At 53.6% G+C, this 92,680-nt stretch carries 89 protein-coding genes, 1 tRNA gene and 3 pseudogenes; 36 read left to right on the forward strand and 57 right to left on the reverse strand.

What is annotated here, in order from left to right; all coding sequences use genetic code 11:
* Positions 1-96 precede the first annotated feature (96 nt).
* The 3 genes from cirA to yieE all read right to left on the reverse strand — a co-directional run bounded on the left by cirA (position 97) and on the right by yieE (position 4,786).
* Positions 97-2,073 carry a catecholate siderophore receptor CirA gene (cirA, locus tag GTGU_RS05620; protein WP_038154820.1) on the reverse strand — a complete coding sequence of 659 codons (1,977 nt, stop codon included), beginning with the start codon at positions 2,071-2,073 and terminating at the stop codon, positions 97-99.
* 229 nt (positions 2,074-2,302) lie between these two features.
* A complete protein-coding gene (locus GTGU_RS05625) occupies positions 2,303-3,772 on the reverse strand; it encodes an amino acid permease (protein WP_038154927.1) in 1,470 nt (489 codons plus the stop codon).
* A gap of 147 nt (positions 3,773-3,919) precedes the next feature.
* Positions 3,920-4,786 carry a DNA-binding transcriptional regulator YeiE gene (gene yieE / locus GTGU_RS05630; protein ID WP_038154821.1) on the reverse strand — a complete coding sequence of 289 codons (867 nt, stop codon included), beginning with the start codon at positions 4,784-4,786 and terminating at the stop codon, positions 3,920-3,922.
* Between the two features lie 102 nt (positions 4,787-4,888).
* Here yieE and GTGU_RS05635 point away from each other — a divergent pair, with 102 nt between their 5' ends.
* Both GTGU_RS05635 and nfo read left to right on the forward strand, forming a co-directional pair.
* Complete coding sequence (locus tag GTGU_RS05635; protein WP_038154822.1) at positions 4,889-5,938, forward strand: YeiH family protein; 1,050 nt, start codon at positions 4,889-4,891, stop codon at positions 5,936-5,938.
* Between the two features lie 72 nt (positions 5,939-6,010).
* On the forward strand, positions 6,011-6,868 hold the full coding sequence (gene nfo, locus GTGU_RS05640; RefSeq protein WP_038154823.1) for a deoxyribonuclease IV: 858 nt from the start codon (positions 6,011-6,013) through the stop codon (positions 6,866-6,868).
* Between the two features lie 72 nt (positions 6,869-6,940).
* Here nfo and fruA read toward each other — a convergent pair whose 3' ends face one another.
* The 3 genes from fruA to fruB are packed head-to-tail and all read right to left on the reverse strand — an operon-like array spanning position 6,941 to position 10,708.
* The gene (gene fruA, locus GTGU_RS05645; RefSeq protein WP_038154824.1) at positions 6,941-8,623 is read right to left on the reverse strand and encodes a PTS fructose transporter subunit IIBC; all 1,683 of its coding nucleotides are present in this window, start codon (positions 8,621-8,623) and stop codon (positions 6,941-6,943) included.
* Between the two features lie 16 nt (positions 8,624-8,639).
* Complete coding sequence (gene fruK / locus GTGU_RS05650; protein WP_038154825.1) at positions 8,640-9,578, reverse strand: 1-phosphofructokinase; 939 nt, start codon at positions 9,576-9,578, stop codon at positions 8,640-8,642.
* Entirely contained in the window at positions 9,578-10,708 is a 1,131-nt protein-coding gene (gene fruB, locus GTGU_RS05655) for a fused PTS fructose transporter subunit IIA/HPr protein (protein ID WP_038154826.1), read from the reverse strand. Before fruB ends, fruK begins: the two co-directional genes overlap by 1 nt.
* A 372-nt stretch (positions 10,709-11,080) precedes the next feature.
* On the opposite strand from fruB, the gene setB reads away from it, so the two are divergent.
* Positions 11,081-12,262, forward strand: coding sequence for a sugar efflux transporter SetB (gene setB / locus GTGU_RS05660; protein WP_038154827.1), 1,182 nt, complete (start codon positions 11,081-11,083; stop codon positions 12,260-12,262).
* Positions 12,263-12,264: 2 nt separating this feature from the next.
* On the opposite strand, the gene GTGU_RS05665 is transcribed toward setB, so the two are convergent.
* From GTGU_RS05665 to GTGU_RS05695, 7 genes are all read right to left on the reverse strand, one after another.
* Positions 12,265-13,635: an ATP-binding protein gene (locus GTGU_RS05665; protein ID WP_038154828.1), complete on the reverse strand. Its 1,371-nt coding sequence runs from the start codon at positions 13,633-13,635 to the stop codon at positions 12,265-12,267.
* Positions 13,604-14,290, reverse strand: coding sequence for a response regulator transcription factor (locus tag GTGU_RS05670; protein ID WP_038154829.1), 687 nt, complete (start codon positions 14,288-14,290; stop codon positions 13,604-13,606). Before GTGU_RS05670 ends, GTGU_RS05665 begins: the two co-directional genes overlap by 32 nt.
* The gene (locus GTGU_RS05675) at positions 14,290-15,057 is read right to left on the reverse strand and encodes a MipA/OmpV family protein (RefSeq protein ID WP_051857298.1); all 768 of its coding nucleotides are present in this window, start codon (positions 15,055-15,057) and stop codon (positions 14,290-14,292) included. Before GTGU_RS05675 ends, GTGU_RS05670 begins: the two co-directional genes overlap by 1 nt.
* Positions 15,058-15,107: 50 nt before the next feature.
* Positions 15,108-18,275 carry a CusA/CzcA family heavy metal efflux RND transporter gene (locus GTGU_RS05680; RefSeq protein ID WP_038154830.1) on the reverse strand — a complete coding sequence of 1,056 codons (3,168 nt, stop codon included), beginning with the start codon at positions 18,273-18,275 and terminating at the stop codon, positions 15,108-15,110.
* Positions 18,276-18,285: 10 nt separating this feature from the next.
* The gene (locus GTGU_RS05685; RefSeq protein WP_038154831.1) at positions 18,286-19,536 is read right to left on the reverse strand and encodes an efflux RND transporter periplasmic adaptor subunit; all 1,251 of its coding nucleotides are present in this window, start codon (positions 19,534-19,536) and stop codon (positions 18,286-18,288) included.
* A gap of 66 nt (positions 19,537-19,602) precedes the next feature.
* Positions 19,603-19,962: a cation efflux system protein CusF gene (cusF, locus tag GTGU_RS05690; protein WP_038154832.1), complete on the reverse strand. Its 360-nt coding sequence runs from the start codon at positions 19,960-19,962 to the stop codon at positions 19,603-19,605.
* A gap of 31 nt (positions 19,963-19,993) precedes the next feature.
* Complete coding sequence (locus GTGU_RS05695) at positions 19,994-21,379, reverse strand: efflux transporter outer membrane subunit (protein ID WP_038154833.1); 1,386 nt, start codon at positions 21,377-21,379, stop codon at positions 19,994-19,996.
* 159 nt (positions 21,380-21,538) lie between these two features.
* Here GTGU_RS05695 and GTGU_RS05700 point away from each other — a divergent pair, with 159 nt between their 5' ends.
* The 3 genes from GTGU_RS05700 to copM all read left to right on the forward strand — a co-directional run bounded on the left by GTGU_RS05700 (position 21,539) and on the right by copM (position 24,105).
* The gene (locus tag GTGU_RS05700) at positions 21,539-22,222 is read left to right on the forward strand and encodes a copper/silver response regulator transcription factor (protein ID WP_038154834.1); all 684 of its coding nucleotides are present in this window, start codon (positions 21,539-21,541) and stop codon (positions 22,220-22,222) included.
* Positions 22,212-23,675 carry a Cu(+)/Ag(+) sensor histidine kinase gene (locus GTGU_RS05705; RefSeq protein WP_038154835.1) on the forward strand — a complete coding sequence of 488 codons (1,464 nt, stop codon included), beginning with the start codon at positions 22,212-22,214 and terminating at the stop codon, positions 23,673-23,675. The genes GTGU_RS05700 and GTGU_RS05705 overlap by 11 nt, the downstream gene beginning before the upstream one ends.
* Positions 23,676-23,754: 79 nt before the next feature.
* Positions 23,755-24,105, forward strand: a complete 351-nt coding sequence (gene copM, locus GTGU_RS05710; RefSeq protein ID WP_038154836.1) for a CopM family metallochaperone — start codon at positions 23,755-23,757, stop codon at positions 24,103-24,105.
* Between the two features lie 5 nt (positions 24,106-24,110).
* Here copM and GTGU_RS24350 read toward each other — a convergent pair whose 3' ends face one another.
* Positions 24,111-24,392, reverse strand: coding sequence for a YkgJ family cysteine cluster protein (locus GTGU_RS24350; RefSeq protein WP_072011916.1), 282 nt, complete (start codon positions 24,390-24,392; stop codon positions 24,111-24,113).
* A gap of 135 nt (positions 24,393-24,527) precedes the next feature.
* Between GTGU_RS24350 and yeiP the strand changes: the two genes are divergently transcribed.
* Positions 24,528-25,100: an elongation factor P-like protein YeiP gene (yeiP, locus tag GTGU_RS05715; RefSeq protein WP_038154838.1), complete on the forward strand. Its 573-nt coding sequence runs from the start codon at positions 24,528-24,530 to the stop codon at positions 25,098-25,100.
* A 44-nt stretch (positions 25,101-25,144) separates the two neighbouring features.
* Here the strand turns inward: yeiP and uxuA are convergent, their stop codons facing one another.
* Complete coding sequence (gene uxuA, locus GTGU_RS05720; protein ID WP_038154839.1) at positions 25,145-26,335, reverse strand: mannonate dehydratase; 1,191 nt, start codon at positions 26,333-26,335, stop codon at positions 25,145-25,147.
* A 206-nt stretch (positions 26,336-26,541) separates the two neighbouring features.
* Between uxuA and GTGU_RS05725 the strand changes: the two genes are divergently transcribed.
* The 9 genes from GTGU_RS05725 to yejF all read left to right on the forward strand — a co-directional run bounded on the left by GTGU_RS05725 (position 26,542) and on the right by yejF (position 38,173).
* Positions 26,542-28,008, forward strand: coding sequence for a mannitol dehydrogenase family protein (locus tag GTGU_RS05725; protein WP_038154841.1), 1,467 nt, complete (start codon positions 26,542-26,544; stop codon positions 28,006-28,008).
* Between the two features lie 118 nt (positions 28,009-28,126).
* Positions 28,127-29,104, forward strand: coding sequence for a CobW family GTP-binding protein (locus tag GTGU_RS05730; protein WP_038154931.1), 978 nt, complete (start codon positions 28,127-28,129; stop codon positions 29,102-29,104).
* A 43-nt stretch (positions 29,105-29,147) separates the two neighbouring features.
* Complete coding sequence (locus GTGU_RS05735; RefSeq protein ID WP_038154932.1) at positions 29,148-29,861, forward strand: phosphatase PAP2 family protein; 714 nt, start codon at positions 29,148-29,150, stop codon at positions 29,859-29,861.
* Between the two features lie 418 nt (positions 29,862-30,279).
* Positions 30,280-30,849, forward strand: coding sequence for a bifunctional murein DD-endopeptidase/murein LD-carboxypeptidase (gene mepS, locus GTGU_RS05740; RefSeq protein WP_038154843.1), 570 nt, complete (start codon positions 30,280-30,282; stop codon positions 30,847-30,849).
* Positions 30,850-31,015: 166 nt separating this feature from the next.
* On the forward strand, positions 31,016-32,578 hold the full coding sequence (locus GTGU_RS05745; RefSeq protein ID WP_038154845.1) for a cyclic di-GMP phosphodiesterase: 1,563 nt from the start codon (positions 31,016-31,018) through the stop codon (positions 32,576-32,578).
* A 70-nt stretch (positions 32,579-32,648) separates the two neighbouring features.
* A complete protein-coding gene (locus GTGU_RS05750; protein ID WP_038154847.1) occupies positions 32,649-34,454 on the forward strand; it encodes an extracellular solute-binding protein in 1,806 nt (601 codons plus the stop codon).
* A gap of 8 nt (positions 34,455-34,462) precedes the next feature.
* On the forward strand, positions 34,463-35,557 hold the full coding sequence (locus GTGU_RS05755; RefSeq protein WP_038154849.1) for a microcin C ABC transporter permease YejB: 1,095 nt from the start codon (positions 34,463-34,465) through the stop codon (positions 35,555-35,557).
* Entirely contained in the window at positions 35,557-36,582 is a 1,026-nt protein-coding gene (locus tag GTGU_RS05760) for a microcin C ABC transporter permease (RefSeq protein WP_038154850.1), read from the forward strand. Before GTGU_RS05755 ends, GTGU_RS05760 begins: the two co-directional genes overlap by 1 nt.
* A 1-nt stretch (position 36,583) precedes the next feature.
* Positions 36,584-38,173, forward strand: coding sequence for a microcin C ABC transporter ATP-binding protein YejF (gene yejF, locus GTGU_RS05765; protein ID WP_038154851.1), 1,590 nt, complete (start codon positions 36,584-36,586; stop codon positions 38,171-38,173).
* A gap of 3 nt (positions 38,174-38,176) precedes the next feature.
* Here the strand turns inward: yejF and GTGU_RS05770 are convergent, their stop codons facing one another.
* From GTGU_RS05770 to rsuA, 3 genes are all read right to left on the reverse strand, one after another.
* Positions 38,177-38,521 (reverse strand): YejG family protein, encoded by a 345-nt coding sequence (locus GTGU_RS05770; RefSeq protein ID WP_038154853.1) that lies wholly within the window; start codon positions 38,519-38,521, stop codon positions 38,177-38,179.
* Between the two features lie 335 nt (positions 38,522-38,856).
* Positions 38,857-40,053: a Bcr/CflA family multidrug efflux MFS transporter gene (locus tag GTGU_RS05775; protein ID WP_038154855.1), complete on the reverse strand. Its 1,197-nt coding sequence runs from the start codon at positions 40,051-40,053 to the stop codon at positions 38,857-38,859.
* 15 nt (positions 40,054-40,068) lie between these two features.
* Positions 40,069-40,776: a 16S rRNA pseudouridine(516) synthase RsuA gene (gene rsuA, locus GTGU_RS05780; RefSeq protein ID WP_038154857.1), complete on the reverse strand. Its 708-nt coding sequence runs from the start codon at positions 40,774-40,776 to the stop codon at positions 40,069-40,071.
* Positions 40,777-40,925: 149 nt separating this feature from the next.
* On the opposite strand from rsuA, the gene radD reads away from it, so the two are divergent.
* Complete coding sequence (radD, locus tag GTGU_RS05785) at positions 40,926-42,683, forward strand: DNA repair helicase RadD (protein ID WP_038154934.1); 1,758 nt, start codon at positions 40,926-40,928, stop codon at positions 42,681-42,683.
* Here radD and GTGU_RS05790 read toward each other — a convergent pair.
* Entirely contained in the window at positions 42,675-43,565 is an 891-nt protein-coding gene (locus GTGU_RS05790) for an SDR family oxidoreductase (RefSeq protein WP_038154859.1), read from the reverse strand. The genes radD and GTGU_RS05790 overlap by 9 nt on opposite strands.
* 97 nt (positions 43,566-43,662) lie before the next feature.
* Between GTGU_RS05790 and GTGU_RS05795 the strand changes: the two genes are divergently transcribed.
* Together GTGU_RS05795 and rplY are read left to right on the forward strand one after the other, a co-directional pair.
* Positions 43,663-44,496 carry a helix-turn-helix transcriptional regulator gene (locus GTGU_RS05795; RefSeq protein WP_038154861.1) on the forward strand — a complete coding sequence of 278 codons (834 nt, stop codon included), beginning with the start codon at positions 43,663-43,665 and terminating at the stop codon, positions 44,494-44,496.
* 128 nt (positions 44,497-44,624) lie between these two features.
* Positions 44,625-44,909, forward strand: a complete 285-nt coding sequence (gene rplY / locus GTGU_RS05800) for a 50S ribosomal protein L25 (RefSeq protein ID WP_038154862.1) — start codon at positions 44,625-44,627, stop codon at positions 44,907-44,909.
* Positions 44,910-44,960: 51 nt separating this feature from the next.
* On the opposite strand, the gene yejK is transcribed toward rplY, so the two are convergent.
* The gene (gene yejK / locus GTGU_RS05805) at positions 44,961-45,968 is read right to left on the reverse strand and encodes a nucleoid-associated protein YejK (protein ID WP_038154864.1); all 1,008 of its coding nucleotides are present in this window, start codon (positions 45,966-45,968) and stop codon (positions 44,961-44,963) included.
* A 133-nt stretch (positions 45,969-46,101) separates the two neighbouring features.
* Between yejK and GTGU_RS05810 the strand changes: the two genes are divergently transcribed.
* From GTGU_RS05810 to eco, 6 genes are all read left to right on the forward strand, one after another.
* Entirely contained in the window at positions 46,102-46,329 is a 228-nt protein-coding gene (locus GTGU_RS05810) for a YejL family protein (protein WP_038154866.1), read from the forward strand.
* A 19-nt stretch (positions 46,330-46,348) separates the two neighbouring features.
* A complete protein-coding gene (gene yejM, locus GTGU_RS05815) occupies positions 46,349-48,109 on the forward strand; it encodes an LPS biosynthesis-modulating metalloenzyme YejM (protein ID WP_038154867.1) in 1,761 nt (586 codons plus the stop codon).
* A gap of 75 nt (positions 48,110-48,184) precedes the next feature.
* Positions 48,185-48,261, forward strand: a tRNA-Pro gene (locus tag GTGU_RS05820).
* 126 nt (positions 48,262-48,387) lie between these two features.
* Positions 48,388-48,627, forward strand: coding sequence for a DinI family protein (locus GTGU_RS05825; RefSeq protein ID WP_038154868.1), 240 nt, complete (start codon positions 48,388-48,390; stop codon positions 48,625-48,627).
* 170 nt (positions 48,628-48,797) lie between these two features.
* Positions 48,798-49,844, forward strand: a complete 1,047-nt coding sequence (gene ansB / locus GTGU_RS05830) for an L-asparaginase 2 (protein WP_038154869.1) — start codon at positions 48,798-48,800, stop codon at positions 49,842-49,844.
* 138 nt (positions 49,845-49,982) lie between these two features.
* Positions 49,983-50,516, forward strand: coding sequence for a serine protease inhibitor ecotin (gene eco / locus GTGU_RS05835; RefSeq protein ID WP_084222746.1), 534 nt, complete (start codon positions 49,983-49,985; stop codon positions 50,514-50,516).
* 44 nt (positions 50,517-50,560) lie between these two features.
* Here eco and mqo read toward each other — a convergent pair whose 3' ends face one another.
* A complete protein-coding gene (gene mqo / locus GTGU_RS05840; RefSeq protein WP_038154871.1) occupies positions 50,561-52,213 on the reverse strand; it encodes a malate dehydrogenase (quinone) in 1,653 nt (550 codons plus the stop codon).
* A 256-nt stretch (positions 52,214-52,469) separates the two neighbouring features.
* On the opposite strand from mqo, the gene GTGU_RS05845 reads away from it, so the two are divergent.
* Entirely contained in the window at positions 52,470-53,717 is a 1,248-nt protein-coding gene (locus GTGU_RS05845; protein ID WP_038154872.1) for a SulP family inorganic anion transporter, read from the forward strand.
* Here GTGU_RS05845 and mgtE read toward each other — a convergent pair.
* The 6 genes from mgtE to GTGU_RS05875 all read right to left on the reverse strand — a co-directional run bounded on the left by mgtE (position 53,680) and on the right by GTGU_RS05875 (position 60,891).
* On the reverse strand, positions 53,680-55,116 hold the full coding sequence (gene mgtE / locus GTGU_RS05850) for a magnesium transporter (RefSeq protein WP_038154873.1): 1,437 nt from the start codon (positions 55,114-55,116) through the stop codon (positions 53,680-53,682). The genes GTGU_RS05845 and mgtE overlap by 38 nt on opposite strands.
* 20 nt (positions 55,117-55,136) lie before the next feature.
* A complete protein-coding gene (locus tag GTGU_RS05855) occupies positions 55,137-56,780 on the reverse strand; it encodes a multidrug ABC transporter permease/ATP-binding protein (protein ID WP_038154874.1) in 1,644 nt (547 codons plus the stop codon).
* A 74-nt stretch (positions 56,781-56,854) separates the two neighbouring features.
* Positions 56,855-57,505 (reverse strand): DNA oxidative demethylase AlkB, encoded by a 651-nt coding sequence (gene alkB / locus GTGU_RS05860; protein ID WP_038154875.1) that lies wholly within the window; start codon positions 57,503-57,505, stop codon positions 56,855-56,857.
* Positions 57,505-58,569: a bifunctional DNA-binding transcriptional regulator/O6-methylguanine-DNA methyltransferase Ada gene (gene ada, locus GTGU_RS05865; protein WP_038154876.1), complete on the reverse strand. Its 1,065-nt coding sequence runs from the start codon at positions 58,567-58,569 to the stop codon at positions 57,505-57,507. Before ada ends, alkB begins: the two co-directional genes overlap by 1 nt.
* Before the next feature lie 74 nt (positions 58,570-58,643).
* A complete protein-coding gene (apbE, locus tag GTGU_RS05870; RefSeq protein ID WP_038154877.1) occupies positions 58,644-59,696 on the reverse strand; it encodes an FAD:protein FMN transferase ApbE in 1,053 nt (350 codons plus the stop codon).
* Between the two features lie 103 nt (positions 59,697-59,799).
* Positions 59,800-60,891 carry a porin OmpC gene (locus GTGU_RS05875; protein ID WP_038154878.1) on the reverse strand — a complete coding sequence of 364 codons (1,092 nt, stop codon included), beginning with the start codon at positions 60,889-60,891 and terminating at the stop codon, positions 59,800-59,802.
* Positions 60,892-61,485: 594 nt separating this feature from the next.
* Between GTGU_RS05875 and GTGU_RS25295 the strand changes: the two genes are divergently transcribed.
* The 9 genes and pseudogenes from GTGU_RS25295 to GTGU_RS05910 all read left to right on the forward strand — a co-directional run bounded on the left by GTGU_RS25295 (position 61,486) and on the right by GTGU_RS05910 (position 68,404).
* Positions 61,486-61,686, forward strand: a complete 201-nt coding sequence (locus GTGU_RS25295; RefSeq protein ID WP_084222747.1) for a hypothetical protein — start codon at positions 61,486-61,488, stop codon at positions 61,684-61,686.
* Positions 61,686-64,364 carry a phosphotransferase RcsD gene (rcsD, locus tag GTGU_RS05880; protein WP_084222748.1) on the forward strand — a complete coding sequence of 893 codons (2,679 nt, stop codon included), beginning with the start codon at positions 61,686-61,688 and terminating at the stop codon, positions 64,362-64,364. The genes GTGU_RS25295 and rcsD overlap by 1 nt, the downstream gene beginning before the upstream one ends.
* Before the next feature lie 340 nt (positions 64,365-64,704).
* Complete coding sequence (locus GTGU_RS05885; RefSeq protein ID WP_038154881.1) at positions 64,705-64,953, forward strand: DinI-like family protein; 249 nt, start codon at positions 64,705-64,707, stop codon at positions 64,951-64,953.
* Between the two features lie 409 nt (positions 64,954-65,362).
* Positions 65,363-65,521, forward strand: a pseudogene (locus GTGU_RS25645) (BRO-N domain-containing protein); the annotation flags it as partial.
* A 1-nt stretch (position 65,522) separates the two neighbouring features.
* Positions 65,523-65,684, forward strand: a pseudogene (locus GTGU_RS25300) (antiterminator Q family protein); the annotation flags it as partial.
* Positions 65,685-65,951: 267 nt separating this feature from the next.
* Positions 65,952-66,836, forward strand: a complete 885-nt coding sequence (locus GTGU_RS25305) for an ORF6N domain-containing protein (RefSeq protein WP_084222749.1) — start codon at positions 65,952-65,954, stop codon at positions 66,834-66,836.
* A gap of 168 nt (positions 66,837-67,004) precedes the next feature.
* Positions 67,005-67,397, forward strand: coding sequence for a YdcA family protein (locus tag GTGU_RS24365; protein WP_072011917.1), 393 nt, complete (start codon positions 67,005-67,007; stop codon positions 67,395-67,397).
* A complete protein-coding gene (locus GTGU_RS05905; RefSeq protein WP_156964071.1) occupies positions 67,394-67,936 on the forward strand; it encodes a hypothetical protein in 543 nt (180 codons plus the stop codon). The genes GTGU_RS24365 and GTGU_RS05905 overlap by 4 nt, the downstream gene beginning before the upstream one ends.
* Positions 67,937-68,404 carry a thermonuclease family protein gene (locus tag GTGU_RS05910; RefSeq protein ID WP_072011918.1) on the forward strand — a complete coding sequence of 156 codons (468 nt, stop codon included), beginning with the start codon at positions 67,937-67,939 and terminating at the stop codon, positions 68,402-68,404.
* Here GTGU_RS05910 and GTGU_RS05915 read toward each other — a convergent pair.
* From GTGU_RS05915 to gpFI, 19 genes are all read right to left on the reverse strand, one after another.
* On the reverse strand, positions 68,401-68,673 hold the full coding sequence (locus GTGU_RS05915; protein WP_051857300.1) for a DUF1902 domain-containing protein: 273 nt from the start codon (positions 68,671-68,673) through the stop codon (positions 68,401-68,403). The genes GTGU_RS05910 and GTGU_RS05915 overlap by 4 nt on opposite strands.
* Complete coding sequence (locus GTGU_RS05920) at positions 68,670-69,692, reverse strand: contractile injection system protein, VgrG/Pvc8 family (protein WP_038154884.1); 1,023 nt, start codon at positions 69,690-69,692, stop codon at positions 68,670-68,672. Before GTGU_RS05920 ends, GTGU_RS05915 begins: the two co-directional genes overlap by 4 nt.
* Positions 69,683-69,898, reverse strand: coding sequence for a tail protein X (locus GTGU_RS05925; RefSeq protein WP_038154885.1), 216 nt, complete (start codon positions 69,896-69,898; stop codon positions 69,683-69,685). Before GTGU_RS05925 ends, GTGU_RS05920 begins: the two co-directional genes overlap by 10 nt.
* Positions 69,895-70,437 (reverse strand): phage tail protein, encoded by a 543-nt coding sequence (locus GTGU_RS05930; RefSeq protein WP_038154887.1) that lies wholly within the window; start codon positions 70,435-70,437, stop codon positions 69,895-69,897. Before GTGU_RS05930 ends, GTGU_RS05925 begins: the two co-directional genes overlap by 4 nt.
* Positions 70,437-73,535, reverse strand: coding sequence for a phage tail tape measure protein (locus GTGU_RS05935; protein ID WP_038154888.1), 3,099 nt, complete (start codon positions 73,533-73,535; stop codon positions 70,437-70,439). The genes GTGU_RS05930 and GTGU_RS05935 overlap by 1 nt, the downstream gene beginning before the upstream one ends.
* A 159-nt stretch (positions 73,536-73,694) precedes the next feature.
* Positions 73,695-74,324 carry a phage tail assembly protein gene (locus GTGU_RS05940; RefSeq protein ID WP_038154889.1) on the reverse strand — a complete coding sequence of 210 codons (630 nt, stop codon included), beginning with the start codon at positions 74,322-74,324 and terminating at the stop codon, positions 73,695-73,697.
* 71 nt (positions 74,325-74,395) lie between these two features.
* On the reverse strand, positions 74,396-74,902 hold the full coding sequence (locus tag GTGU_RS05945) for a phage major tail tube protein (protein ID WP_038154891.1): 507 nt from the start codon (positions 74,900-74,902) through the stop codon (positions 74,396-74,398).
* A complete protein-coding gene (locus GTGU_RS23945) occupies positions 74,902-76,344 on the reverse strand; it encodes a phage tail sheath protein (RefSeq protein WP_051857301.1) in 1,443 nt (480 codons plus the stop codon). Before GTGU_RS23945 ends, GTGU_RS05945 begins: the two co-directional genes overlap by 1 nt.
* A 10-nt stretch (positions 76,345-76,354) precedes the next feature.
* A complete protein-coding gene (locus GTGU_RS05955; protein WP_038154893.1) occupies positions 76,355-76,537 on the reverse strand; it encodes a hypothetical protein in 183 nt (60 codons plus the stop codon).
* Between the two features lie 56 nt (positions 76,538-76,593).
* Positions 76,594-77,199, reverse strand: a complete 606-nt coding sequence (locus GTGU_RS05960; RefSeq protein WP_038154895.1) for a tail fiber assembly protein — start codon at positions 77,197-77,199, stop codon at positions 76,594-76,596.
* Positions 77,199-78,182: a phage tail protein gene (locus tag GTGU_RS05965; protein WP_038154897.1), complete on the reverse strand. Its 984-nt coding sequence runs from the start codon at positions 78,180-78,182 to the stop codon at positions 77,199-77,201. The genes GTGU_RS05960 and GTGU_RS05965 overlap by 1 nt, the downstream gene beginning before the upstream one ends.
* Positions 78,179-78,796: a phage tail protein I gene (locus tag GTGU_RS23950; protein ID WP_051857302.1), complete on the reverse strand. Its 618-nt coding sequence runs from the start codon at positions 78,794-78,796 to the stop codon at positions 78,179-78,181. Before GTGU_RS23950 ends, GTGU_RS05965 begins: the two co-directional genes overlap by 4 nt.
* A complete protein-coding gene (locus tag GTGU_RS05975; RefSeq protein ID WP_051857303.1) occupies positions 78,786-79,793 on the reverse strand; it encodes a baseplate J/gp47 family protein in 1,008 nt (335 codons plus the stop codon). The genes GTGU_RS23950 and GTGU_RS05975 overlap by 11 nt, the downstream gene beginning before the upstream one ends.
* On the reverse strand, positions 79,786-80,124 hold the full coding sequence (locus GTGU_RS05980; protein ID WP_038154899.1) for a hypothetical protein: 339 nt from the start codon (positions 80,122-80,124) through the stop codon (positions 79,786-79,788). Before GTGU_RS05980 ends, GTGU_RS05975 begins: the two co-directional genes overlap by 8 nt.
* A complete protein-coding gene (locus GTGU_RS05985; protein WP_038154901.1) occupies positions 80,124-80,711 on the reverse strand; it encodes a phage baseplate assembly protein V in 588 nt (195 codons plus the stop codon). The genes GTGU_RS05980 and GTGU_RS05985 overlap by 1 nt, the downstream gene beginning before the upstream one ends.
* Positions 80,659-81,183 (reverse strand): hypothetical protein, encoded by a 525-nt coding sequence (locus GTGU_RS26030; RefSeq protein ID WP_169741164.1) that lies wholly within the window; start codon positions 81,181-81,183, stop codon positions 80,659-80,661. Before GTGU_RS26030 ends, GTGU_RS05985 begins: the two co-directional genes overlap by 53 nt.
* Positions 81,184-81,251: 68 nt before the next feature.
* Positions 81,252-81,869, reverse strand: coding sequence for a regulator of G-protein signaling domain-containing protein (locus GTGU_RS05995; protein WP_156964073.1), 618 nt, complete (start codon positions 81,867-81,869; stop codon positions 81,252-81,254).
* Entirely contained in the window at positions 81,862-82,257 is a 396-nt protein-coding gene (locus tag GTGU_RS06000; RefSeq protein ID WP_156964075.1) for a hypothetical protein, read from the reverse strand. Before GTGU_RS06000 ends, GTGU_RS05995 begins: the two co-directional genes overlap by 8 nt.
* Positions 82,258-82,446: 189 nt before the next feature.
* The gene (gpFI, locus tag GTGU_RS06010) at positions 82,447-82,836 is read right to left on the reverse strand and encodes a DNA-packaging protein FI (protein ID WP_169741165.1); all 390 of its coding nucleotides are present in this window, start codon (positions 82,834-82,836) and stop codon (positions 82,447-82,449) included.
* Positions 82,837-83,059: 223 nt separating this feature from the next.
* Between gpFI and GTGU_RS06015 the strand changes: the two genes are divergently transcribed.
* The gene (locus GTGU_RS06015) at positions 83,060-83,455 is read left to right on the forward strand and encodes a hypothetical protein (RefSeq protein WP_038154912.1); all 396 of its coding nucleotides are present in this window, start codon (positions 83,060-83,062) and stop codon (positions 83,453-83,455) included.
* Positions 83,456-83,648: 193 nt separating this feature from the next.
* Here GTGU_RS06015 and GTGU_RS06025 read toward each other — a convergent pair whose 3' ends face one another.
* From GTGU_RS06025 to GTGU_RS06075, 11 genes and pseudogenes are all read right to left on the reverse strand, one after another.
* On the reverse strand, positions 83,649-83,873 hold the full coding sequence (locus tag GTGU_RS06025) for a hypothetical protein (RefSeq protein WP_051857304.1): 225 nt from the start codon (positions 83,871-83,873) through the stop codon (positions 83,649-83,651).
* Positions 83,874-83,929: 56 nt separating this feature from the next.
* Positions 83,930-84,958: a major capsid protein gene (locus GTGU_RS06030; protein WP_038154915.1), complete on the reverse strand. Its 1,029-nt coding sequence runs from the start codon at positions 84,956-84,958 to the stop codon at positions 83,930-83,932.
* Positions 84,959-85,022: 64 nt separating this feature from the next.
* Complete coding sequence (locus GTGU_RS06035; RefSeq protein ID WP_038154916.1) at positions 85,023-85,358, reverse strand: head decoration protein; 336 nt, start codon at positions 85,356-85,358, stop codon at positions 85,023-85,025.
* Positions 85,355-86,866, reverse strand: a complete 1,512-nt coding sequence (locus GTGU_RS06040) for a S49 family peptidase (protein ID WP_038154917.1) — start codon at positions 86,864-86,866, stop codon at positions 85,355-85,357. Before GTGU_RS06040 ends, GTGU_RS06035 begins: the two co-directional genes overlap by 4 nt.
* Positions 86,856-88,442 carry a phage portal protein gene (locus GTGU_RS06045; RefSeq protein ID WP_038154918.1) on the reverse strand — a complete coding sequence of 529 codons (1,587 nt, stop codon included), beginning with the start codon at positions 88,440-88,442 and terminating at the stop codon, positions 86,856-86,858. Before GTGU_RS06045 ends, GTGU_RS06040 begins: the two co-directional genes overlap by 11 nt.
* Positions 88,439-88,648: a phage head-tail joining protein gene (locus GTGU_RS06050; RefSeq protein ID WP_038154919.1), complete on the reverse strand. Its 210-nt coding sequence runs from the start codon at positions 88,646-88,648 to the stop codon at positions 88,439-88,441. Before GTGU_RS06050 ends, GTGU_RS06045 begins: the two co-directional genes overlap by 4 nt.
* Positions 88,632-90,564 (reverse strand): annotated as a pseudogene (locus tag GTGU_RS06055) (phage terminase large subunit family protein). The gene GTGU_RS06050 and the pseudogene GTGU_RS06055 overlap by 17 nt, the downstream one beginning before the upstream one ends.
* Positions 90,536-91,045, reverse strand: a complete 510-nt coding sequence (locus tag GTGU_RS06060) for a terminase small subunit (protein ID WP_038154921.1) — start codon at positions 91,043-91,045, stop codon at positions 90,536-90,538. Before GTGU_RS06060 ends, GTGU_RS06055 begins: the two are co-directional and overlap by 29 nt.
* Before the next feature lie 135 nt (positions 91,046-91,180).
* Positions 91,181-91,375, reverse strand: a complete 195-nt coding sequence (locus tag GTGU_RS06065) for a hypothetical protein (protein ID WP_038154922.1) — start codon at positions 91,373-91,375, stop codon at positions 91,181-91,183.
* A complete protein-coding gene (locus GTGU_RS06070) occupies positions 91,368-91,613 on the reverse strand; it encodes a hypothetical protein (protein WP_038154924.1) in 246 nt (81 codons plus the stop codon). Before GTGU_RS06070 ends, GTGU_RS06065 begins: the two co-directional genes overlap by 8 nt.
* A gap of 2 nt (positions 91,614-91,615) precedes the next feature.
* Positions 91,616-92,371 carry a KilA-N domain-containing protein gene (locus GTGU_RS06075; RefSeq protein ID WP_038154926.1) on the reverse strand — a complete coding sequence of 252 codons (756 nt, stop codon included), beginning with the start codon at positions 92,369-92,371 and terminating at the stop codon, positions 91,616-91,618.
* Between the last annotated feature and the right edge of the window lie 309 nt (positions 92,372-92,680).

Consider the following 92,680-nt stretch of genomic DNA (forward strand, 5'->3'; position numbering starts at 1 on the left):
TTGCGTCCTTTATTGAGGATCATCTCCGCTTCCATGCGGAGCATTTGCTGAAGTAAGCCCTTCCCCGGCAGTGTTCACTGCCGGGGTTTCTCTCACTCAGAAGCGATAATCCACTGCCATAAAGTAGCGGCGCCCTTCTTCGTTGTAGCTGTAGTCATCACGTTGCAGGTCTTTGTCGCCCACGTTCAGCACCCCCGCCCGCAGTTTAATGTCTTTGGTCACCTGCCAGGCGCCGCCAATGTCCCAGGTGGTGTAGCCGCCCGGCGTTTTCGAGGTGGCGCTGACGGCACGCTGTTGCCCGGTGTAATTCGCTGCCACGTAGAACGACCAGTCCTGCCATGGCGCCCATTCCACACGACCGTTGGCGGTATGGAACGGACGCTCTTTCAGCGGTTTGTTACCGCCATTGCTGAGATCACGGCCATCGGTGTAGGTGTAGTTCATCGTCAGCTTCCACGCCTCGCCAAACGGCACTTTCAGCTCGGTTTCCAGGCCGGTGATCCGCGCTTTATCAACGTTGTAATAAGCAAACACCGGTACCCGCTTGCCGCTGGCGTTGGTATACCAGCCGACGAAATTCGGGTAGCCCGGCGCCTCGCTGGCGTTCGATGTCCGGTTAACGTTGATCATATCGTCAACATTATTCTGGAAGGCGGTCACACTGCCCTGAACGCCTTCAAGCCAGCCCTCTTCGCCGCTGTAGTACAACCCCAGCTCGAAGCTTTCGCTGGTCTCCGGTTTCAGATCCTGACTGCCCACAATGCGACAGCCACCGCGGCAGGAGTTCGAGGCCCAGTCCGGGCTTAACTGCAGCAGTGACGGAGCTTTAAACGCCGTCGCCCAGCCCCCCTTCACCGTGACCGTGTCGGTCGCCGTATAAACCAGGTACGCGCGCGGGCTCCAGTGATCGCCGTAGGTGTCGTGATCATCCATGCGAATGCCTGTCGTCAGCGCCAGCGGCTCGAAAATTCGCCATTCGTCTTCAAGGAACAGCGCATACTGGTTTGCCGAAGTGGAAGCACTACTGCCGCCCGTCAGGTTCACCGGATCTTTCAGCTTATCGTGACGCCATTCGCCACCGACGGTCACCAGATGATTAATCATGCCCAGCGGCAGCACGTACTTGCCATCAAGCGTGCTGCTTTCTGAGGTGATCTCACCGGCATTACCGGGGTTTTTATTATCCACTTTTTCGCCGTACAGACGCAGTTCGCTGTTACCCGTGCTCCAGCGCCCGTTATGGCTCAGGGCGTAGTTCTGCCGCTCAAGGCGGTTTCGGTCCAGCGAATCCGAGTCGCGGTCCTGACGGTCAAAACCGTATCCGGCGCTGAAATCATGATTTTCATCCGGCGTCCAGGCAAATTCGACATTGCCATCGCGGCTGGTAAACCCTTCAATGCGCGGCGAATCGGTGCCGCTGTCAGACCGTTGTTGATCATCTTTCGCACGTTTCGCCACGCTACCGTAGGCTTTCATACCCAGCAGGCCATCGACCAGCGGCCCACTGGTGTAAAACTGCCCGTTCCAGGTATCGCCGCGATCGCGATGTTCCTGCAACGTGGTGTCGGTGCTCAGCGTGCCGTGCCATTTCTCGCCGATCTTTTTAGTGATGATATTCACCACCCCGCCCAGCGCGTCTGAACCGTAAAGGGAGGACATCGGACCGCGCACCACTTCGATACGCTCGATGGCGTCAACCGGGATCCAGTTGAGATCAAAATCGTTATGACGAAAGACCACATTGCGGGAGTTGACGCGCTTGCCGTCGATCAGAATCAGCGTGTAACTGCTGTCGAGTCCACGCAGGCTAACGCCCTTGCGATTATCCCCTTCGTTAGTCAGTTGGACGCCCGGCACGTCTTTCAGCACATCCTTCAGGTTATTCACCGGACGACGCTGCAAATCCTCCTGCGTAATGACACTGATACTGGCGGGCGCATCTTTCACGCTCTGTTCTGTGGCCGCGGCGGTAACCACCAGCGTTTCGCTGTCATCGGCGGCGATAACCGGTAACGCCAGTGAAATTGCGGACGCACACAGCCCGCCCCGGACGAAGGGGTTTAGCTTAAACATTCCAGTTCTCCATGAGGTAAATAAACGTCTGACAGATGTGGCTGGCCGCTTATCGCCCGGAATGCTCCTTCACGCGACAGAGGGAAATGGCTTCATCCTTAAATTGTGTGCAGATGATAAAGAGAATGAGAACAATTATCAATTAAATTGTGAGAATTTGTGACATGCGGTAATGCATTGACGGACATTAAAAAACCCTCCACGGAGGGAGGGTTTTGCAAAAGAGATATTACTTTTTGAAACGTTCCGGGAACCGCATTTCGTTGTAATGCACGAAATGGGTGCCTTTCACTAGCTTATAACCGAACCAGATCACCAGGAACAGCGGGATACCGATATAGGTCGCTGCAACACCGCCCCAGTCAATGGTGTCTTTCAGGAACGCTTCGTAGTTCTGGCCCAGCGTGATGATCAGGCACAGCACAAACGCGAAGATCGGCCCCAACGGGAAGAACCCGGAACGATACGGCAGATCATTCAAATCACGCCCCTGCAGTACGTAGCCGCGGCGGAAACGGTAATGACTCACCGCAATCCCCAGCCAGGCGATAAAACCGGTCATCCCGGAGGTGTTCAGCAACCACAGGTACACGGTCTGGTTACCAAACATGGAGGTCAGGAAGCACAGCGCCGCAATCACTGTGGTGGCATACAGCGCGTTACGCGGCACGCCGCCTTTGGACAGCTTCGCGAAAATACGCGGGGCTTTGCCGTCACAGGCCAGGGTGTAGAGCATACGGGTTGATGCATACATGCCAGAGTTACCCGCAGACAGTACCGCCGTCAGAATGACCGCATTCATCACCGCCGCTGCCGAGAGCAGACCGGCATGCTGGAAGACCAGCGTGAACGGGCTGACACTGATGTCTTTCACATCATTACGCAGCAGGCTCGGATCGGTGTACGGGATGATCAGACTGATAATCAGAATGGCGAATACATAGAACAGCAGGATACGCCAGAATACCTGACGCACCGCACGCGGGATGTTCTTTTCAGGATCTTCAGATTCGCCCGCCGCGATGCCAATCAGTTCGGTTCCCTGGAAAGAGAAACCGACGATCATCGCCACACCAATCATCGCCGCAAAGCCTCCGGCGAACGGCGCATCCCCTGTCGTCCAGTTGCTCCAGCCAACCGGCTGAGCACCTTTGAAAATACCGAGGATCATCGCCAGACCGACGATGATAAAGATAATGACCGTCGCCACTTTAATCAGCGAGAACCAGTATTCCGATTCGCCGAAACCGCGTACGGAGATGTAGTTCATCAGGAAGATTAAACCGAGGAACAGCGCACTCCAGATCCAGCCAGGCGTGTCCGGGAACCACCAGCTCATCACCAGTTGCGCGGCAACCAGGTCAACGGCGATCGTCACGGCCCAGTTGTACCAGTAGTTCCAGCCCAGCGCGAAGCCGAAACCTTCTTCCACATAGTTCTGGCCGTAGGTGGCAAACGATCCGGATACTGGCATAAAGGCAGCCAGTTCGCCGAGGCTGGTCATCAGGAAATAGACCATCAGACCAATCAGAATGTAAGAGAACAGCGCGCCGCCCGGGCCCGCCTGTGAAATTGTTGCCCCTGAAGCAACAAACAGCCCTGTACCGATAGAACCACCAATGGCGATCATGGTCAGGTGACGCGCCTTCAGTTCGCGGCGTAGCGCGGGCGCTTCTGTCGTTTTATTTTCTGAAACCATGTGAAAAAACTGTCCATCCAAAAAATGAGGCGCGATTGTAGCAGAGGAAATCCAATCCTTCCGGCTCAAATGCGCGGTTATAAGAGACCTTCATGATGGGTCGGGGATTATTAGTAAAGTCCTTATCGGCCGCTCCGTCCACCCCGATTAACTATCACAGTAACGCAAAAAGCGGTTCAGCGCATTTGAGATATGTTTCTGACGGTGATGAATTCGCCATAATGTGCGCGTAAGCCGGGATAACGGCACGGAAAGTTCCTTCAGCGACCCGTTGTCCAGCTGTTCAGCAATCACCCGTCGGGACAGGCAACTGATGCCAAGGCCGTGGCGTACCGCGTGTTTGATGGCCTCAGAATTGCCAAGCTCCATCCCCAAATGAAACTCCGGCAACTGTGACAACAGCAGATAATCGACAAGCTCCCGGGTGCCGGACCCTTTTTCACGTAAGATCCACGGTGCTGACGCCAGTCGCGCCAGCGTCACCTTCCCTTCCAGCAGCGGTGAATCTGGTGCGGCAAACACCACCAGTTCATCTTCAAGCCAGGGTTCAGCGACAATTTCCGCCGCATGGCATGGCCCTTCAATCAGCCCGATATCAACGCGGAAATCCGCCACCGCATTAATGACGTCCTGACTGTTGCCGACGCTCAGTTCGAGCGGCAGATCGGGGAAAGCACGACGATAGCGAGCAATCACTTCCGGCAGAATATAGTTGCCAATCGTACTGCTGGCCGCCACACGAATCGCGCCGTTATCTTCCCGGAAGAGTTGTTCAATTTCGGTCGCCTGTTCGAGTAACGCCAGCGCACGCGGGTACAACAAGCGGCCATGCTCATTTACCACCAGTCGTTTGCCAACGCGATCGAACAACTGCACGCCGAGCTGCCCCTCCAGATCAGTCAGGGCCGCACTTACCGCCGACTGCGACAGCGCCAGCATCTGCGATGCCTGGGTGGTGGAACCGCTTTTTAACACCTCGGCGAAGACGTCAAGCTGGCGTAGCGTGATGTGCATAGGATCCTCATTACCAGATATTCCGATAGGTTATAAATATATAATCAATTTTATTTTTAAGCCAGCGGTGAGTAACCTTTTAGCCAGATAAAGGAGAAGGATATGGCAGAACTCACCATCCACACACATCGACATACGTTATGGCATTTCATTCCCGGTCTGGCGCTGACCGCCCTTATTACCGGCGCCGCACTGTGGGGCGGGAACATTCCGGCAGTGGCCGGCGCAGGGTTCAGCGCGCTGACGCTGGCCATCCTGCTTGGCATGGTGCTCGGCAATACTGTGTACCCGAAAATCTGGCAGCGCTGCGACGGCGGCGTCCTGTTTGCCAAACAGCATCTGTTACGCCTCGGCATTATTCTTTATGGCTTTCGGCTGACATTTTCGCAAATCGCTGACGTAGGCGTCAGCGGGATTGCCATCGATATGCTGACGCTTGCCAGCACCTTCCTGCTGGCCTGTTTTCTCGGGCAGAAAGTGTTTGGTCTGGATAAACACACCAGCTGGCTGATTGGCGCCGGCAGCAGTATTTGTGGCGCGGCAGCGGTACTGGCGACAGAGCCAGTAGTGAAAGCAGAATCAAGTAAAGTCACCGTGGCAGTCGCGACAGTAGTCATTTACGGCACCATCGCCATTTTCCTTTACCCGGCGATGTATCCGCTGGTTGCCCATTGGTTCAGCCCGGAAACCTACGGCATTTATATCGGTTCAACAATGCATGAAGTGGCGCAGGTGGTAGCGGCAGGCCATGCCATCAGCCCGGATGCCGAAAACGCGGCGGTGATCGCAAAAATGCTGCGCGTGATGATGCTGGCACCGTTCCTGTTGCTGCTGGCCGCGCGGGTGAAGCAACTGGCACCGGCGGGCAAAGACCAGAACAGCAAAATCACCATTCCGTGGTTTGCCATCCTGTTCATCGTGGTAGCAATTTTCAACTCGTTCCATTTATTGCCCAACGCGGTGGTGGAGTTGCTGGTAACGCTGGATACCGTTCTGCTGGCGATGGCAATGGCGGCGCTCGGGTTAACCACCCATGTCAGTGCGCTGAAAAAAGCCGGTGCAAAACCGCTACTGATGGCGCTGTTGCTGTTCGTCTGGCTAATTGTTGGTGGCGGCATGATCAACCTGCTGGTGCATAGCCTGATGGCATAAACCATTACATTCTGTCCCTGTTAACCCGCTATACTTGCCCTTTTCCCGTGGCGGGCTAAACAGGAGTCTTTTATGAAATACATTGGAGCGCACGTCAGTGCTGCTGGCGGTCTGGCAAACGCGGCTATCCGCGCCGCTGAAATTGACGCGACCGCCTTCGCCCTGTTCACCAAAAATCAGCGCCAGTGGCGCGCCGCCCCGCTCACCGACGAGATCATCAGCGAATTCAAAGCCGCCTGTGAAAAATACCACTACGGGCCGGGTCAGATCCTGCCGCACGACAGTTACCTGATTAACCTCGGTCACCCGGTTGCTGACGCGCTGGAGAAATCCCGTGATGCGTTTATCGATGAAATGACCCGCTGTCAGCAGCTGGGTTTAACGCTACTGAACTTCCACCCGGGCAGCCATCTGGTGCAAATCTCCGAAGAAGACTGTCTGGCGCGGATTGCCGAATCCATTAACATCGCCCTGGCACAGACCGAAGGGGTGACGGCGGTGATTGAAAACACGGCCGGTCAGGGTAGCAATCTGGGGTTCAGATTCGAGCATCTGGCGGCCATTATTGATGGCGTGGAGGATAAATCCCGCGTCGGCGTGTGCATCGATACCTGTCACGCCTTTGCTGCCGGGTATGATCTGCGTACCACCGCCGCCTGCGAAGAGACATTTGCCGAATTTGAGCGCATTGTCGGATTTCAGTATCTGCGCGGCATGCACCTGAACGATGCGAAAAGCACGTTTGGCAGCCGTGTTGACCGTCACCACAGTCTCGGCGAGGGTAACATCGGTCATGATGCATTCCGCTGGATCATGCAGGACGCCCGCTTCGATGGGATCCCGCTGATTCTGGAAACCATTAATCCTGATATCTGGGCCGAAGAGATTGCCTGGCTGAGAGCACAACAAAAAGCAGAAGCCACGGCATAAAAAAAGCCGGGGAGAACCCCGGCCTGTGAGGTAATTTCAGGCCCGGCACGCACTGCGCTGCCGGGCTTTTTATCACGCTACTTTAGCGACGACTTCCGCTTCCGGACGTTTCAGCACCGCGTAAGAGAGCCCCGCCACCAGCGTACCGGCGATAATCGCCAGCAGGTAACCCAGCACCGGCGTGATCGCTCCCGGGATGAGCAGCACGAACAGCCCGCCATGCGGCGCCATCAGTTTCGCACCAATCGCCATGGAGATAGCGCCGGTCACCGCGCCACCCACGATACAGCAGGGCAGAACGCGCATCGGATCACGTGCCGCAAACGGGATGGCCCCTTCGGTGATGAAGCACAGTCCCAGCACCAGCGCCGCTTTACCGCCTTCCTGCTGCGCTTTATCGAATTTACGACGCGCCACAATCGTTGCCAGGCCTAATGCCAGCGGCGGCACCATACCGGCAGCCATAATCGCTGCCATCGGCGCGTAAGTCTGGGTACTCAACAGCCCCACCCCGAACGCATACGCCGCTTTGTTCACCGGGCCGCCCATGTCGGTACACATCATGCCACCGAGGATAGCCCCCAACAGAACCGCGTTCGCCGTACCCATGGTCTGCAGCCAGTGCGTCAGGCCCGCCAGAATACCGGCAACCGGTTTACCGATCAGGTAGATCATCGCCAGTCCGACAATTAAACTGGAAAACAGCGGAATGATCAGAATCGGTTTCAGCGCTTCCATGCTCGGTGGCAACTTCACTTTCGTGCTGATCAGTTTCGCCACGTAGCCTGCAAGAAAACCGGCGATAATCCCGCCGATAAAGCCAGAGCCAGTGCTCACGGCGAGCATACCGCCAATCAGCCCCGGCGTCAGGCCGGGACGGTCGGCAATGGAAAACGCAATGTAACCCGCCAGTACCGGTACCATCAGCGCGAAGGCTGAACCACCACCGATTTGCATCAGCGCCGCCGCCAGTGTTCCCTCTTCTTTAAATGCCGTGATCCCGAAGGCGAAGGAGAGCGCGATGCACAGACCGCCCGCCACTACCATCGGCAGCATATATGAAACCCCGGTCAGCAGGTGACGGTAAGCGCCGCCACCCTCTTTTTTGGCTTCTTTCGCGGTAGTTTGCGCAGGCTGGAACGGTTTCGCTTCAGCCACGGCTTTATCAAACTCCTGCGCGGTTTTCTTCAACGCCAGCCCGGTTGAGGTGCGGTACATCGGCTTACCGGCAAACTTCGCCAGATCCACTTCGATATCCGCCGCCACCAGCACCAGATCCGCCTGTTCCACTTCTTCCGGCGTAATGGCGTTACCGGCGCCTACAGAGCCGCGGGTTTCTACTTTTACCCACCAGCCGCGTTTTTTGGCTTCGGTTTCAATGGCTTCTGCCGCCATAAAAGTATGCGCCACACCGGTCGGGCAGGCAGTGACCGCCACAATGCGCTTCGTGCCAGTCGGTGCCGCGGCAACCGGTGCGGCGGCTGGCGCACTGTACGTTTTAGCGTGAGCTTTCGCTTCGCTGAGGAAGAGTTCAGGGTGGCCCACTGCGCGATTAATGTCGCCCAGGTAAACCTGTTTTCCGTCGAGCGCGCTGTCTTGCGGCAGCGTGCTTCCCAGAACGATCGCCAGTTCAGCGTCGTTGGGGTTATCCGTAATCTCGAGGTGTGCTTTTTGCGCCGCCGCACTCAACAGGGTCTTCGCCATGTAAGCGCGGGCCTGTCCAAGTCCAGCATCAATAATCAGCAGCGTTTTCATTATGCCTCTCCTGCTGTTAATTAAAGGGTTGTAAGTCAACTCGCGCCATCATCGCGGCTAACTGGGTACGATCGGTAATGCCAACATTGCTCTGACTCACCGCCAGTGCTGCGACGGCGGTAGCCAGACGCAGGGTATGTTCACTGGATTCACGCATCAGCAGCCCATAAATCAGACCGCCGACCATTGAATCCCCTGCACCAACGGTACTCACCACCTCAACAGACGGCGGTTTCGCGATCCATTCGCCAGAGGCGTTTACCCACAGCGCCCCTTCTGCGCCCAATGAAATCACTACGTGAGCGATACCCTGCTCGCGCAGCGCATGGGCCGCCTCGATAACATCTTTCATTTCCGGCAGTTTACGACCCGCCCAGATTTCCAGTTCGCGGCGGTTCGGTTTGACCAGCCATGGCGCGGCTTTCAGACCGGCGACCAGCGCTTCACGGCTGCTGTCGAAGATAATGCACGGACACTGGCTGCGCAGACGCGTCATCCAGTCGGTGAATGCTTCCGGGCTGACGCCGGTTGGCAGACTGCCGCTAACGCACACCATGTCGAACTGACCCAGCCAGCTCAGGGAATCATTGACAAAACGCTCCCAGTCCGCCGGGGTGACATCGAAACCAGAGAAGTTAAAGTCGGTCACTTCACCGTCTTTTTCCGTCAGCTTGACGTTAATACGCGTACGGCCCTGCACCACCTGAAAACGGTTGGCGATGCCCAGTTCGCTGAACAGTTGCTGAAACCCGTCCTGGTTGTCTTTGCCGAGGAAGCCGCCGACGGTGACATCGATGCCCAGATCTTTCAGTACTTTCGCGACGTTAATGCCTTTTCCTGCGGCATGCAGGCCGGTGGTCCGCACCAGGTTGACTTCGCCACGTTCAATGTCCGGGGTATAACCCACCAGGTCATAGGCCGGGTTAAGGGTAATAGTAGCAACACGCCTGCTCATTACGCGCCCTCCCCAAGCCCAGACGCGATGGCCTCACCAATCGCGTCCAGTGCCTGTTTCGCATCATCGCCCTGGGCGGTGAAACGCAGACGGTGGCCTTTTTTCACCCCAAGGGCGACCACTTTCATCAGACTGCGGCCATTGGCCGGTTTGCCACTGCCATCCAGGTTGGCGACAGTAATTTCGCTATTAAATTGTTTAATGGTATTCACCAGCATCGTCCCTGGGCGCGCATGCAAGCCATGTTCATTACGCACCACAAATTCCGCACTCAGTACATCGTCAGCGATCGCCTCGTCACTGGTCAGCAGCGCCAGCAGCGTGACGGCGTCCGCGTTCAGCAGACGTTCAGCCTTGTTATCCACCAGCAGGTTGCTTAGTCGGTTCAGTACCGCCACCGGTTGTTCATCTGCCATCGCCACGGTCACCAGCAGCGACGCCGGTTGCCCTTCCACACTGAATTCTGCCACCGCGCGACTTACCGCCACCGCACTTTTCAGGTTGCCTTCAGCACTGTCGTTCAGCCAGATCCCCTGCCCAAGGTTCAGCGGTCGGTCGCTCACGGCACGGGAGACAAACGCGGTGTCCACCGCACCGGCTTCTTTCAGACGACCAGCGTTCAGCGCCTGTAGCGTCACCAGGTCACTGGCGATCACATCCAGCGTCAGTGTGTCGTTATCGAGCTTCAGCCCTTCGCCCTGTTTTTCATCCATCAGCAGCGCACGCAATGCTTCGGCAGTGGTGGCGGTTTTCAGCTGTTCAGCCACGCTGTCGTCACTGAGAACGTGCGTCAGCTGACGCAACAGGCCAAGGTGCTCATCAGAGCTGGCGGCGATACCGATCGCTACGTAAGCCACCTGATCGTCTCCCCAGGCCACGCCCTGTGGAAACTGATAAACCTGCACGCCGGTTTTCAGGACCTGGTCGCGCGTATCGGTGGTGCCGTGCGGAATCGCAATCCCGTTGCCAAGAAACGTGGAAGTCTGCTTTTCACGCGCCAGCATGCCGTCAACATAACCGTCGGCGACGTTACCCGCCGCGACCAGTGCGGATGCAATCTGGCGAATGGCCTCTTCTTTACTTCCCGCCTGCTTGCCGGGATGAATATCCTGAACAGATAACTGGAACATGGTTCTCCTCTCCTGCTGATAGTGAATCGTTTCAGCTCGCATGAGAAAAAAGCGTCATCTGTTCTTGCAGACATCCGTCAGATGACGCTGAAACGTTTCAAGGAGTGTGTGCCTTTCTGCGGGCTGCTGCAAGAAAAGCTGAAAAATTGATCGCAGAAGTTAGATGTACTGCACATTTCGTTAGCATCAGCGCCACATTTGCTGATGCTGAACGGATTGTTTTGCAGACACTTCAGCAACGTTCAGCTTTATTGCAAATACGAAGTGAAATGGCTTTTTGATTTTTTCGTGCGGAATTTGATTTAAGCAGCTGTTTATTTTCTGACTACCGACGTACACTCGCGCGTCCCCTTTTTTTACCGATCGAGAAACATGCAAAACAGTTCTGCTGCCGCTACCCGCCGTGGTTTTGATATTACGTCGTCCTCATTTCTGCTCGTCGCTTTTTTAACTGGTATTGCTGGCGCGCTGCAAACGCCGACACTGAGCCTGTTTCTGACCAATGAGGTACACGCCCGACCGGCGATGGTGGGCTTTTTCTTTACCGGCAGCGCGGTGATTGGCATCCTGGTCAGTCAGTTTCTCGCGGGGCGTTCCGACCGCAAAGGGGATCGAAAATCGCTGATCGTTTTCTGCTGTTTATTAGGCGTACTGGCCTGCGCGCTGTTCGCCTGGAACCGCAACTATTTTATTTTGCTGTTTATCGGCGTCTTTCTGAGTAGCTTCGGCTCCACCGCCAACCCGCAAATGTTTGCCCTCGCCCGCGAGCATGCCGACCATACTGGTCGTGAAGCCGTCATGTTCAGCTCCGTCTTACGTGCGCAGGTCTCGCTGGCCTGGGTTATCGGTCCGCCTCTGGCCTACGCGCTGGCAATGGGATTTGGCTTTACGGTGATGTACCTTTGCGCCGCCGTCGCTTTTGTCGCCTGTGCGACCATCGTGTGGTTTTTTCTGCCGAGTATGCGCAAGGAGCCGAAAGCCGTCACCAGCCATGTTGAAGCGCCACGCCGCAATCGTCGTGATGCTTTACTGCTGTTTGTGATTTGCACGTTGATGTGGGGAACCAACAGTCTGTACATCATCAACATGCCGCTGTTTATTATTGACGAATTGCATCTGCCGGAAAAACTGGCGGGGCTGATGATGGGCACCGCCGCCGGGCTGGAAATCCCGACGATGCTGATCGCCGGTTACTACGCGAAACGCTTCGGCAAACGCTTTCTGATGCGCATTGCCGCGGTGGCAGGTCTGCTGTTTTATGCCGGCATGCTGACGGTGCATACGCCAGTGCTGCTGCTGGGAATGCAGTTGCTGAACGCCATTTACATCGGCATCCTGGCCGGTATCGGCATGCTCTATTTTCAGGATCTGATGCCCGGTCAGGCGGGGTCTGCGACCACGTTGTACACCAATACCACCCGCGTGGGCTGGATCATTGCAGGCTCGCTGGCGGGGGTTGTGGCGGAAATCTGGAACTACCATACGGTATTCTGGATTGCGCTCGGTATGGGCGTGCTGACGATGGGTTGCCTGCTGCGCATTAAAGACGTTTAGGTTCAGTACTGCTCACTTTTAATACGGTATACGGTAACGGTCAGCCCCGTCAGGCCGTTACAGGCGGTCAGCGTCCAGCCGTGCGCTGTGCAAATCTCCTGGCAAATCGCCAGCCCGAGACCCGCGCCCGTATCCCGGCGATGCACCCCGCGCCAGAAACGTTCAAATAAATGCGGTATATCTTCAGGTTCGACTCCGGCGCCCTGGTCACTGACGCTCAGGCTCTCACCTCGCACGTCGACGCTGACGACTGTGCCTGGCGGCGCATGTTGAATGGCATTTTCAATCAGATTCTTCAGTAGCGTAAAGAATGCGCCCCGGTCGACATGCCATTTCGGCATCTCGTCGTCGCCGTGAATAACGAGCCTGACACTGGCGTCATCGGCGATGCGTTGCAGATAACCAGCGGCATCACGCGCCACCTCGCAGGCATTCACATCGCTGAAGCGGTAACTCAGCGGCTCGCTCGCTTCAGCCAGCAATAACAGTTGCTGCACCTGACGCGCCAGGTGCGACACCTGCATCAACAGCGGTTCACGCACTTCGGCGCTCTCTTCCATCAGCTCCACTTCAGCACGCAGCAGCGTCAGCGGTGTTTTTAACTCGTGAGCGGCGGTGGCGAGAAAATCCTGCTGGCCGCGAAAGCTTTTTTCCAGCCTGCCAAGTGCCTGATTAAAACTGGCGATGAGCGGGATCAGTTCAGCGGGGACATGGTCTGTATCAAGCCGGTTACTGAGCGAACGGGGAGAAATTTGCGTGGCGGCCTGCGAAATTTTACGCAGCGGCCGCAACGCATATTTCAGGCTCAGGCAGACGCAGGCGGCAAAAGTCACCAGCAGAACCAGGCTAAACGCAATCACGCCCAGACGAATAAAAGGCAGCGCAAAGCTCAGATGCAGAAAATCGACAATCCGCGAGCTGACCGCCAGCTCGACAACCCACGTATGGCCGTCGTGCTGTCGTGTTTCTCTCGCCCCGTCATAAAGCACGTCATCGTAGGTAAATTCAAAACGTTGTTCGGGGCGTTGCGTTATCGCGTCGCGATCCGGCCAGCGCGTTGCCCCCGGCGAAAGCAATACCACCTGGCCCTTATCGTCCAGCACCCGCCAGGCGGTTTCCTGACGCAGGCTGTCATATATCCACAGCGGGTGAATGTCGCTGTCGGTAAATCCCGTCGGGATACCCTGCGCATCGAACTGCAGCCGCTCTGCCAGCGCCTGCGTACGTTCGGGCAACGCCATACCCGGCAGGCGATCCTTCACTATTGCGCCAAACGCCACCAGCAGGCCGATACTCAGCAGCGTACCAGCCACATAAGCCAGCAGGATGCGGAGCGACAGACTATTCACCGGTATCGCTTTTATGCAGTGCATAGCCCTGCCCTCTCTGGTTAACGATATGCAGACCGGAGCCAATGGCTGCCAGTTTGCGGCGCAGCCGGTGCAGGGCAACATCCAGAGCGCCTGGCGTCACCGCGTCGCTTAACCCCCAGCCCGCCGCCTCCAGCGCGCTGCGACGTACAACACCGCCCTGCTTGTGGATAAGCGTCAACATGATCTGCATCTCCGCCGGGGCGAGGGTAACGCTGTCTTCATGGCAGCGCATCACGCCTACATCAGGCAGTATCGTGATGTCGCCGAAGCCGGGTTCAAGTGGCTGGCTGATGACGGGACGGCGCAGCAGCGCACGCACACGAGCGACCAGCTCGACCATCGCAAAGGGTTTGGGCAGATAGTCGTCGGCTCCGGCTTCCAGTCCTTCAACTCGATCGTGCAGGGCATCCCGGGCGGTGAGGATCAGGCATGGCACGGTGATATTGCGCTGACGCAGTTGCTGAAGCAAAAGCAAACCATCGCCGTCCGGCAGCCCGCGATCCAGCACCAGCGCCTGGTAAGAGACCATCTGCAACGCGCTCAATGCGCCCTCCCGGCTGCCGACGGTATCGACAGAAATTCCGGCGCTGGTCAGCCCCTTCTCCACCAGTCTCGCCAGATGCCCATGGTCTTCAATTAACAGTATTCTGCCCATCAGAAGCGGTACATATACCCCAGAAAAATGCGATCATCGTTTGAACGGTCAACCAGCGGGCTCTCTTTGACTTCAGAGGAGAGTCGGGTGACTTCCAGATCGAGCATTACAGAATGGTGGGCACTGAAGCGGTAAACGCTCAGCAGACCGAGTTCCGCGCTCAGTGACGATTCGCCCTGATAAGCTGGTCGCCAGTCACGGGCTTCATCCGCACGCACGCCATAGTAATAGTCGACATATTTTTTATCATGCCAGGTCGCGACAACGCGCGGCGTCAGAGACAAATCCCCCCACTGCCAGCGCCGCTCAGCGCCCAGACTGACGCGCTGCCCCTTGCTGTTGCCGGAGAGATCATGCGTCCAGTCGGCATGCAACGTAGCCCAGGGGTTTTGCCACTCGATTTTCGCTCCACCCCAGAAGCCACCTTTACGCTTCGCCATGCCGTCGAGAATATCGGCGTCGTCAGCATCATATCCCGAGCCGTCATATCTGCCGATAAGACCCATATTCAGCCGCTGAGTTTCACTGAACGTGACGCCCGGAAGTTTTATTTCTGCTTCGGTGCCAAAAAAGTGCAGGTACGAATTATCAAAGTAGAGTAGCGGCAGCGGCGTAGTGTCACGCGACATTCCTTTATAAGGCTTTTGCGCACTGGCGACGCCAGCGCCAATGCCCCAGTCGGCGGCGAAAGCAGAAGAAGACGCGAGCATCATTGTGCTGAGGATGGCCGCGGCGGTAAGCCGTCCGGCCTGCAGGCGATATTGCATGTCATTATTCCCCGGATAATCAAGAAATCACGATTATCCGGGGACGAATCTTACCGGGTACTTACTGGCATTTTCTGGACTGTGACGTGATGACGACGTAACCATATGAGTTTGTAGGCCGCAGGAATAATAAACAGCGAGAGCAGCGGCGCGGTAATCATCCCGCCAATCATTGGCGCCGCAATCCGGCTCATGACTTCCGACCCCGCGCCGGTTCCCCACAAAATCGGTAACAGACCCGCAATGATGACGGCAACCGTCATGGCTTTTGGCCGCACGCGCAGCACCGCCCCCTGATAAAGGGCTTCATCAAGCCCTTGCGGCGTGAATGTGTCCTCGCGGGACAATGCCGGTTGCGCTTCGATGGCATGACGCAGATACATCAGCATCACCACGCCGAACTCCGCCGCCACCCCTGCCAGGGCAATAAATCCGGTGCCTGTCGCAACAGACATGTGGAAACCCTGCCAGTAGAGGAACCATATGCCGCCCACCAGTGCGAACGGCAGACTCATCAGGATGAGCAACGCCTCATCAACACGGCGGAACGCGAGGTAGAGCAGAATGAAAATGATCATCACCGTCATCGGCACCATCAGTTTCAGTTTTTTGTTGGCATGTTCCAGCAATTCAAACTGCCCGGAGAACGCCACACTGGTACCGGGTTTCAGTTTGACTTTCTCACTGATGGCCGCTTTGAGGTCATTGACGACAGACACCATGTCCCTGCCCCGCGCGTCGATGTAAATCCAGCTGGCCGGACGGGCATTTTCGGTTTTCAGCATGGTCGGCCCTGAGACCACCTTCACATCGGCGACATCACCGAGGGTTATCTGCTGCTTCATTGGGGTGAGGATCGGCATCTGCTTCAGCGCATTCGGGCTGTTGCGGTAATCCTGCGGATAACGAATATTGATGGGATAACGCGCCACCCCTTCCACCGTTTCCCCCACCGTAGCGCCACCGATGGCTGATGACACAAACAGCTGTACATCGCCCACCGTCATGCCATAACGGGAAGCTTTTTCGCGGTTGATATCCACATCAATATATCGCCCCCCCTCCAGTCGTTCCGCAAGGGCTGAAACCACGCCTGGTACGGTTCTGGCCACGGTCTCGATGCTCTGGGCTGTCACATCGATATCGGACAACACCGTTCCGGAGACCTTAATCCCAATCGGGCTTTTGATCCCGGTAGACAGCATATCAATGCGGTTACGAATCGGCGGCACCCAGAGATTGGCGAGACCCGGCAAACGAACCGTCGCATCAAGCTCTTCGATGATCCTGTCAATCGTCATTCCCGGTCGCCACTGATCTTCTGGCTTCAGCTGGATTGTCGTTTCGACCATTTCGAGCGGCGCGGAATCCGTTGCCGTTTCTGCTTTCCCGGTTTTTCCAAATACGGTTGCCACTTCCGGGACGGTTTTGATCAGCTTGTCTGTGGTCTGCAACAGCGCTGACGCCTGGCCGGGTGAGATACCCGGTAACGTCGAGGGCATGTACAGCAAGTCCCCTTCGTTTATTTTGGGCAGAAACTCGCCGCCAACCCGGCTCAGCGGCCAGATAACCGTGAAGATGGATAAGGCGGCTATCACCAGCGTGGTCTTCGGCCAGTGCAGCACCCGGAGCAATAACGGATGATAAATGTTTATCAGCAAACGGTTCAGCGGGTTACGGGTCTCCGCCGGAATTTTCCCGCGGATCCAGAATCCCATCAGGACAGGGATAACAATAATCGCCAGCGCGGCGGCCCCGGCCATGGAATAGGTTTTGGTGAAGGCCAGCGGACCAAAAAGGCGGCCTTCCTGCCCTTCAAGGGTGAAGATAGGGATAAATGACAGCGTAATAATCAGCAGGCTGATAAACAGCGCAGGCCCGACCTCGACCGATGCACTGGTGATCACATTCCAGCGGGTGGCGTTGTCGATTTGCTCTCCAGGGTGACGGTGCTCCCACTCCTCCAGCCGTTTGTGGGCATTCTCTATCATCACAATGGCGGCATCCACCATCGCCCCCACTGCAATGGCTATCCCACCCAGTGACATGATATTGGCATTCAGTCCCTGGAAGTGCATTACGATAAAGGCAATACACAGGCCCAGCGGCAGGGAAATGATAGCGACCAGCGCCGAACGGACATGCCAGAGAAATAGCGCGCAGACAATAGCCACCACGATAAACTCTTCCAGCAGTTTATGGCTCAGGTTATCAATGGAGCGATCAATTAACTGGCTGCGATCATAAGTGGTAACGACCTCTACGCCCTCGGGAAGACTGCTTTTCAGGGTTTCCAGTTTCTCTTTAACCGCCGTGATCACCTGGCGGGCGTTTTTGCCCGAGCGCAGGATCACGACGCCGCCCGCCACTTCCCCTTCGCCATTAAATTCTGCGATACCCCGGCGCATTTCCGGCCCCGTTTGCACTCTGGCAACGTCGCGGAGATACACCGGCACACCATTCTCACTGGTTTTAAGGACGATGTTATTGAAGTCATCCATGGTCTGCAGATAGCCACTGGCGCGAACCATATATTCGGCTTCGGCGATTTCCACAGACGACCCGCCCGCTTCCTGGTTTGAAGATTCCAGCGCCTGCTTAACGTCAGGCAGGCTGACACCGTACTGGGCCAGTTTCATCGGGTTAACCTGGATCTGATACTGCCTGACCACGCCCCCGACGGACGCCACTTCGGCGACATCAGGGATGGTTTTCAATTCATATTTCAGGAACCAGTCCTGAAGCGAGCGAAGCTCTGCAAGATCATGCCTGCCGCTACGGTCCACTAGCGCGTATTCGAAAATCCAGCCAACCCCGGTTGCATCAGGCCCTATTTCAGAACTGACGCCTGCCGGTAATTTCCCCTGCACCTGATTCAGGTATTCCAGTACGCGTGAACGCGCCCAGTACTGATCAGTACCGTCTTCAAAAATGACATACACATAGGAATCGCCAAACTGAGAAAACCCGCGGACTGTCTTCGCCCCCGGCACCGACAACATTGTCGTGGTAAGCGGATAAGTCACCTGATCTTCCACAATTCGCGGTGCCTGACCGGGGTAACTGGTTTTGATAATGACCTGAACATCTGAGAGGTCCGGCAGCGCATCCACTGGCGTATTGATAATCGTCCACGTTCCCCAGACACTCAGAAACAGCGCGCCCATGATGACCAGGAAACGGTTAGCCATCGAGCGCCGGATAATCCATTCAATCATCGTTGTCTCCTCAGTGGCCTGAATGCGCGCTGGCGACATTTTCCGCATGGCGCATCCGCTCCAGCGCACCCGTGATATTGGCTTCGGAGTCAATCAGGAACAGGCCGCTCACTACCACGGAATCGCCCTCGCTCAGCCCGGCGCCTATCCCTGCCTGTTGTTGCGACTCATGCAAGACTTTGATGATTTTCGGCACAAACCGGCCGTCTTTATCGACCGTGATCACCCGCTGTTCGCTACCGGTATCAATTACCGCCTGAGAGGGGATCAACAGCATGTCCTGACTGCGGGTATTGACCTTCAGATACGCATTCATACCGGGTTTAAGCTGTTCGTCTTTATTGCTCACCTGCAGACGAACCTGCAGCGTGCGGGTGGTCTGATCCACGCCTGGCAGGAGGGTCCATTTTTCGACGTTAAACGTTTTATCCGGGTAAGCCGGTACTGATATTTCAAACTGCGAGGTGTTTTTAAGTAGATAAGCTATGGATTCAGGTACCGCTGCGCTTATCCAGACGGGATCCATCCCCTGTATCTGGGCCACGACCTTATCCTTTGAAATATTCATGCCGGTGCGCAGATCAAAGGCAGTAATAACGCCGTCGATCGGTGCCGTGATGGTGAAACGGGTCTGGATACTGCGGCTTGAACGCAAACGCTGAATATCATTTTCAGGCATACCGGCCAGGCGAAGCCGCTCAAGTACACCTTTAAGCTGCGTGGCCGACCCGTTGGTGCTGGATAATAAGAGGTATTCGCTCTGCGCTTCGACCCATTCCGGGATGGTGATATCAATCAGCGGTGTGCCTTTTTTTACCTTATCGCCAATGGTTAGCGGATAGACTTTTTCGACAAAGCCATCTGAACGCGCCTGAACAATAACGAACTGGTATTCGTTAAAACTGACATTCGCCGGGATGGTCTGCGAATAATTGAGCTGTCCTTTGATGACTTTTTCTGTTTTCAGCCCCAGATTTTGTACCTGAGTGGGATCAATACGAATTCCATGGTCGTTTTTCTCACCCTCCTCATCGGCATATTTAGGGATTAAATCCATATCCATAAACGGGGATTTCCCCGGCTTGTCGAATTTCGTATCCGGCTTCATTGGGTCATACCAGAAAAGCACTTTGCGCTCCGCCGGTTTCGCCTGAACGGGTTGTGCAGAAGTAACATAGTGGTAGGCGCCAACAGAAACCAGCCCACCCAGTATGAGGCTGCCAATGATCATTGCAGCATACGTTATCTTTAAAGAAGCCATAAAATTCCCGCTTAATGATTTAATCCCCTGGCGTAACCAGCCAAATAATGAATAATCCCTCGTGCATCAGGAGTGGGTTTCTTCAATACTTTTCAGCAGAGAGATATTCCCCTGCTGTACAAAAGAGAAGTTCACATGGCTGCCGGGTTTTACATTACGGATATAGCTGTCTGCATCGGTAAAAGTGAAGCGCATGGTCATTGCGGGCCAGCCAATCGCCGGGATCGCTTCATGGGCAATGGTGACTTTTTTCGTGTCGTAATCAATGGATTTCACCACGCCGGTTCCCTGAACCACCTGCTCGGCTGCACTGTCATTCGTCATATCCATATTCATATTGTCATGCTGATGTTCCGCCGCCTGCAGGCCAGCCGAAAAAACGACTGACAGCGTGGCGAGTAAAACGGCTTTCATTGAATTACGCATATTATTTTCCTGTTTATTTAAGTGGTGAAGATTATTCTGCCCAGCCGCCCCCGAGGGCGGTGTAGAGATTAATTTCATTAACCTGCTGTGAATACTTGAGATCCAGCAGGGTCTGGCGGGTTGAAAATAAAGAACGCTCTGCATCCAGCACTTCGATATAACTGACTGCACCGCTCGCATATAACCCGCGGGCGCGCTGCAACGTGATATTGAGTGAATCGAGATAGCGTTGTTGCGCCTCGATTTGCTGACGGATGCTCGCGCGCAGCGCCAGGGCATCAGACACGTCTTTAAATGCCGTCTGAATTTTTTGCTCGTAATTGACCACCGATTGCTGTTGGCGGATCTCTGCCAGTTGCAGACTGGCTTCATTTCGACCGGCATTAAAAATGGGGATGTCTATTTTCGGGATAAAATTCCACATCCCGCCTGCCGCGCTAAACAGGTTTGAGAGTTCGGTACTGCCTGTGGAAAGCTCGCTGGTCAGGGAGATGGACGGGAAAAACGCTGCCCGCGCGGCGCCAATATTGGCGTTAGCCGCCCTTAACTGGTATTCCGCCTCCATAATATCCGGGCGCTGCAATAAGATATCCGATGACAGGTCTGGCGGCAGCGTTACCGGATTCACATCTTTGTCTTTATCAGGACTGCTTTTCGGAACGGCACGGTAAGTACCCAGCACCAGCTGCAGCGCGTTGTTTGCCTGCGCCAGTTCCCCTTCGCGTCGGGCAATTTCCGCCCGGGTGCTTTCAATCAGCCCGCGGGCCTGTTCGAGGGCCAGCATATTAGTACTGCCAGTGACCAGTTGCTGCTCAACAAACCCATAGGACTGCTCATAATTGCTGAGCGTTTCCCTGGCAATGTTGAGCTGCGCCCAGGCCAGTTGCTGGTTGAAATAGCTCTGTGACACACTCGATACAAGCAGGATCTGCACAGCACGCTGGGCTTCCTCGCTGGCAAAAAAATTCTGCCGATCGGCGTCACTCATATTTTTCAGCTTGCCGAAAAAGTCCAGTTCAAAGCTGAGATCCATACCGGCTTCATATTGCTGCGTGGTCGGTTTGTCGTTCTTCAACCCACCGCTGTAAGTGACCGAGGTCGAGGCGTTCAGTTGTGGATAGCGTTCCGCATCCGTGACGTTATATTGCGCCCGCGCTTCCTGTACTTTCAGGGCGGCCATCCGCAAATCGCGATTATTATTCAGAGCTTCGGCAATCAGCCGCGCCACTTCAGGATCGGCAAAGAAGGCGCGCCATCCGGTCTCCTGATAACCACTGGTGGACGGTGTCAGCCCGTTACGGGACAAGGAAAAGCGTTCCGGTACCGGCGATTGCGGACGCTGATAATCCGGCGCCAGAGAGACACAGCCGGCCAGAAAGAAAAGGGTGCTGATGCTAAGTCGTTTTAGTCGGAACATAACGCAAACACTTACCGGAGGATGGATGGCGGTACTGTAACGAAAGCACTCTGTTTGGCAGGTGACTGGATGATGACAATCTTGTCATTTTGACATTAAGCCGTTGATAAGCGACGGGTGCTCACTAAAATGTCATTAACAGGATGACCGGGGAGTCACATGAAAATACTGATCGTTGAAGACGAAATTAAAACGGGTGAATACCTCAGCAAGGGGCTGACCGAGGCCGGGTTCGTCGTCGATCACGCTGACAATGGTCTGACTGGCTATCATCTGGCGATGACCGCTGAGTACGATTTGCTGATCCTCGACATCATGCTCCCTGACGTTAACGGCTGGGAGATTATTCGCATGCTGCGCTCGGCCGGTAAGGGAATGCCCGTTTTACTACTAACGGCGCTTGGCACTGTTGAGCACCGGGTCAAAGGCCTTGAGCTGGGGGCTGATGATTATCTGGTGAAACCCTTTGCCTTCGCTGAGCTGCTTGCCCGTGTCCGCACCCTGCTGCGTCGCGGCAACACGGTGATTTCAGAAAGCCAGTTTCAGGTCGCGGATCTGATGCTTGATCTGGTCTCGAGAAAAGTCACCCGGGCCGGAAAGCGCATCCTGCTGACCAGCAAGGAATTCAGCCTGCTGGAATTTTTTATCCGCCATCAGGGCGAAGTTCTCCCCCGCTCGCTTATCGCCTCGCAGGTCTGGGATATGAATTTTGACAGCGATACTAATGCGATAGATGTGGCGGTGAAACGACTGCGCGGCAAAATCGACAATGATTTTGAACCGAAACTCATCCAGACAGTGCGCGGCGTTGGCTATATGTTAGAGGTACCGGATGACAATTAATCTCACCCGTCGTCCCTTCTCCCTTGCGTTGCGGCTGACCTTTTTTATTAGCCTGTCAACGATCCTGGCGTTTATTGCCTTTACCTGGATTATGCTGCACTCCGTTGAAAAACATTTTGCCGAACAGGATGTCAGCGATCTGCAGCATATTAATTTCACACTGAATAACATCCTGCAGTCTTCTGCTGAGCCGGATGAGCAAAAAAACGAGAAAATACGCGAATTCCTTGCCAGCTATCGTGGTGTTTCGGCGGTACTTCAGAACACACAGGGCGAAATCCTGTTCAGTACCTCACAAGGGTCATCGCTACTCCCGGCCCTGGAAACCGTTAAATTTCCGCTTACCCGTCGTACTGAGGATGTTTTTATCTGGTCAGTGGATAATAGCGGTTCCGCCCCGATGCATGCCGGCACGGAAATGAAACGTGAGACGTTCAGGGTCATTGCCTCCTCTGGCGACTACCTCAGTAATGGCAAACCACAGACTTACCGGCTACTGACGGGACTCTCTATCGATTTCCATCTTCATTACCTTGCCGCCCTGAAAAAGAATTTAATCGCCATTGCCGTCGTCATCAGCCTGTTGATTATCATCACTATTCATATTGCCGTGCGTAAAGGTCATCAGCCGCTGCGCAATGTGAGTAGTGCTATCAAAAATATCACCTCCGAAAACCTGGATGCGCGGCTGGAACCCTCCAGGGTGCCGATTGAACTGGAACAACTGGTGATCTCGTTTAATCACATGATTGAAAGAATTGAGGATGTTTTTACCCGCCAGGCGAATTTTTCCGCCGATATCGCACACGAAATCAGGACGCCAATTACCAATCTGGTCACTCAGACCGAAATCGCGCTGAGTCAGCACCGGACACAAAGCGAACTGGAAGATGTGCTGTATTCCAGTCTGGAGGAATATAACCGCATGACAAAAATGGTCAGCGACATGCTTTTCCTTGCCCAGGCTGACAATAACCAGTTAATTCCCGAGACGGTGACGTTTGATTTGAGCGCGGAAGTGAGCAAAGTTTTTGATTTCTTCGAGGCCTGGGCCGAAGAGCGCGGCATCACGTTAGCCTTTAACGGTGCCCCTTGTGTGATTCAGGGTGACCCGTTGATGTTCCGTAGAGCCATCAATAATCTGCTATCGAACTCAATCCGCTATACGCCGGAAGGACAAACCGTGACAGTGTCGGTCACTGAACAGGCAAATACGGCAGAACTCACGATTGAAAACCCCGGTAAACCCATCGCTGAAGAACATTTAACACGGCTGTTTGACCGCTTTTATCGGGTCGACCCTTCCCGGCAACGAAAAGGCGAAGGGAGTGGCATTGGTCTGGCGATAGTTAAATCGATAGTGACCGCACACCATGGAAAAGTAAGCGTCGAATCCGATAGCGTCTCCACGCGATTTACATTATCTGTACCGCGACTGGGAAACCTGCGATAGCGGGAATCATCCGGGAAAGGGCATTTCATGTCGCTGAACTATAATAACGCCGTGTCTACTCATGTTAAGGAGTCCCTCTATGAAAATGAAAACATCGCTGTTTCTGCTATTACTGGCCACAGGTGTGGCGATTTCCGCAGAGCATTCGTCAATGGCGATGCCGGATAAAGGCGCATCAGCCTCCTCTCAGGAATATATGAGCGGGATGATGACCATGCACGACAAAATGATGGAAGGTGTGAAAGATCCGGATCCCGACAAAGCGTTTGCGAAAGGGATGACCGCCCATCACGAAGGTGCCATAGCCATGGCGGAGACCGAACTGAAATATGGAAAAGATCCCGAAATGCGTAAGCTTGCCGAAGACATCATTAAGGCGCAGAAAGGCGAGATCGAATTGATGAATAAATGGCTTAGCAGCAAAAAATAAGTTTGCTACCCCGCGATGTTGCGCTTTCCGGCAGAGGGAGAGGTTTCTGCTTCAAGAGTAATAAGCCAGGTCATCGCATCATCGCGATTCGTTGCACACATCTCAAAAGACGGTTTTAAACTGCTGCAAACGGCAGGTCGCAGGCTCGATCCGAACAGTTTGCACAGATTGTCGTCCGAGAGCTGGACACACCGGACATTCGCCGGTTTGCCGTGCGGCATTCCCGGGATAGGGCTTGAAATTGACGGCGCGATACAACAGGCGCCACAGTCCGGGCGGCAATTCATAACGGGATCTCATCAGAGTCTGGTTGCGCACCTTATCACCTTTTCACAAAACCCGCTAATTCCGCTTGCCTGAAAGGCCCGGCGCGAGTACTTTGACGCGATATTTTTGACATCTTTACCGACAGGATTACTGCAATGCCAAGAGCGAACGAAATTAAGAAAGGTATGGTGCTGAATTACAACGGCAAACTGCTGATTGTAAAAGATATTGATATTCAGTCACCGAGCGCCCGTGGCGCCGCAACGCTGTACAAAATGCGTTTCTCCGATGTCCGCACTGGCCTGAAAGTCGAAGAGCGTTTTAAAGGTGACGACATTCTGGATACCGTCACGCTGACCCGCCGTTTCGTTGACTTCTCGTATGTCGACGGCAACGAATACGTTTTCATGGACAAAGAAGACTACACGCCGTACACCTTTACCAAAGATCAGATTGAAGAAGAGCTGCAGTTCATCCCGGAAGGCGGAATGCCGGAAATGCAGGTTCTGCTGTGGGACAACCAGTTACTGGCACTGGAACTGCCGCAGACCGTGGATCTGGAAATCGTTGAAACGGCGCCGGGCATCAAAGGCGCTTCCGCCAGTTCCCGCACCAAGCCTGCAACGCTGACCACCGGTCTGGTGGTTCAGGTGCCGGAATACCTCACCACTGGTGAGAAGATCCGTATCCATATCGAAGAAAAACGCTATATGGGGCGCGCTGACTGATCAAAAAAGGACGGTTTTCACCGTCCTTTTTTCATGTTGCCTGATTACAGCAAGTCAGGGTATTTCGTCATTTTCAGCGCCAGCTCAACGCCGCGCACTTCCGCCATCCCTTTCAGACGGCCAATCGCCGAATAACCCGGATTGGTTTTCTTTTTCAGATCGTCGAGCATCTGGTGACCGTGATCCGGACGGAACGGAATCGGACGCAGATCACCCGCTTTTTTACGCCGCTGCTCTTCGCTCAGAATCGCATCCACCACCGCCACCATATTGACGTCACCATACAGATGCGCTCCTTCATGGAAGGTTTTCGGGTTGTCTTCCCGGCAGGTCGCACGCAGGTGCGTGAAGTGAATACGATCACCAAAGGTTTTAATCATCTTCACCAGATCGTTATCGGCGCGTACGCCGTAGGAGCCGGTGCACATGGTGAAACCGTTGTTGACGCTGTCGACGGTCTCTTTCAGCCACTGCATATCTTCAATGGTCGACACAATACGCGGCAGGCCCAGAATCGGGCGCGGCGGATCGTCCGGGTGGACAGCCAGACGCACGCCCACTTCTTCTGCCACCGGCACAATGGCGCGCAGGAAACGGGCCATATTCTCGCGCAGGGTTTCTTTGCTGATATGGTCATACTCTGCCAGACGCGCGCGGAACTGTTCGAGGGTATACCCTTCTTCCGCCCCCGGCAGACCCGCAATAATGTTGCGCGTCAGCTTGTTGATATCCGCTTCGCTCATCGCGTGGAAATACGCCAGCGCCTGACGCTGTTCTTCGGCGCTGTAATCCGCTTCGGCACCTTCACGCTTGAGGATATGCAGCTCAAAAGCTGCAAAAGCGATTTGATCAAACCGCAGCGCTTTTGAGCCGTCCGGCAGCTGATATTCGAGGTCAGTTCGCGTCCAGTCGAGGATCGGCATGAAGTTGTAGCACACCGTATCAATGCCGCAGGCCGCCAGGTTGCGGATGCTCTGCTGATAGTTGGTAATCCAGGTGTCGCACTGCCCGCTATGGGTTTTGATATCTTCATGCACCGGAATACTCTCGACCACCGACCAGGTCAGCCCTTTCTCCGCCAGCAACGCCTGACGCTGTTTAATTTCCTCAACCGGCCAGACGTGTCCATTCGGGATATGGTGCAATGCGGTCACGACCCCCGTCGCCCCCGCCTGACGCACATCATCAAGAGATACCGGATCGTTCGGCCCATACCAACGCCAGGTTTGCTCCATGGTCTCACCCTCTAAAGTTGTTATACCAATACAAATAAGCGTAATGACGACTACCATACAGGCTTACGCATAATGGTCAAACACACTGGCAGCATTGATTGATCCAGCTCACATTAACCACAGAAACAAGGCACACCAATTTAAATTGTTGTCATATAACTTTACACTGACGCTTGTTAACCAACCGTTATTCAGGTGTATACAGAATGAAGAATATTGCCACCATCAGACTCCCTGACAGCGTTCAATGCCCCTCTTATGACCGGCAGAAGCTCCGCTCACGCATTGTGCATCTCGGCTTTGGCGCTTTTCATCGCGCTCACCAGGCACTGCTGACGGATCGGGTGCTGAACGCGACAGGAGGCGACTGGGGCATTTGCGAAATCAGCCTGTTCAGTGGCGATCAATTAATGGCGCAACTGCGCGAGCAGGACCATCTCTACACGGTGCTTGAAAAAGGTGCTACGGGAAATCAGGCTATTGTGGTAGGCGCAGTGCATGAATGCCTGAACGCAAAACTGGATTCACTGGCGGCGATCATCGAAAAGTTTTGTGAGCCGCAGGTGGCAATTGTCTCTTTGACCATCACCGAAAAAGGGTATTGCATCGACCCGGCCACCGGTCAGCTTGATGTCAATCAGCCGCGCATTGTGCACGATCTGGAAAACCCGCAAGCGCCCCACTCCGCTCCGGGGATCCTGGTCGAGGCCCTGCATCGCCGTCGCGCACGCGGTCTGCCGCCCTTTACCGTGCTCTCCTGCGATAACATTCCTGATAACGGTCACGTAGTGGAGAATGCTGTGCTGGGTATGGCAAGTAAACGCTCCCCGGCGCTGGCGACATGGATTGCTGAAAATGTCAGTTTTCCGGGAACCATGGTTGATCGCATTGTGCCCGCCGCCACCGAAGAGTCGTTGCAGGAAATCGCCGCCCTGCTCGGCGTGCCTGATCCCTGTGCCATCAGTGGCGAACCGTTTATCCAGTGGGTGATAGAAGATAACTTTGTTGCCGGTCGCCCGGAATGGGAAGAGGCTGGCGTACAGATGGTCAATGATGTACGGCCATGGGAGCAGATGAAACTCCGCATGCTGAATGGCAGTCATTCATTCCTCGCGTATCTCGGTTACCTCGCCGGTTTTCAGCATATCAGCGACTGCATGCAGAATGCGGATTTCCGTGAGGCAGCCAGACGCCTGATGCTTGCCGAACAGGCGCCGACACTGAGCATCACCGGGGTGGATCTGACGGCGTACGCTGACAGCCTGATCGCCCGTTTCAGCAACCCGGCGCTGCAACACCGCACCTGGCAGATTGCGATGGATGGCAGCCAGAAACTTCCCCAGCGCCTGCTGGACAGTGTTCGCATGCATCTGGCGCGCCACAGTGAGTGGTCCTTGCTCGCGCTCGGCGTCGCCGGATGGATGCGGTACGTCAGCGGCACGGATGATGCCGGTAACGCCATTGACATACGCGACCCGCTGGCAGAAAAAATTCACCAGCTCGTTACAGGGAGTCGCGAGGAAGAGCGCGTCACGGCGCTACTGACACTGAGCGAAATCTTCGGAAACGACCTGCCGCACGAGGCCCGTTTTGTGGCGGCGGTACAGCGGGCCTGGCAGCGTATAGCGGATAATGGTGCGCGGGAGGCGCTCATCGCCACACTGCGAAGTTAGCATTTTCTGCGGTTTAGCGAGCAAACGGGACATTTGTCCGCCTTACAACTTCTCATTCTGATAATTTTTCGCCAGGATGGTCAGTTATGTGATGAATGTAACCTTTTCTGGAGCGCTCGTGACCAAAACGAATCTGATTACCGGCTTCCTTGGTAGTGGAAAAACGACGTCGATCCTGCATCTTCTGACACACAAGCCCGCTGATGAAAAGTGGGCCGTGCTGGTTAACGAATTTGGTGAAGTGGGCATCGACGGCGCGCTGCTGGCAGACAGCGGCGCGTTGCTGAAGGAAATTCCCGGCGGATGCATGTGCTGTGTGAATGGTTTGCCGATGCAGGTAGGGCTGAACACCCTGCTGCGGCAAGGTAAGCCCGACCGACTGTTGATCGAACCGACCGGGCTGGGTCATCCAAAACAGATCCTCGACATCCTGACCGCGCCAGTCTACGAACCGTGGATCGATCTGCGCGCCACGTTGTGCGTGCTTGATCCCCGTCAGTTGCTGGACGACAAAGTGCTGAACAATCATAACTTCCGCGATCAACTTGCCGCCGCAGATATCATAATTGCCAATAAGCAGGATCGTGAGACGCCGGAAAGCCAGCAGGCGCTGGCAAGCTGGTGGGCGCAGAACGGTGAGGGTCGTGAATTACACCATGTCACCCAGGGCGCGATATCACTTCCTTTACTGGACGCACCACGCAAAAATCTGGCGTCGTTGCCGGAAAGCGCTGAACATTCCCATTCGCATGCCTCCACCAAAGGGCTGGCAGCGCTGAGCCTTCCGGAGCATCAACGCTGGCGTCGCAGCACTAACAGCGGCCAGGGCTATCACGCCTGCGGCTGGATTTTCGACGCAGACACCCGATTCGAAACCATCGGTTTGCTGGAATGGGCGCGGCTCGCGCCAGTGACCCGCGTGAAGGGCGTGCTGCGCATCCCGGAAGGGCTGGTACGTATTAATCGCCAGGGGCTGGATCTGCATATTGAAACACAGAATGTCGCGCCACCGGACAGCCGCATTGAATTAATCAATGACGCTGACGTCGACTGGAATTCATTACAGGCGGCTCTGTTGAAGCTTCGTTTAGATTAGCACCGCTATGGTTGCCACCATTATTAATGCCAATGATACAACGATGAAAACCCGAATTTCCCTTAATATTCTGCTGAGTGCTGCCGGTGTGGCGCTTTTTTTGTCCTGGTATTTGCCTGTCAATCACGGCTACTGGTCTGTGCTTGATTCCGCAATTTTCCACTTTTTTAACCACGGTCTGGGCGAAAGCCGCGCTTATGTCTGGTTTCTGGCGATCACCAACAACCGCGCCTTTGATGCCTGTTCGTTGCTGGCAATGGGTTGCCTGATGCTGAGTTTCTGGCGCAAGGCTGATGACGCCGGGCGTCGCCGCATTGTGATCATCGGCCTGACCATGTTGCTGGCGGCGGTAGTCATTAACCAGCTGGCGCAACATCTGATGCCGGTGAAGCGCGCCAGTCCGACGCTCTATTTCACTGATATCTACCGGGTTAAGGATCTGCTGCATATTCCGACGAAAGACGCGTCCAAAGACAGTTTCCCCGGTGATCATGGCATGATGCTGCTCATTTTTGCCGGATTTATGTGGCGATATTTCGGCACAAAAGCGTTTGTGATTTCCCTTATTATCGTGGTGGTTTTTGCCTTCCCCCGTCTGATGATTGGCGCACACTGGTTTACCGATATTGCGGTAGGTTCTCTGACCGCAGTGCTGATTGGATTGCCATGGGTGTTAATGACACCGCTCAGCGATAAGGTTATTCATCTGTTTGACAGATATCTTCCGCCTGTAAAGAAACAAAAAATAAACAATTAAGCGAAACTAATTAACATCCAATATCAGGGATCACAATTGATCCCTGAATATAAATGATGTTTTTTTATTCAACTTCGTCCGCTTCCCGTCACACTAAAGTCTCTTATAAATGAATCAATTGGCTAATTAAGCAGCAAAAATAGCGCTATTTCTCGCTATGCCATTTTGTCACTTTCTGTATCACTTTTTCTTATAAAAAATGAGACAAAACCGCTCGCAATGCCAACCTCGATCGGGTAACCTCAATCTCGTTTTGCCGTGCAGACGTTAATTATTCGCTATGTGAATAATTTTGTGCGTCAGTCCACAGTTTTGCGGATTCTTAATTGTCTCATTGTCTGGCGGTATTTAGTCTCGGTACGTTTGGCATTTTTTATAACGATTTCTTCGTTAAGGACTTCAAGGGAAAATAAACGAAATGGTCAAATCTCAACCGATTTTGAGATATGTTCTGCGGGCGATTCCCGCGGTTGCAGTCGCGGTTCTGCTTTCTGCATGTAGCTCAACAAATACCGCTAAGAATATGCATCCTGAGACGCGTGTTGTGGGTATGGAAGATCCCTCTTCACTGCAAGCCTCTCAGGATGAATTTGAATCCATGGTGCGTAACCTCGACGTTAAATCGCGTCTGATGGATCAATATGCCAGCTGGAAAGGCGTTCGTTACCGTCTGGGTGGCGATACCAAACGCGGCATCGACTGCTCTGCGTTTGTTCAGCGCACGTTCCGTGAACAGTTTGGTTTAGAGCTGCCTCGCTCTACCTGGGAACAACAGGAAACCGGTAAGTCCATTAAGCGTGGTCAACTGCGCACTGGCGATCTCGTTCTGTTCCGCGCCGGGTCAACTGGCCGTCATGTGGGGATCTACATTGGCAATAATCAGTTCGTCCATGCGTCTACCAGCAGCGGCGTAACGATTTCCAGCATGAATGAACCATACTGGAATAAGCGCTACAACGAAGCGCGTCGCGTACTGAGCCGCTCGTAATTTTTTCTGTTGTCGGTTACCCTTGGCCGACGGCAGAAATCAAAAAGAAGCACTGCTGCGGCAGTGTTTTTTTTGCGCTGATATGCACAGGCCCGGCAGTGACAGTCATTATACTCTGTTTAGCCGTTTGCCTTTTCTCTCCAGTCTTCAGGGATAATGTCCGTTTATGCTTACTCGCTACTTTTCAGTCGGCCGAAAGATTGTGTTATTCAGCTTTCTGGCGGGGCTGCTGGCTGCTCTGCTGGCCGGGAGTATGCAGTACACGGTGATCCACCATAAACGGACCGAGCAGTTTGATTCAATAATCAAGAACCTGCATTCCTACCTGAATAACTATTTTAATGAGCTTCTGACTACCATCGATTACCTGCAGCCGCTCACCATGAGCCCCTGCAGCCAGATCCAGCAGGAGCTTACCGCCCGTGCGGCCTTCAGCGTCAACGTTCGCGCTTTTGTACTGGTCGTTGACAAACGCGCTCTCTGCTCGTCCGCAACGGGTGCCATGAACCTGCCGTTTGACAGCCTTTCCACTGATGTCAACCCTGATAAAGTGTCAGACATGCAACTGCTTTCCGGTACGCCGATGATGCCCTCCAGCCCGGCGTTCGCTATCTGGGTGCGCAACCCGCTGATGAAAAACCATGGCGTTTTTGCCTCTGTGAATGCCAACCTCACCCCGTTTTTGCTTTACTCGGCTAAGCAGAATAACTTTTCCGGCATCGCACTGGTGGTTCACAATCGCGCGCTGGCGACATTTTCCAGTAAGCTTGTTGATCCGGCGACGCTCAACGTCAAGCCGGTGCGTATTGCGAAAATCGATAAGCTGCCGCTTCAGGTTTACCTTTATGGCACCATGTGGAGCACACAGGATACGCAATATGCTGTGTTGCTGATGATCGTGGTCGGTCTGCTGACCGGATTGCTGTGCTTTTATATCCTCAGCATCGGCAATCGCCCGGGGAAAGAGATCCTTACCGCGATTAAGCGCAATCAGTTTTATGTGGTTTACCAGCCAGTGGTTTCCAGCAGCGATATGAAAATTCGCGGTGCTGAAGTGCTGATGCGCTGGAAGCATCCGACGGCCGGAGAAATTCCCCCGGATGCGTTTATCAACTTTGCCGAAGCGCAAAATCTGATTGTGCCGCTGACGCAGCATCTGTTCGAACTGATCGCCCGCGACGCGCCGGCGTTGCAGAAAATTTTGCCACCGGGGGCAAAACTGGGGATCAACATCGCGCCTGGGCACTTGCATACGCCGAGTTTTCAGAATGATATGCGCGCGTTGAGTGCCGCATTACCGCCGAATTATTTCCAGGTGGTGCTCGAAATTACCGAACGCGATACGCTTCAGCAAAAGGAGGCGATGAAAATCTTCGAGTGGTTGCACCACGAAGGGTTTGAAATTGCTATTGATGATTTCGGTACCGGACACAGCGCGCTGATTTACCTCGAGCGTTACGCCTTTGATTACCTGAAAATCGACCGTGGATTTATCAAGGCCATCGGCACCGAAACAGTGACCTCCCCGGTGCTGGATGCCGTGCTGACGCTGGCGAAACGACTGGATCTGGTCACGGTCGCCGAAGGCGTGGAGACACAGGAGCAGGCGGAGTGGCTGCGTGCTCACGGCGTGAATTTCCTGCAGGGATACTGGATCAGCCGTCCGATAACGCTCGACCGCTTCCTTGCGGCCGGGAACGAACCTGCGAAATATTTCACAAGCGACTGAGTGTCACTTATTATTCAGGGACAAGAGGTTAGTTCATGTTGAACGGCCCGCAAAAGGATGCTGTCCGGTTATGATTCTACGTCTGAGTCTCATACTGATTGCTCTGTTCAGCCTGCAAGGTCAGGCGCAGACAATCAAAGAGAGCTATGCGTTTGCTGTTATCGGCGAACCTAAATATGCCGTTAATTTTAACCACTTTGATTACGTCAACCCGGCTGCGCCAAAAGGCGGTGCAGTGACGCTGTCAGAAATTGGCACCTTTGATAACTTCAACCGCTATGCCCTGCGAGGCAAAGCGGGCGTGCGTACCGAATCGCTGTATGATTCCCTGTTTACCACCTCGGATGATGAACCCGGCAGTTACTATCCGCTCGTCGCAGAAACCACGCGTTATGCGGACAATTTCTCCTGGGCTGAAATCACCCTGAACCCGAAAGCCCGTTATCATGACGGCTCACCCATCACCGCGAAAGACGTCGCGTTTACTTTTCAGAAGTTTATGACCGAGGGCGTGCCGCAGTTCCGTCTGTATTACAAAGGCACAACGGTCAAAGCCATCGCGCCGCTCACCGTACGCATTGAGATGGGCCAGCCTGGCAAAGAGAACATGCTCGGCCTGTTCACCCTGCCGATCATGCCTGAGTCGTTCTGGCGTGATCACAAGCTCAGCGACCCGCTCGCCATGCCGCCGCTCGCCAGCGGCCCCTACCGCATCACCAACTGGAAAATGGGCCAGTACATCATCTATTCCCGGGTGAAGGATTACTGGGGTGCCAGCCTGCCTGTCAACCGTGGGCGCTGGAATTTCGACACCATCCGCTACGACTATTACCTTGATGACAACGTGGCATTTGAAGCCTTTAAGGCTGGCGCGTTCGATATGCGCATCGAAGGCAGCGCCAAAAACTGGGCGACCCGTTACATCGGCAAAAACTTTGATAATCACAACATCGTCATGGACGCGCAAAAGAACACCTCGGCGCAGAATACCCGCTGGCTGGCGTTTAACGTTCAGCGCCCTGTCTTCAGCGATCGCAAAGTGCGCGAGGCGATTACGCTGGCGTTTGATTTCGAATGGATGAACAAAGCCCTGTTCTACTCAGCCTATAGTCGGGCGAACAGCTATTTCCAGAACACCGAATACGCGGCGCGCAATTACCCCGACGCCGATGAGCTCGTGCTGCTGGCGCCCATGAAGCCCGACCTGCCGCCGGAAGTGTTCACCAGCATCTACCAGCCGCCCGTGTCGGACGGCGGCGGCTTTGACCGCGACAACCTGCTGAAAGCCAGCAAACTGCTTGATGAGGCGGGGTGGCCGCTAAAAGGTCAGCAGCGCATCAACGCGAAAACCGGTAAGCCGTTACGCTTTGAGCTGCTGCTGGGCTCCGGCGGCAATAATCAGTGGGTGCTTCCCTTCCAGCACAGCCTCAGCCGTCTCGGTGTAACGCTTGAGATTCGCCAGGTGGATAACGCGCAGCTGAATAATCGTCTGCGCAGCCGCGACTACGATATGATGCCGGTACTGTGGCAGGCGGCACCGTGGCCGAGTTCCGATCTGCAAATCGCCTGGGCTTCGCAGTATGTCGATTCCACCTACAACGCTCCGGGCGTTAAAAATCCGGTGATCGATAAACTCATCGCTGAGATCATCCGCTGGCAGGGAAACAAAGAGAAACTCCTGCCCCTCGGACGCGCGCTGGACCGTGTCCTCACATGGAATTACTATCAGTTACCCATGTGGTACATGGCAGAAGATCGCATCGCTTACTGGGATAAGTTTTCCCACCCGGTCATGCGCCCCGTTTATTCGCTCGGCTTTGATACCTGGTGGTATGACGTTAATAAAGCCGCGAAACTGCCTGCAGACAGACGTTAAGGAACCCTATGGGCGCGTACCTGATCCGCCGATTATTACTGGTGATCCCGACCCTGTGGGCGATCATCACCATTAACTTTTTTATCGTGCAAATTGCGCCTGGCGGCCCGGTTGACCAGGCGATTGCGGCGATTCAGTTCGGCGATCGCAGTGCCCTGCCTGGTGCGGGTGGCGAAGGGATGGGCGCCACGCATGCGCGCACCGGCGTCGGCAATATCAGCGACGGTCAGTATCGCGGTGCGCGGGGGCTGGATCCGGAAGTCATTGCTGAAATCACGCACCGTTACGGCTTCGATAAACCCATTCATGAACGCTATTTTAAGATGCTGGGCGAATATCTGCGTTTTGACTTCGGCAACAGTCTCTTTCGCAGCGCCTCGGTATTACAACTGGTGAAAGACAGCCTGCCGGTCTCCATCTCGCTCGGGATCTGGAGCACGCTGATCATCTATCTGGTTTCGATTCCTCTCGGCATTCGTAAGGCGGTGCAAAACGGCAGCCGTTTCGACATCTGGAGCAGCGCGTTTATCATCATCGGCTACGCCATCCCGGCATTCCTGTTTGCTATTTTACTGATCGTCTTTTTCGCAGGCGGTAGTTATTACGATCTCTTCCCCCTGCGCGGACTGACCTCCGCCAGTTTCGACGCCCTGCCGTGGTATAAACAGATTACCGATTACCTCTGGCACATCACCCTGCCGGTGCTGGCGACAGTGATTGGCGGCTTTGCGGCGCTAACCATGCTGACCAAAAACTCGTTCCTTGATGAGATCCGCAAGCAGTACGTGGTCACCGCGCGCGCCAAAGGGGTGAGCGAACATAACATTCTGTGGAAGCACATTTTCCGTAACGCGATGCTACTGGTGATCGCCGGTTTTCCTGCCACCTTCATCAGCATGTTCTTTACCGGTTCGCTGCTGATTGAGGTGATGTTCTCCCTCAACGGCCTGGGGCTGTTGGGTTACGAGGCCACCCTCTCCCGCGATTACCCGGTAATGTTTGGCACGCTTTACATCTTCACCCTGATTGGTCTGCTGCTGAATATCATCAGTGATATCAGCTATACGCTGGTGGATCCACGCATTGATTTTGAGGGCCGCTGATGCCGCGATTAAGTCCCGTCAACCAGGCCCGCTGGGCGCGCTTTCGCCATAACCGTCGCGGTTACTGGTCTTTGTGGCTGTTTCTCATTCTGTTTACCTGCAGCCTGTTTTCCGAACTGCTGGCGAACGACAAGCCATTGCTGGTGCAGTATCGCGGCAGTTTGTACGTGCCCTTTCTGAAGGACTACACCGAACAGCAGTTCGGTGGTGTCTTTACAACCAGCGCTGATTATCAGGATCCCTGGCTGCAAAAACAGCTGGAAGATAACGGCTGGGTACTCTGGCCGCCCGTTCGCTTTGGCGCCACCAGCATTAATTTCGCCACCGATCGCCCCTTCCCTTCCCCGCCCTCGGCGACCAACTGGCTGGGTACTGATGCCAACGGCGGCGACGTGCTGGCGCGTATTCTCTATGGTACCCGCATCTCCGTGCTGTTCGGCCTGATGCTGACGCTATGCTCCAGCGTCATGGGCGTGCTGGCGGGTGCGTTGCAGGGGTATTACGGCGGAAAAATTGATCTCTGGGGTCAGCGTTTTATCGAAGTGTGGTCCGGCATGCCGACGTTGTTTTTAATCATCCTGCTGTCGAGCGTGGTACAGCCCAATTTCTGGTGGCTGCTCGCCATTACCGTGCTGTTTGGCTGGATGGCGCTGGTGGGCGTGGTGCGCGCTGAATTCCTGCGTACGCGAAACTTCGACTATATTCGCGCCGCGCAGGCGCTGGGGGTGAGTGACCGCGGCATTATCTTCCGCCATATGCTGCCTAACGCGATGGTCGCGACGCTCACCTTTCTGCCGTTTATTCTTTGCAGCTCTATCACCACGCTGACGTCACTTGATTTCCTCGGCTTCGGGCTGCCGCTTGGCTCGCCGTCGCTGGGCGAACTGCTGTTGCAGGGGAAGAATAACCTGCAGGCGCCGTGGCTCGGCATTACCGCGTTTCTGTCAGTGGCCGTGCTGTTGTCGCTGCTGATTTTTATTGGCGAAGCCGTGCGCGATGCCTTCGATCCCAATAAGGCGGTGTAAGATGACCTCTCCCTTACTGACCATCGACAATCTCTCCATCGCATTTACCGATCGCGGTGAAAGCCGTACGGTGGTGAGCGATCTGTCGTTGCAGGTCAACGCGGGCGAAACCCTGGCACTGGTAGGAGAGTCCGGTTCCGGAAAGAGCGTGTCTGCCCTTTCGGTGCTGCGACTGCTCCCATCCCCCCCGGTCAGTTATCCGGGCGGAGATATCCGCTTTCATGGTCAGTCTTTGTTGCATGCCGATGAACGGACCCTGCGGGGCATTCGTGGCAACCGCATCGCCATGATTTTCCAGGAACCAATGGTCTCGCTGAATCCGCTGCATACGCTGGAAAAACAGCTGTACGAAGTGCTGTCGTTGCACCGCGGCATGCGCAAAGAAGCTGCGCGGGCGGAAATCCTCGACTGCCTCGATCGCGTTGGGATCCGTAATGCGCCGAAGCGACTGGTGGATTATCCGCATCAGCTTTCCGGCGGCGAACGTCAACGCGTGATGATTGCCATGGCGTTACTGACGCGACCGGAACTCCTGATCGCCGACGAACCTACCACCGCGCTTGACGTCTCCGTACAGGCGCAAATCCTGCAACTGCTGCGCGAACTGCGTGACGAGTTGAACATGGGGCTGCTGTTTATCACCCACAACCTGAGCATCGTGCGCAGGCTGGCTGATAACGTGGCGGTAATGCAGAACGGTCGTTGTGTGGAGCAAAACAGCGCCAGCGCGCTCTTTTCCGCCCCTGTTCACCCTTACACCTGCAAACTTATCGACAGTGAACCATCCGGTGATCCTGTCCCGCTCAACGAACACGCCGAACCGCTGCTGCAGATTGAAAAACTGAGCGTGGCGTTTCCGGTGCGAAAAGGCGTACTGCGCCGCGTCGTGGACAGCAATCGCGTAGTAAAAGAGATCAGCTTTTCACTGCGCCCGGGGGAAACGCTGGGGCTGGTCGGCGAATCCGGCTCCGGGAAAAGCACCACCGGGCTGGCGTTACTGCGGCTGATTGCCTCGGAAGGCTCGATTGTTTTTGACGGGCAGGCGCTACAGGGGCGCAACCGCAAACAGATGTTGCCGTTGCGTCATCGTATTCAGGTGGTGTTTCAGGATCCAAACTCGTCTCTGAACCCGCGTCTTAACGTCCTGCAGATTATCGAAGAAGGATTGCGCGTGCACCAGCCCGCGCTCACGCCGGCGCAGCGTGAAGAAGAAGTGATCCGCGTGATGCAAGAGGTCGGACTTGATCCGCAAACCCGTCAGCGTTACCCGGCGGCGTTTTCCGGTGGTCAGCGCCAGCGCATTGCGATTGCCCGCGCACTGATCCTCAAACCAGAACTGATTGTACTGGATGAACCGACCTCATCGCTGGACAGAACCGTGCAGGCGCAAATCCTCGCGCTGCTCAAGGCATTACAGGAGAAACATCGCCTGGCTTACATTTTCATCAGCCACGATCTCCATGTGGTTCGATCGCTGTGTCATCAGGTGATTGTGTTGCGTCAGGGGGAAGTTGTGGAGCAAGGAGAGTGTCAGCGCGTCTTTGCCGCACCGCAGCAGGAGTATACCCGTCAGCTACTGTCGTTGAGCTGACGGTCAGAAAGGATTATTACCGGAAAACGGCTCTGCAATCGCCACGCCGAAATTTTTCAGGCGGCAGGTCGCGGCGTACTCGTCCTGACAGTTCACGAAAAGGCAGGGTTCCCCTTCGCATTCCAGTACGGAACAGGCCACTTCAATATCCGTTAATGCCTGACTGAGTTTATGCATCACTGGCCAGGCTTTTTCGCCATCCGGACTCAGCAGTTTAAGGCCAACAAGGCTGTTATCGCTCAGCGGGCCGTTTTGCGGAATCGGTTCAACTCTTGAACCTGCAAAACCGGCAGACCAGCGATAGCTCTGCGGCAAGCGGTGAACGATGGAAAGCTGCATGGTATTCACGATTTTTCCCCAGGAAAAAACAAAACTTCACAATAATTTCACATTTATATTAACACATCGTTGACAGATCGTCCTGCAAACCACGCGGAAAACGTTTACATCTGCACCTGGCAAGGTTTAACGATTTATTATCCTGCGTTTTACAAAACTGCTACGGATGCATTTCGCGCTATATGTACCCGTTTCTGTGATCTAACACAACCTTTTTGTCTACATCGATGTGACTTTTTACATAAATTGATTTTACATAAAAGAAACATCCATCAGAACAACGAACAGAAACTCCGTTGATATGTGTCAAGAAAGGGGGCCAATTTACCCCCATAGAGGCAGGATTAGTGAAGGTTTTTCCTGGGCCGACTGGCGTAAAGAAAGAAAAGAAGCGAACAACTGGCGCAAAAAATGATGGAAATCAGCATCGGCCAGCCGGTGGTAAACGTTGCCAGTGAAAGAACAGCGCCCACGATGGCACCAATACCGAAACGGAACGTCCCCGCAAGCGATGACGCGGTGCCGGCCATGTGCGGAAACTCATCCAGAATGACCGCCATCGCATTTGACGATACCATCGCCACACAACCAACAAACACAGCAACGCCCAGCACCAGCGCCCAGAACCCCACGCCAAGCAGTGCGCAGGCCACCATCCACAGCGCCATCACAAACTGGATCCATAACCCGGCACGGAACATATTCAGCGCTCCTGCCCGGCGCACAAAGCGGCCGTTAATGATGGTCATGATAAACAGAAAGACGATGTTCAGCGCAAAGTAGTAGCCAAAGTGCTGCGGGGAGACGTGGTTAAGCTCGATATAAACAAACGGACCGGCACTGAGAAAGGAGAACATGCCGGCGAAGCTGAAACCGCTGGCAAGCATATAGCTCAGCACGCGTTTATGGCGAAACAGCGCCGCGAAATTGCCGATGGTTGTGCGGATGTGGAATTTCTGTCGCCGCCCGACAGGCAATGTTTCGTGAATAAAAAAGAACACCATCACTGAAGCCAGCAGCGCGGCAACAGCGAGGATCCAGAAAATCGCATGCCAGCTGAACCAGACCAGCACCGCACCACCGACCATCGGTGCCACCAGCGGCGCAATGGTTGTCACCAGCATCACGAAAGACATCATGCGGGAGAACTCTTCTTTCGGGTAGATATCGCGCATCAGGGCGTTGATCACCACGCTTGCCGCGGCGGCGGCGAGGCCGTGGAAAAAACGCATTATGATCAGTTGATCGATGGTTTGCGACAATGCGCAAGCCACCGCCGCTGCGGCAAACACCAGCGTACCGCCGAGGATCACCGGCTTACGGCCAATGCTGTCCGCCATTGGCCCGTATAACAACTGGCCCAGCGCAAACCCCAGAATATAGGTGCTGAGCGTCATCTGCGCGCTGCCTGCCGGAACGCCAAATTGCGACGAGATCACCGGTAGCGCGGGCAAATACATGTCAATCGACAGCGGCATCAGCATGGCCAGCAGGCCAAGAATAAATACAATACCCAGTGAAGAATTCTGCCTGAATGTCACAAAAAGCTCCTCAGATTAGTGGGAAGGCATGCCGACACTGGCGATTTCTTCTTCGGTGAGCGGGCGGTATTCCCCCGGCTCCAGTTGTGGATCAAGCGTAATACCACCGATCCGTTCACGATGCAGGCCGACAACATGGTTGCCGACCGCAGCGAACATACGTTTCACCTGATGGTAGCGGCCTTCGCTGATCGTCAGACGCACTTGCGTCGGGGTGATCACCTCCAGCTCAGCGGGTTTAGTGAGCGATTTTTCGTTGTGCAATTGAACGCCCTGCGCGAACAGCACCGCGGTTTCGTCGCTTACCGGTGATTCCAGCGTCACCAGATAGGTTTTTTCGCAATGGTGTTTCGGTGAAGTGATACGGTGCGACCACTGACCGTCGTCGGTCATCAACACCAGCCCGGTGGTGTCGATATCCAGACGCCCTGCCGCATGTAGCTTATGCGCCACCGGCTCATCCAGGAAATAGAGCACCGTCGGATGATCCGGATCGTCCGTCGAGCAGACGTAGCCTTCCGGCTTGTTGAGCATAAAATAGCGCGGCCCGGTCTGTTGGATTAGGGGGTTGCCATCATAATCCACGACGTGCTCAGGAAGCAGTTTAAACGCGGTGTTTTTTACAATTTCGCCATCCACGGTAACGCGGCTGGCGCGGATTTCACGCCCGGCAATAGCACGGCTGACGCCGAGTTGCTGAGCGATAAACTTATCAAGTCGCATGAAGTTTTTTAGCCTGTCAGAATGCCGGAGGTCGGGAAAACATCCCGAAAAAGAAGCAATAACTGTGATCAGTATAACGGGCTGCTTTCGTCACTCAAGGAAAAAGATTCGTGGCATACTGTACGCGTGATAATAAAGACAACAGACTTATGACTTTTACACTTCGCCCCTATCAACAGGAAGCTGTCGACGCCACCCTTGCCCACTTTCGTCATCATCCTGAACCCGCCGTGATTGTGCTCCCCACCGGCGCCGGAAAAAGCCTGGTGATTGCCGAACTGGCGCGGCTGGCCCGTGGGCGTGTACTGGTGCTGGCGCATGTGAAAGAGCTGGTTGCGCAGAATCACGCCAAATACCGTGCACTGGGCCTGGAGGCCGATATTTTCGCCGCAGGACTGAAGCGTAAAGAGAGCCACGGCAAAGTGGTGTTTGGCAGCGTGCAGTCCGTTGCCCGTAATCTGGAAAGCTTTCAGGGCGAATTTTCGCTGCTGATCGTTGATGAATGCCACCGAATCGGCGATGACGACGAAAGCCAGTATCAGCAAATTTTGACGCACCTGAAAACCGTAAACCCGCAGATTCGTCTGCTGGGGCTGACCGCTACGCCGTTTCGCCTCGGCAAAGGCTGGATCTACCAGTTTCACTATCATGGCATGGTGCGTGGCAACGAAAAAGCGCTGTTTCGTGACTGCATCTATGAACTTCCCCTGCGCTACATGATTAAGCACGGCTACCTGACGCCGCCAGAACGGCTGGATATGCCGGTCGTGCAGTATGATTTCAGCCGTCTGCAGGCACAGAGCAACGGTCTGTTCAGTGAAGCGGATCTCAATCGCGAGCTGAAAAAACAGCAGCGCATCACGCCGCATATCATCAGCCAGATCATGGAGTTTGCTGAAACGCGCAAAGGGGTGATGATATTCGCTGCCACCGTCGAACATGCACGGGAAATCACTGGCCTGCTGCCTGCTGACGACGCGCGACTGATTACCGGTGAAACCCCTGGCCCACAGCGCGATGAATTAATTGAAGCCTTTAAAGCGCAGCAGTTTCGCTTTCTGGTGAACGTTTCAGTGCTGACCACCGGGTTTGATGCGCCGCATGTGGATCTCATCGCCATTCTGCGCCCGACCGAATCCGTCAGCCTGTATCAGCAAATCGTCGGCCGCGGACTGCGTCTCGCACCAGGCAAAACCGATTGTCTGATCCTCGATTATGCCGGGAACCCGCATGATCTCTATACACCGGAAGTCGGGTCGCCCAAAGGGAAAAGCGACAATGTTCCGGTACAGGTTTTTTGCCCCGATTGCGGCTTCGCTAATACGTTCTGGGGAAAAACCACCGCCGACGGCACGCTCATTGAACATTTCGGTCGTCGCTGCCAGGGTTGGTTTGAAGATGATGACGGACACCGCGAACAGTGCAACTACCGTTTCCGCTTTAAAAATTGCCCGCAATGCCATGCGGAAAATGACATTGCCGCCCGCCGCTGCCGCGAGTGCGACACCGTGCTGGTTGATCCGGATGATATGCTGAAAGCGGCGCTGAAACTCAAAGACGCGCTGGTGCTGCGCTGTAGCGGCATGGTGCTGCAACAGGGAGCGGATGAGAAAGGCGAATGGCTGAAAATTACCTATTTTGATGAAGACGGCGCTGACGTCAGCGAGCGTTTTCGCCTGCAGACACCCGCGCAGCGCACCGCGTTTGAACAACTGTTTATTCGCCCACATACCCGAACGCCCGGCGTGCCGTTACGCTGGATCACTGCCGCAGACCTTCTGGCGCAGCAGGTGTTGCTGCGCCATCCGGATTTCGTTGTGGCCCGTAAAAAAGGTCAGTTCTGGCAGGTACGGGAAAAAGTCTTCGATTACGAAGGTCGCTTCCGCCGCGCCAACGAGTTACGCTGAGTAGTCCATCGCCCGTAAGTCATCCACCAGCGACGGACCGACAGGCCGCCAGCCAAGCCGCTGCTGCGTCCAGTCGCCCGAGGCGCGTAAATCGAGCGAGGCAAAGGCGGAGAACCAGCCGAAATACGCCTGCGATTCTTCCGCGGTCAGCGACACCACCGGAATCCCCACCCCTGCGCCCACGACATCAGCAATTATCCGTGACGTCACTGCCTGCTCGGCAACCGCATGATAACGTTCGCCGCGTGCCCCCTGCTCCAGCGCCAGCCGGTAGAGCTGCGCTACGTCAGTCACGTGCGCTGCCGACCAGCAGTTGGCCCCCTCGCCAATGTACGCTGCGCTGCCCTTTTCCCGGCTGAGCGAAATATAGTAAGAGATCAGCCCCTGGCGGCGAGTGTCATGCACCTGTGGCAGTCGCATCACCCGCACATCAACACCCTCCTCCAGCAGCGCGTTACCCGCCAGTTCAGAGGCGATGCGCGGGTTAGGATGCGCCGGGTTGAATACCGTTTCCACCGCAAGTTCGCCATGCCCCGGGTCGCCCATTCCAGTGCCGGAAGTGATGATCAGCGGACGTGACGACCCTTTTAGCGCTGAGCCGAGCGCCGCAATCACCCGGCTGTCTTTCTGGCAGTTTTCGACAAAACGGCTGAAATCGTGATCGAACGCGGTGTGAATAACGGCGTCGGCCTGCGCCACACCCGCCAGCAATGAATCGGGTTCTTCAAGCGAGCCGCGATGAACCTCAACCCCAGCTTGCGTCAGCGCGCTGGCGCTGGCGTCAGAGCGCGCCAGACCAATGACCTGATGCCCGGCTGAACGCAGCTCAGGAATAAGATGGGAACCAATAAACCCTGTTGCTCCGGTAAGAAATACACGCATGAGATGCCTCCTGATAAGTCAGTCATGACATCTTACTTACGGCGTTATACTATAAAAGTAGTGACATTATCGTGGTATAACGACTAACAGGATAAGCATGTCCGACGACACCATTAACGCCCTCGGTGGTTTTCTGAAAGCCTGCCGTGCGCGGCTCGATCCCGTCTCTTTCGGCTTTCGTTCGGAACGCCGTCGCACGCCAGGGCTACGCCGTGAAGAAGTCGCACAACTGGCGAACATCAGCCCGACCTGGTACACATGGTTGGAGCAGGGACGTGGCGGTACGCCATCAAAAGAGGTGCTTAACCGCATCGCCACCGGTTTACGGCTGACAGCGCCAGAGCGCGATCATGTTTTTATTCTCGCTTTCGGTCACTTGCCGGAATCGCACTATCAGGGTGCCGATGAGATCACCCCACGCCTGCAACGGGTGCTGGACGCCCTGCCCGCCAGCCCGGCGATCGTGAAAAATATTTTCTGGGATGTGATTGCCTGGAATGCTGCCGCGGCGGCGGTCCTGACGGATTATGCGCAACTGCCCCGCGACCAGCGCAATATCCTGCGGCGGCTGTTCAGCGACTCGCGCACCCGTGCAGCGCAGAAGAACTGGTCCAGCGTGGCGGAAGCAGTGGTCGGCGCGTTCCGCGCGGATGTGGCGCGAGCGGGTGACTCGCCAGAGATGGCGAAGTTAGTGAGTGACCTGCGGCACAGCAGCGTCGAGTTTGATGCGCTCTGGCGCCGCAATGACGTGGCTGGTCACGGCGAAGGCATCAAACAGCTGCATCACCCGGCGATTGGCGATATCGATCTTGAGTTTTCGACGTTCGCAGTAGAGGGGCGCGCGGATCTCAACCTGATGATTTTTAATCCGGCAAACTGTGACAGCGAATTACGTATCCGCAAGTGGATGGCGACGCACCCGCCAGCCTGATGCGGCGGTTTTGATTGCCGTGGTTTGCATTCGCGGCTATAATGCCGCCCGCTTTTGCATTCGCAAAGCAGAATAACGATCTGCTGCTGGGTCGCCTGTAGCAGAATTGACATAACAGAGAGATATCAATGTTTACTATTACCGCAGAAGTACGTAAAGAGCAGGGTAAGGGTGCGAGCCGCCGCCTGCGTGCAGCTAACAAATTCCCGGCTATCGTTTACGGTGGCAAAGCTGCTCCGGTTGCTATCGAACTGGACCAGGACCAGGTGTGGAACATGCAGGATAAAGCAGAGTTCTACAGCGACGTTCTGACTCTGGTCATCGACGGCAAAGAAGAAAAAGTAAAAGTTCAGGCTGTTCAGCGTCACGCGTTCAAGCCGAAACTGTCTCATATCGACTTCGTTCGCGCGTAATCGCTGACGAGTTGAGAGAAAACCCCGCATTGCGGGGTTTTTTTATGCCTGTCAGCGACTGCCGGAAGTGCGGCGCTGAAGCTGATCGCGCAGGTTTGGCGGTGTGCCCTTGATGGTCAGGGTATCGGTCGCCGGATCCCAGAAAATACGTTCACCCAGCAGCATGGCGTCGAAATTGATCGTCAGACCGCCACCGCTTCCCGCGTATTTGGTTAGCTGGCGCAGCGTGCTGCGATCCGCCGGGAAACTCTCTTCCAGCTCATAGCCTTTCTCCGCCGTAAACTGCTGGAAGCTGACCTCGCTGACCCCTGCAAGCTCGTTAGACAGCGATTCCAGTTCAATCTCTTCCCCCGCCTGCAACTGCTCATTACAGTATGTGTAGACCTGCTGACGCACACTCTGCCGTTCAGACTTGTCCAGTTGCGCCTCGGCGGTGAAGTCGTCAACAGCCTGCAATAACCCGCGGTTTTGCGCTTTCGCGTTAAGCCCTTCGCTGGCACCAAGGAAATCCATGAAGAAATCGGCTACTTTGCGCCCGACGCGCCCTTTCAGGAACGTCAGATAACGGGTGGACTCCGGGTTGGTTTCCCATTCGGTCAGATCGATACGGGCGACGATGTCGGCATGGTTGATGTCGAGATAGTGCGTCGCGCTGATGTCCAGCTGTTCATTGACGCGCATGCTGCTCAGATTGTTCAGCACCGCGACCAGCAGGTATTCCACCGCCAGATAGCGGTAATGACAAAACAGCACAATACCGCCTTCAGCGAACGGGTATTTCGCCAGTTCATCGCGCAGGCGCCCGGTAGCGGCGCGGCTGAAGGCGAGAAAATCTTCTTCGCCCTGACGATGCAGACGCAGCGCCTGCGCCAGTTCGCTCTCTTCATTAAACAGGCCGTAGGCTTTATTTTTGGCGCTGTAGACGCGGTTCAGCTCGGCCATCATCTCTTCGACAGTTGCCGTCGGTTCCAGCAAGGTATCGCGCAGTACCAGCTCAAGGGTTTGCTCATCGCGCTTGATAAGCTGATGTAAGGCAATCTGGTTGATATCCAGACTCATGTTAAACTCTCCTTTTAGACCGGGCGGTATTCAACCACCCGCGGCGCGACTGCGCAAGCGTAGAAAAAAAGCGGAAAAAAAGCTGGTGCTACGGTAATATGTTGCCCTTTCATGAACAAACAGATTTTGATTTATGCCGCAACTCTCCCGCTATAGTGATGAACACGTTGAACAAGTGCTCAATGAGCTGGTCAACGTACTGGAAAAACATAAAGCCCCAACCGACCTTTCGCTGATGGTGCTGGGCAATATGGTGACGAATCTGATCAATACCAGCGTTGCGCCGGCACAACGTCAGGCCATTGTGCGTTCTTTTGCCCAGGCCCTGCAATCTTCCGTCAGCGACGACCAGGCTCACTAAGGAAAACGAACAATAGCATATGGTGACGCATCGTCAGTCCTACCGTGAAAAAGTCTCCCAGATGGTGACCTGGGGGCACTGGTTCGCCCTGTTCAACATGCTGTTGGCCATGGTTCTCGGTAGCCGCTATCTGTTTGTCGCCGACTGGCCGACAACGCTTGCGGGCCGTCTTTATTCGTATCTGACGATCATCGGGCACTTTAGTTTTCTGGTGTTTGCCACCTATGTGTTGATCCTGTTCCCTCTGACGTTCATCGTCATGTCGCAGCGGCTGATGCGAGTTTTATCCGCCATTTTTGCGACAGCGGGCATGACGCTGCTGTTAATCGACAGCGAAGTTTTCACCCGTTTCCACCTGCATCTTAATCCCATCGTCTGGGAACTGGTCGTTAACCCGGACCAGAATGAAATGGCGCGCGACTGGCAACTGATGTTTATCAGCGTGCCGGTCATTCTGCTCATCGAGATGCTGTTCGCCACATGGAGCTGGCAAAAGCTCCGCAGCCTGACCCGCCGCCGTCGTTATGCGAAACCGGTCGCCTGGCTGTTTTTTATCTCTTTCATCGCCTCTCATGTGATGTACATCTGGGCAGATGCCAATTTTTATCGCCCGATCACCATGCAGAGAGCGAATCTCCCCCTCTCCTATCCGATGACCGCACGTCGGTTTCTGGAAAAACATGGTCTGCTTGATGCGCAGGATTACCAGCGCCGTCTGATTGAGCAAGGCGATCCAGAAGCGGTGTCGGTGCAGTATCCGTTGAGCGATCTGCGTTTCCGCGATATGGGAGCAGGGCAAAATGTATTACTGATTACTGTCGATGGCCTGAACTATTCCCGTTATGAAAAACTGATGCCGGAGCTGGCCGGGTTTGCGCAGAAAAACATCCAGTTTACCCAGCACATGAGCTCGGGTGATACCGTCGACAGCGGTATCTTCGGCCTGTTCTACGGTATTTCAGCAGGCTACATGGACGGTGTGCTGTCAACCCGCACACCGGCGGCACTGGTAACGGCGCTCAATCAGCAGGGTTACCAGCTGGGGCTCTTCTCTTCCGATGGCTTCAACAGCCCGATGTACCGCCAGGCGTTGCTCTCTGACTTCTCGCTGCCGCCAGCGAAAACCCAGACTGACGACCAGACCGCGACACAGTGGGTGAACTGGCTGGAAGGCAACGCCCAGGAAGATAACCGCTGGTTCTCGTGGATTGCCTTTAACGGCACCAATATCGACGAGAATCAAAAACAGGGCTTCACGCGCCGCTATTCCCGCGCAGCGTCCGATGTGGACAACCAGATAGCCCGGGTGCTGACCACGTTAGAGACTTCCGGAAAACTGGATAACACCGTGGTGATTATTACCGCGGGCCACGGGGTGCCGTTGGGCGACAAACGCAACGGTTTCGAATGGTCACGCGACGCGCTACAGGTTCCGCTTGTCATCCACTGGCCGGGAACCCCAGCCCAGCGTATCAATGCGCTGACCGACCATAAAGATGTGATGACCACGCTGATGCAGCGTCTGCTGCATGTCAGCACGCCGGCAAACGAGTACTCGCAGGGTCAGGATCTGTTCTCCGCGATACGTCGCCATAACTGGGTGACCGCCGCTAACAACAACACGCTGGCCATCACCACTCCGACGATCACCGTGGTGCTCGATCACAACGGGAAATACACCACATGGGATAGTAACGGCGAGAAACTGCGCGACCAGAAACCCCAGTTGAGCCTGCTGCTACAGGTTCTCACGGACGAAAAACGCTTTATCGCTAACTGATTGATTAATTATGAATCACTCAGCAGGAGGCTGGCTTGCAATCGACACTGAAACGGGTAGTATTAGCGCACGTATCGGCACGTAGCGCAGCCTGGTAGCGCACTGTCATGGGGTGTCAGGGGTCGGAGGTTCAAATCCTCTCGTGCCGACCAAAATTCCCAAAGAAAACCAACCTGTTACGGTTGGTTTTTTTATGCCCGCAACATCGCTTTCCGGCTTGACTCTTTACTCTGAAACCGCTTAAATACTGTTTATTTATACAGTTAAAAGAGGCTGTTATGTTCGTTGAACTCGTGTATGACAAACGCAACGTTGAGGGTTTACCAGGCGCAAGAGAGATCATCCTCAACGAGCTGACCCACCGTGTACACCGCATTTTCCCCGACGCAGAAGTGAAAGTGAAGCCGATGCAGGCCAACGGTCTGAACAGCGATGCCAGTAAGAGTGACAGGGAAAAGCTGAACCGCATGCTGGAAGAGATGTTTGAAGAAGCGGATATGTGGCTGGTTGCTGAATGATCCAGCGGATACTATTCTCTTTCTTTTTCTATGAGTTACCCTCCGTTTTGTGCGCCAGCTCCGGCAATCATACTTTTTATTCCGATTTATCTAATAAACATGGAATATCTCACTTTATTCAATTGTGACATAAGGATAATCCAGGCGGACACTTAATAAGGAGATTGATAATGTTGCGTATTAAACACCCTCTTCTGGCTCTTCTGGTCTTAGGTTGCAGCAGTACGGCAATGGCACTCCCGCAAATCACGGTTCTGGCGACTGGCGGCACCATCGCTGGTGGCGGTGATTCTGCGACAAATTCCGCTTATACCGCCGGGAAAGTCGGTATTGAGAATCTGGTCAATGCCGTGCCACAACTAAAAGACATTGCGGTCATCAAAGGGGAGCAGGTTGTTAACATTGGCTCTCAGGACATGAATGACGACGTCTGGTTGACGCTGGCGAAGAAAATCAATGCCAGTTGCAAAGACACTGACGGGTTTGTCATCACCCACGGCACTGACACCATGGAAGAGACAGCATACTTCCTCGACTTAACGGTGAAATGTAACAAGCCAGTGGTCCTCACCGGGGCAATGCGCCCTTCCACCGCCATGAGCGCCGATGGTCCGTTCAACCTCTATAACGCCGTGGTCACTGCCGCCGATCCGGCATCTGCCGGGCGCGGTGTACTGGTAGCGATGAACGATACCGTGCTGGATGGTCGTGACGTGACCAAAACTAACACGACCGGCGTGCAGACCTTCCAGTCAGTCAACTTCGGGCCACTGGGCTACATCCACAACGGCAAGATTGATTATCAGCGCACACCGGCGCGTAAGCACACCACCGAAACGCCGTTTGACGTCAGCAATCTGACCACCCTGCCGAAAGTTGGCATCATCTACAACTACGCTAATGCCTCGGATTTACCAGCAAAAGCGCTGATTCAGGATGGCTATCAGGGGATTGTAAGCGCGGGTGTAGGTAACGGTAATCTGTACAAAACCATTTTTGATACGCTGGCTACCGCGGCGCATCAGGGCATTGCCGTAGTGCGTGCTTCCCGCGTACCGACAGGCTCTGCCACCCGTGATGCGGAAATCGACGATGCGAAGTATGGCTTCATCGCCGCTGAATCGCTGAACCCGCAAAAAGCCCGGGTGCTGCTCCAGCTGGCGCTGACACAGACCAAAGATCCACAGAAAATTCAGGCTTTTTTCGAAGAGTATTAATTCTGCCTGACACCAACAGAAAACCAGCCCATCGCGGCTGGTTTTTAGTTATACACGCCATTAATTCAATAATACTTAGTATATATAACTACATATTATGAAAAATTAAGTAAATTGCGCCTGATAAATTTCACATTAATGTTACCCTGCCCCGGTAATAACGGATATCAAGGATACACTGTGAAAAACTCTCGTTTACTTCTCGCCTCTTTACTGGCTGCGGCCTGTGTCTCTTCCGGCGCCTTTGCCAGCGATCAACCACTGGAAAAGAGCGCGCCCTGGCCGCAAGCCGAGAAAGGCATGAAGCGTCAGGTGATCCAGTTACCTGAGCAGAAGGATGAAGCTGCTTATCAGGTCGAACTGCTGATTGGTCAGACACTGGAAGTGGATTGTAACCATCACCGTTTAGGTGGCGAGCTGGAGAGCAAAACGCTGGAAGGCTGGGGTTATGACTACTACGTCTTTGATAACGTCACCTCGTCAGTGTCGACCATGATGGCCTGCCCGGATGGCAAAAAAGAGAAGAAATTCGTAACGGCGGGTCTGGGTGATAAAGGCATGCTGCGCTACAACAGCAAGCTGCCAATTGTGGTCTACACGCCCGCCAATGTGGATGTGAAATACCGCATCTGGAAAGCAGAAGAGACGATTAACAACGCAACAGTGCGCTAAATAACAAACCCCGGCAACCTGACCGGGGTTTCTTTTAACTACCATTACAGCGCGATATCGGCAATCTCTTTTGTTGTGGTCGTCTGCGGCTTCAATTGCGCGGCGGGTACCGGGTCGAATCCGGCTGACGGTTCATAATGCAATTCCAGAACATCACTGGTATACGCCAGCGCCTGCTCGATCAGCGCCGGGTTGTCCTGCAAACGTACGCCCCACGTCGGCGCGACTTCCTTGATCTTCGCCTGCCAGGCTGCTGACCGGACTTTCTCTTTGAACACGTGTTCCAGCAACTGCAACATGATAGGCGCTGCGGTGGACGCCCCCGGTGACGCACCCAACAGCGCAGCGACAGTACCGTCGTCGTCACTGACTACCTCAGTGCCGAGACGTAGCACACCGCCCTTTTGCGGATCACGTTTGATGATCTGCACCCGCTGCCCGGCCTGCCACAACCGCCAGTCCGCGCTATTGGCCTGCGGATAGTACGCCTGCAGAGCCGCCAGCCGATCACTGTCTTTTTGCATCACCTGGCTAATCAGGTATTTCACCAAATCAACATTATCCAGCCCGACGTGAACCATCGGCAGGAAGTTCGACGTGGTGGTCGAGGCCAGCAGATCCCACAGCGATCCGTTTTTGAGGAATTTCGTAGAGAACGTGGCGAAGGGTCCGAACAGCACCACGCGCTTGCCGTCAATGATGCGCGTGTCAATGTGCGGTACCGACATCGGCGGCGCACCCACAGATGCCTGCCCGTATACTTTCGCCAGATGGTGGTTTACCACCTTCGGATTTTCGGTAACGAGGAACTGCCCGCCTACCGGGAAACCGGCGTAGTCATTTGCCTGCGGAATACCGGTTTTTTGCAGCAACTTCAGCGCCGCCCCACCCGCGCCGATGAAAATGAATTTCGCTTTTATGGTACGTCTGGCACGAGGATTATTCGCCTCACAGACCGTCACGGTCCAGCTGTTATCCGCATTGCGTTTAAAGCGGCGTACCATCGTGTTCAGTTGCAGGGAAAAGTTATCCTGCCGTTGCAGCGCCCGGATGAGCTGGCGGGTGATTTCACCATAATTAACATCAGTACCAATCTCCGTGCGCGTCGCCGCCACTTTCTGTTGCGGATCACGCCCTTCCATCACCAGCGGCGCCCAGGCCTTGATTTGTGCGTGGTCTTCAGAATAACGCATGCCGCGGAACAGCGCGGATTGTTGCAGGGCGTGATAGCGCGCGCGCAGGAAGTTGACGTTGTCCTCGCCCCAGACGAAGCTCATATGCGGTACGGTGTTGATGAAACTTTTTGGCTGACGCAGCACGCCGCGTGTGACCTGATGCGCCCAGAACTGGCGTGAAATCTGGAAGGATTCATTAATGCTGATGGCTTTTTCAATGCTGATGGAACCGTCGGCTTTCTGTGGCGTATAGTTCAGCTCCATCAGCGCAGCATGCCCGGTACCGGCGTTGTTCCAGCCGTTGGAGCTCTCTTCTGCCACGCGCTCCATTTGTTCGACCATAGTAATGGACCAATCCGGCTCCAGCTCCTGAAGCAAAGTGCCCAGAGTGGCGCTCATGATCCCGCCGCCGATCAGTAATACATCCGTCTCTTGCTCAGTACGGGTGTGGGTTCGGGCGTCAGCATGGGCAACGTCAGAAACAGACACCTGTGAGGAGAGTACGGCCATCTTTTTTTTCATTGTATGAAAGCCTTACATAAACTCGCGTTTGGTATTAGCGCAGGTGAAACGATTCGGGAAAACAACGTTATCACTGACGATGAAAAATTTAAATATTGTTTAAATTTTAAATTTAGTTTTGAGATCTGTTATAGAAATGTTGAAAATATGTGGGAGCAAAAGCGGTCTGAGGGGTAGAAAAATGTGACATGAAGCGGTAATATCCTCCGTTTTGTGATGAGGCGCACGAAAACCCTCACTTGATCAGCGAATCTCTATGCCCGAATCTGAAACAACCTTGTCGCATGCCAACCACACCACCGTCAAATCGGTGCTATGCTCACCTTCCCTGCTGACGCGCGAAACACTGGCTGGCGTGATTACCGCACTGGCGCTCATCCCTGAAGTTATCTCTTTCTCGGTCATTGCGGGTGTCGACCCGAAAGTCAGTCTCATCGCTTCTGTTGTGCTGTGTCTGGCGATGTCCGTGCTGGGTGGTCGTCCGGCAATGGTCACGGCGGCCGCAGGCTCGGTGGCGCTGGTAATCGGGCCAATGGTTCATCAACATGGCGTAGCCTACATCCTGCCCGCGGTGGTGCTGGCAGGTATTATCCAGATCCTGTCTGGCGTGCTGGGTATGGCAAAACTGATGCGCTTCATACCTCAGGCGGTCATGACTGGTTTTGTTAACGCTCTGGGGATTTTGATTTTTTTCGCCCAGGTAACGCATTTCTGGAGCAAAAACCCGCTAATTTTGGCACTGTTTGCCGCGACGCTGCTGATTGTCCTGGGGGCGCCCCGCGTCATTAAAGGCATCCCATCTCCGCTTATCGCGATTGTCATCCTGACGCTGTTTACCGCCACCAGCGGACAACTGTTGCCGACCGTGGGCGATGAAGGCACCATGGGCGGCGGTCTGCCTGGTCTGAACGCGCTGCAGGTGCCGCTGACGCTGGAGACGTTGCAAATCATCTGGCCATGCGCGCTAAGTATTGCGTTTGTTGGCCTGATGGAATCGTTGCTGACCGCCCGCCTGGTCGATGACCTGACGGCAACCCCGTCCGGTAAAGGCCGGGAAAGCACCGGACTGGGCATCGCTAACATTCTGGCGGGCTTTTACGGCGGTATCGCGGGTTGTGCGATGATTGGTCAGACAATCGTGAACGTCGAAATGGGCAAAGGTCGTAGCCGGGTTTCCACCGTGGCGGCAGGTGTCGTTTTACTGCTGTTAGTGACTGCATTAAGCGAGGTGATGGCTAAAATCCCGATGGCGGTTCTGGCCGGGGTTATGGTGATTGTAGCGGCTAAAACTTTTAGCTGGCGCAGTGTTCAGCCTGCTACGCTAAAAAGTACACCGTGGTCCGCCACGCTGGTGATGCTGGTTACGGTAGCAGGCACTATCACCACCAGTAATCTGGCAATCGGTGTCGCAACCGGGATGATAGCCATGTGGCTGGTGCCGCGCCACATTCGCAAAAGACACGCTACTAAAGCAGAAACAACGTCGCCAGCCCCAGAAAGATAAAGAACCCGCCGGTGTCGGTGATCGCAGTGATCATTACGCTGGAGCCGACAGCCGGATCGCGACCGAACTTTATCATGATCATCGGGATAAGCACGCCCATCAGTGACGCAACCAGCAGGTTCAGCACCATCGCCAGCATCATCACGCCCCCAAGATGCGGGTCGTCGTATAACCACCAGGTGACGAGCCCCATGATCCCGCCCCACACCACGCCATTGATCAGCGCCACACCCATTTCACGCAGGATCAGAAAGGAAAAGTTTCCCGGCTGGATGTACTGAAGGGCCAGCGCGCGCACGATCATGGTAATCGTCTGGTTACCGGTATTGCCGCCGATACCCGCCACAATCGGCATCAGCGACGCCAGCGCTACCAGTTGCGAAATAGTATGTTCGAAACCGTTGATCACCCGCGAGGCGATAAACGCAGTGCAAAGATTCACCGCCAGCCACGCCCAGCGCGTCTTTACCGCCCGGGTCACCGGCGCGAAAATATCTTCTTCATTGCTCAGGCCGCTCATCTGACGAATATCGTTGTCGGTTTCTTCGTACACCACATCAACGATCTCATCAATGGTCAGACGCCCCATCAGCTTGCCTTCGCTATCTACTACCGCTGCGCTCAGCAGGTTGTCACGCTCAAAGGTGCGCGCTACTTTTTCTGCACTTTCCTGCGGATGAAAAGCAACGGGCTCAGCGTCCATCACCTCTTCTACCCGCCGAAGCGCCGGGTTCAACAGGATGGTTTGCAGCGCCAGTTCACCCAGCAGGGTGTTATCACGCGAGGTCACAAACAGCTTATCGGTGTTCGCCGGCATCTTGCCCAACCGCCGCAGATAGCGTTGCACAGCGCCCAGCGTCACGTCCGGGCGAAGGGTGATCACCCCGAACTCCATAATGGCGCCGACGCTGTTGCGGGCATAGTTCATCACCTGATGGACTCGCGCCCGCTCATCCGCAGGCAATGACGCCATCAACCGACCAGTTAAGTTTCGCGGCAGGTGCTGAACCAGGTAAATCTGTTCGTCAATGTCCAGCGTCGTCAGCGCGTCGAGCAGCGCCTTGTCGCTCATCTCATCAATGAGATCATCCCAGACGTTTTCCGAGGCCTCCAGCAGCACTTTGCCGCGTTTGTCATCCTCCACCATTCGCCACAGCGCATGACGTTCTTCTGAGGGCAACGCTTCGAGCGTATCCGCCAGGTCCGGCGCCGGGAGATGGGCCACCAGCGCACCCACTTCGGCGAGATCGTCTCTCAGCGTTCCGTCGTCATATTGCTCGGCAAAGGTCAGTTTTCCCAACAGGGTGGAGGTGACCGCTTTATCGGTGGTCAGTAACCAGATCAGCCGCGCACGCTCTTCGTCGCGCAGCCGGGGGCTGTTTTTGGTTAACACGGGCATCTGTCGGTTTCCTTACATCATCAGGCCGTGCGGGCGACTGCATCCCGCGACGCGGCGGCACGCTCTTCGCCGGTCAGCTCCGTCAACTGGCCGTTACGCATCTCCAGCAAACGATCGGCGTGCGCAAAATAGTGATCATCATGACTGATAGCGAAAATGGTTTTCCCCATTTGCTGCATCAGCGGCAACAGGACCTGATAAAACTCACGACGGAAATGAGGGTCCTGATCCGCCGCCCACTCATCCAGCAGAATGATGTCACGCTCCTCGGCCATCGCCAGGAGCAGTGCCACGCGTTTTTTCTGCCCTTTTGACAGCTTAAGATCGAGGATTTTTCCGTTTTCAAGCTGCAGTTTATGGCTCATTTTCAGCTGTTCGAGCCATTTATCGACCAGTACTGGATCGGCCGATTTACCTTCCGGTCCCAGCAACTGGTCAAACAGCCAGACATCGGTGAATACCGCCGAGAAAAGCTTACGATAATCCTCTGGCTTTCCGGCGGACACCGGTTTGCCGTCTAACAGGATCTCTCCTGACACTGGTTGATACAGCCCGGTCAATAGCATTGCCAGCGTCGATTTCCCGCTACCGTTGCCGCCAATCAGAAACACCAGCTCGCCGCGCCTGAGCGTCAGATTGACAGGCCCTACCGCAAAGCGATTGTCCTGATAGTGGAACGTGACATCACGTAGTTCCAGCGTCTGCCAGTCAGGGTGCGACTCCGGGCGCGGGAATGCTGCTTCATACGGCGCCAGCGCGAATTTATTCAGCTTATTGAACGCCACCTGCGCGCTGAGCAGCGTCGGCAGCGCCCCCACGGCAGAGAGCAGCGGCGTACGCAGGAACAATAAGGTCAATGAATAGGTCGCTGCCACGCTGGTGTTCGCCCAGCCCAGGCTGTTCGCCATCCAGAAGACCAGGCCAATCGCTCCCAGCATCATAATGTTAGACCAGTTCACGGCGCTGAGATGGAACGTATCGGCGCGAATAATATGGTGACGATACTCGCGAGCGTCGGGAATGTAGAGGTTCTGGTAGATGTACTCAGCACGCTCACGGTTCAGCGTCAGCTCTTTGCGGCCTTCAAGCACCGTCTGGTAATCGTTATACAGCTTGTCTTCGGTTTCCCGCAGCGTTGCCATGTGCTTGTAAACGCGCGCCACAAGAACAAATCCCCCCCAGATGGTCACAGCCATCCACAGCGAGGTGATTAACAACATTTTGCCTGAAAGCCACGCCAGATAAGCGGCAGAACCAAAGGTCAGAATGATCCCCTGCACCAGTTCCGGCAGTCGCACAAAGGCAATAGTGATGTTGCGCACATCGCTGGTCAGCCCGGCCAGCAGCGAGGCGCTGCCCAGCTTCTCGATACGCTCGATCTGGGTATCCAGAATGCGTTTGATGAATTCGCTGCGCAGACGATAAACGAAGTGGTGCCCCAGCGCGGTGAGCGCCAGTTGCGACCCCAGCGTGACGATCATTAACAGCAACAGCAGCCCGAGAAATTCCGGCAATACGGCCAGTGAGGTATCCACGACGGTGATAAGTCGCACATTAATAAAGGCAATCAGCCCGATACCCAGCGCTGCGCTCAACAGGCTCAGCACCATCACAGCGATAAAGGGCCAGCGGTACTGGCGCCAGACAAGTAGGAGAAGTTCCATAACACAACCCGGAAGAGAAAACGCAGCCCGCAGTGTAAACTGCCTGCCGGCTACATCAATAATAATTCTTATTTTTATTCGTTCTTACATACCTGGCGGAATGTGAGGTTTAAGCGAAAGCGCCCGGTCGCCGGGTGAAAGCCCTCTTTAAGCGGCTGAATGCCATGATAAAACAGACGCGACTCCCCGCCCCACACCACCACATCGCCATGTTCGAGTAGCACGCGCTGCAGCGGATCACTGCGGTGCAGACCGCCAAACTGAAAAATGGCCGGTAAGCCCAGCGACACGGAGACAATCGGCGCCCGCATTTCATGTTCGTCTTTATCCTGATGCAAAGAGAGTTTACTGCCGACACCATAGCGATTGATGAGACAGGCGTCAGGCCGAAAATGGGGGTAACCCGCCTCCCGCGCGGCGCGGTCAGCAAGCAGCCGGAAGCTGTCCGGCATTGCCGGCCAGTGCTGATTCGTTTGTGGATCGTTCGGGGAATAGAGATAACCGTGCAGATCAGTGGTCCAGCCGAGCGCGCCACAGTTGGTCATCGCCACCGACATGGTGTATCCGCCAGGCGTGACCATCTGACGAAACGGCGAGATGGCGGCGACGCTGGCGATATCCGCCAGTAATGTGTCCGCGTGAGCGATGGCGAAGCGCCGCAGAATAGCGGCGCCTGGCCCTAACGGCTCTTGCCAGGGATGCTCATCTGCAAAGAGATCCAGCATTATGACTCCTCATGCGATGATTCACGGCGCAGCAACAGGGCTTTTAGCGCAACACCCCAGCGGTAGCCAGACAGCGCGCCATCCTCCCGTACCACCCGGTGGCAGGGGATCAGAATCGCCAGTTTGTTGGCGGCGCACGCCCCCGCCACGGCACGCACGGCGTTGGGTTTGCCAATGCTTGCCGCCACCTGCCGATAGCTGCGCGTTTCGCCCGGCGGGATAGCGCGTAACGCCTGCCAGACCTGCTGCTGGAACGCGGTGCCACGGATATCCAGCGGCAACATCAGCGGGTGGTGCTGATTATTCAGGCTGGCGATGACCAGGTTGACCCGCTCCTGAAATGCCGCATCTCCTGACTGCAGTTGCGCCCGTGGAAAAACCTGTTGCAGCTCGGCGAGCAGTTCGCTTTCGCTGTCACCCAGCAGCACCGCGCAGACGCCGCGTTCGCTTTCGGCGACCAGGCAGCGCCCGATCTCGCTGCTGCCGGTGGCAAAGTGAATGACGGCATCTTCACCGCCACGGCGATACTGGCGGGCTGTCATGCCTAAAGCTGCATCGGCCGCGCGATAGTAAGTACTGCTGTCAGGGAACCCTGCCGCCAGCACTGATTCGATCACAGTCTCGCCTCTTGCCAGCGACTCACGCAACCGGCGCGCGCGCCACGCCTGTTGCCAGGCTTTTGGCGTCATGCCGGTGGTGGCTTTGAACAGGCGATGCAAATGAAACGGACTGATGCCGACCTGACGGGCGAGCTCATCCAGCGTGACTGGTGTTTCCTGCTCCAGCAACCGGCAGGCCTGTGCCACTTTTTCTACCCGCTGTTGTTGCGGCGCTTGTTTGTCAGGCTGGCAGCGTTTGCACGGGCGAAAACCTGCTGCAAGCGCCGCCTGTGCATCAGGGAAAAACTGCACATTCTGGCGCAGTGCATGACGCGCACGACAGGAAGGACGGCAAAATATGCCGGTGGTCTGTACGGCGAAAACGAATGCACCGTCCGCCTGCGGATCGCGATCGAGCACCGCCTGCCAGCGGGACTCCTCAGTGCGTAGCGTATGACGTTTCATGGTTGGCTCCTTCATGTAAAGGTTAGCCTTACTTTGCCGGACAGACCGTAAGAAAAAACCCGCAATCTTGCTTTTTAATTTTTCCCGTTCACCAGAAATCCGTTGAACTGCGGCGACATCCAGGTGCGGAAGCTGTCACCCTCTTTGATGATCATATACACTGCCAGCCCCTGCTCGCGCACCACTTCTTTGGCTTTTTCCGGCCCGAGTACCATCAGCCCGGTATCCCAGCCGTCTGCTTCTAGCGCTGTTGGCGCAATCACTGTGACCGAGACCAGTTTATGATCGATCGGTCGGCCGGTTTGCGGATCGATAACGTGGGAGATGCGTTTGCCGTCCAGCTCATAATAGTTGCGATAGCTGCCGGAGGTACTGATGCCATGGCCATTGATATCCACGATCGCCTGTACCGCGTTTTCACGATCAGTCGGTTTCTGGATAGCCACGCGCCACGGTTGGCCTTCGGCGTTCATCCCCCGGCTGACCAGCGCGCCACCCACGGACACCAGATAGCGGGAGATCCCCTCCTGCTCCATCAGCCGTGCCAGATGATCGGCGGCGTAGCCTTCACCAACGGTGGAGAGATCAACAAACAGATCAGGAATATCTTTTTGCAGAAATTGCTGCCCGGAAAGATTGATAACCGAAAGATGTTTCAGCCCGCTGCGCGCTTTCGCTGCCGCGATCTCTGCCTCTGTCGGGGTTTTGACCGGCTGTTTGTCGGGGCCAAATCCCCACAGATTCACCAGCGGTCCGACAGTAATATCCATTGCGCCACTGGTTTTCGCCCCAATACGCAGCGATTCGGTGACAATGTCCGCCATCGCCTCACTGACCGGCCACGGGGTTATGCTTTGCGACTGGTTAAAACGCATCAGCGCGGAATCACTCTTCCAGGTGGAAAGCAGTTGATCATCGGCGTCCAGTTGCGTCTGCACTTTCTGGCGCAGCGCGCTGGCACGGGTTTCATCGAGATCGATAACGCTCACCCGCCAGAAGGTACCCATGGTTTTCCCTTCCAGCACAGTGGCGGCGGATTTTGCTGCTTTGGGAGGTGTTGCTGTATCGCAGCCGGCTATCAATACCAACGTCGCCAGGATTGCGGCGCGAAAAATTGTCATGTCCATTCGTTGTTATCCTCTTGCTGAGGGCGCAAGGGTACACCAGTTTTGGAAAAGCCAGACACAAAAAAAGGGGCCAGAGGCCCCTTTATGATGGTATTCCGTTCGATTAGAACTGGTAAACCAGACCTACCGCTACGATGTCATCAGTGCTGATGCCAGCAGCGCGGGTGAAGTCGTTTTCATCCAGCAGGTTGATTTTGTAATCAACATAGGTGGACATGTTTTTGTTGAAGTAGTAAGTCGCACCTACGTCAACATATTTCAGCAGATCCTGGTCGCCGTAACCGCTTTCGAGGTCTTTACCTTTGGACTGCAGGTAAGCCACGGAAGGACGCAGACCGAAGTCGAACTGATACTGTGCAACTACTTCAAAGTTCTGTGCTTTGTTAGCAAAGCCCAGGCTGCCAGCACGAGTTGCGTTGTAAGTCTGGGTGTACTGCGTTGCCAGGTACAGGTTGTTCGCGTCGTATTTCAGGCCACCAGTATAAGTGGAGGCTTTATCGCCTTCACCTAAGGTCTGGGTATTCTGCTCATCAGTACGTTTAGAGCTGGAGATAGCAGAACCGATGCTGAAGCCTTCGCCCAGATCATAGGTCAGAGATCCGCCGAAGCCGTCACCATTCTGTTTGTTCCAGTCACGACCGTTGTTAGTACCGCCTTCACCAGAACCACCATTTTTGCCCTGGTACTGCAGAGCAAAGTTCAGGCCGTCAACCAGACCGAAGAAGTCGGTGTTACGGTAAGTTGCAACGCCGTTAGCACGCTGCTGCAGGAAGTTGTCAGAACCGTAGGTGTCGCCGCCGAATTCCGGCAGAACGTCGGTCCAGGAGGTTACGTCGTAAACAACGCCGTAGTTACGACCGTAGTCGAAAGAACCGGCTTCACCAAAACGCAGACCAGCAAACGCCAGACGGGTCCATGCCTGATCACTTGAAGTTTCAGTGTTGTTCGCCTGAACGTTGTATTCCCACTGGCCGTAACCGGTCAGCTGGTCGTTGATCTGGGTTTCGCCTTTGAAACCAAAACGCAGGTAGGTCTGGTCACCGTCAGCACCTTTGTCATCAGAGAAATAGTGCAGACCATCAACTTTACCGTACAGATCTAATTTGTTGCCGTCTTTGTTGTAAATTTCAGCCGCATTTGCTGCGCCCGCTACCAGCAGAGCCGGTACCAGGAGGGACAGTACTTTAACTTTCATGTTATTAACCCTCTGTTATATGCCTTTTTATATGCCACTGCTTACTGATTAACCCTCTAATCAGTCGGCAAGTTCATTTTGCTGCAAAATGCAGAATAATCCAACAAGAAAATGATACTAAAACTTTTAAGGTGTTTCAGATCACACACTAGATGTTTCAAAATGTAAATTTCGGGGAACTTTTTATCACACAAAAAGCTAAAGAAATAAGCACAAATAATCAAAACAAATATAAAATCATCATTAAATCAATATGTTATATGAGTTACGCTCTATAGCACTGAATGCCAAAACAAATTCTCAGATGGGATCTAGAATAACCTCGCTATCATCATTAACTTTATTTATTACCGTCATTCAGTTCTGAATGTCTGTTTACCCCAATTTCCACCGAATGCTCTGCATTCGGTTTTTTTTTGCCCTTCTTTACACAACTTTAATTGTTTTGTGCTACCGATAAGAAATAGTAACGACTATTAACTAATTCGATCTGCAAATAAAAATTATCATTAGGTGCCTAACAAAATTAATTGCTTGTTATTTCGTGCTATTTTTTAATGATCATTATCAAATTCTTGTACAAAAGATGTAAAAATGTACAAATATAGCTTCTCAATCTCGGTCATCATAAAAGCGCCTGAAAGCGGGTTAAAAATTGCGCTGGATTGGCGTATGAGTCTGGAAATTGGCGTAACAGCCTTTATACTGCCAGCAGGACATTGCCCGGCGAGAACGCTTTTGCCACAGGCTCTGACAGCTTATGGCACCGTTGCCATAATGGGTTACACACAATAATGAGTCACTCCGACACGATGATCCCGAACAAATTCTCCTTGATACCAGGCAGCATCACGCGTTTCTTTCTCTTAATGATCATCGTTCTGCTGGTGACGATGGGCGTCATGATTCAGAGCGCGGTCAACGCCTGGCTGAAGGACAGAAGCTACCAGATTGTCGATGTCACCCATGCGCTGCATAAGCGTATCGACACCTGGCGCTACGCCACCTGGCAGATTTATGACAACATCGCGGCCAGTTCCACCAGCGCATCCGGCGACGGCCTGCAGGAGACGCGCCTCAAGCAGGATGTCTACTATCTGGAAAAACCACGTCGTAAAACGGAAGCCCTGATTTTCGGCTCTCATGACAGCGCGACGCTCGACATCACACAAAAGATGTCCAGTTATCTGGATACGCTGTGGGGCGCGGAAGTCGTGCCATGGTCAATGTATTATCTCAACGGTCAGGACAACAGCCTGATCCTGATCTCCACCCTGCCGCTGAAAGATCTCTCGTCCGGTTTTAAGGAATCCACCATCGGTAACATCGTCGATTCCCGCCGTGCCGAGATGCTACAGCAGGCCAATACGCTGGATGAACGCGAAACCTTCTCGTCGTTGCGCCGTCTGGCATGGCAGAACGGCTATTACTTTACGTTACGCACGACCTTCAACCAGCCCGGCCATCTGGCGACAGTGGTGGCTTTTGATCTGCCGATTAACGATCTCATCCCACCAGGCATGATGCTTGACAGTTTCCGTCTGGAGCAGGACCTGACGCAAAATACCGCCGCACGAAATCAGGATAAAGAAGCCGCCGACAGCGTAAGCATCAACTTTAACAGTTCACGCATTGAGATTTCGTCTTCGGTGAACACCACCGGCATGCGGCTGGTGTGGCAGGTGCCATTCGGCACGTTGTTGCTCGACACGCTGCAGAACATCCTTTTACCGCTGCTGCTTAACATTGGTTTACTGGCGCTGGCACTATTCGGCTTTACCACATTCCGCAACCAGCCCGGTCGTCATCAGGGTGATGCCACGCCCCCTGTGGCGGCAAGCAGTGAAATGCGGGCGCTAAAAGCAATAAATGAAGAGATTGTCTCACTGCTGCCGTTAGGTTTGCTGGTACACGACCAGGAGTCCAACCGGACCATCATCAGCAATAAAATCGCCGACCATCTGCTACCGCACCTGAATCTGCAAAACATCACCAGTATGGCTGATCAGCATCAGGGGGTGATTCAGGCGACGATTAACAACGAGCTCTATGAGATCCGCCAGTTCCGCAGCCAGGTTGCGCCGCGCACGCAGATATTCATTATTCGCGATCAGGACCGTGAAGTGCTGGTGAATAAAAAACTCAAGCAGGCGCAGCGCCTGTACGAGAAAAACCAGCAGGGTCGCGCCACCTTTATGCAGAACATTGGCGAGGCGCTGAAAGAGCCTGTGCGTTCGCTCGCCACGGAAGCGGCGGCAATCGGCGGCGATGAGGCGCTGAAACTGGCAAACCACGCTGACATGCTGGTTCGCCTGGTCGATGAAATCCAGCTCGCCAACCTGCTGGAAAACGACAGCTGGAAAGGCAACGCGACGCTGTTCACTATTCAGGATCTGATTGATGAAGTGGTGCCAGACGTCCTGCCGGTGATCAAACGCAAAGGCTTGCAGCTATTGATTAACAACTCTCTGCCTGCTAATGAACAGCGTCATGGTGATCGCGATGCGTTGCGCCGGATCCTGCTGCTGTTAATTCAGTATGCCGTGACCACGACACAGATCGGCAAGATTACGCTTGAAGTGAGCACTGACGAATCAGCAGAAGACCGGCTGACTTTCCGCATCCTCGATACGGGTGACGGGGTCAGCAATAGCGAAATTGATAATCTGCACTTCCCATTCCTGAACGATACGCAGTCAGACCGTTACGGAAAAGCGAACGCACTCACCTTCTGGTTATGCGATCAGCTGGCGCGCAAGCTGGGCGGGCATTTGAACATAAAATCCAGAGAAACTCTCGGTACCCGTTATTCGGTCCATGTTAAAATGGCGCCACGCGCTCAGGTTATGGAATCAGAAGAGCGCCTGCTGGATGACGTGGTGGTGATGACTGATATCACTTCCAGTGAGATCCGGACGATTGTCGTACGACAGCTCGAAAATTGGGGGGCGACCTGCATTTCGCCTGACGAGCGACTCGTAAGTCAAGATTATGATCTCTTTTTAACTGATAATCCGTCTAATCTTACTGCCTCAGGCTTGCTTTTAAGCGATGATGAGGCTGGCATTCGCAAAATCGGCCCTGGCCAGTTGCGTGTAAACTTCAATATGAGTAATGCCATGCAGGAAGCTGTACTACAACTTATCGAAGAGCAACTGGCTCAGGATGAGATCGTGGAAGCCCCTCCGGCCGGCGTAAGTGAAAACGCCGAACTCCACGCCAGCGGCTATTACGCGCTGTTTGTTGATACGGTACCGGATGATGTGCAGAGGTTGTATACTGAATCGTCAGCGCATGATTTTGCAGCGCTGGCGCAGACCGCACACCGGCTTAAAGGTGTGTTTGCCATGCTAAATCTGGTACCCGGCAAGCAGTTATGTGAAACGCTGGAACATCTTATCCGTGAAAAGGATGCTCCAGGAACAGAGAAATATATCAGCGACATTGACGTTTACGTCAAAAGCTTGCTGTAGCAAGGTAGCCTAATACATGAACAATGTATTTGTTACTTCTTTGAAATCGACAAATATCGTCCAGGAGCGCTAATTTTCAATTGGTTACGATAATGTCGAAAGTGTATGTTAGTGAAGTTTGGCGAACTTTGATGATTTAAAATGTCCCATGGATGCCCCATAACATTTCAACTAAATCCCAGTAACCATCAGTCTTACAAACAATCGCCACATTACGTTTTGCCCCAAAACGTCACAGAATGTTAAAATTCCCCCCTCAACATGATGCATAACCACCTTGACACTGTATAAATAACCAGATAAATAACTGTATATCCAGACAGTAAAAAGGAAAGCTATCATGCGTGTTGAGATAAGTATTGCTAAAGAAAAGGCTGAGAAGATGCCGAAAGGATCAATGGAGGCTCTCAGGATCGAAATGACAAGAAGAATCAGCCAGCGGTATGAGGAAGTTGAAATCATCGTTAAAAAGGCTGGTACTGATGGATTATCTGTTCTCCGTGCTCCTGATAAAGACAACGCTAAAGCATTTGTGCAGGAAACCCTCCAGGATGCATGGGAAAATGCGGATGACTGGTTTGTACAATAACCCGGCGACAAAACCAACTAAGGATTAAGTATTCATACAATATCTAAACCTGGCTATATGGAAATGATGACGCCCGCGAGTGCACAGCTCCGGGCGTCGTGGCAAATCAACCCATGTGGGGTGGAATTGATTCACATAGCGACTTTAACATTAAAAACATCCCATGTATGCCCAATAGAATTTCAACTCAATCCCAGTAACAAGCAGTCTTGTAAGCGATCGCCACAGCATGTTTTGCCCCCAAACTCCACAGAACGTAAAAAATCCCCCTCCTGATAATAATTCACGCATGTTTAACTGCCATTTAATTCATAGTTGTTACATTCAAGGCTCCATGTAATTACTGTAGCAATTGTTGTCTTTTCATTAATCCCCCCATATCACCCAATGATATGGGGATTTTTTTAGGCTAGACGACGATGAAAAGGATGTCGCTTTAACCTACACCCTTGGCGGCACCCAAGAAGTGGCGGTTGTTAGCGAATCAGGAATGTACACTTTGATTCTTCGCTGTCATGATGCAGTGAAGAAAGGATCAGTACCACACCGCTTCTGCAAATGGGTTACTCATGCAACTGGCGTACGAGCATCATTGTTCTGATACGCACATAGGCAAAAAGCTGTCCAACGCTGAGGGCATCCTTGATGGTCTGCTGATGGCGCTGGAAATCCGGCTGGAAATGGATCCGGATGTACAGCGTGAGCCGCTGGCAGTGAAAGTAAGCATTTGACAGCGAATTTATCCGGGGCTATATTACAGGTGCAGCCGCAAAATCGGCTGCCGGGATTCGAACCCCGGATATCTGTAGAGACGCATACCGCGTTTCGCGGTTTTTTTGTGCGTTAAGCACGGCCACATTCGCGTTATGGTGGGGCGTGCAGGGGAGCCGCAAGGCTCGCCGGGTCTTTACAGCCGGTAGTTCGAACCCTGTACGTCTCACCACCCTAAGATTCGAACCTGACGGTGGTGATTATCCTAACTGTAAAGGTAAATCACTATGTCCACTCAAATCTCCGCAGAAACTATTTCTCCGATTATGCACAATCAGATCCCAGTAATCACAACCGATCTGCTGGCGCAACTCTATGGCACTGAATCCGTTCGAATCCGTCAAAACCATTCCCGTAACGAGAGTAGATTTGTTGCAGGGAAGCATTATTTTTTGGTGGAAGGCGGAGAGCTTCGTGAACTTAAGCACAGAGTATCTCAAAGCTACTCTGTGAAAATTGCCCGCAACGTTCGATCTCTCGTGCTCTGGACAGAACGCGGTGCTGCCCGTCACGCCAAAATGCTCGAAACCGATCAGGCGTGGGAAGTGTTCGAAAAGCTGGAAGACTGCTATTTCAGCCAGAAGGAAACGGCTGAGCAGATCCGCAAGGTTCGCCAGTGCACCGCCAGGCAACTTATCCCCCTGCGCCAGACTGTAGAGCGACTCATCACCATCGGCGTTGGTCAGATTTACCCCGACATCTGGAAGCTGGTTCACCAGCGCTTCGGGGTTGAGCACATCCACCAGCTAAGACCAGAGCAGGTTAGTGAGGCTGTCGGGTTCCTGAACGGACTGGAGGGGGAGTACCTGGCAGGCGGTAAACCCCTCGCGCAGGGGCACTTCACCAGCGCAGACCTCTGCGCTCTGTGCTGGTTGTGGAACGCCGCTGAGTACATGCGGGAACACATCGAGCTGATTTACCCGGCGCTGGAGTCTATCAAATCCGAGTATGCGGCTGGCTTCTACGCGATGGCCTCTGAGTACCGGATGACGCTGGAGGACGGAAGGCGAATTCTTGAGCGGGAAACCCAGTCTGTCATTCCGCACCCGGACAGCGCCGCAGATGCAGACTGGCGGCGGGTTCTGCCCAGGCTGAGACGTGGAAGGCTCTGACATCTGACCAATGCACACTGCCAGCGGAACAGGTGATATCACGGAGCATGATGGTGATATCACCGCTTTTTATTTTTCAGCAGCCAGGCCATTTTCAGATTTTTATTGTTGCTAATGCAAATACAGCGTGTTAGGTAATAATCTCGTTACTGGCGTAAGGATATGGATATGCGCAGGGCTATTCTGTCAGTATTTATGCTGATGTTTGTAATTCCATCTGTTAACGCAAGGAATGAACCATGTTCAGGCTCAAAGGGTGGAATATCTCATTGCACAGCAGACGGGAAGTTTGTTTGCAGAGATGGTGAACTCAGTCGCTCAAAAAGAAAGTGTTCTGGCTACGGCGTAGAGCAGGACTTATTCGATAACAACCAGCCACAGACATCGCCTAAAAAAACAAAACCAAGAAAGAAAACACAGAAAGCGGCTCCAGAAGTAACAGAAGAAACTGTTGAAACAGAGGATACTTACGAACCGAAAACGCCAACCTGTGCGCCGCTCTATATGGCTCACAAGCCAGGTTTCACCAACCTGCCAATTTGCCAGAATGGACAATATTGAAAACTTTTGCATGGATACGATTTATGATTAAAAGGATAAAACCACTGATCATTTTAGCTGTATCAACGCTTTCACCTTTGGCTCATGCGGACTGGATTACAACCACCGGAGAGGATTTATTTTCCTCCGGGAGAACAGCCATGATGCTTGGTACAACATCCAGTAAAGCTGCATTAACCTTTGATTGTACAAAAGAAAGCTTAGAAATTAACTTCGTTGTAGAGGATAGCAAATTAAACATTGTAAATCCTATGCAACTTATGTTAGTTGTTAAAGTTGATGATAATCAACCAACCAGATTCGAAGGTTCAGCATCAAGGCGAAATTATAAATACATTCAGGTAGGCACGAAAGAAGCAGGCATAAAGGGTTCTGAAGGAATAATATCAGTGATAAAACAAATACAAAATGCAAAAGAAAAATTTACCGTTAGAGTGCGTTTTAATGAAAGTGGTTATAAAGCCGCTTTCTCAGGAAACGTCAGAGGCGCTACAAAAGCAACAAATGACTTTATAAACGCCTGCGAAATCAAGTTATAAATGATGCGATCATCATACAGATACCTGATTGTCATTCTTTTCCCCTGCTCGTTGCTGGCATCACAAATGCGGGGGAACGTCATCCGGGTTATCGATGGCGACACGATCGAGATATTGCAGGACAAAAAGCCAGTCAGGATCCGGCTTGTGAACATCGATGCGCCTGAAAGAAAACAACCTTTCGGGCGCTGGTCGTCAAATCAACTTAAAAGCCTGGTGGCGGGGGAATTTGTTTCTGTGACATACACGCAAACAGATCGCTACGGGCGGATACTTGGTCGGGTAGTGACGACCAGCGGTATTGAGGCAAACCGCTATATGGTTCAGTCAGGTGCCGCGTGGGTATACGACAAGTACAATACAGATCATTCGCTGCCTGCCCTGCAAAGAGAAGCCAGTGAACAGAAGCGCGGCCTGTGGGCTGACAGTCACCCTATTCCGCCATGGGAATGGCGGCACAGGAATTAACCGATGAATAACCCGGCGCAGTGGCCGGGTTTAGTTTTTATCTGGAGCCAGTAATACTTCACCCACAAAGACAGTGGCGCTTTTCTGCTAAGCAGTTGCTCCGCATATTTTGGATCAGACCGGGCTTCAGTAAGATAATCTTTGACTTGTTCATCCAGCTTCTTCATCGCTTCCTGCATTGTGTCTGCCTGAGCGGCCAAAGAAAGATCCAGGCAGACAGCAATGTATACACCTTCCTGCGGGTAGGCCATGCAACGTAATGGTTTCATTTTTTGTCAGCCACTGGCTTGCTGGCGGTAATGCTCATCCTGTACCCATCACCCCTGCTGCATCTTACCTCAACGCGATCTATACTCACTCGTCCACGCATACCATCAGGAAAAGAGTCATCCATTTCAAGGATTCCCTCTGCGGCAATGTAAGGATCTCCGGGTATATCAAGGCGGATCTTCGAACGGTTCCGTTTTGCCTTGCGCTTTCCTCCCTTGAGTGCGGCTTCTGCATGCTCCTTATTTTCAAAAACAGCAGGCATCGTCCTGAACGGCGGATCACCCTGCTCAATCGTATGGGTTTTCCCTGTCGCCTCGTCAGTGTACCTGATCCGGATTCCTTTGACATTTTTCTTCCCTGGCTCGTCTACAGAGCACTGAATGAAGCGCTGATTACCCGGTATGTTTTCAGGCGGGCAGGTGAGTTTTATCACCGGTAACGTTATTCCGGTGATGGATTTGCTCTCCCCACGCAGTGCCAGAATATAAGCGCCGTTAACAGGCTTTGCCACAGCATCATGCTCCTCCGCCAGTCGGTTCAGAAAGGCTGAATCCGTTTCGTTAATCTGATCAGCATGGTAACAGTACACGTCTGCCAGTTGCGGATCCATGCGGGGAGAAAGATTGTGCTCTACGGCGATCTGCTGGAAAATAGCGCCAAGCGTGGTATCGTCCCACGACCTTGTTCTGCGCTCACGGAACCCGGTAAGGTCTTTGTGATCAAACGGGGCAGATGTCGCAGTGATCGTGATAATACGGGGGTAGAGCTGTGGCGTGATAGTGGTGATCTTAAACTTACCAATTTTCACCACACCACTCTCTTTGTAGCCTTCGTACCAGGTAAGAACACTGTCCTTTTCAGGGATACCCTTAATCCCGGTCACATCAACAGTCAGTACCAGGCGATCCGTTTCTTTTCCGCTGCTGACATCAATACGCTCAAATCCGGTCATACGACCATTGATGATATCAGCCCCCGGCCCCTCGCAATAATGTACAGGTGTGAATCCTAACTCCATACGGTTACCTGCTCGTCAGCCTCAGTTGTCGTTTCTGATGTCAGATCAGGAAGGGTGATTTCCACGCCAACAGGCAGGATTCGCCCGTACTGGTGAAGATGAGGATTGAGATCATATATCAGTTGCTCGGTTTCATCGTCATCGCGACCAAGCTTAATCCAGGCAATATCTCCCGGTGTGTCACGATCCCGGCAGCGTACTTTCATCGGTTACCCCTTTCTATGATTTCTGACAGTGACGGTTGATCTGGCTTTATTGCCTCCATCAGTTCCTCAGCATGTTTTTTCCCTTCCTTTTCCTGTTCGACAGGTTTATTGGCAAACTCGCGAATGTTAATGGTGACGCCCTGTTTTATGGATTTGGCCTGCTGTCCCAGCCAGTTTTCATCAACATCAAATCCCGTCAGTACAAACCGGCCGAGCAGGAGACCATCCCCCCTGACCAGTGACATGGGCTTTTTGTTATCGCGCAACCTGACCAGTTTTTCAATATTGGCCTGCCCTTCGTCAAGGAACCACTCACATTTAATGACCCATTCATCAAGTTTCCTGCCCGTCTGTTGCTGACACGGCAGTTCGTTCAGCAGATCAATGACTGTCCATCCACCATCGTAACGTCTGCTGAGCGACGCGGCCGGACTGTTCTCAGGCAGGCTGAATACAAAATCACCAAGAACAAACTGTGTCGGCGACAGTTCAGATTCCGGGCTGATGTACTGACTGGTGATAAAACTGAAATCTGGCATTAATCACTCCTCTGGCCGCTAAGTGATGCATTCATTCGCGAATCAATGCCAAGACTGGCATGAATGTCATAAACAAGTTTTGTCTGATTAAGTTCGAGGATCTCCTTTATTTTTTGTGCCAGCGCGTTATCCTGCGCAGGATCGCCGGAGGCTTTCACGTCAAAACGGGGACTGTTTTCTATACTGAACTGAAAACTTGGCCCGGCAGCAACCGCCTCATTTTTTGCCTTTTCAGCGGCAGCAGCATCAATGGCGGGCGTCACATCATTGCTGCTGAACCAGCTCTTCACACTTTCCCAGCCATCTTTGATATACGGACCAACGACCTCGCCAACTTTCTGACCGAGTTCGCTTCCGGCAATACCACCAATCACCCCACCCACGGCGGTACCAATACCAGGGGCAATGGCTGTCCCGATCGAAGCGCCAAGCGCAGCACCACCCAGCATGCCACCCGTACTACCGACCGCACCACCAACCTCAGACGCATTACCGCCATTCATCACAACGGAGGCTGTATCAATTGCACCACCCGCCAGCGCCAGCGGCAGAAACAACCGTCCGGCAGTTTTTGACACTGTGGACATCAGTGCCGAACCGGTCTGTGCAAGGCCGATACCATCGCCTGCCACCTGTAATACATCCGTTGTCCCTGTAGTATTCGCCGTGTCAGAAGGTGCCGCGCCGGAGGCTGCCCCTGGTGTTGAGTCAGCAGGAGTGGCAGGCATCTGCAACGGCTGAAATGTTGTTGGTACTGGTGGCTGCTGCCACGGAAGCCCGCCAGGAGACGGCGACGTAAGAAGAGGAGACGGAACAGGCGTCACAGTGGTGGCGGCATCACCGGCAGCGCCTGCATTGCCCGGCGTTTCACTGTCTGCCGCAACAGGCGCATCGTCATGGCTGAACAGGTCAAAACCCAGATCCATGACCCCCATTGCTATCCAGCTACCGGCCATGCCCGCAACACCACCGCCTGCGCGCACCCGTCCGGGACGGCGGGCACCTGGTGCTCTGCGGCCCGCTGTTCCTGCCGGTTTCCCTTTGTTACGCGCACGGCCTTCCGGTGATCCCGCTGTTCCTGCACCACCAGCCCTGCCCTGCGCGCCATATCTGGCAGTATTGTCAAGCTGACGGTTCATTCTCGCCAGCGCACGGGCAGCACGATCGGCAGAATCTGATGTTCTGTTTGCTGCACCACCGAGGCCGCCGAGTTTCGCTTTTCCGAGTTTCCCGAACTGAATCAGATCGCTTATCAGCGTCCCGACAAATTTAAACGTGCCGACAGTGAACTTCAGCGCAATCAGACCGCCTATCGCCATCGCCGTGCCTTTGATAACGTTTCTGGCTTTTTCTGACTCATTTATTAGTGTGGAAAAATCTGCGGCTGCTTCCTGGAGTTTTGGCGCAAACTTATCGATAAGCGGAAGCACCATGTCGCCTAACGTGATAGTCAGGTTTTCAAAGGACGACTTCAGCCGGTCAAGTGTTGCCTTGCGGGTTGCGGCTTTCTTCGCATACTCATCATTCAGTGAGGTGGCATAGTTGGCTTCATCACCCGTCATCCTGAATGCGTTTTTCAGCAAATCCAGGTTGGTGATCAGTTTCGCGATCGGACCGGCAGCCTCATCGCCGAACATCTGTTTAATCAGCGCGGACTGCTGTGCGAGTGGTTGCTTTTTAATCTTTCCAAGAACTTTCATCAATGTTGCTGGCGCATTTTTTTGCATATCTTTTGCCAGCACTTCAGGACTCAGCCCTATTGCCTCCATGGCTTTACGCTGGCTTTTTGTGGCCGCGCTGCCCGATGTCAGACGGGTTGAGATAAGTTTTAAGGCGGTAGCCGCCGTCTCCGGAGTTTCACCCGTTGAAAGCAGTGTTGAACCCAGTGCCGCAGCAGATTTATTGCTGAAGCCTGCCACCTTTGCCATCCCGCCCTGACGGCGGAGAACTTCCAGAATATCCTTTTCAGTGGATGCCTGAGAGTTACCGATATAGTTGACAAAGTTTGCCATATCCATAAGTTCGTCCTGGTTCATATTCATACCAGTACGAAGTTTTGCCATGGCATCACCTGTCTCAGCAGCGGTCATACCAAAGGCCACAGACATTCTTGCCGCGTCACCGCCGAACCGGAGTAACTGTTCAGGATCAACTTTCCCGTCTGCACCGTTTGCGACACCCGCCTGCCCGGCAGAAGCCAGAATATCCGTCATGCCTACCTGATCGATACCCAGTTCCTGCGCGGCAAGACGGGCTTTTTTCATGACCGCCTGTTCTTCTTCCTTGTTTTTAAAATCGGTCACTTTCTGCACATCAGACCATGCATACTCGTAGTCCACTGCCTTTTTAGCCGCACCAATTACCGGAGCTGCGGTGAGAGCAGTGGAGAGAACACCGCCTACCGGGGTGGCCGCAAGAACACCAAGGGCATTATTTTTAATTTGCTGTCGCTTCGCACTGTTTGCCTGCATCTTCGCCTGTGCCTTGTTCATGGCGATGATACGATCTTCCTGCCGTTTCAGTGCGGCACTGGCCTTCCCGGTATCTGACGACAGGCGGGTTTGTTCCTGCGCCAGATTTCGGGTATTAATACCCGCTTTTTGCAGCGCGCTGTCAAGCGACTGAAGCCGCGACCGCTCTTTTTCAGCCGCAGTCGTGAGTGATGTCATCTCGCGGCGGGCAGCATTATCCTCACGGCGTTTGATCTTCACTTCCGCTGTGGCGTTTTTATATGCCGGGCGCAGTTGCTCCAGCGCCTGCGTGGCACTGATATGAGCAACACGCTGGTCAGCCGTCAGCTTACCATTGCGGGCAATCTCAATATCCAGCTCACGCAGCGTATCTTCGGCAGTGGCAATCCCGATCTGATAGCGGCGCTGTTCTGCAAGCGCCTCACGCAGTGCGGCACCGGATGCCTCAAGACGCGCTTTATTTTCGGCGAGTTTCTGATTTGTCCCTGTCAGTGCCTGCTCTGTCGCCTGATATGCAGAAACATCACTCTGTTGTTTTTTTAACTGACTGAGGGCTGCCCCAAGCTCACCGGCGCTGCGGCGCATTTTTTCAACGGCACCACCCGCAGATGTAAACGCCGGAGTCATAATGTCTCTGGCACTGAGCAATACTGAAATCTTTTTATCGGCCACCGGATTTTGCTCCCAGTTTCATCACTGCAAGTTCATAGCGTTTAAGCGCGCGGGGGATACGCCAGGAAAGAATTTCGCTTTCGCTGGCGTTATAGACCAGCGGCAGAACATCGGTCAGTCTGTCAACGTCTGCTTCTGAAAGTAGTCCCCCGGTTGTGTCAAAAAATCGCTGATCAGCTCCATCAGATAATTAAAATCCGGCATGTGAAACATGTCGATAACGTCCTGATGCAATCCGGTGCATGTGCTGGCAACCATCATGCCACGCTTGTGATTGTCTTTTTCAATACGCACCTGACGGGTCAGGCCGACCGTTGGCGGCTGAAGGCGATAATCAGCAACCTCACCACTGAGCGGATCGCTGACGACCACCAGCAGGGACGGATTTTCTTTACTGACCTCTGCTTTAACCACTTTTTTACCTGCCGCGATGCGCAGGTTTTCATCCTCTTCAAGCAAATCCGGCGTGGTGTAGTTGGTCAGACGGTCAATCTGCGCGGTCAGCGAGTTGTAATCCGGTTTTTTCAGTTGCGCGATGATTTCTTCCGGTTGCCCGGTCATGGCAACAGCCAGCTCAAACTCCTGATCGAGTGCAGCAAACCCTGTCTGATCGTGGTCGGTATTGTGCTTTTTAGCTATCTCACGCACCTGTTTTGCCGGGAGCGTGCTGACCGTCAGTTCTTTCAGTAGTCCGGAAACAGTAGTGATCGGGAAAGCCAGTTTTACGGTTCTGGTATAAGCCATGAAAAAAACCTCTGAGAAAAAAAATCCCCGCACGAAGCGGGGACTGAGTGGCAGGGAAGTCACATATGCTGTTATGCAAGACCGACAATCGCCCGGAACGGTGCAAGGAAATCTTCCTGACCAAGGTTAACAACGCTGCCATCACTGGCAACTTCCCAGCAGATACGCCCGTTGATGGTCTTTTTCTTGCGACGGCAGGAAAAATTAATCACGGTCTGGGAAAGTTCACCCATCTTGGTATTGCTGTCTTCAATACTGCTGATTTCACCAACCCATTCTGACTTCACTTTAAATTGCGTGCCGTCCTCGTCACGGTAACCTTCATCAACAGTAACCGCGCAGTTTTTCCCGGCCTGAAGGCCGTACATGGCAAGCACTTCCTGACGACAGCCCTTGATTGTCAGGCTTGCCGTCATGGCCTCAATGCCGGTTGACACCTCCCGTTCAACGAACGAACCTCCACGGGTTTTTTCCATCATCTTTTTAGGTGCCGGATCTGCCACGTCTTCAAGTGTCAGATACAACGGCACCCCCTGAATTACGGCGCGCTGCGCCATGCGGGTTAATACTCCGGCCATTACAGGATGCTCTCCAGGAAGGATTTAACAATGCCGGTATCTTCTGACAGATGATACACGACGTGTTCGTTCGGGCTGTACCCGGCGTAGTTAATCGCAATGTGCCATTCGCCATTGCGGTAGTTGTCGACCGTGTTCAGCGTCGGATGCAGATAAACCTTCGCCCCGATCAGTGCTTCTTCGGTTGCCAGACCGGAAAGCCAGTCGTTGATCAGATTAATGCGCTGTTCCATGAAGGTTTTAGTCAGGTTTTCCGCCATCCCCGGCTCTGTCGTATCAAGCAGCTTGCGGATGATGGTATGTTCAAGACCGACCTGAGACACAAAGCGACCGGAAACCGTACGGTTACCAATCAGGGAATAGCCCCCCATGGATGTGCGGGCGAAGTAGCTCACACCATACCGGTTCAGCATGTCACCGCCGGTTGTTCTGTCGAGCAGATTGTAGTCAATATGGCGCTGAAGCCCGGCAATGTTCACGCCCATACGCCCTTTTCCAGGCGATTCCCACGGTTTCACACGGGCAAAACAGGCAAGTGCCTGTGCGGATGCTGAGCCATAAATGTAATCCGCCTCAGCCTGGCTCCAGATTTTAACCATCGGGTCAACGAGGTAGAACTGATCATAGCCGGTACCGGTAACAGCCATTGACTCAGACAAGGCAATGGCATCCTGATCGTTGGTGGATGGCCCGTCGCCAACCGGGATGGCGAAGATTTTTGCCCCCAGCGCGGCAAGCGCATCATGCACAGGCTTCTGACTGAATCCCGGAGCGCTGATGTGTGTCAGCGATTCCTGCGTATTTTTCAGTGCCTGCATGCCAGTGATACGCCCCGTTGCCGGATCCACGCCGCCAATAATATTGGCTACGGTGGTGGAGCTGACCAGCGTTTTGCCGTTGATGGTCACAACCATTTCTGCTGTAAAATCAGCGGCTGTGATGCCTGATACGCCTGACAAAACCAGTGTATCCTCATCACTGACGGTAAAGCTCACAACATCAGCGGTTTTGCTGTCAACCGTGACACTCCATCCCGTGGTGTCTGTGACACTGGTCGTAAGGGTGCTGTCCTTTAAGACAACGCTGACCGTTCCTGTGCCAGCGTCGTCAGTGGCTGAAACCACGACACCAGTGTAATCGTGGTCTTCCGGTGCGTCAGAACCTTCCGGTACCACCACGGCATAGATGGCAACAGACGCCAGTTGCTGAATGGCGGCAATCGCCGGATACAGTGTACCGGCCTCAGCACCCGTTGGATCCAGTGCGGCCAGTTGTGACGGGTTAGCAATACGATACGGTTTGTTGAGGGGAATTAACGGATCAATATTGGGTGCGGTACCGACAAGACCAAAGACGGTTGCACCAGCAGGCCCCATCGGCTGCGGTGCCTTTTTGCTCTCAATGGTCGCCCCGTTGTGGACAAAACTCTGAATTTCTGGCACAGGATGCTCCTTACTGGCGTTTTTTGCGGGTTGCTGCGGCGGTGGTCTCCGCGTCAGCAGGTTTAATGTGACCGTTCAGCAGTAAAATCTTCGCCTGCCGCTCTGTCAGCTCAATACGGGTTCCGGCATCAAGCCAGTGACCGGTTCCGGGATGTTCGACCCCGATCGTCACAATGTATTTCTTGCGATCCATAATTTCTCCGGGCATAAAAAAAGCGGCCTGATGGCCGCTGCTGATAGAATTATCACTCAGATGACGGGGTGGGAAGGCCACACCAGATCAGGCGCGACGGCAACATCAACCGCCCTTACGTCCTCCATGTACTGCCGCCACGCAATCAGTTTCAGCCGGTTTTCATCAGTGATGGTGCCCAGCAACAAATCTGTCTGCCAGAGGCTGATCGTCTCCTGAGCCGCTGACAGTAACGTTGCTTTCTGCTGTTCTGCAACCGCCACGTCTGCCGCATGCTGTGCTGCGGTATCCGTCACCCAGGCGCTGCCATCCCATTTGTCATAGATAGTGAGCGGGGCCTGCGTGGTGACGTCTTCTGAATAGTCGCCCGGCAGGCTGACAACGAATGCCTGTCCCGTGGATTTCAGATACACGGTGTCGCCACGGTGATCCGGAACAAGCTGCCAGGCGGTGTTCTCTGCATTTCTGACAATTGCAAAACCTGCTTTTGCATCAGGTGGTGCATCCGTGCAGGTGTCCGCCGGAATGCCAACACCTTCAGCGAGGTACTCTGTCGCAGGTGAAATATATTCCGTGGTCGCTTTGTGAAACCGGTATACAGTGATGTTACCTGGTGTAGTTGCAAGACCGTTTTTCCCTATAACTGCATCTGTCGTATTCATTATTCCGCTCTCACAATATAGTTAAACGCCACGTTACGCGGTCGTGCGCGTACTGCATCATTGACAGTAGCCAGGCCGGTTGTCACCGAAGATGTGATGGTGGTGGCTAACAATATATCGATTTGATTCATTGCATCCCCGTCAAAAGGCTCCGCCGGAGAGTCACTGTTGCTTCTTAACACCCCCATGACAGTTGCCGCAGTACCTGAACCATACAATGAACAGGTCACAATGGTTCCATCCTGCTGGCTCAGAATGCCGCGATCAGTATCAATATTGCGACCGTCATCCCAGCCACGGATAAATTCCGCGCGCAGATCCGGCAACTGCCCTGACGGATAGGCCGCACCGAGGATCGGATACAGCGTTTTGCTGAAGGTCGCACCGTTACATTTCAGCCATCCCGTGGGAGGTGTTTCTGTCGGCCAGGGGAGCGGAACACCTGTCGGAATATGCTTTCTTAATGTGGCGATGGTAACGTACTGAGGATGTGCGTCCGGGTCGGCAATGTGCTCTGCCAGCGCCATATCAATATATCCCTTGGTGGCAAGGATCGCAGAATCATCGACCGTCAGCGTGACATTGGCACCATCAGAAAAAATGATACTTACGCTGAATACCATTGTCCCTGCCGCGCCCTCTGCCGCCACGACTTTGTATTGCGGTGGTAGCGAGCAGACTGCTATTAACGTGCCGTCATCAGCTTTAAGTCCCAGTTCACGACACCAGAACGGGCCAACTTCCGCAGGAAGTACAACTTCGGCCACCAGAACTGACGGATTACTGCTGTCCTGAGTCAGGCTGTTCAGTTGCCCGGTATACACCGTATTAACAAGATCTGTTTGTTCGGGAACAGGCTGCGGCGTCGTACCGTTGCCATCTCCGATCACGACAGTGTTAATATTTAAGGGCTGTCCGGTTTCGACAGAATGCGCACAGGCAGCCGCACCCGCCGCCGTCAAAATCCCGTAAAATTCACTCATGTTGTCTCCAGAAAAGGAATATCAATCCGGGTTACCGCATACGTTATGCATCCCGTCGCCAGCGGTGCAGTCAGTACCGATGCCGGATAAGGTTTCGTGCCGACATTAATTTTTGCTTCACTGACCGCCGCAACGCCGGTATAAATCGCAACATTGCTCTTTCTCACAAGCTTCAGATCAGCAACATCACGCTCTGCCTTATAGGCATTAATACGCGCCATTACGCGTAAAGCTGTTGTTTCATCAAGCGGCTGATCCTGTAACATAGCGTCTACACTGAGTTCATAGGGTCCGCTACGCGTGACTCTGACATCAATCCCCAGCGCGGCAAGTGCATCCCTGATCCCCTGACGGGTACAGGCATGAGACTGAATGACCAGGCCATTCGCCACTGTTTCACGCACGGCGCTTTCGGCATCATCCTCCGCCCAGTCAAGAACACCTTTTTCAATAGCCAGTGCCGGAAGATACTGTGACGGTGTTTTGTACGGAAAAAGCAACGTCCGGTATGGTGCTTCCGCTTCAATTATCCCCATGTACCTGTCTAACAGGCTCTCAAGCGCATGTTGCAGACCTGATCGGTTGTCAGGCTGGATACTGACGTCAGAGGTCATAGATCACCTCAAGTTCAATCCCTGTGCAGTAAGGTGCCTGAGTGTGGTCAGCCACCACCGAAACCTGCGGTTCATGCAGATCCACGCTGGTGACGGTCTGCGGTTTCTGTAACAGGTAGTAGAGCATGGAGATATCAATACGCCCCTCAAGCCGCATGGCGTTTCGCGTGTACACATCAAGCGCATCCCTGATAGCTTCCGCGTCAATCAGTCCGTCCGGCGTATTCTTGCCGTGAAGGGTGGCATGCACTGTATATTCAAGCGGTTGACCAGGATACACGGTGATAATGTCTGTCTCCAGCGCCACATCATCCCTTGTCAGATACTGTTGCGCTGCGGCAACCAGCTCAGTACCAGGAACACCGTTGTCTGCTTCGCGCGACAAAATCCAGATCCCGACTTTCCCGGTACCAGGTTCAAGCACTCTGGCACTCGCATCCCGGACTTTTGCAGCCTGAGTGCTGTCCGGGAACCGGTATGTCAGTGTGACAACGCCAGCCTCTTCAGAATCGATGGTGACATGCGGCTTTTCGCCAAGCGTCATCGCGTGAAAACGATACGCTGTCCGGCTTCCGGTCGTTGCAAACCCGTAGGGGGCCAGCAGTGAGCGAAAACGCAGATCGTCATCACTTTCCATTTCAGGCGATATTGGTGGAATGGCATCCGGATCACCGGCGGTTATCACCTGCCGTTTAATACCGGCATCTGCGGCGCGGGCATCCAGATTTGAGCCTTCCGCCCACAACAACAACATTTGCAGCATCTGCCAGTTTGCACGCCGCTCGCGGGTCGTGATGACCTGAGACATTGCCTGTAACAATACCGTCAGCATTTCAGCATTGTTTTCAAGCGTCGCAACCACGCCAGCAGCATCCGCAGGCCGGAGACGGGTAACTTCATCAATCAGCGCCTGTTTGAGTTCAGGCAGTCGTGCCGTTGCGCCAGTGACAACTAACGCATCGGGTACGGGAAGTCGGTCTGTCAGTGGATTAAACATTCAGGGGTACGCTCACTGTTTCAGTTTTACCGTTAAACACACCAACGAACTCCATCACACACCCGGCTTCACGCGGATGAATATTGATTTTGCTGCATTCAAAGTCCAGCAGGCCATTCACCGGCTCTGTCAGTGCATCACTGGCCGCAGATTTCATCAGAAGCGCAGTGGTTGGTGTGATATTTGCGGAGTAGTATTTCAGTACGTCAGAACCAAAATCACGCAGTCTGTTTCTGGCACCTTTCGGCGTGGTCATTACCTGTCCGAGCCGGGAAATGAGCTGTTCTGTATCACTGACTGCCCGCCCGGTTCGTCTGTCCATACCAATCATTAGCCCCCCTGTTTCTGGTTAGCCGCACCGGTCTGGCCGCCACTGTCGCCGGGGTGGTTGTGCCCGTCATAAATACGACGATCTTCTGACATCCGGCGAACCTTATCAGCCATCTCACCATCGCTATTTTTTACTTCCGGCGTGTCAACATATTCCACACCGCCTGCGGCGTGGATCGTCATTTTTCCGCTGGTCACATCAATCCTGCTGTAGGCTTTCTCGCCGTATTTAAAAACCACTTCATCGGAATTTTCTGTCGGAAACGGAAACTGATCAGAAAACAACCCCGTCAGTGCGACACAACTCTGAAAATCGTCACCAGTACCAAAATTCAGGACAATGACGATCTCACCAGGCGACGGACACCGGTATACCGAGGTGACACCAGCACCCGGTACGAGAAACTGAATAGGTGGGGTGGTATTTTCGCCAATCTGTACCACAACACGTTTCCCGCCTGGCGCGGATTTAACAACACCCTTGCAGATCAGATTATTTCCCTGCCTGCGGTTGTCTTCTGCCGCTTCCTGAAGTTCAGCCAGTGACTCCTCCACTGGAGCCAGCATCATTTTCATCAGTGTTTTCATCGTCTGTTTCCTTCGGCCAGATCTGCGAATATTCACCTTTATCGTCAGCATCCACCGGATTAACCGCCAGCCAGATACTCCCCCGCAGTTCATCATCAGAAAAATAGTCTTTACCGAGGAAAAGAGGTTGTATCCACTGGACACCACGTACAACAACACCGTCAAAACCAAACAGATAGCCGGTATCGCCACTCACCTGAATTTCAGGAGCGCCGATACATTTCGGGTCAATGCCAAACCGGTTGTTGTCTATGACGCGTTCAACTTCCGCAGCCAGGTCAATGGCGGTAAGCGTCGCTTTCTGATGTGAGACGGGGATCAGGCAATGCGCCGTTATAATAACCCGGTGAGTGTACCGCCCTGTCGCCTGGCGGGTACCGGGATGTGAGTCTTCTATTTGTACGACAATTGAGGGTTTTGTTACCTCAGTACGCCAGATGTCATCATAGTCGACAATATCAAGTGATGACACGATCCTGCTTCGCAGTGTATCAACAACACACGAACAGAATTCACCGGGAGTTCCAATCAGCACACCCATTACCACACCTCGATGTTACGTTCTGCCGCTGCCAGATTTTGATCTTTTCCGCGCCAGAAATCTTTCCAGGCATCGGAACTGACCCGTGCACGGAGATCTGTTTCAAAATGGCGAAGAAAAATATCCGGAATCCGCTCAAAAAGCTCATCTTCAAGCGCAATGGTCATTTCGTCTGAGATGGGTACAGTTACATTAACAACCGGAAAAGCGCTTTTCCCGAGGCGCTGCATCACCTTACGTTTACCGCGAATAATGGCAACAAATGCGCGTTCATAATATGTCCCGCGAATCATCAGACCACCGCGTACACGACGAACACCACCGCTGAACATGCCAGGATCAAGGTTATTCAGGCCAAACCAGAACTTCATTTCTGACGCATCAGCCGTGGTTGCCTTAAGATGAGACTGAATACGGCGCTTAAGGCGCTTCTGGACACCGGATGCCAGCTTCAGTTTCTGTTGCATCATGCGGGTAGCCTGCTGCATAACCGTTGCTTCCGTGCGGCGTCTTGCACGATGGAAGGCCAGTTTAATGACACCGGAAGAAACATCGGCAAACATCGCCACAATGCGGTTAAGCTCATCTTCATCGAGCTGCATATAAAGGCTACTCATCTTTCAGGAACCTCTCGCCGCCACCGGCAGGAAGCTGATCGCCCCCTTTTACTGTCAGGACGATGAGCGTGGTAGTGGCATCAGGATACAGAACACCACCGACCGCTTTTTCTCCCTGTGGCGTATTCACCACAGCACCGGCAATCAGGTTACGATCGATACGCTGGCCGAGCACAGTCAGCGCGCCATGTTCCAGTGATACATCAATTGTTCTGGGGCTGGCGACGTCTTTTTTACCCGGCGCTGACGCCAGTTCAGTATCATAGATAGCCTTAATATTCAGAATATCCCCGGTTCTTAACACCAGTCCGAACGGAGATGACATGCATTCCATGATGGCAGCATCAGCAGAAGCTATAGCGCTGTCGAAAACATTATTGAATTCCACAAGTTCCTGCCTGGCAATGATGAAAAAAAATAAGGATCTGCCGACATCAGCCAGATCCCATGAATTAACACAACAGTTTTCCCTCATTTATAGCCACGCATTTCCGGTGCTGGCTATCAAAGTATATAGTAACAACACGAAACACTTTCAAATGAAACTAATAAATGTCATAAAAAATTAACCCGCCTGTCATGCAATGACCTTTTCCCGGTGCAACGGTTCAACAAGACTTTCAGGAATGCGCACCTGTTGCCCGGCAGTACCAATATCGACTTTAGTCACGCCATCAGCGGCATACGCACCAGCAAGATGAACACTCATGAGAAGTTTCACCAGCACCATGCCATCATGTTCAGATGGCGAAATGGCAGCAGGCTGTTGTGCGCTTTCACTGTCCGTACCCACAGGTTCACCATCATCGACGGGTTCAGTACCTGTACCATCCAGCCCGTCAGCCTCTTCCTGCCACTCCGCTACGCGCTGCGCAACCTCGGCGGCAGTGCCTGTGGTATCCACCTGACGCCCGAGTTTTTCCGCCAGCGCCACCAGGGTGACGATGTTTTCTGCTTTTGTTGCCATGTTATATACCTCAAAAAAAATCGGCGGTTTGCCTGTAGAAAGCGAGCCTGTCACACAGAGAAACCGCACCATGAATGTTACCGCCAGCGGTAACTCTCAGGCTCGCTTTCTGAAGGCTCATGGATTTAACTGGCGCGTGTGAGGCGCTATACATGCGTGGTGCCAAACCTTCATGCAGTGATATTCTCGGTTTCTCACAACCAAGAACCGCAGGAGGTTCGACATGGATATTGCAACTATCGCGAGCAGCGTCGTTCTGAGCGCATGTGTCGCCGGCGTTGTTTCGTTAATTAACGGTGCATGGCAACGTAAATCGGAACGAACTATTGAGGCGGAGCGCAGAACAGCGGAAACCCGTGCAAAAATTAGAGAAATGGCCCTCACTCTTGCGATGAAAGAATGGGAACTCCATCAAAACATTTCGAAAACAAAGGGCTACACAGTCAGCGGCCCCGAGGTTTATGTTTTTCGGTATTTCCGCATGCTCAACCTGATGGAAGAAGACAAATTCACCATTGAAAATCTCAGACAAACGCAGTACGACTCCATGCGCGCCATTGCCGCAATTCAGGCTGAAATTGAACGATACAGGGAACAAAATGGCCTCCCCACGCCCTGACTGATTAGTTCTCAATCCCTCCAGGTCTTTGCGTCAGGCTTGCGACCGAAAAGACGGTAAATCCCGTTAAGCACTCCTGTTGTGAAGTAATCCCTGTAACCAACGAGGAACCATGTGAACGTGTTGATTAAAAAATGTCCGGCAAGGCCACCTCCAATCCCGCATGCGAGAATGGTTAAAATGTCATGCATGCTCACAGCACGAAACCTCCCGGATAGATGTGAAGCTTCCGCCCGCCCGGTGGCTCAAATCCCTGGATAATGGCGGCGGCAAAAACGGTCGCTCTCGGTCTGCTTACAGGCGCGTACGATTCCTCAACCACCCCGTTAATTTCTCTGACAAAGTAATAGTGGTCATTATCTCTTGTGATGATCCACCGCTCTTTCGCTTCGCTGTCCGGCATTAACGACTTATTCATACTTCCTCCAGGCACCACGGCCATTACAGACCGTGGTGCTATGTCAGTGACTGAACTTACTGCACAGTGACAACAACGAATTCATCAGGATCCGGCAGCACCATCAGCGGCGCGGATTGCGTCATGGTGAATTCACGCGCAGGGTCGCCAACGGTCAGCCAGTGTTTCGGATAACGCGCTGCTGCCACAATCCCCTCAGACAGTGCCTGCGCATCCTGAATGGCACCGTAGCAACGGATACCTTCAGATGCGGTATTGCCCAGGATCATTGTACCTGCCGGCAAATAGCGCTGTGCCACGCCGTTTTCATCGATCCAGGTGGTTTTGATGACGTAAATTGCAAGGTCACCAAAATGCCCTTTAAACGACACCACACTACCCAAATCTTTCACGGCAGTTTCCAGCTCTGACACAGAGCCACGGCGGGTATCCAGTTTCTCCCTGAACAACTTAAAGCCGTTCAGTGTCTTCCAGACATCCCCGGTCATGACGGCAACGTTAATTACGCCGGATGCAAGGTCGCTGTAGGTGTCAATATCGCCGGAAGGATCAAACGTATCCTTGTTTTGCTCTGACCATTTCGTACCCGTAGCCTGCACGATGTTGTTTGCGGCGGAGCGACCAAAATCAACTTCAATCGTTGCAAATTGTTCGCCGGTCATCGTGTACTTGCCGTACAGAATCGCGTTTACCGCCTGCATTTCTTCCACCTGAACGATGGCAAACTCTTCCTGCTTGAGATTGTCAGTAAGAATTCGCATGCGACGGTATGCCGGATCGTTAAGCTGTGCCGGATTTTCACCGGGCAGGCGCTCAATTGCCTGCTGATAATTGACTTCATGCTTGGGTTTGACATAGCCGGGACGCACTACGCGGGTCTCACCACCACGGTTGCGCAGCACTTTCCCTTCCACAACAGGGGAAATATAGGCCGCGATCGGCGTTTTGCCGGTGATTTTGTCAAGCATGACCTCTTCAGTGGAGAAGTTCACGGTACGGTTAAAAAACATATTCAGGAAAAACGCCTGAAACTTCACTTTTTGCTCGGTGTACCCAAGCAGTTGTCGGGTCGTAAACAGTCCCATTGGAAAACCTCTTTTTTAATGAAAACAAACCTGAATCAGGTCTGAAACGACCCGATTTGTACTGTTAAGCATGGCTGATGGAACAACCGACAAAAGCATTTGCCTTTTTGACTGCATCAACGCCGGTGGGCCAGACAAGGGATTCCGTCGCAAAAGTGCCGGATTTGTAATACGTCAGGATCTGCTCGGTTCCTTCAAGCGCCAGTGCCAGAACACCGACAGCAGTACCTGAAGCAGCGCCATCCCAGACCACCAGCTTCCCGCTGGTCGTATTCAGCATCAGTGGTGTGAGTGCGGGGGTTGCAACAGTAATACCGCTTGACGCTTTCGCAGTATGTGCTTCGTCATTTCCGGCAAAAACGCGGCGACCCTGACGGGTTTCGGTTACAGTCGTAATCATTTTTTAAGTCCTGTTTCAGCGAGAGGTGTACCGGGAATGCTCATCATTAATGATTCCTCGGTGTCAGTTCCTGAATCACTGCCAGCCGATACCGCAGACGGGGAGTTCAGGGCCATATACTGCTCAAAAGCGCTGCTGCCACTTGAGGACGCGGCCTGTGAAGGTGAGGCGGCCAGCAGTTCACGGGCTGTTTCGACAGTCATTCCGGGCTGTGAAGCCAGTTTGTCCGCCAGCATCTCGCGACCTTTTGCCTCATCCAGCGCCAGAATTTGCGCAGACAATGTTGCCGACTGCGGCGCTGAGTTGAGGATCGGAATCGCTTTTTCAAGCGTCATGCCCGGCGTGCCGGCCAGTGCTGACGCCAGCATCTCGCGACCTTTTGCAGCATCGCACGACATAATTTTGTCCGCTTCGCTGGTTGCCGTTTCCTGTGCGGGCTGCGGTGCTGCTGACAAAATGGCTTTTGCCTGCTCAACGCTCATTCCTGGCTGGCCTGCCAGCGTCTGAGCCAGCGTTTCGCGGCCTTTCGCCTCCTGACAGTTCAGGATCCCAAGCACACGCTGATTCTCCTGCGCGGCAGCTTCTGTTGCTGTTAATTCAGGCATTGTGCCTCCTCTTTCTTCATTACTGATGGATGCCGCCATCACACTGACAGCATCCGCTGCGTTAACCATTTCATCAGCCAGACCGGCATCAATACCACTCTGACCGACATATACGGCTGCCTCTGTCGCCATCACCCCGGCAACGGTCAGCCCGGTATAGGTCGCCACTTTTCCGGCGAACATCTGACGCGCGGCATCGATGCGGCTCTGAAAGTCCTGTCGAATTTCCGGCGGCAGTGCTTCAAACTGGTTACCGTCAACCTTGTGCGAACCGGAATAAATCAGCGTGATGTCAACGCCTGCCTGTTCCAGTTGCCCGGCAAAACTGGCGTGAGCCATCATGACGCCAACAGAACCAATCCTTGCTGTCTGGGTTACCAGTCGCCGCGAACAGGCGCTTGCCAGCAACATGGCGGCAGAACAGGCGGTGTCATTGCACAGCGCCCAGACAGGTTTTTTGTCACGCAGCCGGTAAATCATGTCTGCGCAGTCAAATGCACCCGCTGCCTGGCCGCCAGGACTGTCAATATCGAGCAGCACCCCGCGCACTGACACATCTTCCATTGCCTGCTGAAGGCAACTGGTGATCCCGTCATAGCCGGTCATACCGGAAAACGGACGCATGGCACCAAGACGATGCACCAGCGTACCGGTGACCGGCAGCACGGCGATGCCATTGATAACCCTGTACACCCTTGCGGCACGTTTTCCGCCGGACATGTAATCTTCAGTTTCGGCCTGGATATCAGGCGGCTGTAAAGTGACGTGCTGCTGTGGAACGGAAAGGCTTGTGGCACCCATTTCCCTGCCCAGCGCGCAAAAGAAAACCCGCGCATAGGCGGGTTCAAGTAACAGCGGCTCATTAAATGCCACTGCCGCAATGTGTGACAGATTACGGCTCACGTTTCGCGCCCTCCTTTTCGGGTTTGCGACTGTCGTTAATTTGTTGCTGGTAGGTGGCGGCGATCCAGACCGGAGGGGTTAACCCTGCCTGGCGGCGCTCTTCCGATTCCCTGAGTTGCTGCGCGAAAATCTCCTGATAATCTTCACCCATTATTGCCAGTTCTTTTTCATACGTACTGAGTCCGCCTTCTATGCGCATCACGGCTTCCTGCACCTCTTTCAGTCCGTCGATCGCCATACGGCCTGCACCAATCCATTCAGAACGGCACCAGCTCGATCGCGCCTGCCAGAACGAAAAGCGGGCTGCGGGAGCACGGATAATACCGCGCACCAGTGCTTCTTCCAGCCAGCAGGCAAACATCTGTGACGCCTGCCGGGCAGCAATGATTTTCCGGCGGCCCATAAAATAACGCCATGACTCGTTAGCAGAGGCGCGGGCACTGGAATAACTCACCTGCGAATAATCACGGGAAAGCTGTTCGTATGACACACCAAGACCGGCAGCAATATACCGCAGCAGACACTTTTCCAGCGCCGAGAAACCGTTATCGGAGTCCTGCGCAGTCTGTAGATTAAGCTCATCTCCGGGAAACAGATGGGGGATCCGCACGCCGCCAAGCCGTATATTGTTGGCGGTGTAATAGGTGGCGTATTTGTTCAGTATTTTGTTGAGCGGATTTTCAGCTTCAGAAAATCCGGCAGCAATATACTCGAATGCTTTATCAGAACTCAGCTCGCTTTCAATCGTTGCGGCGTACATCGCCTTGACTATGGCCGACTGGAGTTGCGTTTTCTGGAGCGTATCAAGCATTTTTAGCTGTTCCATCACGCTGAAAAACTGGTTAGCGCCGCGTGTCTGCCCGTCTTCAAGGGGTTCAAAAATGTGGATCATCGCCGGACGCCCGGAACTCAGGGTGCGTGGAACTCGCGTAAACTTACCGGCACCGGAAAACGGCCAGTCATCTTCACAGACATGGTAGGCCAGTGCGCGACCATGTTTATCAATCTCCACACCGGCACGAAGAAAGCGGCTGCCAATGGAATGCCCTGGCGTATCAACACGACGCGGGCTGATTGCCTTAAATCGCGTGCGGAAAACCTGCGTGGTTTCAGCGTCCCACACTGGCTGAACAAACACTTCACCGCTGAAAGCATGGCTCCCGACACCACCACGAATAAACTCAGTAAATGTGCGTTTGCCCTCCACGTCGATCTCACCAAAAATCGCGTCACAGTATTCAAACCATGCTGCTTCCACCTCGGCAACAAAGTCTTTGGCATCTTCCTCTTTCATTCCAAGATACCGCCAGTTAGGCCGGTAGCTGAGCATAAACAGATGACCGACAATGTGATCCTTGTGAAGCGCCACCGCATTCGCGGCCACGCCGTTGTTTCTGACCAGATCATCCGCACGGGCATTGCCAAGACGCAGGGAGGGGATCAGCGCCGCATCAGCGCTTTCCGCAGCGGGGATCCATTCCGCCATCTGTCCGCCAAACCCGATACCACCCCCCTGGTATCCCAGACTTTCCCGCAGGGGATTACCGTGAATATCAATCAGTGCAGGACGCTTCATAAACGTACTCCGGCAGGGCCACGGCGACGACCACCGCTGATACCAAGCTCCTCTTCCAGCGTGGCAATATATCTGATCAAATCACCCACATCAGCGGGTTTATATTCCACTCTGCGGCCGTCCTTTGTGACGGATATAACCTGTTTTCCGAGCCTCAGCGCGTGTAATACATTTCGTGCCTCCAGCAGTTCAGTCATTGTTGCCATTAATCACCTCCCAGCATGGCGGCCAGTTGCTCAAAAGAAAGTTCTTCACGGCGATTTTCCTGTTTTCTGGATTCAGCCAGTGCATTAAGATCAAGCTGCCAGCGCTGAACAGAGACACGCAGCGCGGCATAAGCGTAAACCAGACAGTCTAGCGCTTCGTTCCTCCGCCCTTTTGCATCCCACAACAGTTTTTTTCTGCCGTTCACCACCTTTTCAATCAACTCTTCAGCCACAAGCTGACGGGCCTCAGCATCATTAAATATGTCCTGGTCGTCAGGCAGATGAATGGCATAGGGTGTGGGAACACTTAACGGCGCAGGATCCATTTTCAGGCGGGCATAAATCATCTCTTTGGCAGTATCACTGCCCACCTCACAAAGGAAAACACCCTGCTGATTACGTGTTTTCGGCATGTTAATGACTGGCTTGCCATAGACTGATGCGCCTTTAATCGGCAGCACACGAAACACACCGTGTTTTTTTGCCCGCTGAAATACGAGTTGTTGATCAATACCGCCAGTGTCCCAGCAAATACGGGCAATGGACATTTCTGTTCCATCGGCATGTCGGTATTTTTTGTTGATCACTGAATCCACCCTCAGCAGGGTTTCTTCGCGGTCGTGTCGCCCCATGATAATGATTTTGTCGACAAGAAACGCTTCTTCGTCAGGTGCCCAGCCCCAGACATAGATTTCATAACGATCACGCTGTGAGTCGATGCCTGCCGTCAGGTACACCACCCGTTCCGGCACCTGAGCACCATAGGCACAGCGTTTTTCCAGTACTGTTTCAGCGCTGAGTTTCTCCGCGACTGCCTCTTCCCATGTCTCGCCAAGCGTGGTATTGGTGAACGTTTTCACACCATTCGGATCTTTCAGTGCGTCATACCAGTCGTACACAATCTGCACCCAGGTGGTGAACGGGCTGTATGCAGTCCAGATGTGAAAGCTGATGTTCCTCGGTGACGGAACTTCCTGCCCTTCGGCACTGAACCATGTCAGGCCATCAGTTGTCCATATGCCTTCGTTATCGTCGATCCAGCGCCCGGATGTCTGGTCAAGCTCAGACTGACGGATAACACAGCCATTGTGCTCACACAGGTAATAAACGGTTTCCGGCTTGTCTTTTTCCCATTTCAGGCCAAATGCCGTGTCGCTGTCGCCAAACTTCAGAAACTGTTCTTCGCCACAGTGTGGGCACGGAACATGAAACCGCATGAAATGCCTGGACTCATTTGCCGCCTTTTCGATCTGGCAAAGCCCCTTCTCTTTTGGCGTTGACCCACGAATGGATTTAGGCCAGACAGAACCTTCAATACGCTTGTCACCGAGCAGCGTTGGCGAACCTTCTTTTTCAACGTCAGGTTCAAATGATGAAAGCTCGTCGTAACACACAATATCAACCGATTTTTCACGGTAGTTTTTTGCAGCAGCGCCACCAAGACACCAGAAACCGACACCAGAAGAAAAGCGTTTCATGCTCAGCGTGTTATCCCGGTGTTTCTTACCGAACCACGGGGCAAGTGCTTTCAGACTGTTAACATCGCGAATCGTTGGTTCCACATGGGTTTTCATGAAGTTTTCCGCGTCAGCATCTGTTGGCTGAAACAAAAGGCTGTTCCGGGATTTGTGTTCAATGAAGTACGCAACCACGCCCAGCAGCATTTTGGTATAGCCAACGCGCGCCGACTTGATCAGATTAACTGTCCTTATCAGGTCACTTCCCATCGCATTTATGATGGCGGCCTGAAAAGGCAGTGTCTGCCAGTCTCCGGAACCATATGATGATTCTTTCGGCAATCGGTAGTATTCATCAACCCATTCAACAGCAGTCATCGGGAGCTGTCTGACGAGTGGCTGCAATCCCTCACGGATGGCTGCCAGCATATTATTCATCTGTATCGCTGATATATTCATCCATCATCGCCTGTAGTTGATCTCCTGCTCGGGCACAGGCGTTGGCACCTTTTGCCACCAGCCGTTTCAGGTGTTCCACCTGCTGAGGTGATAACTCCGGAAACTGGCGCTGCATTGACAGAGGGATGGCATCAAGAATGCTGGATAAATCCATTGCCAGTTTGCTCAGTGCAAAACTGCAAAACCCGGTATCAATTAACTCACCTTCTTTAACCTGATTTTTCAGTCTCTGGCTTCTCGCCTGTTCTGCCGTCAGGCTGATCCTTTCTTTCAGAAGCTGGGTTTCAAGATCGTCATTTTCATCATCGTCAGGTTGTTGTTTTCGCTGTCGTCTTTCCCTGTCTTTTTCGATGACAGTTTTGACATCATAGAAGACCTCTCTCCCCTTCCGTTCAACCGGAATAACTCCCCATTTATCAAAAGCCTGGACAGAAATACCGATGGAGGCAGCCATGTCACTTTTATTGAGTAAAACAGCCATCTCATCTTCCCGTTTTTTGACGACAACAAAACAACAACCAACCTCTGAAAAAAACTCATAAATAGATGACCAGCGCGGGTATTCCTACCCTCGGTATTTTAAATCGCCAGAAAGAACCTATTAATCAATACGTTGCTAACATTTTGCTATCTCAATAATCTGATCGCCGAGGGTGGCAGTGTTGCGGATGTCGTCCACGATGCAGGCAGCGTGGTCTCTGCTGGTGGCATAGAAGGGGATCGCAAAAGAACGTCCGTCGCAATCCGTGTATTTGAGGTCAAACATGTACCAGTTCTGCCCGTCCACATTAACAACGGTTTTATTATTCATGTTTTCTTCTCCGGCAGCGGGTGTGTTTCTCTTCCCGACAGATGTCGTCAAACACTTTCATGATTGATTTCATTAACATGAGGTTCACAAAGTGATGATGAGTACACCCGGCAAGGCGGAGTTGCTCGGTAAACTCCTCCGCCGACCTGATAGCCTGCATCATGTCCTGTTTACCCTTCATAAACTCTGCGAAGTCGCGCCCCGCTCTGGAGGCGCATTCAACGATTCGGTTACGCATGATCAGGCCACCGCATACAGCAGTTTCATTTGACCTTTCACGGTAAAAGCTGACATGCAACGGGCTTCAAAGTCTTTTGGGTCAACACTACAACGAGCGATATTGGTAACAGCTACAAGTTGGTGTTCAACTTTCACTAACGCATCAGGTTTCAGGTGCTGGTGTATTTTCTCACCACTGTCTATTGCAGCCTGTTTTGCGGCCTGATACACATAATCAGGCAGTGCGACAGCATAAACCCAGCGAGCAGTAATCTGACCGAACAATGCCGGGCAGCCACCAACATGACCGAAATAAGGAAGGCCAGACATTTTTGAAAGCGCCTGGTAGAACGGTTCTTTAAAGCGTTTTTCCCATGATGTTGGTTGCTGACATACCATCAGGCCAATGATCTGATCTTCGGTGAGTTGAAAGTTTTTACTCAGGAGAAGATTTTTTATATGCCGGTCACAGGCACGGGCAAATTTAGGAGACAACCATCGAGCGAACTCAACGGCAAGCTCTGGATGCATCCAGGTACCACCGTTACGCCCTTTCTCCACTCGCGATAAAAGGTGAGAAATCTCACCTTTAGAGTTAAGTGCATGAATTCCTAACTCTTTACCAAGTTCATCTGCATATTCCTTGGCCGATTCAAGTCGCAACCAATCAAGAGGTCTTTTATGGTGATGCTTTGCCGCCACCGTGGCGTTAAACCAGCAATCAGATGTAAAAGGGAATGAACGGTCATCGTAATTCATGGGAACAATATTCGTCATGACGTTTACCTACAGAAAGCGAGCCTGCTAGCACAGAGAAACCGCCTCCCAGAGAGGTTGCCACCTATTAGCGGCATCTCTCAGGCTCAGCTTTCTGTAGGCTCTGGGATTGTACAATGCGCGGGCTAGTGCGCGTTTTGGAGATTGGGAAAAATTACGGCACTCAGGTACAGAAAAGGGATGAGCGGTAACTTTTAGGCATAAAAAAGCCCCGCGTTGTAGCGAGGCTCATTTAATGGACTTTGTGATTTGCAAAGTGCGGTCAAAACATTTTTATTTCATACACTGCGTGTTGATGTACTCCTGAAG

Origin of the sequence: Trabulsiella guamensis ATCC 49490 (assembly GCF_000734965.1) — a bacterium.
GTDB classification, from domain to species: Bacteria; Pseudomonadota; Gammaproteobacteria; order Enterobacterales; family Enterobacteriaceae; genus Trabulsiella; species Trabulsiella guamensis.

Bases quoted from the DNA above. Each gene is read 5' to 3' on its own strand.
- GTGU_RS06075 (WP_038154926.1), bottom strand. From the start codon at position 92,371: ATGACGAATATTGTTCCCATGAATTACGATGACCGTTCATTCCCTTTT.
- GTGU_RS05755 (WP_038154849.1), top strand. From the start codon at position 34,463: ATGGGCGCGTACCTGATCCGCCGATTATTACTGGTGATCCCGACCCTG.
- mepS (WP_038154843.1), top strand. From the start codon at position 30,280: ATGGTCAAATCTCAACCGATTTTGAGATATGTTCTGCGGGCGATTCCC.
- GTGU_RS05685 (WP_038154831.1), bottom strand. From the start codon at position 19,536: ATGGCTTCTTTAAAGATAACGTATGCTGCAATGATCATTGGCAGCCTC.
- GTGU_RS05675 (WP_051857298.1), bottom strand. From the start codon at position 15,057: ATGCAATATCGCCTGCAGGCCGGACGGCTTACCGCCGCGGCCATCCTC.
- apbE (WP_038154877.1), bottom strand. From the start codon at position 59,696: ATGGACATGACAATTTTTCGCGCCGCAATCCTGGCGACGTTGGTATTG.
- GTGU_RS05985 (WP_038154901.1), bottom strand. From the start codon at position 80,711: ATGAAAACACTGATGAAAATGATGCTGGCTCCAGTGGAGGAGTCACTG.
- GTGU_RS05760 (WP_038154850.1), top strand. From the start codon at position 35,557: ATGCCGCGATTAAGTCCCGTCAACCAGGCCCGCTGGGCGCGCTTTCGC.
- rcsD (WP_084222748.1), top strand. From the start codon at position 61,686: ATGAGTCACTCCGACACGATGATCCCGAACAAATTCTCCTTGATACCA.
- eco (WP_084222746.1), top strand. From the start codon at position 49,983: ATGTTACCCTGCCCCGGTAATAACGGATATCAAGGATACACTGTGAAA.
- GTGU_RS25295 (WP_084222747.1), top strand. From the start codon at position 61,486: ATGTACAAATATAGCTTCTCAATCTCGGTCATCATAAAAGCGCCTGAA.
- gpFI (WP_169741165.1), bottom strand. From the start codon at position 82,836: ATGGCAACAAAAGCAGAAAACATCGTCACCCTGGTGGCGCTGGCGGAA.
- GTGU_RS05825 (WP_038154868.1), top strand. From the start codon at position 48,388: ATGTTCGTTGAACTCGTGTATGACAAACGCAACGTTGAGGGTTTACCA.
- cusF (WP_038154832.1), bottom strand. From the start codon at position 19,962: ATGCGTAATTCAATGAAAGCCGTTTTACTCGCCACGCTGTCAGTCGTT.
- GTGU_RS05965 (WP_038154897.1), bottom strand. From the start codon at position 78,182: ATGAGTGAATTTTACGGGATTTTGACGGCGGCGGGTGCGGCTGCCTGT.
- yeiP (WP_038154838.1), top strand. From the start codon at position 24,528: ATGCCAAGAGCGAACGAAATTAAGAAAGGTATGGTGCTGAATTACAAC.
- ada (WP_038154876.1), bottom strand. From the start codon at position 58,569: ATGAAACGTCATACGCTACGCACTGAGGAGTCCCGCTGGCAGGCGGTG.
- fruB (WP_038154826.1), bottom strand. From the start codon at position 10,708: ATGTTCCAGTTATCTGTTCAGGATATTCATCCCGGCAAGCAGGCGGGA.
- GTGU_RS05705 (WP_038154835.1), top strand. From the start codon at position 22,212: ATGACAATTAATCTCACCCGTCGTCCCTTCTCCCTTGCGTTGCGGCTG.
- GTGU_RS05700 (WP_038154834.1), top strand. From the start codon at position 21,539: ATGAAAATACTGATCGTTGAAGACGAAATTAAAACGGGTGAATACCTC.
- GTGU_RS05750 (WP_038154847.1), top strand. From the start codon at position 32,649: ATGATTCTACGTCTGAGTCTCATACTGATTGCTCTGTTCAGCCTGCAA.
- GTGU_RS05680 (WP_038154830.1), bottom strand. From the start codon at position 18,275: ATGATTGAATGGATTATCCGGCGCTCGATGGCTAACCGTTTCCTGGTC.
- GTGU_RS06060 (WP_038154921.1), bottom strand. From the start codon at position 91,045: ATGGCTGTTTTACTCAATAAAAGTGACATGGCTGCCTCCATCGGTATT.
- radD (WP_038154934.1), top strand. From the start codon at position 40,926: ATGACTTTTACACTTCGCCCCTATCAACAGGAAGCTGTCGACGCCACC.
- yejM (WP_038154867.1), top strand. From the start codon at position 46,349: ATGGTGACGCATCGTCAGTCCTACCGTGAAAAAGTCTCCCAGATGGTG.
- GTGU_RS05975 (WP_051857303.1), bottom strand. From the start codon at position 79,793: ATGTTTAATCCACTGACAGACCGACTTCCCGTACCCGATGCGTTAGTT.
- GTGU_RS05845 (WP_038154872.1), top strand. From the start codon at position 52,470: ATGCCCGAATCTGAAACAACCTTGTCGCATGCCAACCACACCACCGTC.
- GTGU_RS06050 (WP_038154919.1), bottom strand. From the start codon at position 88,648: ATGGCAACAATGACTGAACTGCTGGAGGCACGAAATGTATTACACGCG.
- GTGU_RS05955 (WP_038154893.1), bottom strand. From the start codon at position 76,537: ATGGATCGCAAGAAATACATTGTGACGATCGGGGTCGAACATCCCGGA.
- GTGU_RS05960 (WP_038154895.1), bottom strand. From the start codon at position 77,199: ATGAATACGACAGATGCAGTTATAGGGAAAAACGGTCTTGCAACTACA.
- GTGU_RS06035 (WP_038154916.1), bottom strand. From the start codon at position 85,358: ATGATTACGACTGTAACCGAAACCCGTCAGGGTCGCCGCGTTTTTGCC.
- yejK (WP_038154864.1), bottom strand. From the start codon at position 45,968: ATGAGTCTGGATATCAACCAGATTGCCTTACATCAGCTTATCAAGCGC.
- GTGU_RS05875 (WP_038154878.1), bottom strand. From the start codon at position 60,891: ATGAAAGTTAAAGTACTGTCCCTCCTGGTACCGGCTCTGCTGGTAGCG.
- GTGU_RS05995 (WP_156964073.1), bottom strand. From the start codon at position 81,869: ATGAGTAGCCTTTATATGCAGCTCGATGAAGATGAGCTTAACCGCATT.
- GTGU_RS05635 (WP_038154822.1), top strand. From the start codon at position 4,889: ATGGCAGAACTCACCATCCACACACATCGACATACGTTATGGCATTTC.
- GTGU_RS05930 (WP_038154887.1), bottom strand. From the start codon at position 70,437: ATGCCAGATTTCAGTTTTATCACCAGTCAGTACATCAGCCCGGAATCT.
- setB (WP_038154827.1), top strand. From the start codon at position 11,081: ATGCAAAACAGTTCTGCTGCCGCTACCCGCCGTGGTTTTGATATTACG.
- GTGU_RS05795 (WP_038154861.1), top strand. From the start codon at position 43,663: ATGTCCGACGACACCATTAACGCCCTCGGTGGTTTTCTGAAAGCCTGC.
- GTGU_RS05735 (WP_038154932.1), top strand. From the start codon at position 29,148: ATGAAAACCCGAATTTCCCTTAATATTCTGCTGAGTGCTGCCGGTGTG.
- ansB (WP_038154869.1), top strand. From the start codon at position 48,798: ATGTTGCGTATTAAACACCCTCTTCTGGCTCTTCTGGTCTTAGGTTGC.
- GTGU_RS06025 (WP_051857304.1), bottom strand. From the start codon at position 83,873: ATGAATAAGTCGTTAATGCCGGACAGCGAAGCGAAAGAGCGGTGGATC.
- GTGU_RS06045 (WP_038154918.1), bottom strand. From the start codon at position 88,442: ATGAAGCGTCCTGCACTGATTGATATTCACGGTAATCCCCTGCGGGAA.
- mgtE (WP_038154873.1), bottom strand. From the start codon at position 55,116: ATGCCCGTGTTAACCAAAAACAGCCCCCGGCTGCGCGACGAAGAGCGT.
- GTGU_RS23950 (WP_051857302.1), bottom strand. From the start codon at position 78,796: ATGACCTCTGACGTCAGTATCCAGCCTGACAACCGATCAGGTCTGCAA.
- GTGU_RS05725 (WP_038154841.1), top strand. From the start codon at position 26,542: ATGAAGAATATTGCCACCATCAGACTCCCTGACAGCGTTCAATGCCCC.
- rplY (WP_038154862.1), top strand. From the start codon at position 44,625: ATGTTTACTATTACCGCAGAAGTACGTAAAGAGCAGGGTAAGGGTGCG.
- GTGU_RS24350 (WP_072011916.1), bottom strand. From the start codon at position 24,392: ATGAATTGCCGCCCGGACTGTGGCGCCTGTTGTATCGCGCCGTCAATT.
- GTGU_RS05790 (WP_038154859.1), bottom strand. From the start codon at position 43,565: ATGCGTGTATTTCTTACCGGAGCAACAGGGTTTATTGGTTCCCATCTT.
- rsuA (WP_038154857.1), bottom strand. From the start codon at position 40,776: ATGCGACTTGATAAGTTTATCGCTCAGCAACTCGGCGTCAGCCGTGCT.
- fruA (WP_038154824.1), bottom strand. From the start codon at position 8,623: ATGAAAACGCTGCTGATTATTGATGCTGGACTTGGACAGGCCCGCGCT.
- GTGU_RS05665 (WP_038154828.1), bottom strand. From the start codon at position 13,635: ATGCACTGCATAAAAGCGATACCGGTGAATAGTCTGTCGCTCCGCATC.
- GTGU_RS05940 (WP_038154889.1), bottom strand. From the start codon at position 74,324: ATGGCTTATACCAGAACCGTAAAACTGGCTTTCCCGATCACTACTGTT.
- GTGU_RS05745 (WP_038154845.1), top strand. From the start codon at position 31,016: ATGCTTACTCGCTACTTTTCAGTCGGCCGAAAGATTGTGTTATTCAGC.
- fruK (WP_038154825.1), bottom strand. From the start codon at position 9,578: ATGAGCAGGCGTGTTGCTACTATTACCCTTAACCCGGCCTATGACCTG.
- uxuA (WP_038154839.1), bottom strand. From the start codon at position 26,335: ATGGAGCAAACCTGGCGTTGGTATGGGCCGAACGATCCGGTATCTCTT.
- GTGU_RS05920 (WP_038154884.1), bottom strand. From the start codon at position 69,692: ATGGAGTTAGGATTCACACCTGTACATTATTGCGAGGGGCCGGGGGCT.
- GTGU_RS05980 (WP_038154899.1), bottom strand. From the start codon at position 80,124: ATGATTGGTATGGACAGACGAACCGGGCGGGCAGTCAGTGATACAGAA.
- GTGU_RS05925 (WP_038154885.1), bottom strand. From the start codon at position 69,898: ATGAAAGTACGCTGCCGGGATCGTGACACACCGGGAGATATTGCCTGG.
- GTGU_RS06015 (WP_038154912.1), top strand. From the start codon at position 83,060: ATGGATATTGCAACTATCGCGAGCAGCGTCGTTCTGAGCGCATGTGTC.
- nfo (WP_038154823.1), top strand. From the start codon at position 6,011: ATGAAATACATTGGAGCGCACGTCAGTGCTGCTGGCGGTCTGGCAAAC.
- cirA (WP_038154820.1), bottom strand. From the start codon at position 2,073: ATGTTTAAGCTAAACCCCTTCGTCCGGGGCGGGCTGTGTGCGTCCGCA.
- GTGU_RS06030 (WP_038154915.1), bottom strand. From the start codon at position 84,958: ATGGGACTGTTTACGACCCGACAACTGCTTGGGTACACCGAGCAAAAA.
- GTGU_RS25305 (WP_084222749.1), top strand. From the start codon at position 65,952: ATGTCCACTCAAATCTCCGCAGAAACTATTTCTCCGATTATGCACAAT.
- GTGU_RS06065 (WP_038154922.1), bottom strand. From the start codon at position 91,375: ATGAATAATAAAACCGTTGTTAATGTGGACGGGCAGAACTGGTACATG.
- GTGU_RS05695 (WP_038154833.1), bottom strand. From the start codon at position 21,379: ATGTTCCGACTAAAACGACTTAGCATCAGCACCCTTTTCTTTCTGGCC.
- GTGU_RS05625 (WP_038154927.1), bottom strand. From the start codon at position 3,772: ATGGTTTCAGAAAATAAAACGACAGAAGCGCCCGCGCTACGCCGCGAA.
- GTGU_RS24365 (WP_072011917.1), top strand. From the start codon at position 67,005: ATGCGCAGGGCTATTCTGTCAGTATTTATGCTGATGTTTGTAATTCCA.
- GTGU_RS06070 (WP_038154924.1), bottom strand. From the start codon at position 91,613: ATGCGTAACCGAATCGTTGAATGCGCCTCCAGAGCGGGGCGCGACTTC.
- GTGU_RS05910 (WP_072011918.1), top strand. From the start codon at position 67,937: ATGATGCGATCATCATACAGATACCTGATTGTCATTCTTTTCCCCTGC.
- GTGU_RS05945 (WP_038154891.1), bottom strand. From the start codon at position 74,902: ATGGCCGGAGTATTAACCCGCATGGCGCAGCGCGCCGTAATTCAGGGG.
- GTGU_RS05885 (WP_038154881.1), top strand. From the start codon at position 64,705: ATGCGTGTTGAGATAAGTATTGCTAAAGAAAAGGCTGAGAAGATGCCG.
- mqo (WP_038154871.1), bottom strand. From the start codon at position 52,213: ATGAAAAAAAAGATGGCCGTACTCTCCTCACAGGTGTCTGTTTCTGAC.
- yieE (WP_038154821.1), bottom strand. From the start codon at position 4,786: ATGCACATCACGCTACGCCAGCTTGACGTCTTCGCCGAGGTGTTAAAA.
- copM (WP_038154836.1), top strand. From the start codon at position 23,755: ATGAAAATGAAAACATCGCTGTTTCTGCTATTACTGGCCACAGGTGTG.
- GTGU_RS05670 (WP_038154829.1), bottom strand. From the start codon at position 14,290: ATGGGCAGAATACTGTTAATTGAAGACCATGGGCATCTGGCGAGACTG.
- GTGU_RS05935 (WP_038154888.1), bottom strand. From the start codon at position 73,535: ATGACTCCGGCGTTTACATCTGCGGGTGGTGCCGTTGAAAAAATGCGC.
- GTGU_RS05915 (WP_051857300.1), bottom strand. From the start codon at position 68,673: ATGAAACCATTACGTTGCATGGCCTACCCGCAGGAAGGTGTATACATT.
- alkB (WP_038154875.1), bottom strand. From the start codon at position 57,505: ATGCTGGATCTCTTTGCAGATGAGCATCCCTGGCAAGAGCCGTTAGGG.
- GTGU_RS05810 (WP_038154866.1), top strand. From the start codon at position 46,102: ATGCCGCAACTCTCCCGCTATAGTGATGAACACGTTGAACAAGTGCTC.
- GTGU_RS05855 (WP_038154874.1), bottom strand. From the start codon at position 56,780: ATGGAACTTCTCCTACTTGTCTGGCGCCAGTACCGCTGGCCCTTTATC.
- yejF (WP_038154851.1), top strand. From the start codon at position 36,584: ATGACCTCTCCCTTACTGACCATCGACAATCTCTCCATCGCATTTACC.